We start from the raw sequence: 99,744 nt of genomic DNA on the forward strand, positions 1-99,744 counted from the left end.
GCTTATGGTGTATCCAGTGCGCGCGCGGACTATTTGGTGCAAGTGTTTCGTAAGCATGATGAAACCTTACTGGCTAATACTCTCGAAGAGCTGGACGATATGGATGCCCTGATAGAACGCAGCAAACGAGGTCGTGAGCAGTTGGAGTCTTTGTTTCGTCAGGATAGTCAGGACATAGGTAATTAAACGCTCAGCGCAAAAACTTAACCAAAGCCTGACCGGCTTCACTGATATGCTCGCGTAGCAAGCGCTCAGCCAACTCACCTTTGCCTTGGCGCAGGGCATCCAACAATGTGCGGTGCTCAGTTTGGCTGCGTGCTTGGTAATTCAGGCTCAAAGACTGGTAGCCAATGTAACGCTGGCACTGACGCTGAAGATGTTCCACCACCGCAAACAGGGTGGGACGTTGGGCCGGCTGATAGAGGCAGGCGTGAAACTGCCAGTTCAGCTCACCAATTTCTGTGGCCGACAGCCCAGGTTGGTCCATGTGAGTAAGCAGATCCTCTGCCCGCCCCAGAACTTCGGCATTTAATTTAGGTATGGCCAATTCCTGAAGCAAAGGTTCCAGACGCATGCGCATCAGGTAAATATCTTCCACTTCGAGGGCGTCAAACTTAGGTACGGCCACTCCACATTTACCATGATCGGTCAGCCATCCTTGGTTTTTCAGCTTGAGTATGGCGTCCCGGACAGGGATACGACTGACCTGATAATGTTCGGCCAATTCTTTTTGCTTAAGTACCGTGCCGGGTGCGAAGCGACCGGCTTGTAAATCTGCTTTAAGTTTGTCGTACAGGCTCATGTTATTTCTTACTCAAGTACAAGGTCAGCATACCACCAATCAGCCCCCAGAACGCGGCACCAATATCAAAGAAGCTCACGCCTGAGGCCGTAATCAGAAAACATAACAGGGCAGCATCCCGTTCACTGGTATCCTGGAGTGCTAAGGACAGGCTGTTACCTATAGTGGCTAATAATGCCAGTCCAGCGACGCTCGCTACTAATGCCACAGGCAAAGCGATAAACAATGCAACCACTGAAGCGCCAGTGAGGCCGGCCAGAATATAAAAGAAACCGGCTGACAGGCCTGCCACATAGCGTTTGCTGCTGTCAGTATGGGATTCCGGGCCAGTACAAATGGCGGCAGTGATGGCTGCCAGGTTAAAGGCAAAACCACCCAACGGGGCTAGGACTAGCGAAGTCAGGCCGGTACCCGTCAGTAGCGGTGAGATGGGGATATGCTGATATCCGCTGGCTTTGAGGGTAGCAATGCCGGGAATATTCTGTGAGGTCATAGTCACAATAAAAAGGGGCAGACCCACACCCAGTAACACGCTTAGATCAAATTCGGGCCAAACCAGCACGGGTTGGCTGAATGCCAATGCAACATGACTGATATCCAGTTTATTCATCAGACTGCTGCCAAGCAGCCCCACCGCTAAAACCAGCATAATGGTGTAGCGGGGCTGCCAGCGCTTGGCAAGCAGGTAGCTGATTAGCATAGCAGCCACTAGCCCTGGCTCGGCCCGCAAGGAAGTAAAGATAGCCAGGCCGAATTGCACCAGAATGCCAGCCAGCATGGCACTGGCAATGGAAGCAGGAATACGCCGCATCAGACGGTCAAATCCACCTGATACACCCAGTAAGATGGTTAAAACAGCGCAAAACATAAAGGCACCGATAGCCTGAGCTATAGGAACGCCGACTAAGCTGCTGGCCAGCAGAGCCGCGCCCGGTGTTGACCAGGCCGTGATAACCGGTGCCTTGTAATACCAGGAAAAGCCAATACAGGTCAGTCCCATACCCAAACCCAGCGCACCTATCCAGGATATCATCATGGCCTGGTCTGCCCCTGCGGCCTGAGCAGCCTGAAAAACGATCGCCACTGAACTGGCAAAGCCAACCAACACAGCGACAAAACCCGCGCTAATAGCCGACAGGCTCAGATCTTTTCGCAACTTGCACAAAATGTATACCTTTTGAAAAATGTATACATTTATTTTTAGTGAAGTGTTGTCTAATTGCAATAGCCAATGGCAGATACCAAGGACTTAGCTGAATAAAAAATTGTTGTATGTAATCTGGTAATCCCAGGCATGGGCTGCTTCACATCCGATAGCGTTTTTCCTGCCCATCTTTGATGACTGCGTTGACATCCAAATGGATAAAATGCCCGCCCGTTCGGCTAATTCTTCTTCAAGCTTCTATTGGCGCTGCACCACCGGCTGATAGCATGGGGGGAGGCTTCTGCCACCGGTGTCTTTATCGGGAATATCACTTAGCAGATAACTGAGCTCTTTGCTGTACTTTGCAATCAGCGCTGGAAGCGGTAAACATTGAACTAATTCCCACAGTGCTCCTGATACCATGGTGTTCAACACTAATGCCGATTGAACACCATACCAGGATTGCGCGTAAATTGAGGCAATTCAGCGCTGCATTACCAGATCCAGCAAGCCTGGCAGCAAGGAAGCGACCAGCAGCAGGGCCATACTGATATTAAACAGCCTCAGATTGCCCGGCGTGTTGATAAAGCGCTTGAGGCTGGTACCAAACAGTAGCCAGACTATGGTGCAAGGTGTGCCAAAGACAAAGAAAAACAGCGCAATTTGCAAGACTTGCCAGGTGTAGTTACTACCTGCCTCTGTATAAGTTGCCACTGCGCCAACTATCATGATCCAGGCCTTGGGATTCACCCATTGAAATAGGGCCGCCTGCATAAAGCTAAAGGGCTTACGATCCTTAAGTTTAATGCCATCCACCGGTGCTGAGCCAATTTGCCAAGCCAGCCACAGCAGATAAAGGGTGCCTACTACTTTCAGCACATCGTGTAACTGAGGGAAGGCAGTAAATACGCCAGCCATACCTAATCCAACCGCCACGACCATCAGGGTAAAACCAATATCTACCCCGAGCAGGTGTCCAATGCTGCGCTTAACTCCATGGTTAAGGCCTGATGCCATTAACATCAGATTATTTGGACCTGGGGTAATAGATGCTGAGATCACAAACATCAGCAGAGCGGCGTATTCCATCTGTTTGTATTACTCCCAAACCAGTTTTCTAAAGTGGGTACGGCACATAGACACATATTTATCATTGCCGCCTACATCCACCTGCGCTCCTTGTTTTACCGCTTGCCCCTGTTCGTCCATACGCACCACAAAGTTCGCTTTACGGCCGCAATGACAGACCGTTTTCAGCTCTACTAATTTATCCGCCCAGGCCAGCAGATAGTGGCTACCTTCGAAGGTTTCGCCAGCAAAATCTGTGCGCAGACCATAGGCCAAAACCGGTATTTTAAGCTCGTCAACCACGAAGGTCAGTTGCTGTACTTGTTGTTTAGTCAGAAATTGCGCTTCATCGATAAATACACAGTCGACACGTTGTTGGCGGTTTAATTGGTTTATGCGTTCTAGCAGATGAGTATCCTGGCCGAATAGCTCCGCTTCAGACTGTAAACCAATCCGCGATGCAACCACGCCAGTACCAAAGCGATCATCCAATGCAGCGGTAAACAGCGCAACATGCATCCCCCGTTCTTTGTAGTTATAGGCTGACTGCAATAGGGAGGTGGACTTACCGGCGTTCATGGCCGAATAGTAAAAGTACAGTTGCGCCATGGCTAAACACACCGTAGAGAAAAAAGAGGGGTATTTTGCCGTTTTAGGCGAATAAAGAGAAGGTCAACATCGCGATGCTTAGTCGTCGTTGGTGAGAAAACCGGGATATGACGAAACCGGGCAGTTGAGCTTGTTGTTCAACTGCCCACTAAATCTGCTCTAGTTACAGCTACGTAAAAAATTCAGGCTTTCTTTGGCGGCTTGACTGGTTGGTGAGCCTACCACATTAAAATGCAATAGCCCCACTTGCTTACACGCTACCGTGTAGGGACTGGTATGGTTCTTTTTTGCCCCTGGGGCAGGACGCCCAGGCTCAGATTTTTGCTTTGCCATGATTTTGTTCCGTAACTTGTTGCTGCTTGGGCGGAAGAGCACCGCCATGGATAAATATTAAACGATTTGGGTATGAAAAGACGTATGTAAAATATGCTTAGCGTATGCGTTTTGTGCATGGTGGTTACGGTGGAAGCTTGACTAACTCCTAGGCTTAACGGAGCTGGTGTTCTTTTTCAGCCTGTGAAGTTGAAGATATCTTTTGCTCCTCTTGCTTTGACTCAACAACAAACTCAATGGTTTGTTGCACCTTAGAATCGCTTAAAAACACTGGCACTCGCAATCCAAATGCTATTGCAGCATTTTCTTAGTGTTTTTGTACAAAATCGTCCTTGCTTTGCATGGAAAACGAACTATTATGACGATTCGTCAAGTTGACGATTCGTCAAAAATGAATTTTAAAATAGGTTGCGATACAGATAAGAGCCCTTGTCTGTTCAAGAAATTTAAAACCAAGCGCCAACAGGCTATTGCCGAGCGGGAGCAGGTATTGCTGTGTCTGGCGGAACGTTTGATGGAAGAACATGGTTTTAGTGGCCTGACCATGGATAAACTGGTGGCTGCCTGTGACTACTCCAAAGGCACCGTCTATAACCACTTTTCCAGTAAAGAAGATTTGCTCAGTGCCTTGTGTATCAAAGCCATGAAAACCGAACTGCAACTCTTCCATAAAGCATCAAATTTCAAAGGTAATGCCAGAGAGAAATTATTGGCGTTATGTTTTGCCTACCGCTTGCATGCGCTATTGCATCCTACTTTATTTTATTGCGTGCTGACCTCCAAAACTCCTGCGGTGGCTGAGCGAGCCAGTCAGGAGCGGTTGGATACACAATTTGTGTTGGAGCAACAACTGGCCGAGGTCTGTAATCAATTATTTGTGCTCGCGATGGAAGATGGGGATCTGCAAGGGCGAGAAGAGGCCGAGTTTGCTCAACTGAGTTTTGCAGCCTGGGCCATGGCGTTTGGCTCTACGGCCCTGATGCTGGCTGCCAGCACGGCACAGTTGGTGCAGGCACTGGAAGAGGAGAAAACGCTCATGTTCAACATGAACTTGATGTTGGATGGTATGCAGTGGTTACCACTTTCCAGCGAGTTTGATTATTGGGACAGTTGGCAGCGCGTTGGTATGGAAGTTTTTGCCGATGAGTTGTCGACGTTGAAGGAACATAGCAAGCACTCTGGTGCTAAGGGGAAAATCACATGAGAGCGGTTTGGTTAAATGCCATATTGTTAAGGCCTTGGTTAACGTTAGGTCTAAGCTTGTTATTGATTGTCGCGGCCGCTGTTGGCAGTAAGAATCTGTATTTCAGAGGGGACTACAAGATCTTCTTTGGGCCAGGTAATGCCCAATTGCAGGCTTACGAAGATATGCAGAGCATTTTCAGCAAAAGTGAAAATGCCAGCATTGTTATTGCCCCAGAATCCGGTGACGTGTTTTCACCGCAAACCCTGGCGTTGATTAAGGATTATACTGAAGCCGCATGGCGCATTCCCTATGCCACCAGGGTTGATTCTATTACTAACTTTCAACATACCTCGGCTGAGGAAGATGATCTATTAGTCGAGGATCTGTTTGAAGATCCTCAGTCCATGAGTCAGGCTGAGATTCAAAAGGCCAGACAGGTGGCTTTGGCAGAGCCGGCACTGGTCGATAAGATGGTAGCTGCCGATGGTAAGGCTGCCATGATTAATATCACCGTGCAGCTCCCAGAAGAACAGTTGGACCAAGCGTTTCGGGATGTGGCAGCGGCAGCACGTCAACTAAGTCATGAATTATCCGAAACCTATCCCCAACATCAGTTTTATCATACCGGGATTGTTTATCTGAACGATGCGTTTGTGACGTCCGCTGAGCATGATGCCAGTACGCTGGTGCCACTGATGTTCCTGACCATTATTCTCATGTTGTGGATATTGTTGCGTTCGTTTACCGGCACCTTGTCGACCGTGGTGGTGCTGATTACCACTATCGTCGCAACTATGGGGATCAGCGGCTGGGTTGGTATATTCCTGAGTACTGCGACGGTAAATGTGCCCACATTAGTCATGACGCTGGCCGTGGCGGATTGTGTGCATGTTATCTCATCTATGCTGTATGGACTGCGTCAGGGTAAGAGCAAAGCTGAAGCCATCCACTATGCCATGGAATTGAATCTGATGCCGGTGTTTATCACCAGTGTAACTACCGCCATTGGTTTCTTAACTCTGAACTTTTCAGATGTGCCGATTTTGGCTGATTTGGGCAATCTAACGGCCATGGGAATCATGCTGGCCTTTGTGTTGTCGGTGACCATGTTGCCGGCGTTGTTGTTGCTGCTGCCTATGCGCGTCACAGTTAAGCAACAAGCATCATCAGGACGTATGGAAGCTTTTGCTGAGTGGGTGATTGCCAACCATAAACGCTTGCTGCCCTTTACCGTTGTACTGACGCTGGTGGCTATTGGTGCCACACTGAAAAATGAAGTGAATGACCAGGCTACCGAGTATTTTAATAAGTCCATGCCATTCAGATTTGCCGCGGATTATCAGGAAGAGCATATCAGTGGTATGGCCACCATGGACTTCGGCTTGTTTCTGGGCGAACCATCGGCGTTGAATAAGCCAGAAAATCTTCAGGTTATTGCCGAATTTACTCAGTGGTTGCGTGAACAACCTGAGATTGACCATGTGGCAAGTATCAGCGACACCTTCATGCGTTTAAATAAAAACATGCATGCGGATGACAATAGCTACTATCGATTACCGGAAGATCGTGAGTTGGCCGCTCAGTATCTGCTGCTGTACGAAATGTCCCTGCCGTTTGGATTGGACTTGAATAACCAGATCAATCTGGATAAGTCTGCCACTCGGGTAATGGCGACCTTGGAAAACCTGGGGAGCAAAGAGTTCACTGCCTTTGAGCAGCGAGCCTTAGATTGGCTTGCACAACGTGCGCCACAGATTGAGGTGAGAGCATCCAGTCCATCGCTTATGTTTGCTCATATTGGCGAAACCAATATGGCCAGTATGCTGCGTGGCACGGTGCTGGCACTTATTCTGATTTCTGCTTTGTTGGTGGTGGCATTGCGTTCCTGGAAAATGGGGGCAATCAGTTTGTTACCCAATCTGCTGCCGGCTGGAATAGGTTTTGGTATCTGGGCAGTGATTTCTGGCCAGATCAATATGGGCTTATCGGTGGTAATGAGTATGTCCCTTGGTATCATTGTCGACGATACGGTACATTTTCTCGCCAAGTATCAGCGGGCCAGAAAAGATGGAGCGGATGCCGAGCAGGCCGTGCGCTATGCTTTCAGTAGTGTGGGTCGAGCCTTGTGGATCACCACAGTGGTGCTGGTATCCGGCTTCGCTATTTTGTCTTTCTCCAATTTTGGCGTGAATGCCGATATGGGTATGTTAACGGGCATTATTATTTTGGTTGCCCTGGCAGTTGATTTCCTGTTCCTGCCGGCATTTTTAATGGTTTTTGATAAAAGCAGCGTGAAAAAAGAGGATAACGCAGATGATACGGATAAGAAGCTTCAAACCACTGTTTAGCCTGTTGTTAAGCCTGTTGCTGGTGATACAAGTGCAGGCTCAAACAGCGGAAGAAAAAGGTTTGGCTATTGCCAAAGAGCGTAAGCAGCGTGATCTCGGCTGGCAGGATAATCAGGCCGAAGCCAGCATGATTTTGCGCAATGCCAGTCGTCAGGAAATTGAACGTCGTATGCGTCTACTGACGCTTGAGGTGCAGAATGACGGCGACAAGGGCTTGACCATTTTTGACCAACCCGCTGATGTGAAAGGCACAGCGTTTTTGAATTACTCTCACGCCATAGAGCCGGATGAGCAGTGGATGTATTTACCTGCCCTCAAACGGGTTAAACGCATCGCATCAAAGAATAAATCCGGCCCTTTTATGGGCAGTGAGTTTGCTTTTGAAGACCTTAGCTCGTTTGAAGTTGCGAAGTTTAATTACAAATACCTGCGAGATGAGCAATATGAGGGGATGGACTGCTTTGTAATAGAACAGCAACCCGCATACGAGCATTCAGGTTATACCAAATTAATAACCTGGCTGGATAAAGAACACTATCGTGCACAGAAGGTCGAGTTTTATGATCGTAAAGACAGCTTGCTGAAAACACTCACCATGCACGACTATCAGCTGTATTTGGATAAATACTGGCGTCCGATGAAATTGTCGATGAAGAATCACCAGACCAGAAAAAGTACTGATTTGATTACACACGAGCTACGTTTTCGTACCGGCCTGAGTGAAGATGATTTCAGCCAGGCGGCACTGAAGCGTGCTAAATAGGGAGAGTTGGGTGAAAACATCCTTACTTACTTTGGGCGTGTTACTGGCCGGTTCGGCGCTGGCAGACACGCAGACCAATATCCGTAGCGCCATTGAGCAGCGCTTTTATTTTCAGGATGGTTTGTACCCTGAGCAACATGACAGTGACCTTTCGGTCTTTATTGAGCCGGAGCTTTACTATAGCATCAATGACGGTGCTGACAGCCTGAACTTTAAGGCATTTTTCCGCTATGACAGCCGTGACAGTGAGCGCACACATATGGATGTGCGTGAACTGATGTGGTTGCATGTGGGCAATGCTTGGGAGTTCAGGGCCGGGATTGGCAAGGTTTTCTGGGGGCAAACTGAGTCCCAGCATTTAGTCGATGTTATTAATCAAACGGATTTTGTCGAAGCCATCGACGGTGAAGAGAAGCTCGGCCAACCCATGGTGCAGTTTTCCTTAATTCAGGATTGGGGAACACTGAGCCTGTTTGCTTTGCCTTATTTTCGCGAGCGGACCTTCGCTGGTATGGAAGGGCGCTTTCGCGCACCTTTGAGGATTGACACAGACAATCCCTTATATGAGTCTGACGATGAGCAGAAACACCTGGATTGGGCATTTCGCTACATGGGCTATCTTGGCGATACCGAGATCGGGTTGTCCTGGTTCGATGGTACTAACCGCGAGCCGCTTTTTGTTCCAGCCATGACGGGTGACGAACAAGTGCTCAGACCTTATTACGCACAGATGCAGCAAATTGGGCTGGACATGCTGACGGTCGTTGGGGCTACCTTGTATAAATTGGAAGCTATTCACCGTAAAACCGACCAGGACAGCTATTACGCCCTGACCGCAGGGTTTGAACACACCACTGTGGGGGTGTTTGAAACCGCCTATGACATAGGTTGGTTAATGGAATACCAGTATGACGAGCGGGATGAAATGGCGACCAGCCTCGGTCAGAACGACCTGATGGTGGGTACTCGTTTGGTATTCAACGATATTCGTGGCACGGAAATCTTGATTGCTTATATCCAGGACCTTGATGAAAGCAGCGGACATAGTGGCTATATCGAAGCGTCCAGCCGTATCAACGATAACTGGAAATGGCGCGTGGACGGCTGGTTTTTCAGCTCCGATGCCCCTTCCGATCCCGCCTATTTGCTGCGTCGTGATGACTATGTTCAGCTTAGCCTGGAGTACTATTTCTAGCTTTTTGTGGTGAGATAGTATTCAGCAAATCTATAGCCTGTTAGCCAATATGAGCGACAAATTGTCATAGGGATATGGCACAATGTCGCTTTTGTTATTCGCAGAAAGTATGCAAAAGCTGAGTATTGTGGTGGGTTCCACCAACCCTGTGAAAGTGGCAGCCGTTAGCGGTGCCTTTGAAGCCCTGTTTCCTGACTACCAGATAAGCTGCCAGGGCATGAGTGCGGCATCGGGGGTGGCAGACCAACCTATGAGCGAGGCAGACACCCGCTTGGGCGCAATAAATAGGGTTGAAGCTTGCCAAGCCGCTGTGGAGGCTGACTTCTATGTGGCTGCTGAAGGGGGCGTGGATAGTTTTATCGACGGCCCCGCTACCTTTGCCTATGTGGTGATTGCCAATAATCAGCAGCGTAGCGTTGGGCGCAGCGCTAACTTGCCCCTACCTCAAACTGTCTGGCAAGCCTTGTTGCAAGGTCAGGAGTTGGGGCCGGTGATGGACCGATTATTTGGCGAGATAAACATTAAGCATAAAGGTGGTGCCATTGGTTTACTTACCAATGGACGTGAAACGCGCCAAAGCGCCTATCACCAGGCATTGGTGCTGGCCATGGCCCCATTTCTACATGCTTCCCTATATGCCTGCTAAGGAGACCTGATGCAGTACCCATGGATCCTGTTCGACGCTGACGATACCTTGTTTGACTTTGACGCCTTTGCTGGCTTGAAGCTGGCATTTTCGCGTTTTGAACAAGCATTCGAAGAGCTGGATTTTAAGCACTTTCTGGATGTTAGTATGCCGCTGTGGCGTCAGTATCAGGACGGTGAAATAAGTTCCGAAGAATTACAAAGACGCCGTTTTGCACATTGGGCTGACAAGCATGAGATGTGTCCGGGCGAGATCAACACCCATTTTGTTGAAGCTATGGGACAGACCAGCAAATTATTGCCGGGAGCGCGTGAGCTTCTTGACGCCTTAAGCGGTAAAGCAACCTTGGGGATCATCACTAATGGTTTTACCCGTATGCAGCAGATGCGCTTGGATAGTAACGGTGTCAGCGAACATTTCCATCATCTGGTAATTTCCGAGCAGATAGGGGTGGCTAAGCCGCATAAAGGCATTTTCGAACACACTCTGGCCTTACTTGGCAATCCCCCCAAAGATCAGGTACTGATGGTGGGTGACAACCCGCATGCCGATGTATTGGGAGGGCTGAATGCCGGTATTCACACGTGCTGGTTAAATGTAGAAGGTCAGGTCAGGCCTGAGGGTATCGACCCACATTATGAAATAACCGATTTATTTCAGTTGAAAAAACTGCTGGTAGGGCATTAACGTGCCCTAATCTCATTGTTGGTCGAGTTCGCCTATCTGGATTGCGCCCGCACATAAGTCTGTCAGTGCCTGCAGACATTGTGTTTTTTGGTTGTCTGCAATGGCAAAATGGATACTCACCTGATTGGCGTAATCTGTGGCCGGTTCATCAGTATCAAACTGGCTCAAACAGTGGCGTACATTGGACTCGAGTGGATAATCGAACTCGATGGTAATGGCCGTGCGAGGCACCCACTGCGTGGTGGGAAGGTCTTTTAGAGCGCCGGTAACGGCATCTGAGTATGCTCGCTGCAGGCCGCCGGTGCCGAGTTTGATACCGCCATAATAGCGAATTACGGCGACCACAATCTCACCTAACCCGGAATGTTCCAACACTTTAAGCATAGGTCTGCCAGCGGTGCCTGAGGGTTCGCCGTCATCGCTCATGGAACGTACCGTCGTATCTGGTGAACCCGCTATGTAGGCCCAGCAAACATGGGCTGCCTGTGGATGTGCCTGACGTTGCTGGCGAATGACGTTTTCGGCTGCTTCCCGATTAACCGCACGTTCCACCACAGTTAAAAATCGGCTGCGTTTGATCTCAAACTCATACTGATGAGGGGCGGAGGGAACGGGAAAACGACTGCTCATGAAGACACTTGGTTGACGATATCGTCCGCTATTATGCCATAAAAGCAGTGTCGCTAGCTGAGCATTTCTTCGTTTGATTGAGCTTCTGTGGGAGTATTTGGGGAGCTGATTAACCACGCCAGACCTTGCTGATCCTGGTAGAAGTTACGCAGTGGCAAATTTAATTGCTCGGCATAGGCTTGCACGAACTGTTGACGTGCATCGGTAGGCTTAACGATTCGGGCTATCTGTAAATTACACAACAGAGGTTCAAGCCTATCTAAAATCGAAAGCACACTGGCGCTATCATAGCTAAGTTGAACTTGTCGTAAGTCAACCAGGGCTTTTCGGCATTGATGGCGATTGGCGAGACTATGCAGTTTATTATAAAGGGCGAGTATGTCGCCTGGATCCGCCACGCCCTTGGCGGTAGAAAACAATACACCTAGAGATTCATCGTAACTGTAAGTCGCCAAAAATTTCATTTTGTATTCTCAAATTCCCTCTCTATTCAATGTTTAGCACAGAAAGTCGAAGAGGCAAGATCAGTTTCCGGGTAACGTCAGACACCGTCTTGGCGTATCACCATTGCACTTATTTGTGTCAGGTCTCACTGTCAAAATAAAAAAACGCAACCCGACTGCCCGCTTTCATAAGCCCTACAACGTTGATTAAAAACATGTTTTTCCATCTAATTCTGGCATGTTCACTGATCAGGACAGAGTAAGCTCACATCCGTTATTTGCCGGTGTCCAGTAAACAGGAGGAAGGAACATGTTGTTTGAATTTAAACCTAAGTGGTTATTGCTTAGTACCTGGTTGATATCAAGTGCAGTGATGGCCAACGTAACACCATTGGCACTTAAGTCTATTGCTGATTTCCCAATTGGTGTTGCAGTTCCAGTTGATCCGTGGCCGAACAGCTTACTGAGGAGTAAGCAGCGACAAGCTTTGGTCGAGAAACACTTTTCCAGTTTGACCGCGGAAAATGGGATGAAGATGGCTTACTTACAGCCTCGGCCTGGTGAATTTGAATTTACTCATGCTGATGCGCTGGTTAATTATGCCAAGTCCCATGGGCTGGTCGTGCATGGTCATGCCCTTGTATGGCATACGCAAGCAGCGCCCTGGATGGATGAGTATCAAGGCCCAGCCTATCGCTTTACTGAAATGCTTGATTCACATGTGCGAAATGTCGCGACACATTTCGCCGGAAAGTTGAAAAGCTGGGATGTAGTGAATGAAGCCTTTACTGATGATAGTCCAAGTGACTACCGGCCAACAATCTGGTTTAACAACATAGGTCCCGGCTATATAGAGCGTGCATTCAGGTTAGCCAGAGAAGCCGATCCTAACGTTGAACTCTATTACAACGATTACAACATCAGCGGTGCAGTACCTGCTAAATTGGACAGAGTGTTGGCCATGCTAGATGACTTTCTTGCTAGGGGAGTGCCAATCGACGGGTTGGGCTTTCAGGTACATATCGACACCGAGTCACCCTCCTTAGAGGCTATACGTGACGCTTTTTCAAGGGCTGCCAAGCGAGGCATCAAAGTACGAATATCCGAATTGGATATTGCGGTAAATCAGTCTGAACAATATGACGCGCTGAGCCCGGCGGTGGCTGAGCTGCAGGCTAAACGTTATCAGCAAGTAATTCAGGCCTATTTAGATACCGTGCCGCCAAAATTACGCGGGGGCATAACAGTGTGGGGACTGACCGATGGGGACAGCTGGATCCCGGGTTTTAAACAACGCCAGGACTGGCCGCTTCTATTTGATGATAACTTTGCTGACAAACCTGCATTGGTGGGGATGGCAAATGGATTGGAGTCGCAACCATGAGAATTCGTATTGTATTGACCTTCATCCTATTGGCGACGGGATTATTGGGTTGCACTGAGCAACGAGCCACTGTCGCAGTACCACAAACGGCGCAAGCCAGTTTTTCATGGTTTGAATACCAAGGTAGTGACCCGGTTTTTGCTGAACCCCTTGCACCAGACCAGTATCAAAATCCGGTGGTAGCTGGATTCTTTCCTGATCCTAGTATTACCCGTAGAGGCGATGACTATTATATGGCCGTATCCTCTTTTACGTACACGCCAGGTGTGCCAATTTTGCATAGCCGTGATCTGGTTAATTGGCAACTCATTGGCCATGCCCTTACTCGCGAATCGCAGTTGGATGTCTCTGGTGCAAGAGGATCCCGGGGTATTTTTGCTCCCACTTTACGCTATCACGACGGGGTGTTTTACATGATTACGACCCTGATAGATAACGGTGGTAACTTTTTTGTAACAGCTACTGACCCTGCTGGGCCTTGGTCAGATCCAGTATGGTTACCAGAGTTGGATGGCATAGATCCAGATATCTTTTTCGACGATGACGGACGAGTTTATATAGCTCACAATGGTCCACCGCCTGGTGAGCCCTTATATGAAGGACACCGGGCTATCTGGCTGTGGGAATTTGATCCCAAATTGCAAAAAGTTAAGGCCAGCAGCGGCAGAATAATTGTGAATGGGGGAGTCGATCTAAGCAAACAACCTATTTGGATTGAGGCTCCGCATCTATATAAGATCAACGATTGGTATTACTTGCTGTGCGCTGAGGGGGGTACAGCTGATGAGCATTCGGAAGTCGTATTTCGCACTCGTAGTCTTGACCAAGCCTTTGAGCCATATGAGGGGAATCCTATCCTGACTCAGCGTGATCTGGATCCAAGCCGACCTGATCCTATTACCACTGCTGGTCACGCAGATATCGTTCAGACTCCAGACGGGGAATGGTGGGCTATTTTTCTGGCTACTCGAGCTTATGATCAGCGATTCTACAATACTGGGCGCGAAGCATTTTTGTTGCCTGTTAGCTGGCAAGACGACTGGCCGACTATTTTACCCGCAGGAGAGACCGTCACTTACCGGCCAGTAAGACCCGCAGGCCTTGATAATCACCCAGTCCTAGAGCCACTTACCGGTAATTTCACCTGGCGAGACGAATTTAACCAGCCTGCACTCAATTTTCACTGGAGTCTACTGCGTGATTTCGCCCGGCAATGGTTGAAAATTGCAAATGACAAGTTACAGGTGCAACCCCAAGCAGGTAGGTTAAGTAGCTTGGAGCCTGTGAGCTTTATTGGCCGTCGCCAACAGCACATGCATTATCGGGCCAGTACCGCACTGACATTGTCTGCGTCGGGACTTTCCGCTGGGATAACTGCATTGCAGAGTGAAGCATATCATTATTATTTAGGAGTTCGCCGCTCATCTAATGGCACCACCATATTTTTGGAGCAAGCAGACGGTGAAGGGGTAGATATCATTGCATCCGAACAGCTGTCAGTGTCAGGGGACACTGAGATAGGTCTGGCGATTGAAGGCGATAAAGATAAGGTACGCTTTTTCTATCAACTAGATGGTGAAACCTGGTTACCCCTTGGCGGCAGTTTTGATGGAAAGTTGCTCAGCACACAGGTTGCAGGAGGGTTCGTCGGCACAATGCTGGGACTGCATAGTCGTCTTGAGAAACAGGACATCTAGCAATGAATATTCTAAGGATCTTGTGCGGGCTTATTGGGCTTATCAGCTTTTTACTGCAGGCAGATGAGTGGGTGAGTGAGCAGGCGCAGACAGATTCATTTGCGCTGGTGCAACCCGATTCTCAGGCCGCTATTTATCTCGATAGTGACGATTACCCTGGTTTGCACCGCGCAGTTGCCAATTTGCGCGATGATATTTTTAAAGTGACAGGCAAGACGCTGAAGCTGGGCTCTCAGGCAGAAAGCGAGCAATTGGTCATTATCGGTAGTCTTGGACGAAGTGCCTTACTGGATCGACTGGTGCAGGAGGGAAAGCTGGATATCAGCGCTATTAATAGCCGCTGGGAGGCTTATCAAATCCAAGTAATTGAGCAGCCATTACCCGGCGTAAAAAGTGCCTTAGTGATTGCCGGTAGTGATAAGCGGGGCGCTATTTATGGGGTTTACACTTTGTCTGAAGCCATTGGCGTTTCGCCCTGGCATTGGTGGGCAGATGTTCCAGTTAAAGCAAAATCCAGTCTATATGTGCAAGCTTCACAAGCTATTGTAGATGCCCCGCAAATCAAGTATCGGGGGATCTTTCTTAACGACGAAGCGCCCGCCTTAACTAACTGGGTGAAAGATAAGTTTGGTAACTTCAATAGACAATTCTATGAGCATGTGTTTGAGCTGCTGTTGCGCTTGAAAGCCAATTACCTGTGGCCGGCTATGTGGAATAACGCCTTTGCCGATGATGACCCTCGCAACGCGCTGCTGGCGGATGAAATGGGTATCGTAATGGGCACCTCTCATCATGAGCCCATGATGCGCGCGGACAAGGAATGGAACCGCTATGGAGAAGGACCCTGGGAGTATTCCACCAATCGCGACAATATCTATCGCTTCTGGCAACAGGGGGCGCAGCGGCATAAGCAAGTGGAAAGTCTGTTTACCCTGGGCATGCGCGGCCAGGAGGACGAACCCATGAGCGAAGGCGAAAATATCGGCCTTCTGGAACAGATTGTGGCGGATCAGCGTGAGATCCTCTCTGCAACTTTCTCAGGCGACATTCGCCAGGTGCCACAGGTGTGGGCTTTGTATAAAGAGGTGCAGGGCTTTTATGAACGTGGTATGCGAGTGCCTGATGATGTAACCCTGCTGTGGGCCGACGATAATTTTGGCAATATCCGCCGCCTGCCAACCGCAGAAGAGCGCAAACGCAGCGGTGGGGCCGGAGTGTATTATCATTTTGATTATGTTGGCGGGCCGCGTTCCTACCGCTGGATTAACACAGTTCCTATTGCCAAAATCTGGGAGCAGATGCACTTGGCCTGGCAATATCAGGCTGACCGTATCTGGATAGTCAATGTTGGCGATCTCAAGCCCATGGAACTGCCCACCGATTTCTTTCTGCGTATGGCCTGGAACCCCACTGCTTTTACCGCCGCCACTCAGGCCGCTTTTAGCAAGCAGTGGGCTAGTCAGCAATTTGGCCCTGAATACGCAGCGGATATTGCCCGCATCCTCGATGGCTATACCCGCCACAATGGCAGGCGTAAACCAGAGGCGGTTGAGGCTGAGACCTACAGCATTTTGCATTACAACGAAGCCGGGCGGGTGTCGGCTGAGCTTAAGGCCTTAGCAGAGTTAAACCAGCAAGTGGCCAAGGTGCTGTCGCCTGTTTACCAGGACAGCTATTTTCAACTGGTGGCCTATCCACTATTGGCCACTCAGGCGGTGTTTGAACTTAACCATAACTTGGCCCTTAACCGTCTGCACGGCAAGCAGGGGCGTGTGACCACCAATGACTATGCCGACCAGGTACGCTATTGGTTTAACCGCGATCAGCAACTGGCGGCGAAATATCACCAACTGGCGGGTGGACGCTGGATGCATATGATGTCACAGCCGCATATTGGGTACACATACTGGCGAAACCCTCCAGCCAATTTAATGCCAGTGTTATCCGTTCATGAGCCGGTTGTCGAGGCTGTCGCGGACATGGGTGTCGCTATTGAAGGTAGCGCTCTTTCATGGCCGCTTAATGAACCTGAAGGGCAAGATTTGGTGCTGCCTGAATTTACTTTGTATGGTCAAAAACAACGTTACATTGATGTGTTTAACAAACAGAGTGCCCCGTTTGATTTCATCGCTAAGACATCAGCACCTTGGATAACCTTAAGTCACGAAACTGGTAATGTTGAAACGCTTCAGCGTGTTTGGGTCAGTATTGACTGGCAGCAATTACCTGTTGGAGAGCATCAGGGGTGGGTGCATGTGCAAGGTACGGGATGGGGAGGAGCACGTATTTTTGTGCAGGCCAAAAAAAATGCCCCACCAAAGGGGAGTGGATTTGTTGAAGCTGACGGTTATGTTGCCATGAGCGCAGCCCGCGCTAATATCCGAGGAAATACTGAAAAAGCCTGGTGGGCTACTGTTCCTGGTCATGGCTACTTTGGTCAATCGACCTCCTCTTTTACACATATTGACTATGTATGGCAGCCCCATGAAGCAACGCCTTACCTAGAGTTCCCCCTGTATTTGTTTAGTCAGGGAGAATTTGATCTGCACCTGTGGCTCGCTCCCAGTTTAGGGTTCGTTCCTGATCGAGGGATGCGTCTTGCGGTAGGACTAGATGAACAAACACCTGTTACATTGGATATGCTCGCAGATAACAGCCAACAAGAATGGGAGCGTACAGTGCTCGATGGCTTACGTAAGGTCACTACACCAATTAAGGTTGAGCAGCCGGGTCATCAAAAATTACGCGTCTACCTGCGAGATCCTGGTGTAGTGCTGCAAAAGCTGATTCTGGATACTGGCGGTCTCTATCCAAGCTACCTGGGACCTCCTGAGAGTCAATATATCGATTAATGACATCCAAGCGGCGACGTGATTCGCCGCAAACAGGCTATTTACGGTGACAGATCGTTATGTTTTCTCACTTAAGTGACTAAGGCGGTCTGTCATCAATCTTAACACCCTGATTACCTTTGCCTTGCTGGCTCAGTCCCTTTCAATAAACGAATGTTTATTAATTGTTAAAAAAATATAGTGGGTAATGTTTTTTTGCAAAATAAATAGATCGACCTCACCACTACAATGCTGACAGATATAAAAATGGGCCGGATAAAAGCTGTTGCTCCGGTCAATGGGAACTGACTGACGCATACAAAGGGAACAGCTGTGAGAGCATTCTGCCTGTTCGCACGATGAGCGTTAGTTCACATAATAAAAGTAAGTGGGAACAACAACATGAACAAAGCAACGATGTTTAACAGAACTGCCCTGGCAAGCAGCATTTCCCTGCTGCTGGGGACATCGCTAGCCATGCCACTGCAGGCGCAGCAAACTGAGGCTTCCGAGGAAAACTCGGTGGAAGTCATTCAGGTTAGTGGTATGCGCTCCAGTCTGCAGCAAGCAACCAGCATTAAGCGCCATTCCATGGGGGTGGTGGATGCCATTTCTGCCGAAGATATCGGCAAATTCCCAGATACCAATCTGGCAGAGTCCCTGCAACGTATTAGTGGCGTATCGATCAGTCGTACCAATGGCGAAGGCTCAGAAGTCACAGTGCGGGGCTTCGGTGGTGACAATAATATGGTGACGCTTAATGGCCGTACCATGCCTGCTGCCACCACCTATGGGGCAGGCTCTGGTGCCGATGGCACCACCCGTGGGGGAAGTACCCGCGCCTTCGACTTTGCTAATCTGGCCTCTGAGTCGATTAAATCGGTAGAAGTGTTTAAGACCAGTAAGGCCGATATCACTACCGGTGGTCTGGGTGCGACCTTGAATATCATCACCGCCAAACCATTGGACAGTGAAGGCTTTGTGGCCAGTGCCGGTGTTAAAGCCGTGCATGACACTACTAACCGCACCGGGGATGATTTGACCCCGGAACTGTCCGGTATTATGAGCTATGCCAATGACGAATCCACTTTTGGGGTGGGGTTGTCTTTCAGCCATCAGGAAAGAGACTCGGGCTATACAGGCGCGACGGTCAATGCCTGGAATATCGGCTATTGGGACGACAGTAATCCAGGTGGTGATCTGTATGGTAACCCTGACGTGGACTACCGTAATGCGCCGCAGGATGGCCAGTTATTTGCCCGTCCTAATGATATTCGTTATGCCTTCTCCAACACCGAGCGGGTACGGGATAACGCGCAACTGACCTTACAGTTTCGCCCCAATGATGCCCTGACCGCGGCAGTGGATTACACCTTTGCCGAAAATGAAATTAAGGAACAGCGCGGTGAAATTACCAACTGGGTGCAGGGCGGCGGAAATACCCGCATTGTAGAATTTGACGACAGCGCGGTAAGAACCCCAGTTTACATTATGCAAGAGTATGATGGTGGGGTGGACGAAGGTTATGAACAGCAGTGGCGCGAACAGACTAATACACTTAAGTCACTGGGTCTGAATCTGCAATACAATGTGAGTGACTATTTCTCGCTGACTCTGGATGCGCACGACTCAGAAATGTACAGCCGGGGTACCGGCCCCCGCAATACGGGCGAGCTGGCCGTAGGGTTGGGCGCGCCCACCGTGGTATCCCGCGAATGGTTCTGGGGTATGGATCTGCCGACCTATAAAAACGTTTATGACGACAGTATTCGCGGCGCCAATAACAATGGTCAGGTGGATGCAGGTGATGTGGGCTCGTCGGTGGCGCGCTTGCGTAACGCCAGCCAGAAGACCGAAATTTCACAGGTTAAACTGGATGGTCAGTATCTGCTGGAAGACGGGCGCTTTGATTTTGGTGTGGAGCTGCGCACTATGGAATCCCGCACTATGCAAACTGCTGGCCGCAATATCGATAACCTGGGCGGGTGGGGCGTCGCCTTCCCCGGTGAATTCGATGCTTATGGCCTGATTCAACCTTTTGACCTGCCCGGAGAGTTTGACGATTACGATACTATGCCGGGAGGCTACGGCTTTATTGCCGATGCCAGGGCATTATATGATGCGGCACTGGAATTGTATCCCAATGCCAATCCTGCTCTTCCTACTGCATCAGAGACAGCATTGTCCGCAGATAATACGATCAAAGAAGAAACCCAGGCGGTATATTTCCAGGTGGCATTAGGCGGCGAGCTGGGCGGTATGCCTTTTGACGTACTGACCGGCCTGCGCTATGAAAAAACCGATGTGACGTCCACCTCCTTGGTCAACCCTGTGTATTTCTCCTGGGACAGCAATGACGATGTCAACTCTCACCCGGGTGAAGGCGCAGAGCCAACCGCACTGGACAGTGACTACGACTACCTGCTCCCCAGCCTGGATTTCAGCCTGGATATTACCGAGGATCTTAAAGGCCGTTTCTCTTTTGGTAAAACCATTGGTCGTGCCGGCCTCGGTGACTTGGGTGTGTCGTACGGTAATTTTGGCGGCGGTGGCGGTTCCACCTTGCTCGGCGCACAGCCTACGGCTGATGGCTCCAACCCTGGCCTTCTGCCGCTGGAGTCGTCCAACTACGATCTGTCGCTTGAGTGGTATTACAGCCCGGACAGTTATGCCTCTGTTGGTCTGTTTCAGAAAAACGTCATCAACTTTATCGGTCGCCGGCAAGTGGACCAGAAGATTTTAGGCATTCGTGATGTGACCGGCGGGCCAAGAGCCCAGGCGGCGATGCAGGCGTTGGATGATCTGGGGGTACTGGTCGACAACACGTCGCTGTTTACCATGATGGTCATTCTGAATAATCCAACCGACTTCCCTGGTGGCGCGGGTGAATACAATAATCTGTCTCCGCAGGACATAATAGATATTGAACGTGACTATGATCTGCTGGCCAACGAGTCGGACCCTGAAACCACCTTCCGTACCAGTATTCCGGATAACAGCCGCGAAGCCAAGCTGTATGGTGCCGAACTGGCTGTTCAGCACTTCTTCGGGGACAGCGGTTTTGGTGTGCAAGCCAACTACACCATAGTGCGGGGTGACGTAGGCTTTGACAATGAGGCTAACCCTGACGAGGATCAGTTTGCGCTGTTGGGCCTAAGTGACACGGCCAACCTGATTGCCATGTATGAGAAAGAGGGCTGGCAGGCCAGGATTGCCTGGAACTGGCGGGATAAATACCTGGCTGAAGTCAATAAAGGCGCGGATCGTAACCCTCGTTATGTGGAAGCTTACTGGCAGATAGATGTGAATGTCAGTTATGACATCAGTGAAGACCTGACGGTGTTTGTGGAAGGCTTGAATATCACTGGTGAAAATGACCGACAGCACGCCCGTAATGAAGCGCAGCTGTGGTTTTTGACTGATTTGGGCGCGCGCTATCAGATTGGTGCCCGTTACGCATTCTAAAACCAGGTGTCCTGTTATGACCTGAAATGTATGAGCCGCTGGTAACAGCGGCTCTTGTCTGTTTGCGGTGCTGTACATTTGTTCGCCAATACAGGCATAGTGGGGATACAGAGGTTAAGTTGTTCAGGGGATAGTATTATTTATGCCGCAACATGTTTTGCTTAACAATATCAGTCATCAACAGACCCGGGTGTTGCACCGGTTTGCCGCGGAGTATGGTGACAATCTGGCCAGTGTACCGGTGATGCCCAATGAATTTACCGAACTGCAAAAGGAATACCCCCTGCTGTTTCGTCGTCAGCAGCCCAATGGCCCTTATCAGGCTCTGGCATTGTTAGGATTTGAAGCCGGCGAGAACCTATTTCTGGAGCCGCAGTTGCCTTCAGGCTGGGCGGCCAGACAGATACCGGCGATGTTAGAGCGGGGACCTTTTTTGATTGGTATGCAGCATCGTCAGGAAGAAGGGCAGCATCAGGAAGTGGCTGTTATCCATATTGATATGGACCACCCTAAGGTTAATCAGCCGCAAGGCAAGGCACTGTTTCTGGAATACGGTGGCAACAGCCCCTATCTGGAGTTTGTTTCTGCATGTTTAACCCAGCTCCATCAGGGCATGGCCATGGCACCGGGTCTTTATGCCTTAATCGAGGAACTGGATTTATTTGAACCCATCAATATTGATATTGAACTGCACAGCGGCGAAAAACTGCGCCTGACCGGCTATGCCACCATCAGCGAACAGCGCCTGGCACAGTTGGATGCGCAAAAGTTGCATGGCTTACACCAGGCTGGCGCTTTGCCACTCTGCTATGCGGCCATGGCTTCTCTTAGTAATATTCGGCAATTGATAGACAAGAAAAATCAGCGCCTGGGTCAGGCCGCTAAGGGGGCCTGATGCACGTCGACTATGCGCCTGTGCCGGTTATGAACAACCTGCCTCCTGGTCAGCTACCTGCAGATCTAAGTGGCTTTAGCCAGCCCGTGGTGTTTAAGGGATTGGTCAGTCACTGGAAATTGGTAATGTTGGGCAGGCAGTCCAGCGATGAGGCAGTGGCTTATCTTAAATCGTTTTATAACGGCAATCCGGCTTTTGTTTATCAGGGCGAGCCGGGGCTTGACGGTCGTTACGGCTATAACGACGATTTTACCCGGCTTAATTATGAAACCAGCCGCATGGCGCTGGATGAGGTACTGGACAGGCTGCTGGCCTGTCGGCAAACCGCCAACCCACCAAGCTACTATATTGCTTCCAATGTGATTGATTACAACTTCCCGGGCCTGAGCGCTGACAACCATTTAGACATACCCCTCAGGCCATCGCCGCAAGCCTGTGAACCGCCAGTGCCCAGTCTTTGGATAGGCAATCGTTCGGTAGCCCGCTGTCATTATGATGCCTCAGACAATATTGCCTGTGTGGTGATGGGGCGGCGGCGTTTTACCTTGTTTCCGCCGGATCAGATAGCCAACCTCTACCCGGGGCCGCTCACCCCTACCCCCGGCGGACAGGCCATTACCTCGGTGGATATTCATCAGCCGGACCTTGGCCGCTTTCCACGCTTTGCCGAAGCCATCAAAGTCGGACTCAGTGTTGAGCTGGAGCCGGGGGATGCTATCTATATTCCCAGTATGTGGTGGCATCAGGTGGAAGGACTGGACAGTGTCAATATTCTGATCAACTACTGGTGGAGTGACGCGGCAAAGTTTATGGGCTCGGCCATGAATGTGCTGCAGCATGCCATGCTGAGTCTGCGTGATAAACCAGCCCATGAAAAAGCAGCCTGGAAGCAGGTATTTGACTATTACGTGTTTGGCGATAGTCAGTTGCCACGAGCCCATTTGCCGGAGCAAGCCTGGGGGGACTTAGGGCCCATGACGGAGCTAAGCTCCAGGCAATTGCGCGCCAGGCTTATTAATAAACTCAACAGATAGGAACAGCCGTGCAGCAGGTAAAAAAAGTGGTGATAGCCGGTGGGGGTACAGCCGGATGGGTGACTGCCGCTGCCTTGTCCAAACAGTTGGCCAATCTGGTAGACGTGACCCTGGTGGAGTCGGAAGAGATCGGCACCGTGGGGGTAGGGGAAGCAACCATTCCGCCCATGCTGGTGTTTCATAAATTGCTGGGTATTGATGAGCAAGCTTTTATGCGTGCAACCCATGCGACCTTTAAATTGGGTATCAGTTTTGAAGGTTGGGGAGATATTGGGGAGCGTTATATTCATCCCTTTGGCACGACTGGCAAGGGCAGCTTTCTGGCTGATTTTCAACATTACTGGCTGCATGGAAAGACGCTCGGAATCGATTACGCCATTGATGACTATTGCTATGAATTGCAGGCTGCCGAGGCTGGACGTTTTGCCCGCTCCGACAGTTCCAGCATCAGTTATGCCTATCATCTTGATGCGGGTCGCTACGCCAAATTTTTACGTGAATTCAGTGAGCAGCATGGGGCCAGGCGCATCGAAGGACGCATCGCCAGGGTAGAACAGGATCCCGACAGCCAACATATCCGTGCCTTGGTGCTGGCCAGCGGCCAGCGGGTGGAAGGGGATCTGTTTATCGATTGCACCGGTTTTCGAGGCTTGTTGATTGAACAGACTCTGCAAACCGGTTATGAAAACTGGCAACATTGGCTGCCTTGCGACAGTGCGGTGGTAGTGCAGACTGAATCCGCCGACACGCTGCCACCCTATACGCGTGCCATGGCCCATGACAGTGGCTGGCAGTGGCGCATTCCTCTGCAGCACCGGGTGGGTAATGGCCTGGTCTATAGCAGCGCTCATCTGGATGACGATAGTGCCCGTGAACGGCTGATGACCAATCTGGAGACCGCGCCACTCACCGAGCCACGCTTGATTCGCTATCAAACCGGTCGGCGTAAGCAGTTCTGGAATAAAAACTGTATTGCCATGGGCTTATCCAGTGGTTTTGTGGAACCCCTTGAATCTACTAGTATCTATCTGTTTATGAATGCGGTGGTGCGACTGCTGAAACTGTTTCCCTTTAACGGCATGCAGAGCGCACAGGTGGATGAGTACAACAGGCAGTCCATTGTTGAACTGGAAAAAATCCGCGACTTTATTATTCTGCATTACCACCTGACCCGCCGTGATGACAGCGCGTTCTGGCGTTACTGCCGAACCATGGCCATTCCCGATAGTCTGGCACAGCGCATGGCGTTGTTTCGTGAATGTGGCCAATGTTTTCAAAGCAGTGATGAATTGTTCAGGCTGGAGTCCTGGGTGCATGTGATGCTGGGCCAGGGGCTGATGCCGCAGGGCTATAATCAACTGGTGGCGGCCGTGCCGGAAGCGCAGCTGCGTCAGCATCTGCAGGGCATTCGTCAGACCATTGGGCAAGTTGTACAGAAATTACCTTCCCACCGAGAGTTTATTCATTATTACTGTCGTGCGAGTTGCTAATGACCGACATAGGTATGAAGGGAAATGCCAGACGTCGCTCATCCAATGTGGGGGTGTCTGATTAAGAAATTCGGTGGTTACCATTCGACGTTCATAATTAACAGCGAAACCTGTAAGTCATCGTCTTTATATAAGGGAGATAAAATGCCTAGCTCAGAAGGAAAGTGTGATGCGCTGGTTTGTGGTTGATCTCGGAGACGCGCTGCTAGCACAGAATAAGTTGGTGGAACTGCAAACTCAGCTTACAACGGCCTGGCAAGGCGCAGGTCAACCTCAAGAGATGTTGGCTGGCTATTGTTATCGGGGGAGTGGGTTGCATTGTCAGGTTGATGTCTTTATCAGTGAGGCATTGCAGTACGTTGTTAATTTGCCTGCCGCCAAACCTTGTTATCGTCCCCCACCGGATTTTCAATCTTTATTGGGGGATTCTCCTTCAGCCATGGCTTGAGTGTTTTTGTCTGTGCTTTGCTCGGCTTCCATGCGCATAAAAATAAAAGTCAGGTACATTTTTGTGGGGAGCGACATAGCCATTCCGACCGCAACCAGCGAGGCACTTATTACTATGCCGGTGACGCCAAGTGATTCCATAGCCGGATTAAAATGCAAGATAACGCCAAGCAGGATAAAGCTAATGCCTACCCCCATTAAGATTTTTAACAGAACGATCAACTTGTTATCAGTCATTAGTAGCACCTTTTAAACGACGCATAGGGTTAGCATAAATCAGGTTGATTGGTGCAGCTTGATCCAAGTCAGTAAGCTATCAATATCAGAAAGCGGGTGAACTGCAAAGCCGCTTGTGATAGTCTCTGCTCCGTCTTGGGGGAGTAGCCCGCCTGCCACCTACTGGCAGGTAAGTTTGTCAACATAGTCAGGCCTCATGCCTGTGGCAAATTTGTATTCGTGGTAATGCGGATATCGGCGAGACCTAAGGCAAATGGCCACTCCATTAGGCGGGAGAGGGTTGTTTGCCTTTGGTTTTGTATCCCGCCTGAGATTGTCTAAATGGAAGCTCTCTTTACCTCCACCGCTGTGGTCGCATTGGCCGAAATGGGTGATAAAACCCAGCTTTTGTCGCTTCTGCTGGCTGCTAAATTTCGCAATAAATCTGCAATCGTCATGGGTATTCTGCTGGCCACCCTGTTAAATCATGCCGCCTCTGCCTGGCTGGGCGCCTGGTTAGCCGGTTTTATTAATTCCTCGCTTGGTCAATGGCTATTGGCAGGCAGTTTTATTCTGGTGGGATTGTGGTTGCTGGTGCCAGATAAGGAAGATGCGGTGAGCAGTCGTTTTGATGCCTATGGTCCTTTTTTAGTTTCGCTCGTGTTGTTTTTTCTGGCAGAAATTGGCGATAAAACGCAAGTGGCGACAGTGCTGTTAGCCGCCGAGTATCAATCCGTATTTTGGGTGACTATGGGGACAACCCTTGGCATGCTTTTCGCCAATGTGCCGGTGGTTTATCTTGGAGCTCGGTTGATGGAGAAAATTCCGCTCAATGTTACCCGTGTGATAGCCAGCGTATTATTCATTTTGATGGGAATAATGACACTTTTATAAGTGACTTTTTTATCAAACCAGGGCCGTTGTTCGTAGCGATACAATACGTTGCGAACAGCGGCCTGACACGATCATGGAACATCACTTGTAATCAACAGAAGCTTTGCTTAAGTAAGCTTTGTTAGCCCTTACATCGGTGATTTCGCCCCCAATGCTGAAAGCTTGCTGTAAACGAATATCAGCCGATGAACTACCTATCATCAGTCGGATCTCTCCAGGCTCGACTACCCAGCGCATGTGGTTATCAAAAAATGCCAGCAGATTCACTGGTAGTTCAAAACTGACGTTGGCTTGCTGACCAGGCTGCAGGGCAACCCGCTGAAAGCCCTTCAATTCCTTTACCGGCCGGGTGGCGCTGGCTACCGGGTCCTGGATATATAGCTGCACCACCTCGGTTGCCGCATATTTACCGCTGTTTTTCAGGGTAAAACGGACCTTGATGTGGCCATTCGCTTTGGCATCGCTGGCGTCAAGTTGCAGATCTGTATACTCAAACCGGCTGTAACTAAGACCATGACCGAAAGGATAGAGAGGGGTGATGTCGTCAAATAAATAACCCCGTTTAGCTGAGGCTTTATGGTTGTAATAGCTGGGGATATGGCCAGCGCTACGCGGGAAGGTCAGCGGTAATTTACCACTGGGGCTGACATCCCCCATCAGCACGTTGGCGATGGCGGAACCGGTTTCCTGGCCCAGATACCAGGCCTCAATAATCGCTGGCATATCCTCAGCCAGTGCGCCTAAGGCCAGCGGTCTGCCATTGGTCAGCACCAGTACCACGGGTTTGCCCGTGGCCAATATCGCCCTGGCTAACGCCACCTGATTGCCCACCAGTTGCAGACTGGTGCGGTCGCCCAGATGTCCGTCTGCCCAGGCTTCTCTGGACAGCGCTTCGTTTTCACCCAGCACCAGCACCACTGCATCGGCACGCTTTGCCAGTGCCACTGCTTCGGTCATTAAGCGTTGATTGTGCTGTGGTTCACCTAACACCACGTTATCCTCATTCCAGCGCTGCATCGAAAAGCTGTTGGCCTGCTGGCTGCGCTGGTCAGGGCTGAACTGGTCCTGGGTTAATTTGGTACCCGGGGCATAGTCAACCCGTACCTGGCCTTTGAGTTTGTCGCGCAGACCCGCCACAATACTCACAGTTTGTTTAGGAATGCTGCTGTAACCGCCAAGCAGGGTTTCGTTTGCATGCGGACCTATCACTGCCAGGGACCTGAGCTTGCCAGCGTCCAGCGGCAGCAAACCGTCGTTTTTCAGTAAAACCATAGACTTCTCCGCCACCTGGCGGGCAAATTCGCGCTGGGCAGGGGAGCCGACTAAGGCATCGGCCTGACTGGCATCCACAAAGGGTTGTTCAAACAACCCCAGTCTGAATTTCATCGTCAGTACCCGGCGTACGGCTCTGTCAATCAGTGCTTCCTGCAACTGGCCGCTTTGTACCAGCTTGACTAAGTGCACGAAGGTTTGACGATCCGGGGTTTCCATATCCACACCTGAACTCAGAGCGGCTATGGCGGCCTGAGCGTCATCCTGATACAGGCGGTGGCGACTGACCAGTTCGGCAATGGCGTAGTAGTCGCTGACCACCACGCCATCAAAACCCCATTCGTCTCGCACTATGTCCTGCAGCAGTGGCTGGTTGACGTGGGAGGGGATACCGTCGATTTCATTGTAGGACGCCATGATGCTGCCGGCTCTGGCCAGTTTGACCGCGGCTTCAAAAGGCGGCAGGAAGATTTCATGTAGCTCCCGTTTGCCTATATGTGCCGGGGCAATATTCACGCCAGCCTGGGGCTGACCATGACCGGTCAGATGTTTAAGCGTCGCGACCACCTTATTTGGCGCAAACTGCTCGCTGGCGTGCTCGCCCTGAAAACCTTTAACCCCCGCAACTCCCATGGCGGTCATCAGGTAAGGATCTTCGCCCATGGTTTCTTCAATGCGGCCCCAGCGTGGATCGCGGGCAATATCCAATATCGGCGTCAGCGCCCAGTGTCCGCCTGTCGCACGCATTTCGCTGGCGGCCAGAGCATAGATATCGTGCATATCCTGTGGCGACCAACTGCTGGCCAGGGCAATTGCCTGGGGAAAACTGGTCGCATTAAAGGCCACATAGCCATGCAGGGCCTCTTCATGCATCAGGGCGGGGATGGCTAATCTGGTGTTTTCCTTCAGCCAGCGCTGGGCGGCGTTATTAAATTCGGCGGTCTGACGCGGGGTTTTAAACTCACTGGGGCGGCCGATATGACCGATGCCCAGGGGCATAATGTCGGCCGCTTTGTTTGGCAAAAAACCTTGCTCTGTATCTTCCATGTCGCGGCGCTGATGCCAGATGGTTTGCAGTTGCGCGGCTTTTTCTTCCAGCGTCATACGGCCCAGCAAGTCTTCTACGCGCTTTTCTATCGCAAGATCGGGATTCTGATAGGGCCAGGGTTGCGCCCAAGACGACAAGGCAAACAGAGAGAGTCCCACTCCGGTAACCACTTTAAATCCTCGCATTGTCACTCCTTATAAGGTTGCAGAGTCTGGATTCGGCCCTGTTCGTCGTAAGTTAATTCGGCCATTTTTACCGAGCGCAAGTGAGTGACGCCTTCGGATAAACTGGAATCGTGGTAAAACAAATACCACTTGCCGTCGACTTCGCAGATGGAATGATGCGTGGTCCACCCCACTACCGGCTCCAGTATCCTGCCCTGATAGACAAATGGGCCGTATGGGCTGTCGCCGGTGGCGTAGCAGATAAAATGGCTGTCGCCGGTGGAGTAAGAAAAATAGTACTTACCCTGGTATTTATGCAGCCAGGACGCTTCAAAAAAACGCCGCTGGTTGTCTGCGGCCAGCAGCAACTGCCCCTGCTCGTCAAGCAACTGGATCTGCTGTGGTGTTTCTGCAAACTCCAGCATGTCTTCACTTAGGCGCGCCACCATCGGCCCCAATGCCGGCTCATGCGCCAAAGGTTCAGCAAAGGCAGGATCGTACTGACAATCGCGGTAATGTTGCAGTTGCCCACCCCAGATGCCGCCGAAATACAGGTAGTATTGTCCGTCGTCATCGGCGAAAACGGCCGGATCAATGGAGAAACTTCCGGCTATAGGTTGTGGCTGAGCCGTAAAGGGCCCGGCAGGGGAATCCCCCGTTGCTACGCCAATCTGAAAGCGCCCTTGTGCATTACGGGCCGGAAAGTAGAAGTAATAGGTGCCGTTCTTATACGCCGCATCAGGTGCCCACATTTGCCGCTCAGCCCAGGGCACGTCCTTAATATGCAGCGCCACACCGTGATCTGTGACCTGGCCGCCCGGTTTGTCTAAAGACAATACATGGTAATCCTGCATGGCAAAGTGGTCGCCATTGTCGTTAAACGCAATTCCGGCATCAATGTCATGAGACGGGTAGATATAGATGCGGCCATTAAATACATGGGCAGACGGATCTGCGGTATAAATATGTTCTACCAGTGGCTGGGACAACGCTTTGGCGCGCAGTTGTTTATAGTCGATGGATTGTTCTGACATACCTGTTCCTGTCTTGTTACTGGCTTTGCAATGCCTGGCGACGCTGGCTAAGTTCCAGCTCTATCTGGTGTTCACGTCGCTTGTTAATTTCATAGCGGCTGACAATAACCACACCGATTAGAAAGGGGATGGCTGCGAACAAACTGACCGACAGCTTGATGCCCTCAATGGTCTGTGGCGTCTGAGTGACAAGGGCTGCGTTGTAGTCATACTGGGCTAAGATGGCGGCCACCAATGCGCCGCCAATGCTCAGACCCAGCTTCAGTCCAAAGATCATGGCGGAAAAGATAATCGCAGTGGCACGGCGGTGATTCTTCCATTCTGAATAGTCGGCCACATCGGCAATCATGGCCCAAAGCAGGGGAATGGTGATGCCGTAGAAAAAGCCGTGCAGAATCTGCGCGAGAAACACTAAGCCTATGGCGTCGGCTGGCAGCAGATAAAACACCAGAATAAACAGCGTGGAGATAAACAGTGCTATGGCAAAGACATCCCGTTTGCCGAAGCGATCTGCCAAGGGTTTGGAAAAGCCAATACCTACAATCATTAGCAGAATGCCACCGGCATTAAACAAGCTGAAGCCGGAGGTGGCGGCATCCTCAGGCCAGTGAAACGCGTTCAGCCCGATACTGGTCAACAGACTATTCAGGCCAGCGATAAACTGATTAAAGCCGATATCCTGCAGAAAAACGGCTATCTGCGCTTCATGCAGATAATTCTCGAAGTAATAAACGTACATGCCGCCTTTCAGGGACAAGGTGACAAACACCAGAATAGTCAGAATCAGCATGATGGCCCAGGGACGATTATGCAACAGGTCGCGCAGGTCCTGCGCGATGCTGGAATGGCCTTCAGTGACTGTTATCACCCGTTCCTTTGTGGTGATAAAGGTGATGAGAAAAAATACTATGCCCACCACAGAAAATATCGTCATGGTGTTTTTAAAGCCCAGGGCTTTATCACCGTCACCCAAAATCAATACCAACGGCAGCAGCAGCGCCTGAATGATAAATTGTGCCACCATCACCGCCACAAAACGGTAGGCGGATAAACTGTTACGCTCAGCCATGCTGCCGGTAAGCACACCACTTAAGGCAGAGTAGGGCAGATTGTTGGCTGAGTAGATAATCACCAACAGCACATAAGTGACAAAGGCGTAGACCAGCTTGCCGTCAGGGCCGAAATCCGGGGTGGAAAACGCCGCCAGGGCAATTAGACCAAAAGGCACAGATGTCCAGAGTATCCATGGACGAAACTTGCCATAGCGTGTTTGAGTGCGGTCAGCAATCAGGCCCATCAAGGGATTAAAAAACGCACCGATCAAGCCACCGACAAAAATAATGCTGGCAGCCTGGGCGGGTGGAATTTGATACACGTCGGTGTAAAAAAACGCCAGAAAGGTCATCAAAGTCTGGAAAATTAGATTAGCGGCCAAATCTCCCAGGCTATATCCCACCTTCTCTGTGATGGTTAGTGTTTGCGACATATTGTTCCTGCTTTTTGTGTTTTTTACTTGCGAGGTAATGGCGACTTGCGACGCTTGGCCCCACCATACCAGCGAATCTTGGCTTCAAGGTTAACGGAATGTGAGTGTGGCTTTATTATTTTTAACAAACTGGATGCGTCAATCATTTAAGGTCCGTATGCTGGGAAAACCTCAGCATTTAGCCGTTTAGGAAGGATCGCAACTTGGACCAAGCAATTGATAATGTTCTGTTACAACATCAAGAAGAAAACCGCCTTTTTATTGCTTTTATCAGTGTCGTGGCCACCATCGGTGGTTTTTTGTTTGGCTTTGATAGTGGGGTGATTAACGGTACCGTGGATGGCCTGCAAATTGCCTTTAATTCTGAAAGTATCGGAACAGGATTTAATGTATCCAGTATGTTGTTGGGGTGCGCGGTGGGGGCATTTTTCGCAGGGAGACTTGCGGATCGATTTGGTCGCCGTGCTTTATTGCTGGTATCCGCCGTACTTTTTATTGTTAGTGCCTGGGGTTCGGGTATTGCTGCAAGCTCAGAGGAGTTTGTGTTGTATCGGATTCTTGGAGGACTGGCGGTGGGGGCGGCGTCGGTAATGGCGCCAGCCTATATTTCTGAAGTGGCACCGGCCCGCTACCGGGGAATGCTGACCACAGTCCAGCAGATTGCCATTATCAGTGGTTTGTTTGCGGCTTTTTTAAGTAACTATATTCTGGCCGCCAGTGCCGGCGCTTCCACCAGTGAATTGTGGATGGAGTATGCGGCCTGGCGCTGGATGTTCTGGATTGAACTGGTCCCGGCTGTGTTATTTCTTTTGATGCTCCTATTTATTCCGGAGAGCCCGCGCTTTTTAGTGGTTAAGGGCCGTCGTGAGCAGGCGATGGCGGTGCTTGCACGCTTATACGGTGACACCGTAGCGCGTCGCAAGGTAGAGGAAATCGACCAGTCTCTGGCCAAGGATCATCACAGACCCCGTTTGCGTGATCTTATCGACAAACACAGTGGTAAGGTGCGCAAGATTGTTTGGGTCGGCATAGGTCTTGCAACTTTTCAGCAACTGGTGGGCATAAACGTGGTGTTTTACTACGGTGCAGTGCTGTGGCAGGCGGTGGGCTTTTCTGAGTCGGATGCCCTGCTGATTAATGTAATCAGCGGTGCTTTGTCCATTGGTGCCTGCGTGATCACTTTGTTGGTGATTGACAAAATTGGTCGTAAGCCACTACTTAAATGGGGTTCGGTGGGGATGGCTGTGACGCTGTCGCTGATGGTACTGGCCTTTGCCAATGCTGGTCAGGACGAGTCTGGCCGTTTGATTATGGGGAGTTGGGGAGCACTGGCGTTATTTTCCGCCAACGCTTATGTGTTTTTCTTTAATATGTCCTGGGGGCCGGTGATGTGGGTGATGTTGGGAGAAATGTTCCCTAACCAGATCCGTGGCTCGGGGCTGGCCGTCAGTGGCCTTGCCCAGTGGGGGAGCAATTTCCTGATTACCATGACTTTTCCTATGTTGTTAACTGGTATTGGTTTGGCCGGTGCCTATGGCTTGTATGCGCTGGGTGCTACTTTGTCCGTGTGGTTCGTGATTAAGATGGTACATGAAACCAAAGGTACGGAATTGGAAAATATGCCGGGGTGATAGCACTTATATAAGCAACCACCTGCGCCCGCCTAATCCCTATTTCACTTGAAAAGTGGAAGCCCAGCCATGGGGATCTCAGCCTTTTCTCAATTGAGAAAAGGCTGACGTTTTTACCTATTATCGAGTGAGCAAATTCCGCCACTATTGAATTCTCGCCGTTTCATCAGACCGCGAAGGCAGTGAAATTCCATAAAGGCTAAGCAAGCAAACGCACTTTGCTATTGGACGGGGGACTTTTACTCTGAGCTTTATTTGCTGGGTGTTTTATGTCAATTCAGGTCTTCCGTTTGTCCAACTGTGTCGGCGATGAGGTGGCTATTTTGGACTGGGGAGCAAGATTGTGCAGTTGGTCTACCAGGTTAGGAAGTGGCAAGCGCAATATTGTGCTGGGTTATCAAGATATCTTGAAGTACCAGCAGGACCCATATTATTTAGGTGCGGTCGTTGGTCCGTATGCCAATCGTATTGGGCACGGAAAACTTAAAATAGCCTCACGTACATACCAATTAGAACAAAATGAGGGGAATCATCATCTACATGGCGGTGTTTCCGGGCTTCATCATGTTCGATGGCAGTATTGCCATTCGACGAGATCGCAACTCTCTCTGAGGTATCTGCAACAGGATGGTGTTGGCGGATACCCTGGGCCTGTCAACTATAAGCTGGAATTTGAATTAGAAGATTGCAGCAGACTATGGGTGAGAATGCAGGCTGAAGTAGGGCAAATCAGTCTGGTTGGGCCGACGTTTCATCCCTACTTCAACTTAGCGGCTGACACCATATCCATTAATGACCATTACTTGCAATTAGATGCTGAACACTTCGCTGTAGTCGACGATGCGGGGATTCCCACCGGCGAGCTTCGTAACGTCAAAGACAGCCAATTTGATTTTCGTTGCGCCAGAGTTCTGGCCGATACTGCCGTGGATCATAACTTTGTGGTTGGTGGCAGTCTCAAACAATCTGCAGCGAGCCTAATCAGTCCCGATCAGCACTTGAAACTTGCCATTAGCGCGGACTATCCCGGACTACAGCTATATACTGGTGATTATTTAAGTACACCATTCACACCGCGTCAGGGATTGTGCCTGGAACCCCAGTTTTTCCCTGACTCACCTAACCAGATAGGTTTCCCTTTCCATTTCAGTCAGCCTGATAAACCATTTGAAGCAACCCTGTGTTATCAATTAGATAAGTAATTGATAACACAGGATAGCAATGACGTAGTGATAAACCCGAGGGGTTAGGTCCGCTGCTGTCTTCTGATGCACAACAGTAAACTCAAAGCCATTAACAACATCCATAAACTGGCTGGTTCTGGTATATGAGTGACAGCAGTGGCTATCAGGCGAAAGGTCAAGTCAAACTCGTTCAACTCATCAGGTGGTTATTTACCATTGTCAGCTATTAGGACTTCCAAACTGAGAAGAACTGACTAATTGACTGGGAATTCGGGGGAGCAGCGTGCCCTCCTGCAGCTATAGACCTACAGATAAGTCCGCTCGTCATAGGTGTCGGCGCAATATGCGGCTTCCTTTCCGCATATGGGCTAGAGATATTAACGATATAGTACCAGGTTAATTTGGTTTTCCAGCCATTCCTGACGGCCACTGACGGGTTGCGGATCCAATTCCTGACTCAATGTCAGAGCAGCGAGTGATTGCAGGGAATGTTCTCCACTTTGAATGGCTTTGCCTAATGCACTGTTCCAACCTCTATAGCGGTTGGCCACGGTGTCGGCGAGAAATTCTTTTTCAATCAGTACGGCGGCTTTCTTTAACGCCATGGCCAGATGATCCATGCCGCCAATATGGCCATGGAAAAGATCATAGCGGTCCAGGCTTTGACGGCGTAATTTTGCATCAAAATTAAAGCCCCCTGTGGTAAAACCGCCGGCCTTTAGGATTTCATACATCACCAGCGTCAGCTCCTCGACACTGTTTGGAAACTGGTCAGTGTCCCAGCCGTTTTGTGCATCTCCACGGTTAGCGTCGATACTGCCAAAGATACCCAGGGATATCGCTGTGGCGACTTCATGATGGAAGGAGTGCCCAGCCAATGTCGCATGGTTGGCTTCGATGTTTACACGAAATTCATTTTCAATACCGTATTGTTTCAGGAAGCCATACACTGTGGCACTATCATAATCGTATTGATGCTTAGTCGGTTCTTGAGGCTTGGGTTCAATCAACAAGGTGCCTTTGAAACCGATTTTATGCTTATGCTCTACGACCATCTGCATAAACCGGCCCAACTGCTCGCGCTCCTGGCGTAAATCGGTATTCAGTAAGGTTTCATATCCTTCGCGGCCTCCCCACAACACGTAGTTTTCACCGCCCAGTCTATGTGTGGCATTTAGGGCATGAAAAACCTGGGTGGCACCATAGCTGAATACCTCAGGATCAGGATTGGATGCCCCACCAGCCGCATAGCGAGGGTTACTGAACAAATTTGCCGTTCCCCAAAGTAATTTTGTTCCAGTTTCTGCCTGTTTTTGCTCTAAGACATCCACCATTTCTGCAAAGTTGTTCACGTACTCTTTGATGCTATTACCTTCCGGTGCAACATCCACGTCGTGAAAACAATAATAAGGGATGGTCAGCTTATGGAAAAATTCAAAAGCAACGTCGGCCTTTTGTTTGGCCAGAACCATGGGATCTCCGGTCTTGAGCCATGGACGACCGAAGGTGCCTGCACCAAATACATCCTGGCCATTCCAACAGAAGTTATGCCAGTAGCACGCAGCGAGTCGAAGGTGTTGTGCCATCGTTTTGCCTAATATCAGCTCGTCGGCATTGTAATGTTTAAACGCCAATGGGTTTTGGCTATCTGGCCCTTCAAAGGCAATCTTATCTATTTGGTCAAAAAATTGAGCCATGTTGCTCTCCAGTAGAATATCACTTGCGAATATTGGTCAATCGTACGATGTCCAACAATTACGTTTTTTCAGAGTTTTTTTGTGCTTTTGCGCATTGTCTAGAAATGACCACGCAGGGCTTGATACAAGGCTTTGAACCTGACCAAACGATTTGCTAACAGGCTGTGCATACAGGCGTTAGGTTGATGTACCGCCAACACAGGTGGTGGGGGGCAGATAGTGGCTGGATCCTCTTTGGGATGCAGCGCAAGTTTTGCTAATCGGGCGGCGCCAAGCGCAGGCCCTACATCGCCTCCTTCACGAAACGTCAGGCTTCGGTTCAAGGTATTGGCCAGCAACTGTCGCCAGAAAGGGCTGCGCGCGCCACCACCAATCAGACTGATTTCCTTTGGTACAAGGCCTGTGGTATGCAAGACCTCGGTACCTTCCGCCAGTGCAAAGGCGACCCCTTCCAGCACAGCATAGGTCAAGTCAACCCGCTGGGTTTGATGGGTCAACGCAAAAAACATTCCTGAGGCTTGAGGGTTGTTATGTGGCGTACGTTCACCACTTAGATAAGGTAGAAACAGCGGCGTTTTTTCATTTGCTTGGTATTGCTCAAGTTCTTCCAGCAATGCTGATACGGGGAGTTTGACAATGTTATCGGCGTACCAACTCAGACAACTAGCGGCGCTCAATACCACGGACATTAAATGCCAGGTGCCAGGCAACGCGTGGCAAAAACTATGCAATGCTGACTTCGGGTTTTTCAGAAAACCATCGCTAACGGCAAAGTAAACCCCCGACGTGCCCAACGATATCATGGCTTGCCCTGGGTGAATGAGACCAGCACCAATTGCACCTGCCGCATTGTCTCCAGCGCCTGCGACTACCGGCACGGTAGACATGTCCCATCGCTGAGCCAACGAAGTATGCAGGTACCCTGCAATCTGATTACCTTCCAGTAACCTGGGCATCTGACTAAGTTGCAGACCACAGGCGGTCAGCATCTTTTCACTCCAGCGGCGCTTGGCCACATCTAACCAAAGGGTGCCCGCAGCATCAGACATGTCAGTAGCAAGTTCTCCGGTCAGGCGAAATTGCAGGTAGTCCTTTGGTAGCAATACCGTAGAAATTTTGCTGAAATTGGTGGGCTCATGCTCTTTAACCCACAGCAGCTTAGGGGCTGTGAAACCCGGCATCGCCAAATTTCCAGTGATTTCTCTTGCATCTGGCACCTTGTCTTCCAACTGCTTACATTGGGGGTGTGCTCGACCATCGTTCCACAAAATGGCTGGGCGGATGACCTGATGGTTCTGATCCAACAATGTGGCTCCATGCATTTGTCCCGACAAGCCTATGGCCCTGACTTGAGACAAAGCTTGTCTTTTCGCCAGTGCCGTCATACAACGATCTAATGCCAACCACCAGTGCTCGGGGTCTTGTTCAGACCATAAGGTATGAGGTCTGGATATTGAGAGGGAATAAGATTCGCTATCTGTAATCTGGCCGTCTTCGGCCAGCATTATCACCTTTACGCCTGAGGTGCCAAGGTCGATACCTAAGTACATGCATATGTCCAACAGAGATGAGAATGGCTAGATCCTTGGTCAGTCGACGCAATGCGGCAATTACGAAATTTCGTAACTGAGTAGCTATTAATACTTTGAGTATTTGAAAAATCGCCTTAAAGTCTATGATTCAACTGGGTTGTTAATGTTTGGTTAAAAAGTAAAAAAAGTAATTGGGTGAAGTATGTTCAAAGCAAGACACAGTATTACTCTGCTGTTTAATGCCAACAAAGTCTACGATCGCCAGGTGATCGAAGGCATTGGCCATTACCTGCAATCGTCCAAAGCCGACTGGGATGTCTATCTTGAAGAAGACTTTTTGTGTCGTCTGGAACATATTCACGAATGGAGTGGTGATGGGATTATTGCCGACTTTGATGACATGAATATTCAACTAGCCCTAAAAGGAAGTAATAAACCTGTAGTTGGTGTGGGAGGATCATATGCAGATCCCTGCCAATATCCGGCTGTGCCCTATGTTGCCACAGACAACCGAGCCTTAGTGAAGCTGGCCTATGAACACTTGAAACAAAAGGGGCTGGAGCGATTTGCTTTTTATAGTGTTCCAATTGATGAAAATCATCGTTGGGCCCGCGAACGTGAAGCTGCTATTACCGAGCTAACTGCTAAGGATGGCTACGAATGCCAAATATACCAAGGGCATTGTACACGGCCTGAAACCTGGCAATACGCAATGAACCGTCTGACCGATTGGATCCAAAGTTTACCCAAGCCAATAGGTATTCTGGCTGTGACAGATTCGCGAGCCCGGCATTTGTTGCAAGCTTGCGATCATATTGGTTTGATCGTACCGGACAATGTGGCCATTATCGGTATTGATGATGATGACATCGCGCGGTTTTTAAGCCGTATCAGTTTAAGCTCCGTGACTCAGGGCTGCTTTGAAATGGGCTATCAAGCGGCCAAGTTGTTGCATAAACAGCTCAGTAACATTCAGATAGGCCGCAAACAGATTTTAGTGCCACCTGCCGGCGTGGCTTCACGTCAGTCAACCGACTTTAAAGCGCTTAAAGATCCTCACGTAATACAAGCCATGCATTATATCCGTCAGAATGCAACTCGCGGTATTAAGGTGGAACAGGTAACGGATTTTGTCGGCATTTCTCGTTCTAACCTTGAGCAGCGTTTTCGCAGTGAAAGGGGGCATTCTATTCATACAGAGTTGCACAATCAGAAATTGGGGCGGGCATGTAAAATGTTAAATGATACTCAGGTTAGTCCTACAGAAATAGCCAGTATCTGTGGTTATCCGTCGCTACAGTATATGTATGCAGTATTCAAACGTCATTTTGATCAGACACCCACTGAATACCGAAACAGTCAAAGTGACAGTGTTAAGCATAGTGCCCAGGTCGTTAACTTCTGAATAGCGTAGTCAGGAATTCTGAATAAAACATAATATCTGGAAGCCTTAAGTTTCTTTTAAGCTTGACGGTATACCTTCCTATCAGAAGTGAGTGATAGGAGACGTTTATGTACCAGCAAGTTGTGCAGTATTGCGGCGATGTTACCCGCCATGCGTCGATTAAAAGTGGCAGTGGTCTGAGTTTGTCCAGTGCCTTGCCTGGTGATCTGGCTCGCCCTGAGCTGGAAAATTTCATTAAGAAAGGCTTCGCCAAAGCGTACGGCGCAGATATCCATCACTTTATGCCTACACTGCTGGCGATTAAGGGTCAGCATTATCAGGCTGCGCTTGGTTTGCGCAGCGGACGCGAATCCCTGTTTGTTCAACAGTACCTTGACGACAATGTGATGGATTGTCTGGCAGCTAAAGGAATTGCCACTCAGCCGGAGCAGATTGCGGAAATAGGCAATCTGTTTGCACTGTCACGCCGGTACGCCATGCCATTGTTTATGGCAAGCACATTGGGCTTGTTTCTCAATCACTATAGCCATCTGCTGTTTTGCGGTACCAACCACTTAATTGCCTTGTTGCAAAGAGAAGGTGTCAAGCTGACCTATCTGGCTGATGCTGATCTTTCTCGTTTAGCGCCATCCAATGATGACTGGGGAAGCTACTATGAGACTGAACCCAAAATCATGGTGCTTGATCTGAAAGACGCCATGACGCCCATGCTTGAGCGAGACTTGTTGCCAGGCCTGTTTTCTTCATTTTGTGCCGATATCCAGACCCTGACCGCTGAACTGAGGAGCCTGTAATGTATTTCCCAGCCTGCGACTTTGCCCCAGACGCTATGGCACTTTGCAGTAGTGATGCGCAACTTTCTTATGGGCAGCTAGCCGAGCAGGTTGAGTTGCGCGCCGACTGGCTCAAGCAACATGGCATCCAATGTGTGGCGCTTAGCCTTGAAAACAGCATTGAATGGGTGTTGATGGACTTAGCCTGCCAACGTGCTGACGTATGCTGTGTGCCTGTACCTGTGTTTTTCAGCAAACCACAGCGGGACCATCTGCTGAGTGCCGCCGCCGTGGATCTGATAGTCAGTGCGCCTTTGAAAGGACAGGACAATCAACCATTTGGTAGTTTTAGTGTTGAACACATCAGGCCCGAAAAAGCCGCACAATTGCCACAAGGCACCGGAAAGATCACTTTTACCTCAGGCTCAACCGGCATGCCCAAAGGGGTTTGTCTCAGTCATGCCTCACAGCAAATTACTGCGCAAGCCCTGGTGGATACCCTGGCAATGGATGACGTCGTGCATCTATGTTTGTTGCCATTGGCTACATTGCTGGAGAATGTGGCGGGTGTATATGCGCCGCTGCTGGCGGGGGGCAAAGTTGTACTGGCCGATGATGCACAGCGAGGCTTTATAGGAAGCCAGCTCACAGACCCCGCAGCCATGCTGGCTCTGATTAGCCAATGGCAGCCCACGAGTTTGATCTTAGTCCCTGAGCTGTTGACCTTGCTGATTCAGGCGTGGCGGCAAGGCTGGCGTCCACCCGCATCTTTGCAATTTATTGCGGTGGGCGGCGCTAGGGTGTCGGCGGCTTTGCTTAAACAAGCCCAAGCTATCGGACTACCGGTTTATCAGGGATACGGACTTAGCGAGTGTGTCTCTGTGGTGGCCTTAAACACCCCAGAGCACAATCAGCTTAAGAGCGTGGGGCGTCCGCTGCCACACAATCGCCTGGAAATTGAAGATGACGAATTGCTGGTACGTGGCAACCTGTTTCTTGGCTATTTAAACCAACCTGAGTCCTGGTATCCGGATGTGGTGCGTACCGGTGACAAAGCCAGCTTTATTGATGGCTATGTTGGCATCGATGGGCGGTTTAAAAATCTGCTGATTAACTCGCTGGGCAGAAACATTTCGCCTGAGTGGGTTGAAGCGGAGGTTATGGCCAGCGGCATGTTTCGGCATGTGATGCTGGTGGGCGACAGCCAGCCCTTCTGCACAGCCCTATTAGTGCCCATGCAAGCTCAGTTACCCGCTGCTTTGGTTGCCTCTGCCATTGACGCTACCAATGTCCGCTTACCTGACTATGCCAAGATCAGAGCCTGGCACCTGCTTAGTGCAGATGAGATGCAGGACACCAGCCTGTTTACCGCCAATGGCAAATTAAAACGCGATGTCATGTTACAGCGCTTCGCTAAATACATCGACGCCTTTTATCAAATGGAAAATTACGTTGAATCAGGAGCTTATCATGAAGCTATATGAAAGATTACAAGCCGAAACCCGCACTGAACGCGATTACCTGTTATCGGCCCCTATTATTCAGCGCTGTTTTCGTGGTGAGTTTGACCTCAACGATTATGTCGCCTTTCTGCAACAGGCCTACCATCACGTTAAGCATACAGTGCCATTGTTGATGACGGCTGGCAGTCGCTTGCCGGAAAGCAAAGAGTGGCTGCGCGAAGCTGTGGGCGAATACATTGAAGAAGAAATGGGCCACCAGGAATGGATCCTGAATGACATTGCCGCTTGCGGTTATGACAAGCAGCAAGCCAGACAAAGTAAACCATCAAGTGCCACCGAATTGATGGTGGCCTATGCCTATGATGCTGTTCAGCGGGTTAATCCACTGGCGTTTTTCGGCATGGTGTTTGTACTGGAAGGCACCAGTATTGCCCTGGCTGACAATGCAGCCGCGCAGATTCAGGGTAAGTTGGACTTACCCACCAAAGCCTTCAGTTATCTGCGTTCACATGGTGCATTGGATCAGGAGCATATTGTGTTCTTTGAAAACCTGATGAATCAGATTGACGATGAAACCGAGCAGGACGTGATTTTGCATGCCGCCCGCATGTTCTTTCGCTTATACGGCAATATCTTTTATGAGCTGGACCCTTGCCATGGTCTGGCTCAGGCTGCCTAGGAGAAGGATATGAACTGGTCAACTCAACTTTGTTTGCTGACAGGTGCCAGTGGCGGTATCGGCCAGGCTATTGCCCGTACCCTGGCTGAAGCCGGTGTTCAATTGATTTTACAGGGGCGCAATGCACAGGCGTTGCAAACGCTGGCCGACAGTCTGCCCGGCACCCACCAAATAGTGGTGGCGGATATCAGCTCGAGTCAGGGGCGCGATGAATTGCTCAAGGAACTGGCGCGATTTCCCAACATCAGCATGTTGATCAATAACGCGGGCATTGCGCCTTTTGGTGAGCTGCAAAGTATGTCTGATGAGGACTTGGAGCAGACGATTCAGACCAACTTGTTAGCTCCCATGGCGCTAATTCGGGCCTTGCTGCCGACGATGAAAAAACATTCGGAGGCTTACATCGTTAACGTCGGTTCTACCTTCGGCAGCATAGGTTTTGCTTGCAACAGCCTGTATTGCGCCAGCAAGTTCGGCCTGAGAGGTTTTACTGAGGCTTTGCAACGTGAACTGGCCGGGTCATCGGTAAAGGTGTTTTATCTGGCTCCGCGTGCGACCCAAACCGCTATCAACAGTGATGACGTGGTGGCGATGAATAAGGCGCTGGGCAATCAGGTGGATAGCCCTGAACTGGTTGCACAAGCGTTGAAAACCCAATTGCAACAGGGGGAACGTCGCAAGTTTATTGGTTTTCCCGAGAAATTATTTGTTCGAATTAACGGTGCATTTCCCGCTTTGGTGGATAACGCCCTGGTTAAAAAATTACCCATTATTAAGAAATTTGCTGCACAACATGCGAAGGAGATCCTGGTATGAATATGCTGAAACGTACTTTGATAACAGTGGCTGGTGGTATGTCATTGATGCTGATGTCCATTGCTCAGGCGGATGAATGGCCAGAGCTATTGGCTGTACAGCAGCAATGGGCAGTGGTGAATTACACGCTGGCTGAAAAAGAGCGGGATAAGGCGTTTGACGAGTTGATTGCCAAGGCCGAGTCCCTGACACAAGCGCAGCCCCAGCGAGCCGAAGGCTGGATTTGGTTGGGAATCAGTCAATCCAGTGCGGCCGGTGCAAAAGGGGGGCTGGATGCGTTGGGTCTGGCTAAGCAGGCGAAAGCGTCGCTGGAAAAAGCCATCAGCCTGGATGAAAAGGCGCTAAGTGGCTCGGCCTTAACCAGCCTGGGCGTGCTTTATCATAAGTTGCCCGGTTGGCCGGTGAGCTTTGGTAGCGACAAAAAGGCCGAAAAACTGCTTAAGCAAGCCCTGGAAATGAACCCTAAGGGGATTGATCCAAACTATTTCTATGGCGAGTTTTTATTTGACGATGGCAAATATACCAAGGCCAAAGAGTATCTGTTGCTGGCGCAACAGGCTGAGCCTCGTGCTAACCGAGCCTTGGCCGACAGCTCCAGACAAAAAGAAATCGAGATGTTGCTAACCAAGGTGGATAAGAAGCTTTCCCGTTAACTAGCGTGCGATTGCCGTGAATTGGCCGGTGCATTACACCGGCCTTTTTTATGTTGGTCGGATTATTGAAGATGCGCTACGTGAAAACGCAGGTGGTCCTCAATAAAAGTGGCGATAAAGTAGTAACTATGGTCGTAATCTGCATGGTAGCGAAACTCTGCAGGCACACCGTGCTGTTCACATACAGCCTGCAGCGGGCGGCTGAGTTCTTGCGAGTCCAGAAAGTTATCCGCCAACCCCTGGTCGATCAGCATAGGCATTGTCCAGTTTTGGCCAAGGTCATTTAATAAAGCGCAGGCATCGTATTGCTGCCACTGGTTTCGATCTTCACCCAGATAGGCCGTCAATGCTTTTTGACCCCAGGGACATTCACTGGGGTTCACTATGGGGGCAAAGGCGGATACCGAGCTATAACGCGAGGGATTGCGCAGTGCCATGATTAGCGCGCCGTGACCGCCCATAGAGTGACCGGTAATGGCAGCCTTGCCTAGTTTAAAGTTGGCTTCACAAAGCTGGGGCAACTCGTCAGCGATGTAGTCATACATGCGGTAGTGCCCCACCCAGGGAGCCTGAGTGGCATTAACGTAGAAACCAGCCCCTAGGCCGAGGTCGTAAGCACCATCCGGTGCATCGGGGACTCCGTCCCCACGGGGGCTGGTATCGGGGATGATCAGGATGATACCCAATTCAGCGGCTACACGCTGCGCGCCCGCCTTACTGGAAAAATTTTCATCGCTGCAGGTTAGGCCGGACAACCAGTAAAGCACTGGCAGGGCCTGACCTTGCTTGGCTTGCGGTGGCAGGTAGACAGAAAACTGCATAGTGCAGTTCAGTACTTTGGATGCATGGCTGAATCGCTTCTGCCAGCCGCCAAAGCATTTAACCGCGGATAATTCTGTTAGTTGGCTCATACTATTTCCTTGGCGCGATTAATAGTGAATCACGCTACGAATGGATTTGCCTTGGTGCATTAAATCAAAGGCCTTGTTGATATCTTCAAGCGGCATGGTATGGGTGATAAAGGTATCCAGCTCAAATTCGCCATCCATATAGCGCTGCACATAATCAGGTAACTGGCTGCGCCCTTTTACCCCGCCAAACGCGGTGCCGCGCCACACCCGGCCGGTAACCAACTGGAAAGGCCTGGTGGAAATTTCCTGACCAGCCCCCGCCACACCAATAATCACCGACTCGCCCCAGCCTTTGTGGCAACACTCCAGCGCCGAGCGCATGACATGTACATTGCCGATGCACTCAAAAGAGTAATCCACACCGCCGTCGGTCATCTCTACAATGACTTCCTGAATGGGCTTGTCGAATGTTTTGGGATTTACGGTATCTGTAGCGCCCAGTTGCTTGGCGATCTCGAATTTATCTTCATTGATATCAATGGCGATAATCCGGCCTGCCCCGGCCATACGTGCCCCAATCAGCACCGACAGACCGATGCCGCCGAGCCCGAACACCGCCACGGTATCCCCCAGTTGCACTTTGGCGGCGTTGCTGACCGCCCCCATGCCAGTGGTAACGCCACAGCCGAGCAAGCAAACTTTTTCCAGTGGAGCATCTTTAGGAATTTTGGCCAGGGCTATTTCTGGCACCACGGTATGCTCGGCGAAGGTAGAGGTGCCCATGTAGTGGTAGATGGGCTGACCGTTTTTGCTGAAACGGGTAGTGCCGTCTGGCATTAATCCTTTGCCTTGGGTGGCGCGAATGGCCTGACACAAGTTGGTTTTACCTGATTTACAGAATTTACACTCGCCACATTCCGGCGTGTAGAGCGGAATCACATGGTCGCCCACGGCCAAAGTGGTAACCCCTTCGCCTACAGCTTCTACTATACCGGCTCCTTCGTGGCCCAAAATGGCGGGGAAGATGCCTTCAGGATCCTCTCCTGAGAGGGTAAATGCATCGGTGTGGCAGACACCGGTGGCGACGATACGCACCAGAACTTCGCCTTTTTGTGGTGGCATCAACTCCACTTCTTCAATAGATAAGGGTTTTCCTGCCTCCCAGGCAACAGCGGCACGGGTTTTGATAGTTTGCATAGTGTGGCTCCAGTGGTTTGCCAGATACAAAGACCTTAAGTCTAACAAGCATTGGCAAACAGGCTAGCTATCTGGCCGCAGTTTTTGCCTGTTTCATAAGGTTGCGGGTAAAGCAGCCAATCCGTATGATCGCGCCCTTCGAATGCGACTTACTAGCCGGGATACACGAGGATAAGTCGAGCCGTTGACCTATGCTTTTGGGGACACATCCCCGATGCCGACACACAATCAACAGGAATACTATGCTTTTACACTCAACCCGACAAGATTGGCTTGGCAATGTGCGCGCCGATTTGCTGGCCGGCCTGGTGGTGGCGCTGGCCCTTATTCCTGAGGCCATCGCGTTTTCCATTATCGCCGGGGTCGACCCTAAAGTGGGTTTGTACGCGTCTTTTTGTATTGCCACCATTATCGCCTTTATCGGCGGCAGACCGGGCATGATTTCTGCTGCTACCGGGGCCATGGCGCTGGTGATGGTGACTTTGGTCAAGGAACATGGTTTGCAGTATCTGCTGGCCGCCACGCTGTTGACCGGTGTGTTACAGATATTGGCGGGATATCTGAAGCTGGGTAGCCTGATGTCTTTTGTGTCCCGCTCTGTGGTGACGGGCTTTGTTAATGCCCTGGCTATTCTGATTTTTATGGCGCAGCTTCCTGAACTGACCAATGTCACCTGGCATGTGTATGCCATGACGGCGGCAGGTCTTGGCATTATTTATCTGTTCCCTTATGTACCGAAAATTGGCAAGGTCATCCCATCGCCCTTAGTGTGTATTTTGTCCATGACGGCGGTATATCTGCTGCTGGGGCTGGATATTCGCACCGTCGGGGATATGGGCGAGCTTCCGGATACCCTGCCGGTTTTTCTGTGGCCGGATGTGCCACTGAATCTGGAAACCCTTTGGATAATCCTGCCGTACTCGGCGGCACTGGCGGTGGTCGGTCTGCTGGAGTCATTAATGACAGCCACTATTGTGGATGATTTAACTGATACCCAAAGTGACAAAAACCGTGAATGTAAGGGCCAGGGCATTGCCAATATCGGTGCCGGTCTGCTGGGCGGTATGGCGGGTTGCGCCATGATTGGTCAGTCGGTAATTAACGTAAAATCCGGTGGCCGAGGGCGTTTATCTACCTTGGTAGCCGGCGTCTTCCTGCTGATTATGGTGGTGTTTTTAAGTGACTGGATCCGTCAGATCCCCATGGCGGCTCTGGTGGCCGTGATGATCATGGTGTCCATCGGTACTTTTAGCTGGGACTCTGTGATTAAACTCAGGACCTACCCACTGTCATACAATATCGTGATGCTGGCCACCGTACTGGTGACGGTATTTACCCACAACCTGGCCTACGGCGTGTTTGTGGGTGTGTTGCTTGCCTCACTGTTTTTTGCCAATAAGGTCAGTCATATCCTGTATCTGGACGCCAGTTTAGATAGTGAAAACAGTATCCGTACCTACAAAGTGGTCGGCCAGGTATTTTTCAATTCGGCTGACAAATTTGCCGCTGGTTTTGACTTCAAGGAAGTGGTTGATAAAGTAGTGATTGACTTGAGCAGAGCACATTTCTGGGATATTTCCGCGGTGGATGCGCTGGATAAAGTGGTGCTTAAGTTTCGTCGCGAAGGCGCAGAGGTTGAGCTTATCGGCCTGAATCAGGCCAGCGAAACCATAGTGGATCGCTTCGGCAAACACGACAAACCGGAAGAGATTGAGAAGGTGCTGCATTAATGGCAAATGACAACAGAAAAGTACTGGCCGGTATCGACGGTTCGTCCATCTCCAATGCCGTGGTCGATTATGCGGCGTGGATTGCCAGTCGGGTGAATGCGCCGCTTAAGTTACTGCATAACCTGGAGCATCGCGAACCTGTGATGGTCGCGGACTTATCTGGCAATATTGGCTTTGGTAGCCGCGAGCACTTACTGGAAGAGCTTACCGAGCTGGAAGCCAAGCGCAGTAAAATTATGCTGGAGCAAGGTAAATTGCTGCTTAGCAATGCCACTGAGCGCGTCACTGCATTTGGGGTAAGTGATATCTTGGCCTGTCAGCGTCATGGCAGCCTGACAGAGACGCTGGTGGAATTGGAAGAGGAAATCCGGGTATTGGTGCTGGGTATTCGCGGTGAAGATCATGCCGAGCAACCTGGCCGTCTGGGCAACCATCTGGAGACAGTGCTGCGCTCTTTGCACCGTCCCATTTTGGTGGTTAATGGCGAGTTTGAAACGCCCCAACGTATTATGCTGGCTTATGACGGCAGCCAAGCTGCATGCCGTGCGTTAGAGCTACTGACCGGTAGTCCGCTGTTTACAGGCATGGTTTGTCACCTTGTGTATGTGGGAGATGACGTTGAAAAAGGTCGTGAAATACTGCAAAAGGGTGAGAATGCCTTGGCCGGCGCTGACATAGAGGTGGTGCAGGCAAATCTGCACGGTATTCCAGACCAGGAGCTGCTGGCCTATCAGCAGCAGCACGGTATTCAGATGCAGGTAATGGGGTCTTTTGGGCATAGCCGCTGGCGCGAAATGCTGCTCGGCAGTTTTACCCTGAAAATGCTTGGACAGGCCAGAGTGCCGCTCTTGCTGCTAAGATAATTTCATCGGGAATCAGCGGCTTGTCATCGAATTGTCATGCCGCTGTCATCATCGGCTTTTAGTCTCCTGCGCTTTTAGTGCTGATTCTGGCAGCGTCGACTGGACCTGTGGCTTTGGCACCTATTGCACAGAAACAGAGACCTTTATGCCGCAAAAATCATCTTCTTCCCCAGACTTTCAATCCGTTTTGGCTGTACGCCTTTCCCGTCGGAATGCCCTGAAAGGTTTAGGTCTTAGCAGCGCCACTATGATGCTGGGGGCCTGCAGCATCAAAACTTCATCAGTTGTGACCTCAGCCTCTGCCGTGAGTAAGGCGCAGGGTTCGCTGACCTTTACCGAGCTCGAACATGGCCTGGATGCCTATTTGTCGGTATCGCCCGGTTATCAGACACAGGTATTGGTGAGCTGGGGGGATGCGCTGTTCCCTAACACCCCTGCCTTTGACCCTGACCAGCAAACCGAGCAGCGCCAGCTCAAGCAGTTTGGCTATAACAATGATTTCATCGGTTTTGTTTCCTTGCCTTTGGGCTCGCAAGCATCCGACCGTGGTTTGCTGGTGGTTAACCACGAATATTGCAGTTCCGAGATGATGTTCCCAGGCTCGCCCTCTGAACTGGCGCTCGACAAACAGCAAACCGATGTAAATATTGCCGCCCACGGTTTAAGTGTGGTGGAAATTGCCCGCCAGGCTGATGGGCAGTGGCAGTTGGTGTTAAATTCGCCCTACAACCGCCGTATTACTCCCCATACGCCAATGCAGATGACCGGCCCTGCTGCAGGCAGCAGTCGCTTGTTTACCCGTTACAGCACGGATGGGGTGCAAACCCTCGGAACCTATGGCAACTGTGCGGGTGGTGTCACCCCCTGGGGCACTATTCTGACCGGTGAGGAGAATGTGGATACCTTCTTTGGTGGCGATTTCAGTGCCAGTAACGAAGGTGACAATTATCGCCGCTTTGGCATGGTCAGTGACTTCAGAACCAGTTGGGGACTGCATCATGAGCGCTGGGATATGCGTCAAAATCCGGCAGAGCCACTGCATGTAGGTTGGGTGGTAGAGATCGACCCATTTGACCCTCATTCCGTACCCAAAAAGCGCACTGCACTTGGCCGCTTTAAGCACGAGGGGGCTAATGTGTTTGTCAATGCTGACAACAGCGTTGTGGCATATAGCGGTGATGATCAGCAATTTGAGTACTTGTACCGCTTTATTAGTAAAGGTCGCTACCAGCCAGATAACCGGCAGGCCAACCTTCATCTGCTGGATGAGGGCACGCTGTATTGTGCGCGCTTTAATGATGATGGCAGCATGCAGTGGTTGCCCCTGGTATTTGGACATGGGCCGCTGACCGCTGAAAACGGCTTCCATAGCCAGGCGGATGTGCAATTGGATTGTCGTAAAGCGGCAGATTTACTGGGGGCGACCCCGATGGACCGGCCAGAGGATGTAGACGTTAACCCGGTAACTGGCCAGGTTTATGTAATGCTAACCAATAACAGTAACCGCCAGACCGCACAGGTGGATGGCCCTAACCCCAGAGCGAAAAATCTGACCGGACAAGTGCTGGAGCTGACGCCGCCAGGTGGTGACCACTGTGCCGGCACCTTTAGCTGGGAGCTGATGATTGTGGCTGGTAAAAAAGGTCAGTCCGGCAGCCAATATCATCCGGATATTACCGACAATGGCTGGTTGGCTTGCCCGGATAACTGTGCCTTCGATAACCTGGGTAACCTTTGGATTGCCACTGATGGCGCCGAAGTGCTGGGTGTTGCAGATGGCATTTGGGCAACCGAAGTCAGTGGCCCTAACCGAGCCTTGACCAAGCGTTTCCTGCGCACCCCTGAAGGCGCGGAATTGTGCGGGCCGTTTTTTACTCCTGACTCGCAAAACCTGTTTTGCTCGATACAGCACCCTGGCGGCGGCAGTAGCTTTGATAATCCCAAAACCCGTTGGCCAGATTTTAGGGATGATCTACCGCCAAGGCCCTCTGTGGTGGTGGTCACTAAGCAGGGCGGGGGACGTATCGGCAGCTAGCTGCCGGTCTTGAACATCGACGACGAATGCTCCAGTAACGTCGTCATTTAGTCCCTCCATGGACACCGCCGCTCTTTGACATCCATGTCACCGCGGCATACCGTTCATCCTGAACATCGCCGCTCCTTGGCATCCATGCCACCGCGGCATACCGTTCATCCTGAACACCGCCGCTCTTTGACATCCATGTCACCGCGGCATACCGTTCATCCTGAACATAAAAAAGCGGAGCCTGGGCTCCGCTTTTTTGTCAGTCAATTATCGGATGATAATTAGAACTGGCCAATCAGGCTGATGCTGTAGATATCTGCATCGTTTTCGTCAGCACTGGCGTAAGCAGCAGATACTGCCCAGTTAGTGTTGAAGTAATGCTTGGCGTTGATACCCCAAACATCGTCGCTCGCTTCGTCAGCGTAGCTCAGGCCAACAGAGGTCATAGTAGTGAAGTAGTAATCACCGCTGATGCCCCAGTCAGTGTCACCGTCGTTGTCAGTCACAGACAGTTCTGCGGCAATAAAACGGTCTTCACCCAGCGCGCTGAAGTATTTGCTGGACGCCGTCCATACGTCGAATTCATCGTCAACGTTCAGGCTGAAACCAACATAGTCAACACCGCCCAAAGAGTGGGTATATTGTGCACCGAAAGTGGCAAAACCGCCGTGCTCTAAGTCAGTGTAATCCGCTTTTACCAGGAGGTTAGGGTTGATCAGGTAACCTAAGGTAACTTTGCTGCTGTCGAAATCGTCGCTGCCTACTTCGGCGCGGTTGTATTCGGCGCCAAACAGGAAGTTGTTGTAGAACAACTCGCCGCCGATGTTCAGGTCATTAACTCCACCTTCGCTATCAATGTACGCACCGTAGACATTGGTTTTGTCGTTGATGTAAGACAGTTCTGCCAGTGGGCCTAATACCGCTTTCTTGTCAAAGTAGTAAATGGAGCTTACACCGAGAATATCGGCATCGGCTTGTCCTACTTCGGCACGTGTGTAGTTTAGCTCACTGAACAGGTTATATTCTTGTGCTACTACGGAAGAAGAAAGTAGAAGAGAAGTTAGCACTACATTAATTTTTTTCATGATGTTCCTTTATCTGTTGTTCTGCAAACAAGTTTGCGGCGCGCATCCTATCGGCTGTCAGAATTGATTGGAAGCCTTAAATAACGTGGTTTTCAGGTGAATTGTTTCAACTGATGTCTAATTCATCGATATTGAAATAAAACTGTCACAATTGTAGTTTGATGGTTTTCATCCTTTACTTTTTGTTAACCGGGTTTGTGTTTTTTTAGCTTGTTACTTTTTGTGACTAACAGGCTGGCTACTAAACTATTTGTTATTTTTTTATCAGAACCGTGTTCTAAACTGTTTTTAAGTAACTGACATTATTCAGTGGAGAAGCGCCTATAAGTGGCATAAACTGAATTTGTCCCATTCGCTAAAGGACTGATCTCAGGCAAAAAATATGCTTGAGAGGACATGAGTTATGGATGTAGTTTTCCGCTGTGACAAGAGAATACATCATGCTGAATCAAGTAACAGTCAAAGTGCGGTTGATGATCCTGGTTGCTTTACCGCTATTTTTCTTTGCACTTTCTGCCTTTAATTCCCTTCAAGACCTCCGTCAGTTAAACCAACAAATTGATAGCTTGTACAAAGACAGAGTGGTACCGCTGCAACAAATCAAAGTGGTATCAGACAATTATGCCGTTGAAATTGTCGACATACTGCACAAATACCGGGCCGGGGTGATCTCCAAAGATGAGCTTTCCCGTCGCATGCAAGTTGCGCAGGACACTGCAGATAAGCAATGGCAAGAGTATAAAAGTACTAAGCTGACTAATGAAGAAGAGCAACTGGTACGTCAGATAGAAAGCAACCTGAATACTGTACTGGCTAAATTGACGGACTACCGTCGATTGCTGGCGCAGGGCAGTCTGTCATCTGTTGACCCCAATGGTTTTGTCAGAGAACTATACCAGGCCTTCGATCCTTTGAGTGCAAGTTATGCCAGCCTTATTCAACTGCAACTGGATGAAGCCAACAAGTTTCGCCAGCAGGTAGCAGATGACTATGAGACAACAGTAACGCTCTTCCTTATTAAGATTGCGGTGCTGTTTTTATTGATGTTGGTAATAGCCTGGTTGATCTACCGTTCTATCAACTCCCCCTTGCTTGGTCTGCGCGATACTATAACCAGAATTGCCGATTCAGCGGATTTATCAGTAAGGGCCTGCGTGGTCGGGCAGGATGAAATTGCCCAAACGGCGGAAGGCTTTAACAATATGCTGGAACGCATACACACTCTGGTTAAGGAAGTGATCCAGGCCTCGACTACTCTGGCAGCATCAGCGGAAGAGATGCATGCTATCAGTACGCAAGTTGCCAGTACGGCCAATGAACAGGAGCATCAAAGCACGCAAATTGCGACGGCTGTGACTGAGATGACGGCAGCCATCCAAGAAGTGGCGCAAAATGCACTGCTTACCTCACAAAAAGCCAATGACGCTGATGAGCAGGCACAGCTCGGTCAGCAAAAGGTGCAGCAGAATATCCACTCCATAAACCAGTTATCCGGTGCGGTTAATCGCAGTAGTGAAGTCATTCAGCAGTTACATAGTCAGGCTAATGACATTAACCAGGTTGTTCAATTGATTCAGAATGTAGCAGAGCAGACCAATTTACTGGCGTTGAATGCGGCTATTGAAGCGGCCCGGGCTGGTGACTCAGGACGCGGCTTTGCGGTGGTGGCCGATGAAGTGCGACAACTAGCGCATAATACTCAAAAGGCCACAGAGTCCATCAGCGAGATGATTGGCAAACTGCAAGTGGCGGCTAAGGATGCTGTGGAAAGTATGAGTCAGGCACAGCAGATGGCGACAGACAGTGTCAATCATGCAGAAGACTCTTCACAGGTTCTTAAAGACATTATCGCGTCCCTGACGGTGATTGCCGATATGAATATTCAAGTGTCTACTGCCACCGAAGAGCAGACGACAGTGGCCAATGAGATCAGTGCTAATGTCAACGACTTCAGCACCAGCATTGCCAGTGTCACTGACAGCTCCAATCAGAATGCCCAAGCCAGTGATGATCTGTCGCGATTGGCGGTGAATCTGCAGGGGCAGGTGTCGGTATTCCGAATTTAATCATCTACAACAGGCCGGGCATTCCGGCCTTTTTTATACCTGCGATTGCCACTGATTACCCTTTCCAACCGGATTTTTTCAGTAACACAATGAGTTAGCTCTCTGCCGCGGAGCGAAACCTTGTCTGACCGCTAGTGTAAAAAGCCCGCCCAAACAGGCCTCAGAGCACTGTGTTTCAGATAGATGACAGACTATCTGGTTGATTTTAAAGAATAAAAATTTATCTGCGCGTTTAGTGTTGGGAGAAGGCGACAGTATTTACTGATGAATTCCTCGCGTAATTTTCTATCTGTTTGTTTTAAAAGAAAAAAACAAAGTTGGCATTGAAGTTGTAATGTCTAGTTCAAGCGCTAGCGACAACGCCGTTACCGCTACCCCGGCAACGATGCCGACTCGACTTGCACTAACACCAAGTCGGGTAATAACAAAGTCGAAGGAGAAAGTTATGAAAAAGTTCGCATTTATTTTGTTTTTCCTGCCTGCCACTGGTGCTTTGGCTAGCGGCAATATCAGCGACCTTTTTGCTGCCCTGGACAAGGACGGTAATGGTGCGTTGAGTAAAGAAGAAGCCTCTGCTGAAAGCCGCTTGGCTGCGGCGTTCGATGAGATTGATAGCGATGGCGATGGCCAAATCTCTCGTGCTGAATTTGATAAGTATCAAAGCAACTAAGCATTAATGCTAAAGCGTACCCGGCCTTAATTAGCTGAATGACAGGCCGGGTCGTCCCAATGTTGAAGGAGAATATTATGAAAAAGTTCGCATGTGTTTTGTTTTTCCTGCCTGCCATGGGTGCATTTGCAACAGGTGCTGATTTGTTTACATCCCTGGATAAGGATGGCAATGGCGCACTAAGCAAGGAAGAAGCCTCGGTAGATAGCCGCCTGGCAGCTGTTTTCGAGCAGATTGATACCGATAGTGATGGCCAAATCACAAGGGCAGAATTTGATAAGTTTCAAGGTAACTAAGCCTTAACAATTCTCAACCTGGGTGCGCCACATGGACGGGCGCGCCATTTCCATTGCAAGGAAAGCTTATTCAGGTCCACATGCTGGAGGGACTGATGACAAATTTTCATGTACAACGTCAGGCGTTGAAAGAATTGTTGGTTGGTTTTCCAAGTGGCAGCGCCAAAATCCCCGTCACAGAACTGGATAAACTGTTTCAACAAGCTGAGTTGATTAAACAAAACCCTCGTTCACTGGCAATGATCTATGGTTATCGTGATCCTGGTCTAGGGGACGCATTGCCAGAAAGTCTCGCCTTGTCCCGAGCCGAAGCGGTTAAACGAGAGCTAATCAGTTTTGGTATAAGGCCCAGTCTGTTGCATATCGTTGAAGACCAGAATCTGCTTGTTCCTCATCCGTCTTTGCAAGGTGCGGCGATGACAGTGCTTATTCAGCAATGTTCAGTAAGTTAACGTCTTTGACTTCACCTGATTTGCCCTTTTACCATTAAACCAAAGCGAACGTTTTGTCGTTCGCTATGCCTGTTTAGCCCCAAACAGTTCCATACACTTGCCTACAGCTATCAACAATTTGCTCACGGAATTGTGTCCGATACGGGATGTATAGTGCTCTTCAATACGAGCAGGAGCCTGTATGGATATTCAAACTCAACTAACGGAATTACTGAGTAATATACTCAGTCGGCCGGCGACAGACTTTAACGCCGATACGCGATTGCTGGGAGAAATGCCCGATTTTGATTCCATGGCCTTGATGCTACTGTTGACGGAAGTCAGCCAGAGCTTCAGCCTGGACGTTCAGGACGCTGGGTTTGATAGTGAGACCTTTTATTCTGTAGCAACGTTACATACTTGTTGTTATGAGTTGGTGCCGCTGGCGCTACAACGCCTGACCGGTCGTTCGGTTACCCTCACACATATGCCGGCCTTTATTCCCTCCGCACATAATCCATACCAGCAGGCAGGGATAAACTATGTGGAGAAGAAACAAGATGGTGCCTTTGTGCGTTTACTACAGCATATACAACAAGGTGCGGTAGTCTCTTTGCATGCAGATTTATTTGCCAGAGATGTGAACGTCAATTTCTTCGGGCGCCAGACTACCGCACCTGCTGGCCCTGCCATGCTGAGCGCCTTTGCCGGTACGCCGATGTTGCTTGCCTACGGCTGTATTGGCGAGAACGGTCGCTATCAGGTTTACATTGAGTCTTTTATGACAGAGCCGGTTGCGAGGACTAAACAAGCCTATACAGAGGCGATGCAGCTGTTATATGACAGATTTGAGCGGCTCATTCTGCGTTACCCTGAGCAGTGGTATTGGTCGTTTAATCGCTGGCGCACATGAGCGTATTCACCACTGCAATGGCTGGCGGTGACGGAACAAACCACCTGTTGGTCCCTCATCGGGCAGGGTCGCCAGCCAGATAGGGGTATCGGCACCTTGCTCAGCGGAAAGCGGTGCATCTGGACCTCCCATATCCGTCCTGACCCAGCCTGGGCAGGCTGCATTGACCTTCACCTTATCCCCTAACGCGCGGGCCATATTAACAGTCATGGCATTAAGGGTAGCCTTGCTGACCGAATAGGACGTGGGGCCGCTTAAGCCATCGTAAAAGGTACCCCATCCCGACGTAAGGTTCACAATTCGCCCCCAGCCGCGCTGTTGCATCAAGCTACCTAGTACCTGCATCAGTAAAAAAGGTGCAATGGCATTCACTTGCAGAGCTTGTTCTAACTCTGTTCGCTGACAATCAAGGGCTTCGCCAGGCAGCAGTATGCCCGCGTTGTTAATCAGAATATCTATCGGTCCTAGCACCTGGGCTATGGCCTGCGCACGCAGCTCGGGCTTATCCAGTAAACTTAATTCTACGCCAACGGCACCATGGCCAATATTGCGTGCGGCGTTCTCCGCATCTACTTTACTGCGGGCTGCCGCCAGTACTTTGATATCCCCTCGTTCGGCTAATCCTTTGGCAATGCTAAAACCCAGTCCTCGATTGGCACCAGTTATCAGGGCGGTTTTGGTTTTTTCTGTCATGAGTTGTCTTCAGAAATGCCGTCAAGCTCACTACAACTTTAGACCTTGATTGGGCGAGCAGGGGAGTTTGTGGCGGTGAACTATTAGATATAAGCCCACCCCCGAAGGGTGGGCTTATGGACATTAAGATTTTTCTACTATTTCAAGCTTATCTACGACTTTCGTGACATCAGCGGTGTTTTTGGCGATGGCGATGGCCAGATCGCGCTCTGCGTCAGTGGCGACTTCGCCCTCTAAAGTCACTACACCTTGTTTTGCATCAACATCAATATTGCTGCCGGTGACTTCAGATTCAATCAGTAGGCGGGTTTTAACCACGGCGACCACTTTCGAGTCTGTCAGGGTTTGCACCACTTTACTTGGACTGTCGCTGTTAATGACAGCCAGCTTGTTATGGACTTTGGTGACACCATCCAGGCTTTCAATCAATTCTCCAGCCAGGGATTTGTCCACTTCGCTCTCGACCTTACCGGTAAGGGTAACTTCACCATCTTTGACATCGGTGTTGATGTCGAACGAATTTAAGTTGGTGTTTAGCAGTAAAGTTGTCTCTGCCTTGCCGTCAATCCAGGCGTCCTTGGCTTCCTTTTCCCAGCTATTCTCTCCTGCCATGGCTACCGGGGCCGCAATCAGTGTCAGAGTCATCAGGGTGGTTGTGAGTTTCATCATCGTCTCCTTTGACATTGTCATTAAACTCACTTTACCTTTAGCGAAGATGATGCCAACTTTTAACTTGTTGAAAAATATAGATATATTTTTTATTGGATGGTGTTTGTGTCGCCTGTAGGGGACATTTTTGGGGGTGTTGCTGAATTAGCTCTCGCTGCGAATGGGTTTAAAACAGAGCCCAACCTTTGGATTGAACCCCTGTATTGACGGGCTCTTCAGCCGTTTCTACATCATGTGGGATACGGTTAACGAGGTGTTGGTCACTAATGTCCCCACAGCCCGACAATTGCTCGCAGCCCCTATTTTGTGGGGCTGCGAGTTTGGTTAGTGGAGTGCTGGTGCTAAGACTTTCAGGGACGCTGGATGAATCTGGATATCCAAGGGAAGGTCGTCGAATACCTCGCCATCAATCACATAGCTCGAGAGATCTGGCCCATCGATACGAATGCGGGTTATCTGACGATGGTGGATGTTTTCCCCTGTTGGACTGATACCTGCCAAAGCCAGCTCGGTGAGGCTTAACAGATGCTGTGTTGAGTTTTCGCTGGGTGACAACCAGGTAACATCCAGTTTGCCGTCAGCCAGATCGGGTTCGCCATCTCCCTGGGCTAATAAGGTGGTAAGCGGCGCTGCATTGGCGACCACCAGACTGTGAGTGTGGAGAGTCTGCGCGGGCTCATCATCAAACTGCACCTCAAGTTGCAGGTTTTGATTTTGCTCAATTGCGCGCCAAAGTCCCAATAAGTAAGCAAATTGCCCCAGTGCATTCTTTTCTTTACGATTGGCGGCTTCAATCATCTGCTGTTCAAAACCGACGGCGGCTAATAGCAAAATCAGCTTGCCGTTGCATCTGGCAGTATCAATGGCGCGAACTTCCCCTTCCAAAATAGACTGGCAGGCCGTATCTATGGGAAATACTTTGCTTTTGATGCCGCAAAGCGCATAGCTTAGGGCATTGGCGGTTCCCATCGGAATGATGCCCAGCGGCACTTGGGTGTCAGTCAGCACCGAAGCGACTTCTGTGATGGTACCGTCGCCGCCGCAGGCTATTACTATGTCTGCCCCCGCCTTGATGGCTTGCTCAGCCAACTTTCGGCCGTCCTCGTCAGGGTTGGTGAGTTTGATTTTTAGCGCGAGCCTGGGGGCAAGTTGTTGTTCTATCTGCGCTTGACAGTCCTGCCATTTGCCGCCGCCCGCCACTGGATTTGCAATTAACCAGGCGTTTACCGCAAATCTCAACTTGTCTTCCTGATGCAAGTACTCTAGTTGTTTAAATTGCCAGCGGTTTAGCCTGGCTGTCTGGCGTATAGCGCGGATACTGTCCAGCACCTCATTTGCCGATTTATCTGGCTGTGTAGCCAGAAGGTAAGCAGCGGCGACTAACACCGAGCGTCCCCGCCCCAGGGCGCAATGCACTAGCACTTTACGCCCTTGGCGGTGCTGTTGGTGTAGCCAGTTGATGGCCTGATTCAGTTGTGCGGCATTCGGTGCGCTATGGTCCAATACGGGTACATTCAGGTAGTGAAGGGGCTGTTCTTCAATGGCCCAATCCAGACCATTGAACTCAGCAGTAACGTCCAACACAGCTCGAATACCCTGTACTTTTAAGTAGTTCAAGTCGCGGCTAAATAATCGGGCACCAAGGTAAAGCTGATCCGTGATTTTCTGTACCTGCGGCACCTTGTCCCGCTTCCTGGCCCAATAGTTGTAAAGCGTGGCACCAAATAAAAATGGAATGAAAAGCCAGCGAATGGCTATGGGAATCGAGCCGTCAGCCCGTTTGCGAAATAAGGCCGGATAGTTGAAAAGATAGGCTAGACCCACCGCAAGTAATGACAAACTGGTCCAGACCAGGATGATACTGAGGGCCATCCATGGAGAGAGTAAAAACAGAACAAAGGCAGCCAGGCTGCCACTTAGGTAATACATCGCAACCGGCATTCGTCCTCCTTTTAACCAGACTGGCGATTTGCCGAATAAAAAGCCTCGCAGCTAAAAATGGCTATTGAGTCAAAGTGACAAGGGGGCTTTCGCCCCCCTGTTGATTATTAGCATTCCTTGTCTTTAAACTCGGCTTTCTCCTTAGCTTTTTCGCAAAGTTCCTTTAATTTATCGGCGCTGGTCTGTGCAGCGTCATCCAGCTTCTCGCCGGTTTCTTCTGCAAGGTTCTCAAGTTCGTCCTTAGCGGTTTGCATCTTGTCTTTTGCTTGTTCCAACGCATCATCCAGCTTTTCACCGGCTTGCTCAACGGTTTGGTCAACTTTCTCGCCAGCTTGTTCGGCTTTGCCAGCATTATCACAAGCCGTCAGGCCAAGGGTCGCCAGTAACATTGCCACTGCTAAAGTTTTGTTGTTCATGATATTTACTCCGTTAATTAAGCTGAATTTACAGTTTTGGTCGTTTTCCTCTAAACGCATTGGCTAGCAGTGATATCAGCATCAACAGAATAAACACGAAGAAGATGACTTTCGCGATACCTGTTGCCGCTCCTGCTATACCGCCAAATCCTAATAACGCGGCGATAATAGCAATAATTAAAAAGGTAAGTGCCCAGCCTAACATAAAGCCTCCTGTTGTTTCGGCCGGCGATCCTTCTGCTTGCCAGCCAATGAGTCGCAAAAGTTAATAAGCCAGAACTGTGCCAACACCTATCTGGTCAGGGGGCTTTTAATTGCTCAGCGCGTTACTCTGAAGGCATTTCTTCATGCTGCTTTGGGCAAGAGCTGAGTCTCAGTCCGGGTCAATCAGTCTGGCGCCACAACCCTGCTGAGATAAGGTATCACCGGGATTTCTCAGCCAGCAATGATGTAGGGACAAGCAACCGCAACCAATGCAATTACTGAGGTTGTCTCGCAAGGCGATGAGGGTATCAATTCTGTGGTTCAGATCGTCCAGCCACAGACTCGACATGTGCGCCCAGTCTTCAACATTAGGTGCTTTGTTGTCGGGTAACGACGACAGGGCATGGGCTATCTTGGCCAGAGGCACGCCGACTTGTTGAGCGGTTTTAATTACTGCAATACGTCGCAGTACATCGCGATGATAGCGACGCTGATTGCCCGCATTGCGGCGACTTTGTATGAGTCCTTTCTGTTCGTAAAAATGTACCGCCGAGACGGCAATGCCGCTGCGTTTGGCAACCTGGCCAACGCTCAGTGTTGTGTGCTTGCCACAATCAGTTGGGTTTGTTTCAGAATTTTTTTTCACCTGACGCTTGACCTTAACCATGCTTGAGGTTTTAGCCTAAGTGACATAATCGGCTATGTAAACCAGTGAATTCGTCCCCCACTCATCACCATGGCCGGTGACGAACCCTATTATTCGCGTAGCAAGGAGTATTGCATGTCAGACAAACTAAATATCGCCGTTATTATGGGCAGTACCCGCGAGGGGCGCTTGTGTGAGCGTGTGACTGATTGGTTAATGGGGGAATTAGCTGCACTGAATGCATTTCGCCTGAGTTTAATAGATCCAAAAGACTTGTGTGAGCCGTCTGGCGGACTGTCTGAATTGGTTATGCAAGGCATTCGTTCCGAGCTTGGAGCGGCGGATGCCTTTATTGTGGTCACACCCGAGTACAACCACAGCTTTCCTGCGCCCTTAAAGCAATTGATCGATTCGATCAGTTCCGAATGGCATACCAAGCCGGTGGGTTTTGTGAGTTATGGCGGGGTATCCGGCGGGCTGCGGGCGGTCGAACAACTCAGACAGGTATTTGTGGAACTGCAAAGTGCCAGTGTCAGAGATTCGGTGTGTTTTATTAATGCCTGGGAACAATTCGATTCAAACGGTGTGCTTCGTGAGCAAGAACGCCCACGCCGCACCTTGCTGAAAATGTTGGACCAACTCAGTTGGTGGGCAAGTGCGCTCAAACAGGCCCGTCACGAAGATGTGCGCCACCGCAGGTTGTCTCAAGACGGGATGGCCTTAAGGCTAGCCTGTCAGGCGGGCTGAGTGGTCCGCTGTTTTGTCATTTTGCGTAGCCGTAAATTCCACGCTCTTCAAGCCGTTGCTGCCTGACAAACAACGGCTTTGAATATAAGAAGATGCTGAATAATTAATACACTTTCTTTAAAAACAATGAGATAGCTTATTCTTGCTGGAACTGAAAAGTTCCGTGAAACTTTTGTGACACTGCGGCGTTGTAACAAAAGTGTCACTCTCGCCAGTTAACCTTGCCTCCGATTTGTTAACCCATATTCTCAAAATTTCGGAGAGCTCAATGGAACTCAAAACCATGTTTAAGGTATCTGCCGTTGCTGTAGCCCTGGTACTGGCTGGCTGTGGCGGAGATATCAATATCACCCCAACCGTTAATGACAACAGCACTGTAAACAACCCTCCATCAAACGGTGGTGATAACGGTGGCGATAATGGCGGTGATGAGAATCCTTGTGCTTCCTATGAAGCCAGCGGTGAAACGGTGCAGGGCACCTATGACAGCAGCAGCAAGATTTGTACTTACTCCACTACCTTCGTAAGCGCAGCTAAGCCGCTGACCGTTGACGTGACATTAGGTACTGACCTGGTGCATTACTTTAAGAGTTCTCTGGCTGTAGGTCAGGACTGTAACACCAGCCAGGGCTGTAGTGTTGACATGGACGGTCCTACCCTGACCGTTGATGCTGGTGCAACCGTGGTATTCGACAACGCGGCGTCTCGTGTTCAGATCAACCGTGGTGCTAATATCGAAGCGGTAGGTACACTGGCTAAGCCAATTACTTTTACTTCTGCTAACGCTATCGCTGCCCTCGACTCTGTAGGCTCAGGTCCTTCTCCACAAGACTGGGGCGGTGTGATCATCAATGGTTTCGGTATCACTGACCAGTGTTCTGACGCAGAGCGTACAGCTGGCAGCTGTAACGCTGAGAGTGAAGGTGCAGTGTCTTACTACGGTGGTAATAACAACCAGGACGACAGCGGTTCACTGAAATTTGTGAAAATCCACTATGCAGGTGGTCTGCCAGCGGGTGCTGAAGTGGGTAACGACCTGAACTCACTGTTCCTGAACTCTGTAGGTTCTGGTACTGAAATCGACTATATCGATATTTACGCCGGTTACGATGATGGTATCGAGTTGTTCGGTGGGGCGGTAAACCTGAAGCACATTGTTATCACTGATACTCAGGATGACAGCTTGGACATCGATGCCGGTTGGCAGGGTAATGCCCAGTTCGTATTGATTAAACACGGTAGCGTAAAAAATGCCAGTGGTGAAACCCTGAACATGGGTAACGGCGGATTTGAAGCGGACGGCCGTAAAGGTTCATCCACCGCTCAGGCGCCAGCTTCTGCACCACATATTGCTAACGTGACTGTTATCACCACTGACGAAATGTCAGCCCGTGACGACGATCCTTCTTTGGCCATGAAGCTGGATGATTTCATCAACGCCACTTTCTACAACATGGTTCTGAAGAAAGAAGCGGCAACCCAAACCTGGTGTATCAACTACTCAGGTGACGCGGCTGATGAAATTGTGACAAACCGTGCATCCATCAAGTCGTCTATCGCAGCTTGTGCGGCACTGTCTGCCACAGGCAAAGAAACCGTCACTACTGCCAGCGGTACGACTACGGTAACCGAGTGGTTCACCAAAGACGGTGCAAGTGAAGTGGTTAATGGTTCAGACACGGTATTGGCCAACAACGGCTTCTCAACGTCTGCCGAGGTGACTGTAACACCTACCGACATGACCACAGTTAACAGCTTCTTCGAAGCCACTAACTTTATCGGTGCGGTTGCCGCATCCGACACTTCCTCAGATTGGTACAAGTGGGCGAAAGCCGCGTTTGATAACGCAAACGACGAATAAGCATTTTGTATCGAGACAAGTAGGCGCCCCGGTAGCGCCTATTTGTCGATTAAGTGTGGGAAAAAATGATGATGACTCGATTCAGAGTGAATAAACTTTCAATAGCCGTCGGCGCTTGCTTGTTGACCGGGTCGGTACTGGCTCAGTCACAGGAAGACAACGCGATTGAAGAAGTGGTTGCCACTGGAACACGTTTGCAGGGGACTGCCACGGCAGTGATCGAAGAGCGTAAGAACCAGGCATTTGTGGCAGACATCCTGGGTGCGGAACAAATTTCCCGTACGGGTGACAGTGACGCTGCCTCGGCTCTTCGCAGGGTGACAGGTCTGACCCTGGTAGACGGTAAATTCATCTACGTTCGTGGTTTGGGTGAACGTTATTCCAGCGCCCGCTTAAACGGCGCCAGCATCCCCAGTCCAGACTTGACCCGAAATGTTATCCCGCTGGATATCTTTCCTTCCAATGTAATTGAAAGCCTGTCGGTACAAAAAGCCTATTCACCCAACATGCCAGCTGCCTTTGGTGGCGGTAATGTGGATATTCGCACCAAGTCTATTCCCAGTGAATTCGTCGCCGGGATCCAATTAGGTGTGGAAGCCAATTCAGATAATTCCGACGGCTTTACTTACAACCGTAATGACAGTGGTACACCAGCCGCGCTGCGTGATGCCATAGTGCATTACCGTGGTGACTTCTCGCTGCGTAACATCATTCAGCGTGATGGTTTATACAACAACGAGAACGGTACTGCTGCACAGCAAGCTATCGCTATTAATGACGGCCTGTTGCGCTCTTTGCCAAGAGACATGGCGCTTAAAGATGAATCGCTGGACCCCAACTATTCAGCTCAGGCCTATATTGGTAACAGCTTTGAAGAAGATTGGCTGGGCGGCACCATTGGCTTTTTAGCCTCGGTGGCTTACGACAATAAATGGAATTACAAAGAGCGTCGTAACGCCGTGGTCAGCGCCAGCTTGCCAGAAAATTGTTCAGAGTCTATGCAAACCGCAGAAGACGTTAACAACAGTTGTTTTGACAGTATGGTGGACTCTCAGGTCACCAGTGAGAATGAGCGTATTAATGGCTTATTCACGCTGGGCTATCGCTGGAATACCCATAGTCTGAGCTATACCAAGATCCTGATCGAAGACAATGAAGATGAGTCGGAAATTGCCACCGCGCAAAACCCGTCTCAGAACCAGACCATCGCCGCAGACGGGATAGCCGATTATTCACAAAGCTTCACTTATGAAGAGCGTTCACTGGATGTGGACCAATTCCGCGGTCAGCATACCTTCCTGGATTGGTGGGGCGTGGGTGTTGACTGGCATTACACACAGTCAGAAGCCGAAACCGATATTCCGCTGCAAGCTACCTTTAACTTCAGCAATAAGTATGACGGCAACGGTAAGTACCTGAAAACCGACGTCAACGGCGGTAACGGCCAGGTCGAGTATGACTACGTCTCCATGGACGATCATATGAAAAACTGGGGAGGTAATGTGACATTGCCTCTGACGCTGGGCCGTTTTGAAGTGGAACTGAAAGGCGGTTGGGACTTTGTTGACCGTGCCCGTTACTACACAACGTCCAGTTTCTTTGTAAATAACAGTGGTACGGCCATTGGTATTAGCGACAAAGAATCTGAGCTGTTGAATCTGCCGTCCTATCTGAGCGATGCCTTTATCGCCGAGCAGAATCTGTTTGTGGCCTTCAACGAACCTGATGCGCCGGAAGCAGATGATTATCTGGCGGCGCAAAAGATTGATGCCGGATATGGTGCCTTTGATGTCATTTTTGACAACACCTGGCGCTTCAGTGGTGGTTTGCGTTACGAAGCCTTTAAGCAGGTAGCCCTGGAAACCTCCAGTTTGATCTTCACTGCCGAAGATCAAGATGTGTTTTTCAATGCGGAAAACATCAAGGCGCGAAGTATCGATACCGATGACTTCTTTCCGTCATTGAGCCTGACCTACATTGGTGGCGACAGCTATCAGGTGCGTGCGGGCTACGGTGAGACAGTGGTGCGTCCAGACTTGCGTGAAGTGGTGCCGGTTGGTTATTTCGACCCGCTCACCGATATCCGTACCACGGGTAATACCCAGTTGGTGTCCAGCACCCTGAAAAACTACGACCTGCGCTATGAGCTGTATGGCGAGATGGGAAATAACCTGGCGTTGTCTTTGTTCTACAAAGACATCACTAACCCCATTGAAACCGTATTGCGAGTAGGGGACTCAACCTATACCGCCAGCTTTACCAACGGTTCTCAGGCAGAACTCTATGGTATCGAGGCCGAGTGGTTGTATGACCTGGGCTGGGCGGTAGATGGTTTCTTTACCTCAGGCAACATCACGCTAAGTGATTCTGAGGTAGATATTGAAGCCTCTGATGCCGGCAGCTTAACCAACACCACCAAGCGGATGAACGGTCACTCCAAGTACGTCGCTAACTTCCAGCTGGGCTATGACTCTGCCAATGGCGAGCACAGTGCCTCTTTGGTGTACAACGTATTTGGTGAACGTATCCTCGCTTCAGGTATTGATGGTCGTCAGGATGCCTATGAGCAACCGTTCCATTCGCTGGATATGATTTACTCCTATTACATGGACTTCAACAGCACCATCAAGCTGCGCGTGCGTAACTTGCTGGGCGAAGACCAGGAAGTAACCCAGGATGGCGTCACAGTGCGTAGTCGCAGTGTTGGAACCACCTTCCAGCTCAGTTACAAGTACGACTTCTAAACAACCGGAAGGGCCGCTAAGCGGCCCTTTCTTTTTTACTGGGACAGCGGGCCAAAACAGTTGATGCAGGGGGATTATGAATCACGTCATAGTCTTCAATTTGTAATAAAACTGTCACGGACAACCCCTATCCTGTGCGCGAATTCCAAAAGGTCAGTATCCCGCTGATCGTGTTTAATTAGGGTTTGACAGTATGAGGCTTTTGAAACTACTTCCGCTGACCGTGCTTGCCACGACCTTGGCAGTCACTGCCCCGTCAATGGCGCAGCAAGACAAGTATATTGAACCTGTTGTGAAAGAGGCCGGTAAGATCAATACATCGGCTGCTGGTTCACAGCAGAAGATCGACAAAATGACAGATCAGATCGACAGCAAACTGCAGCAGTTCAAGACCATCAACAAAGAAATCGATGGTCTGATGGTATACAACGCGCAGTTGCGTAAGCAAATCGACAATCAGCTTCAAGAAGTCGCCGACCTGAACAAAGCCATTGATGAAGTGAGCGTGATTGAGCGTCAGATTACACCGCTGATGTTGCGCATGATTGAAGGCCTCAAACAGTTCGTTGAACTGGATGTGCCTTTTTTGCCCGAAGAGCGTAGCAAGCGCCTGGCCGATTTAGCCGGTTTAATGGAGCGTGCTGACGTGGCGCCTTCTGAAAAGTTCCGTCGTGTAATGGAAGCTTACCAGATTGAGATGGACTACGGCCGCACCCTGGAAGCCTACAGTGGCCTGCATACGGTTGATGGTCAGGAACGTGATGTGGATTTCCTGCGCGTCGGCCGCACTGCCCTGATTTACCAAACCCGCGATGCCAGCCAGCAAGGTATTTGGAACAAGCAAACCCGTCAGTGGGAAGCGCTGCCTTCCAGCTACCGTACCCAGGTAACTAAAGGTCTGCGTATGGCTAAAAAGCAACTAGCCCCTGACTTGCTGTCCCTGCCAGTAGCCCTGACCGACTAAGAGAGTAGAAACCATGAAATCCATCGTTAAAGTTCTGACCACTGGTCTGTTTGCCTCCTTAGTCGCCACTGGCGCCATGGCACAGAGTGCAAGTGACAAAGCCCTGGATCTGGATCAACTGCTGAAACAGTTGGAGCAGGGCCAGATTACCCAGAATAAAGATAACCAGCGTCGTGAAAAAGAATTTGCTGCCAAGGTTGCCGAGCAAGACCAAATGCTCAAGGACGCCACTGGCAAGCGCAACGACGAGCTGAAAAACAGCGAAAACCTGGAGCGTCAGTTCCAGGAAAACGAATTCAAACTGGCGGATTTGAATGATGCGCTGACCAATCGTCTGGGGTCACTCAAAGAACTCTTTGGTGTGTTGCAGCAAGTGTCTGGCGATACTAAAGGCAAATTCCAGAACTCTGTGATTTCAGCACAGGTGCCTGGCCGCGCAGAGTTCCTGGACGGCCTGGCTCAGTCCATGGGATCCAGCTCTAAACTGGCCTCCATCGATGAAATCGAGCGCGTGTGGTTTGAAATTCAGCGTGAAATGACCGAGTCCGGCAAGGTCACCAAGTTCACCACCGACGTGGTGGAAGCCGGTGGCAACAAGGTCAATAAAGAAGTGGTTCGCGTCGGTTCTTTCGCCTTGGTAGCCGACGGTAAGTACCTGGATATGAACCCCTCTACCGGCACTGTTGCCGAGCTGATTCGCCAGCCGGCTGACCGTTATGGTGAGAGTGCAGCTAACCTGCAAGCCTCCAACGGTGAGTTGGTGGAATTTGGTCTGGACCCAACCGGTGGTTCTATCCTCGGCCTGTTGGTGCAAGCGCCTAACTTCCAGGAGCGTATTGAGCAAGGTGGTCTGGTTGGCTACATCATTCTGGCCGTGGGTGCGGTAGGTCTGCTACTGGCACTGGAGCGCCTGATTAGCCTGACCCTGATTAAAGCCAAGGTTGACCGTCAGTTGAAGAACCAACAGCCAAACAAAGACAACCCACTGGGTCGTATTCTGCATGTACGTGAAGAGTTCCCTAACGTAGATACCGAAACCCTGGAGCTGAAATTAACCGAAGCCATTTTGGGCGAAGTACCTAAGCTGGGTCGCAACCTGACCATGATTAAGATCATCTCCGTGGTGGCGCCGCTGATGGGTCTGTTAGGTACGGTAACCGGTATGATCAACACCTTCCAGGCTATCACCCTGTTTGGTACCGGTGACCCTAAACTGATGGCCGGTGGTATCTCAACTGCCCTGATGACAACCGTACTGGGTCTGGTGGTGGCTATCCCGATGACACTGCTGTACGCGATGCTCAATACCCGCAGTAAGAACATCGTGTTCATTCTTCAGGAACAAGCCTCAGGTGTGATTGCAGAACGCGCTGAACGGAGCTAATCGCTATGTTCGAGATATTCGAAGCAATACGTGATTTTACCGAGACGGGTGGCCAGGTCCTGCTGGTCATTGGTCTGCTGATTTTCATCATGTGGTTGCTGATTCTGGAACGTGCCCTGTACGTGTTTATCTGGCACAAGCAGTTCAAGAACCAGACCATTGCGGCCTGGGAAGCCAGAAGTGACCGTTCATCCTGGTTTGCCGAGCAGATTCGCCAGGCCATGATTTCCCGGGTCAGCCTGAAACTGAAAGGCTCGATTCCGGTCATTCAGGCGCTGGTGGCACTCTGTCCGCTGCTGGGCCTGATGGGAACGGTAACCGGCATGATCGAGGTGTTTGACGTGATGGCCATTTCCGGCTCGGGCAATGCCCGTTCCATGGCGTCCGGGGTGTCCAAGGCGACTATCCCGACCATGGCCGGCATGGTGGGCGCGCTGTCAGGGGTATTTGCCTCTACCTGGTTAACCCGTATCAGCAAGACCGAAAAAATGCATATTGAAGACGCCATGACCTTAGATCATGAGCCAGTTGCAGCTAGTCGTCAGCAAGCCTGATGACTGCCTGCCCAGCACAGACATTTTAAGAGAATACTATGAAACAGCATTTTCAGAATCTGGTAGACGAAGAAGAAGCCACCATCGACCTGACCCCGATGCTGGACGTGGTTTTTATCATGTTGATCTTCTTCATTGTGACCGCCTCTTTCGTTAAAGAAGCCGGTATCGATGTGAACCGTCCGGAAGCGGCCACCGCAGTGAAAAAAGACCGCGCCAACATCCTGATCGCTATCAGTGACAAAAATGAAATCTGGATCAACAAGCGTCGCATTGACGAGCGTGCGGTGCAGGCCAACATTGAACGTCTGTACGCCGAAAACCCGCAGGGCAGCGTGGTGATCCAGGCGGATAAGAAGGCCACCACCGAGACCCTGATCAAGGTAATGGATGCGTCCAGAGCCGCTGGTGTGTTCGATGTCTCTATTGCAGCCCAGGAGTAAGTGGCGGTGCAATTTTTCAGGCAAGCCGTTAACTCTCAGTCAGGAGTGATGCATGGCTAATGCAACTATTACCGCGCCGGGCAGCAGCTCAATGTTCGGCAGACTGATGATTGCCTTGGTGCTCTCGGCAATCGTCACCCTGAGCTTGTTTTTTCTGATGCAATCGCTGATCAAAAGTGGTGGCAGCGCATTAACCGACCCACCTGTGGGGTCGGTGCTGGATTTTGTGCGGGTCAAAGAAGAAGAGCAGGTCGAGAAAAAAGACCGCAAACCCAAGAAGCCGCCTAAGCCGGAAGAGCCGCCGCCACAGATGCAGCAGCCGCAGATGGACTCTCCCACCCCCAATGCCGAAGGCAGTGGTGGCATGGACTTCTCGGCCGATATTGGCTCAGATATGGCGCTATCCGGCGGTTTGGCCTTGGAAGGTGGTGACGGTGAATACCTGCCGATTGTTAAGGTCGCGCCTGTGTATCCCAGACGAGCGCTACAGCGCGGTATCGAAGGCTATGTGATAGTGGAATTCACGGTAACTAAGGCCGGTACGGTCAGAGATCCTGTGGTGGTGGAAGCCAATCCGGAAGGGATCTTTGAACAGGCAGCCATGGATGCCGCGATGAAGTTTAAGTACAAGCCAAGGGTTGTGAATGGTGAAGCCAGCGAAGTTGCGGGCGTTCAAAACCGCATAACCTTCCAGATCGATGGTTAAGGTGAAGGCCATGTTTGCAAAGAAAACAATCAGCCAGCTGGTAGCCCTGGCGCTGCTGACATCGACTGTATATGTACTGCCCAGTGCCAGCCCGCAAGGTATGGCGCAGGCGCAGGAAAAGCAGGATGAACGCAAGACACGTCGTACCCCGGCGCTGCGTGCCAAAGTGTATGAACAGTTGGCCCGTGCCCAGACCTTGGCCGATGAAGATAAGATAACCGAAGCATTGGAAGCACTGGAAAACGTTAAGAGCAAGTCCAGCTCCATGAACAGCTATGAGCTGGCCATGATGTACAACTTTTTCGGTTTTATTCATTACAACGCGGAACAGTATGACAAAGCCATTGAGGCTTTCGAGCAGGTTGTGGAGCAGCAGCCTATACCCGAGTCGTTTGAATTGTCGACCTTGTTCAGCCTGGCCCAGCTGCACATGATGCAGGGCAACTACGACAAAACCCTGGCGTTTTTGGAACGCTGGGAAGCCTTGAATCAGGGCGAGATACCCGCCAAAAACTTCCTGATCAAAGCGCAGGCCATGTACCAGCTTAAGGATTACGAGCGGGCATCGCGCTTTATCAATCAGGCCGTGGAGATGGTAGAAAAAGAAGGCAAGGTACCAGAGGAAAACTGGTATGTGCTGCAGCGTGCTATTTTCTATGAACTCAAACAGCCAGGCAAAGTTAAGGATGTGCTGATTAAAATGGTCAGACACTACAATGACGGCAAATACTGGACGCAGCTTGCCGGTATGTATGGCGAGTTAGGTGAAGAGAAAAAGCAGTTAGCCATTTTGGAAGCCGCCTATCAGCAGGGGTATATCACCTCTGGCTCTGATGTCTTCAACCTGGCCCAGCTTTACTACTATCATCAGGTCCCGGTGAAAGGTGCCAGACTGATGGAACAGGCCATGAATGACGGTGTGCTGGAGCGTAACCTGCGTAACCTGAAGTTCGCAGCTAACTGCTGGGCACTGGCCAAAAATGATGACAAGGCGATCCCGGTATTAACCGCGGCGGCTAAGTTGTCCGATGACGGCGAACTGGATGCTCAGCTTGGGCAGATGTACCTCAATCAGGAAAAGTTCGACCGGGCCATAGATGCCACTATGATTGCTTTGCAAAAAGGCGGGCTACGTAATCAGGGCATGGCGCATCTGGTGCTGGGTATGGCGTACTTTAACAAGCAGCGCTTTAATGACGCTCTGAACGAGCTTGCTAAGGCTGAGAAGTTTGACAGTGCCAAACGTATGGCCCAGCAATGGGGGAAATACGTGGAGTCGGAAAAGGTCAGCCACGAAAGGTTAAAAGCCGAGTTGTCTTCCTAAACGCAGTTTAATGACTAAAAAAGCCACCTCAGGGTGGCTTTTTCTCTTTAATACCGTCGGACTAAGCTTGTTTTAGCAGCTTAATGGCCAGCTTGACGAAATCGGAAGAGGTCAGTATGCCTTCCAGTTTGCCTTCGGTATCTACTACCGGTAGGCAGCCGTGTTTGTAGCTGACGAAATACTCCGCCACTTCCAGCAATGGTTGATTGGCAAGGGCGGTGTCGCCGTCTTTGATGGCTACATCCATAATGGGCACCAGTTGTTCTTGCTCGCTAAGACGTTCCTGACCATACAGATTTGCCAGCTTCATTACTTTTGAAATCAACGCCTTCTGGGTGACGATAGCCATGTACTTGCCGGTCAGCACATCGACAATAGGGATATGCCGAATGCCGTACTCACGGCTCATATTATGCGCATCATGCAGGGTGGCTGATTGCGTTAGGGTATGCAAATTACTGGTCATAATGTCTTTGACTTGCATAAGTATTCCTTGCTGATCACAGATTTTATAGCATATCGTTAAGCAGGGTTAACTGCCATGATGTGTATCAAGTATTTACCTTTGATTGTCAGCTGTTGCTATACATTGCTCGCCTCAACAATAGTAAAGTAACCATCATCCATCATCCATCATCCATCATCCATCATCCATCATCCATCATCCATCATCCATCATCCATCATCCATCATCCATCATCCATCAGCCGGTCGAATTCCGGGGTATTCTGGTACACCCTGAGCACGCCGATTATCTGCTGTTGCCAAACATCTTTGCTTGCCATTATCTAACGATGCTTATTGTATTTTTTATACCTATTTGCCACGATTTTAGGCTTTATTTTTTACTTTCTTGACAAGGTTTTATCCTTGTACCAGTATGAAATCAATGGGTTACAAAAATCACTCAAGGATGAGGTGATGTATGAATATGGATACATATTCACTGCAGGTTGTGCATTTAAATCACGCTGCTCAACAAGCTCAAAACAGTGATGTTTTCTTACGATTATTACAAACCTGCCCCGTCACTATTCATCAGGTTTTTGATCCCGCCATGATTCAAAATCCCGGCCAGTTTGATCTGTTGTTTTTCAATATTCAGCAAGCCTACTGGGGAGAAATGTTGCCCGGCTATTTACTGGATTTGGCGACGAGCCACAGAGTTGCTTTGTTTAATGCTGACAGGAATGGGATATGTGAGACCCTGACCTTGCTGGCCGGTATTGATGGTGTGTTCTACCGGGAAGATCCGCCGGATTTGATCCTCAAAGGTATAGGACTGCTATTGGACAAGCAGCGCTGGTTTCGACGAGAAGCTATGGACAGGGCACTGCAAACTTTACTTAAATGTGCGCCGCAAGTGGGGCTTAACAGGCAAACCCTGGATGAGGAATTTGATGCCCTGACCAAACGTGAAATGACCATCGTGCGTATGCTGTCCAGCGGCGCGCAGAATAAAGAAATTGCCAACCAACTGCATATCAGCACTAACACGGTGAAAACTCACCTGTATAGTGTGTTCAGAAAAACCCACTGTCGCAACCGTCTGGAGTTACTCAGTTGGGTACAGCAGCATTTGCCAATGCAAATTCTGATGTAGCCCTAACTGTAGACAACTGTCTGATTTATAAAGTAAGTTACCTTTCCTATATGCGCAGTATTAGTACTCTTTGAAGGATAGGTAATGAAAGGAATGTTACTGGTTTTGTTTACCCTGGTGTTAAGTGGTTGCGCGAAAACCCAGGTGCATTTGTACGGACGCTACCTGCAACCCGAACAAATTAACAGCGTGAGTGAGGCCTTGAAGGCGGCTGGGTATCAGGTGGAGGTGAATAACCTGAACTTCCCTGGCGACATACAGCAATCCTCTTTGATTTATTCTTTAATGCTCAAAGACGTGAGTAAACTGGATACCGTGCTTGGTGCGGTGGCCGAGCAGGGATGGTACGTTAATAATATTTCCGCCATGGTTAAAGGTAACCACTGGTATACCAAGGACAGTATGGGCTTATTCTTGCTACCTGATGGGGTTGATCCCACCAACCCCACTGCTCCTGAAAACCTGAGTTTCCTTTACCAGAGTGTGGGTTGTGATAAAGCGCCAAGTCTGCAGCTTTTTCCTGATAACACTTTTCGTATTCAACCCGTTGCAGACGTACCTTTTGAAGCTGACTGGCATCAAGGCTCCTGGGAATTAAAAGAGTCTGTGTATCTGACGCTGACACCCAAAGCGGATAAAACCTGGTCTTACTATTTGCAGGTGGAAAGGCGGACCGAACAGGATCAACTGGGTAAGGCTGAGGTTATTCACCTGACCCCAATGCGTACCTACTTGATGTTCGGCACCTGTAACTTTGAATATGGTGTGCGCAGTTAATAACTGCACTATGGAGTATTGTTTCCTCACCACTAAGGCCGCGAAGCACACTAAGGGATACGAGAGTCTTAGCTTTGTGCAGCGGCCCACACTTTTTTATCTATTCCTTTGTGCACTAAGTCGGTAAGTGCCTTCTCAATGGCTTGTTTTACACAGATATGCATAGGCTCATTGGTAGTAAAACCGCCCTCGGCTTCGGCCAGGCGTTTAAAGCTGACATAGCGGAAAAAGCCGGCCCGCATTTCCTGACTCAATACGGTTTTGCTGGTGGATACCGACAGCAATACCTGACCGGTACGCACATCAATAGCGCGCAGATAAACGGATATCTGGTCTTCCCGGTACAACTCGGATGCACCAATACCAAAGTACTCTGCACCAAAGCCACCGGTGCGCACATTCGAGTCGTAGCTGATGATCCCGCCCTCCAGCAGTAGTTTTGCGGTAGTAAGGGGAGGCAGCTCATCCTTTTCTTCTTTGCCGTCAGCCTGCAAGCCGGCGCGGATAATTTTACGTTCGGTCAGAATGTTCTGCAGACCCTCACGTTCCACCGGTAAGAACCAGTTGGAATCGGCCAGTGCCTGCATCAGTATTGACGTGGCACCTTGTGTTACTGCGGTGGAAAAGGAACTGACATTGGCCTGGGGTTTGTATTGCCCGGTCTGATCGCGAAAGGCATACACAGACACAGGAATCATGCCCTTGGGCGCTGGTAAGGCCAACAAATCCTGATAGTTGTCAGTGGGGCTTAGGGCCACGGCCGGTTGTTCGTCCGGCGGAAACAAGGGGCCCAGGCTGCTGCATCCCATCAAAGACAGCAAAGCCGCCAGGCAAAGTAGACGCAACATGGGCTTATCCAAACTTAGGGACTTCAATCACAGTGATTTCACCATTGAGTAAATGGGTGATCTGCACTGTGATACTGTCGCTGTTACTGGTCAGGATCTGAATTTCATAATCGCCACTGACAAACACCGAGTCCTTATTAAACACGCTATCGTCAACGTCTTCACCAAAGGCTAAATCCGTTATTTCGCGCACCATTTTATTGATATATGCCCGTTCCAGGGATTCCTGAAATTTCTCCGCGTAACTGCGTTCTTCAATATGATCTTTGTGTTTGTTCTGAGCCTGAGCTTTACCCATTAACAGACTGCCGTTGAGGGGGTTACCCCCAAAGCTGGGATTGATTGGCGTGTATACCAGCTCGGTGGCGATACTGTGACTGGCAATCAGGCTAAGCGAGATTGCGGTTAAGGTGAATTTGTTCATTGGTTTACCATCCGTTGTCGGCCATATCCTGGCTGCTGCTGTCAAATCTGGCATTAGCCATGGCTTGCAGCAGGGCCAGCATGGCCTCTTCAACTTTGTCTTCCATGGGAGACTGTCGCCGCCCCATGTAGGTGATATAGATAACCTGATTGTTCAACTGTACGGTGAGGCGAGTGCCAGCGCGCGGCACCACCTGCTCTTTAACCACAACATTAAAGCTTTGGGTTTGTGGCACATCCTGCCAGAGCCGACTGAATTGCTGATAGAACTCCCGGCCAAAACGGCTGAAGGTGTTATCCAGCATCAAACCACCGAGTTCGACCTCGGCAAAGCTTGGTCTGGGCAAGCTGCAAAGCGCCAGTAGCAGTAAACATCTTGGCAAAAACATAAAATGGCGGGCCGCCGAGAAAGCTGTTTGGCCCGCTCCTCCACGCGCTATTGCTGAACTATAGTGGCGGTGTTCCAGTCGCCCACCTGGGCAATACTGATACTGCCGCCATTGCTGATCACGGCGCCTTCAACAATATTGCCATTGCCAACCTGACTGATGGATAACTGCACCGAGTCACCGCCTATTAGCATGGCGCTGCCACCTTCACCCACCACCATGTTTTCATTGCCTTCCTGAAGGATGTCAATGAGGTGATTGCTGCCTTCAATCAACAAATCCAGTGCGTTCAGGTCGCCATTCTGGGCGATATCCACCTGGTTGTTATTGCTGTTGAGCAGGGTGCTGATGTTGACTACGGCATCATTCATGTTGCCGTCCTGCATCAGGTTGATGTCGTTGTCATCCGTAGTGAGGCTGAAATCGGGGTAGGAGGCTTGCACCACCGCCACGTTTTCATCACCGCTTTGGTTGATGGTGACGTTATTGTCGTTGCCGTTGAAGTTGACCAAATGGCTTTGGTTCAGGTTACCATTTTGCATGGTGGTAAAGTCGTTGCCAGAGCCAATTACCCCCATATAGGCATCGTTGCCGGTGCCTATCTGCATCAGGTTAAAGTCATTGTCTTCACCAATCAATTCAAACTGGGCCACATTCATGTCGCCGGTTTGGTTGACCATCACGTCATTGTTATCGCCTGTGAATAAAGCCGAAGTGGCGCTGTTTTCATCGCCGTTTTGATCAATGCTGATGTCATTGCCGCTACCGAGAATTTCATCCAGGGAGACCGAGTTATATTCACCATCCTGGTCAATCTCGATATTATTATCCTCACCCTGCAGCAGGCTCAGTGTGAACTGGTTGCGCCGTCCGTCCTGCACTGTTTCCAGGTCGTTGCCATCGCCTTGCAGGTCGCGTACGCGGCTAACGTTCCAATAGCCATCCTGTTCTATATCTACGGTGTTGGCATCACCCGTCAGCGCATCTAAATGGGTTTCGTTCCATTCACCGGTTTGCAGTATGCTGATGTCATTGCCAGCGCCTTGCAGGTTCTTGACATAACCCCACTGACCACCTTCACCCTGGTCGATACTGATATGGTTGTCATTGCCTGTGACAATAGCCTGGGCTTCGTTAGTAATGCCCAGATAGCCGATGTCTTCATTCTGGGTGATGTTCAGCTCATTACCGTCACCGGTGACCACTACTTCAGCGGCATTTTCGTTACCCATCTGGCTGAGACTGAGGGAGTTTGCTTCACCGGTTAAGGTACTGACACTGAGGTTTTCGGTGCCAACCTGGGTTACCTCGGCTTGGTTGGCATCACCTTCTACCGTGAGGGCTAAGCCATTGACGTCACCTTCCTGGAACAAGCTAACGTTGTTGCCTTGGCTGGCCCCGCCGGTGGCGATTTGCGTAAGTTGAATAACGTTACCGACCGCGTCAGCAACGATGTCGGTTTTGGTCACGACATCGGTACTTTTGCTGTCATCGGCCATTGCCATCTGACTGGCCCCTAGGGTACTGAGAATGGCGCATGTTAGTAGGGTTTTTTGGATTTTCACCTTATTCTCCAAATTGTTTTTCCGGGGTCAGCGTTGATAGACATTGACCACCATGTTGCTTCCTATCTGGTGAACCCGAAACTGCTGCTCACCGCTCTGCCAGATATTGGCTGTGTTGGCATTGCCTTGTTGGATGACGTCCAGTTGATTGCCTTGCCCCCACTGCTGCGCGTTGACGGTGTTATCCGTTCCTTGCTGCAAAATGTTGGCGACATTACTGTCCCCCTGCTGCAGTAAGGCAACGTGGTTACCGCCATTAGCGCTCTGGCTGATTGTTGCGTTGTTGAAAATTCCGTATTGGCCAAGTACCAGGGTATTGGTCTGGTGTTGAACCGATGTCGATAGGCTGATTGACAGAGGAGAGTCCTGCAAATCAGTACCAGAGAGTAGATCCTGTGCGTGCACAATTGTGCTGAAAGCCAGCAAAAATGCCCCAAAGCCCAGACCTGGCGGCCTGAGTAGTTCCCTGAATGCATGGTTGTTTTTATTGGTTTTCATGTTGTAGTGCTACTAACTTGATACGTTCGCCAGTCCACTCTAGGGGGTTTACCAGAGGATGAATATCACCAAAAAAGCTTAACTTTTGTGCACCGCTCGCTGCCTTCGTTTGCACCCCTGCTAATGGGTTTTCTCATCTCGTCAACCAGTTAATCTCATACAAAAGTGCTAGAGAAGAATTCATGCATAAGTACTAGTTATGTGTGAAAAGAATGAGGTAACTCATGCAAAAGTCGTGTTTTTGCCGGTTTAACTGGCACCTCGTGTTTGACTCTGCTAATTCTGGAAGCGTTGCGAAAATTCCCGATAGTGACATGGAGAATCCTTCAGGCGCCGGCGTAAGCCGGTTTTAAGGAAAAAGCTAAGATGGATTCCAACCATGAAATACAAACTTTCTGCTCTTTCATTGGCACTTTTGCCAATGTTGGCCAACGCCTCTGTGGATATTCAACAGGTATCAGGTTATGCGCCGGATTCACTGATTGTGGTTTACAAGGAAAAGGCCAGTCTGGCCGATCGCCGTGCCGTACGAGGCTTGGTGGCCGCCACTATCAGTGACAGTAATCTGGACGAGGTCGACGACAGATTTAAACATTTGCTGGCCGGTCGCATGGCCAAGTTTGATCTACGCGGCATGTCTGTAAAGGTCGCGCTGGAAAAGCTGGAGAAGCATCCGGCGGTCAGCTATGCACAGCCCAACTACAAAGTTCGCGCCTTAGGTGTACCTGACGATGGACGCTTTAGTGAGCTATGGGGTCTGCATAATGAGGGACAAACCGGGGGCACCCCCGATGCCGATATTGATGCGCCTGAAGCCTGGGATATTTCAACCGGCAGTCGCGATGTTATTGTTGGCGTCATTGATACCGGTGTGGATTATTCGCACCCGGATCTGGTTGCCAATATGTGGAGTAACCCCGGCGAAATTCCAGGCGATGGTATAGATAATGATGGCAATGGCTACATAGACGATGTCCATGGGATTAACAGTATTTTGGACAACGGCGACCCTATGGACGACCATGGCCACGGTTCCCATGTCGCTGGTACTGTGGGGGCCGAGGGTAACAATAGTGTCGGTGTGGTCGGGGTTAACCATCAGGTATCACTGGTGGGATGTAAATTCCTCGCTGCAGACGGTTTTGGTAGTACCGCCGATGCGATTCAGTGCGTTGACTATTTTGTCGCACTAAAAAATGCCGGCCACAATGTGCGGGTGCTAAATAATAGCTGGGGCGGCGGTCCTGAAGAGCAGGCCCTACGCGATGCCATTACGGCTTCAGAACAGGCGGATATCTTGTTTGTGGCGGCGGCCGGAAATGATACCAGCAACAATGATGTTAGCCCTCACTATCCTTCCAATTACGAGCATGAATCGATTTTGTCGGTTGCCAGCACCAACCACAATGACGGGATTTCGTGGTTCTCAAACTGGGGCTTGACCAGCGTCGACCTGGCTGCGCCAGGCTCTGACATTCTTTCCACTGTGCCGGGTGGCTATGGCAGTGCGTCGGGTACATCAATGGCGTCTCCCCATGTTGCCGGGGCGGCTGCATTGGTACTGGCGGTGAACCCAGGTCTGAGCGCGCTGGAAGTGAAACAACTGCTGATGGACAGCGGTGATGATAATGCCGATATGCAAGGAAAGATTGTCTCCGGCAAGCGTCTGAATCTGTTAAATGCGGTGGAAGCCGCCGATCCGGCACCGGGATTCCGTTTGTCTGTATCACCGCGCAGTACCACCGTAACCGCAGGGCAGACGGCCAGCTACGAGTTCAGCGTGAGCTCTGTAGCTGACTGGGATGGCAGTGTGACGCTCAGCCTGGACTCGCCGTTGGCGGGAGCAAGCTTATCGGCCAGCACGGTATCACCGGGTGATACCTTTATGCTGGATGTCGCCACAACGGCTGAAACCCAATGGGGCAACTACGAGTTCAGTGTAACCGGTAACAGCGGCGAGCTGGAGAAAAGCCAGGTGGTCGCTTTGACCGTATTGCCGCAGGGACTGACAGAATTCACCTACACCAATGAAGACGCCCAGCCTATCCCTGATAACGATGCTGCTGGCATTACCTCGGTGATCAGTATTCCAGACGACATCACCGTGTTTGGAACTGATGCTTATGTGAATATCACCCATACCTGGTCAGGTGATTTAGTCGTAAAACTTACCTCGCCAGCGGGCACCGAAGCGGTGTTGCATAATCGTACCGGTAGTGGTGAGGATGATATTGACCGCAACTTCCCCCTGGATGTGTTTAATGGTGAAGTGGCAACCGGTGACTGGACTCTGAGCGTGTCAGATAATGCGTCCAGAGATGTGGGGACCCTGAATCAATGGTCGCTGACCATCACCGGCATTGGTGAAGTACTGCCGGCTCCGCCGCAGGCTGCCTTCAGTGCCGAGAGTAACGGTTTGCAGGTGAGTTTCACTGACGCCAGCACAGATAGCAACAATGATATTGTCAGTTGGAGCTGGGATTTTGGCGACGGTAACAGCAGCGACGCACAAAACCCTGTGCATCTGTACGGTGCTTCCGGTACTTATCAAGTCACCCTGACAGTGACAGACAGTGAAGGGCAGACCGACAGCCACAGTATGGAAGTCACTGTGTCTGATAGCGAGATTAGTCTGGAAGTCGAGCGGGCTTATCTGACCGGACTTGGCTATTTGCGGGTTGATTTGGCCTATAGTGGTTCACCGGCAGCGCAGGTGGATATTTACCGCAATGGCGTGAAAATCGCTACGGTCGACAACACCGGTGTTTACCGTGACCGCGAGCGTCGCGTTGTGGGTACGCAGTTTGTGTATCAGGTCTGTGATGCCAGTGATACCTGCTCAGATGAAGTGAGCGTTAGCTTCTGAATCTGATGTCATCACCTTAAGCCGCCGCTTGGCGGCTTTTCTATTTTTACCGGCTGTGTGAGTATGCGCTGATGACCACCAAAAAGGATAAGCAGCATGCCATTAGTTCCTGCTACACAAGCGCATTTGACCACTATGATGGCCTGGTTTGACAGCCAGGTCAGCCTGATGACCTGGGGTGGGCCGGGTATGACCTTTCCTTTTGATTTGGCGCTTTTCAGCCGGGATGTACGGTTGGCGGAACTGCCCAGTTGGGCTTTGGTCGCAGCGAATGGCGATTTACAGGGGTTTGGCCAGTACTATTTACGTGAAGGGCGTTGTCACCTGGGGCGGTTAGTCATTAGCCCTGCCTATCGTGGCAGAGGGCTGGCTAAGCTGTTAGTGCGGGAATTGGTCAGGTTGGGGAGCCGCGCTTTGCAGGTCGGCGAAGTGTCTTTGTTTGTTCTGGCAGACAATACCACAGCGCGCCGATGCTATGAGGCGCTGGGCTTTGCATATGTCGAGTATCCGGGTCCATCCATCGGTATTAATAACTGCCTTTACATGGTTGCCAGGGCAGACCATATTTTGGGGACAGACAGCCCGAAAAGGTAAATGGAATGACCCCTGTGGATTTCTGGTTTGATTTTGCCAGTACCTATAGCTATCCCGCTGTGATGCGCATTGAAGCGCTCGCCGCAGAGCACAATATCACCGTCCGTTGGCACGCATTTTTGCTTGGCCCGATTTTTAAAGCTCAGGGCTGGCAGGACTCGCCGTTTAATTTATTTACTGCCAAAGGCAACTATATGTGGCGTGACATAGAGCGGCTGTGTGCGCGTCATGCATTGCCTTACTTTAAACCATCCCGTTTTCCGCAAAATAGCGTTCTTGCCGCTCGCATTGCCTGTTGGTATGAAGACGCACAGTGGCTCAGCGGTTTTGTTACTGCAGTATTTCAAAGCAATTTTGTGCAGGACAAGAATATTGCCGATCCCGAGGTAGTCAGTCAGATCCTGAGTGGCTTGGGATTGGATGCCGAAGCGATCATCGCACAGGCGCAAAGCCCGGAAAGCAAGGCCAAGTTGCAAGTGGTGAATCAGCAAGCGGTGCGCCAGGGCATATTTGGCGCACCATTCTTTATGGTGGGGCAGGAGCCGTTCTGGGGACAGGATAACCTGGAGCTGGCCCTGCAAACCGCAGGGCAAGGTTAACCCCTGGCTAGTCTTGTTTGGCTAACTGCCGGTACATCAGGTACAAGTGCGCGGCGCTCCAACTGAAATTGCTCGCGCCTTGCACCGCCCCGCTCAGGGGGTGGTAGTTTTCACGGATGGCACCCTCTTCAAGCAGTCCGTCGGCGTTGTTGATTAACCGCAGCGCCAGCTCACGGGCTTGGTTGTGATAGCCGTATTTGTCCAGTGCCATCACACCGAAATACCATTGATCCAGCCACACCCGGCCGCGCCAGTAAATATCCGGATGATAAGCCGGGTTGCTGAGGGCGGCTGTGCCAAGTGGAATATGGCTGTTAAATTCGCTCGTGGATAGCATCACCTTGGCAACCTGGTCGGCCCGCCGCTGGTCGGCAATGCCAGCCCATAGCGGTGACCAGCCTTCTGGTCCTCGGCCTCTGGCGGTCAGCAGTTTGCCGCCACAACCTGAGTCATCCTGCTCGGTCAGGCCAATTTGCCTGTCGTAGTAAAAGCCACTTTGCGTATCGAAGAAGCACTGATTGACCTTCTGAGCCAGTTGCTGGCTTTGCTGCTGCCATTGCCCGGCTTGCGCTGTCAGTCCAAGTAAGGAGGCCATCTTGGCCAGTAAGTCTTTTTCCATCGCCAGATAAGCGTTTAGTTCAACGGACTCCTGATCGATGGAAAAGCCCAGCAGTTGTCCATCTGCACTGTGGTTTTCAAAAAAACGCACTTGCCAGTCTTGCCTGGCCTGCTTGATATCGCCCTGATAATGCGTCTGGGCATACGCTTGCAGTTGTTCCTGGTTGATAAAGCCAAAACGTGCGGCATTATCCATACCAGACTCCCATCCGGCACCGTGCTGAGCACCGATATCAAGCTCCAGATACTGACCGGATGTCAGCACCTGTTCGTACAGGTCGGCCCCCGCGCATTGGTACCAGCCGTCCGCTTTGCCCTGACAAGTTGCATGGATACCTTTTGCAAGTGTGGAGTCAGCTTGCGGTTTGATGTCGAAGCGTATATTGCCCTGACTGTCGTTATGTAAAGGGTGGGCTGTGGCACCGTATTCGGCCAGGCCATTCTGATTATGGTCACGATTTTTGTACCACCACTGATGGTACGCCACCAGTTTGGGGTAGAGCTGTTCAATCAGCGTCTTGTCAGCGGTGGCTTGGTATAGCTCCCACACTGCCCAACTCGCCAGCGGCGGTTTGGTATTGCGCTCATTCCAGTTACCGCCGTCACCACCACGCTGGCCGTCTTTGTTGTAAAAAATCGCATCAATGACCATGCCTGCATCATGGGGACGAAGGCTATCCGTGCTTTGCACCTGATAGTCGAACATGGCCAGAATGTTGTCTTTAGCCACCTGTGGGGCAAAGTGTGCCATGGCTGCGGCATGTTTCCAGCTATCCCAGGCCCAGGCACCATTAAACCAGCGGGCGGTGACCGAGGGGGTAACTACATCATGTTTTAGCGCACCGGCATGGCCACGCCAGTTGCCCAATAAGGTTTGCATGGCTTTCTCGGCCAGGCTGGCCGGTAGTAGTGAATCGGTACGTAACCCTAAGTTACGGTAAGCCTGCCAACGTTCACGGCTTTGTTTAATTGCTTGCTGCGGCGCATCAAACACCTGATTCAGACGCACCTCTTCTGTTTGCCATTCCTGTTCATCATGCACATAGCTATGGCTGGTATACAAAGTTTGCTGTTGGTTGCCAGCCAGGGAAAGGCTGGTTTCAGCTTGATAGGCCAGCTCGCCGTGCACCTGACTTTGGGCATTAACAGAGCGACGAATTTGATAACGGCTTGCGCCGGACAGCATCATATTCCAGGTGCTGCGCTGCGCGCCCAAGGCAATATTTACCTCCTTCGGGTTGACAGAAAGACGGCGTTGCCAGGAGGGGTACTGGTCGCTGACAGCTTGGTCCTTTTGCCAGTCTGTCAGCAGTTGTCCTTGCCAGTGAAGCTGAAGGTTTCTTGGCTTGTCTTGTTTGTTAACCAACTGGGTGCTGACCAAAGCTGTGCGTGGCGTCACGAAGTCCAGAGTCAGAATCAGGGTCAGATCCGACCATTGGTAGTGCTGCTGGAGGTGCCCATCCTGCTCATCCAGGCGGACTATGGCGTCTTCGTAACGATATGCTTTGCCGCTGGTGGTATCGACAATTTGCAGCTTCTCGAGCTGGCTGGCCAGATAGAGGCCGTATTCCTCGGCGATAATCATTGGCCCATTGAAGGTGCCATACTCAGATACTTTGCTGGGCTGCAGGAAGCCATGCCAGGCGCCCAGATCAAATAAGGGGTTAAAGCGCTGGTTGCCAAATTGATCCAGCATACGCATGGCATCTGGACTGCCCTGGCGATCCAGTTTGGTCAGTTGTGGTGCAGATAAGGTATCTAAACCTTGTTGGTGCAGACTGCAGCCAGATAGCAGACTGGTGGTCAGCAATAAGCCTAAACCGCTGCGCTTCAATAACGTAGTCCTGAACATATGATTCCTCGCCATCTGCCACCCCACTTCTAGCTATCGAGAGAGGAAGGGTAGCTGGACTTATTCTTGATATTTCTTTTTATACTATAAATAATGCAATATGAAAATTCATCCTGTTTGTCGATGGCTTGTATCGCCTTTGTGCATGGGCTTTCACGGCAAAGGGTGTCTCGCTCAAATGAATTTGCATGAAATTTCTTCTGTTAATTGTTTGTAAAATGAAATTGAGTTATTTATATTATAAATAGTTTTAATGTGATGGTATTGTTACTGACGTAGCATCGATGTCCTTCTTCCACATGAAACTGAACAACAACAAACTTGGACTCATTTAAAGCACGAGGTATAAGCATGCTAGCTGGAAAACCTAAACTCGCGTACTTGCCCATGTTGGTGGCCTGTAATCTGGGCCTGGCATTACCTGCCATGGCGCAAGACCAGGCCCTGCAAGGTGAGGATGCACAGGTTGAAGTCATTAATGTCAAAGGGATTAAGGGAAGTCTGATTCGTTCCATGGACATTAAGCGCGAAAGCGCCAACGTGGTAGACGCGATTTCAGCCGAGGACATTGGTAAGTTTCCCGACCAGAACGTTGCCGAATCATTGCAGCGTATTACCGGCGTATCTATTGACCGCGAAGGCGGCGAGGGCCAACTGGTTACCGTTCGTGGTATGGGGCCTGAATTTAACGCCGTACTCTTGAACGGCCGTGTGCTGGCGACTGTGGGCGACCCTTCTTCCATGAGCTGGGAAGGTACGCCAGGTGGCCGTGCCTTCAGTTTTGATATTCTGCCCACCGAGCTTATCAACGGCGCCGAAGTATACAAAACCCAATCAGGCGAACTGCAGGAAGGGGCTATCGGCGCAACTATTAATATCACCACCATGCGTCCCTTTGACAACAAAGGTTTTCAGGCCGTTGCCAGTGCTAAGGCCCTGTACGATGACATGACTGGTAAAACCAAGCCGCAGCTGTCTGGCGTCATTAGCAATACCTTTAACGACGACAAATTTGGTGTGCTGGTGTCATTAGCCAGCTATCAGCGCGAGAGCCGTTATGAAGAAGCCAACACCGCTTACTACTTCAAAGTAACCGACGATCTGGACGGCCAGAACTACGGCGAAATCTACTTCCCGCGTAACTATGATCAGATAGTACAAAGCGAAGACAGAGAGCGTTTAAGCGGTACCTTCGTGGCCCAGTATGCGCCTACCGATGATCTGACCATGACGTTGGATTACATGCACTCTACCTATGATGTGAAGGGCAGACAGGATATCTATCCTTCCTGGTTTACCCCTGGCAACGTGCGTAATCCGGTGCTGGACGAAAACAATACTTTGATTTATGCCGATTTCGTTGACGTGTACGTCGAGTCTATGGCTCGTCAGTCTGATGCCTCCAGTAGCCTGGATGCCTACGGCTTTAATGCTGAATGGCAAGCCACAGACAACTGGCGTATGGAGCTGGATATCAGTGCCTCCAAGGCCGAATCCGATCCGGGTAAAGGTTGGTCTGATGTGGTAGTAGGGCGCCCAGGCACCTTCTCTTATGACCGCCAGCAGGGCCAGCAAGTACCCACCATGACCTTCGATCAGCTACAAGCCGGCGATACCCTGACCGCTGGCTGGACCTCGCTGCAAGGCACCAAGCTGGAAGACGAAGTTTTCGGTACTAAGCTGGATAACCGTTTGTATCTGGAAGCCGGTCCGCTGGTGGAAGTGCGTTTCGGTGCCCATTATTCAGACCGCACTTTGAATAAGGTCTATGGTGAAACCGAAGGCCCACTGTCCTGGATCTATGCAGACAATAGTGTGCGTATCCCGCTGCCTGACTCGTTGTTCAACTTGTTTGATGCCGACGGCTTCCTGTCTGGTGCCTCAGGTACCCCGGTAAACCAGTGGCCTACCTTTAACACCGACGAGATCATGGCCTATCTGAGCCGCGACGAAGTGATTGCGCTGCTCGATGATCCCGAAGCGGCTAAAGCGGTATTCAGCCGCAACGGTTTTGGCATAGTGCCAGACCAGTCCGCTTATGAAGTCAATGAAGAAGTGCTGGCGCTGTATGCCGACTTCAAACTGGAAGGCGAAGTAGGCGATATGCCCTGGAGCCTGGTGGCCGGTATGCGTTATGTGGATACCCAAAGCACCTCCAGCGGCAAACAGATTGCCCTGCTAGATCTGTTACCTTCACAGAATGAGCCTAACAAGGTCTTTGCTGTGTACTCCGACGACTATGTTCCAGTGGAGATCACCAACAGCTATCAGGACTGGCTACCCAGCCTGAATGCCAATATCAACTTTACCGACACTCTGGTAGGCCGCGGTGCGATTTCACGCTCCATGACTCGCCCTGAACTGAACGAGATGAGCCCGCTGACCAGCTATGGTGACGGTCAAATCGATGGTTTAAGTGGCTCCGGTAGCAACCCGCTGCTGGCGCCTTACACCTCAGAAAACGTCGATTTGTCGCTGGAATGGTATTACGAGGAAGGAAGCTATGCTGCGCTGGCTTACTTCAGTAAGGACATTGACGGTTATCTGGGCACCAGCGTGTTGCCAGAGACCCTGAATCTGCCAAGTGGTAGCTACAAGTACGAGATTTCTCGTCCAGTGAATGAAAACAGCACTAAGGTGGATGGTTACGAGTTTGCTGTACAGCATATGTTTACCACCCTACCTGAGCCGTTTGATGGATTGGGTGTGATCTTCAACCTGACCAAAGTGGACAGCAAGTCTACCGAAGACAGTCTGCCGCTGATTGGTTTGGGTGACTCGCAAAACCTGATCCTGTTCTACGAGAAAGACGGCTTCCAGTTGCGTCTGGCCTACAACAACCGTTCACGTTTCCTGCAAACCAAGCCTGTTACTTCGGGTAGCAGACAGCGTGATGGTCACTATGTGGATGACTTCGCGCAGCTGGATATCAGCGGCAGCTATGACATCAACGAGAATTTCACTGTTTTCTTTGAAGGGATTAACCTGACCAATGAACTGACCGTGAAGAGCGCCGAGTACGCAAATCAAACCTTGCAGGTGATTGAAACCGGCCCTCGTTATGCACTGGGTGTTCGCGCCAAGTTCTAAGTTTCCTGTGCCTGTCTGGAGGTGTACGCACCTCCTTTACTGTCAATCCCGGGCTATGCCCGGGATTTTTTTATCTGCTTACCATTGTGAAAAACCCTGACGTTGTGCCGGAGCTGATGCCTTTGCGTGCTGTGCAGAATTTCACCATTCAATACTAATAATGTTATTTATATTATAAATGTTGTCATTGTTAATGGCTTGTAATATAAATGGAGGTTGACTCAACGGAGATGTCGCTTATGTCCCAACCTCGTCAGCCCAGTTTGCTGCAAGCCCTTATTCCTATTGCCGCGCTTTTGCTTCTGCTGTTTCTGGCGGTGTATTACTTTGGTGATGACTCCTCCTCTGGCCCCAATCAGATAGCCCTGTTGTTGTGTGCTGGGGTGGCTACCGTGATTGGCCGCTATAACGGTTATCGTCGTGAGCAGATTGAACAGGCCATAGTGAAGGGCATCAGCCTGACGCTGGGGGCGATTCTGATCCTGCTGGCGGTGGGTTCACTCATTGGCAGTTGGCTGCTATCCGGCACCGTGCCGACCATGATTTACTATGGCCTGAAGCTATTAAACCCAGACTATTTCTATCTGAGCAGCTGTATTATTTGTGCCATTGTGGCGCTGAGCATCGGCAGCAGCTGGACAGTGGCAGCCACCATAGGTGTCGCACTAATGGGGGTCGCCAGTGGCTTGGGTCTGTCGGAAGTGATTTGCGCCGGTGCCATTGTCAGCGGTGCCTATTTTGGTGACAAGTTGTCGCCCTTGTCTGACACCACCAACCTCGCTCCCGCAGTGGCAGGCACCGACCTGTTCACTCATATCCGTTTTATGCTGTACAGCACTCTGCCAAGTTTTGCCCTGACCCTGGTGTTATTTCTGATCCTGGGCCTGCAGGAAGGGCGCGGTGCGCAGCCGGTGGAACTGGACGCCTTGCTGGGCAGTTTGTCTATGCAGTTTCATATAGCCTGGTATTTATTGCTGCCGCTGGGGATTACCTTGTTTCTGGCCTTTCGCAAGTTGCCCGCTTTTCCCGCCATTGGCATCGGCGCCTTGTTTGGCGCTCTGATGGCGGTGCTATTTCAGCAAGACTTTATCCAGGCCCAGGCCGATCCCAGTCTGGGCGAAGTTGGCGGCACTATCACTGTGGTGTGGAAGGCGATGTATGCCGGGGTAAATCTGGAAACCCCTGACCCGCTGCTAAAAGATCTGCTCAGTGGCGGCGGTATGGGCTCGATGCTAAATACCATCTGGCTGATTATCTCGGCTATGACCTTCGGCTCGGTGATGGAAGCCACGGGGCTATTGCAGCGTGTGGTGCAGTCCTTGCTCAAAATGGCCAAGTCAGTGGCCGGCCTGATTATCACCACCATCAGCACCGCCTTTGGTACTAACCTGATTGCCGCCGACCAGTATATTGCCATTGTGATGCCAGGGCGGATGTTTAAACCCGAATACGAAAAACGCAATCTGGCGCCGGAGAATCTATCCCGCGCGGTGGAAGACGGCGGCACATGCACCTCGGCGCTGATCCCCTGGAATACTTGTGGTGCCTATATGCAGTCAGTGCTGCTGGTGAACCCTTTTGATTATGCCCTGTATGCTTTCTTTAACTGGCTGACGCCACTGACGGGGATTTTATTGGCCTTGCTGGGCGTGAAGCGCCTGCAACAACCCAACACCCAGCTCAATGGGGGAGAGGAGGCAGAACATGCAGTTCAAACTCGTTAGACTTTTTCTATTACTTTGCCTGATCGCTGGCGGCCTTCATACTTCGGTTAAGGCGCAGGATATCAATGTGCAGGATTTTGGAGCCGTGCCTGGCAAACCGGATGTCAGCCAGGCAGTGCAAGCTGCCATAACACAACTGCATCGCCAGGGCGGTGGCACCTTGCGTTTCCCTGCTGGTGAATATCATTTCAGGCTGCCCGGCGCACAGGCTGATTTCGCACGTTTAATGAGTGGGGAACTGCACTACGACACTAAATGGGGGAAGCCGGGCATTGCCTATCATAAAGCCATGTCTTTTGTTGGACTCAGTGGGGTGGAGATCATCGGCGAAGACGCCAGATTGGTGTTTCACGGTTTAGTCCAGCCAATGGAGTTTGTCGATTCTCAGCAGGTTCGTGTGCAGGGGCTAAGTATCGACTGGCAAAGGCCGGCGTTCTCGGTAGGCACTGTGGTGGCCAGTCGCGCCGATGGTTTTGATCTGCAGGTGGACAACGACTTTCCGCTGCAAGGGGGCGAACCTGTCTGGGCGCTGATGGATTTTGATGTGCAGCGCAATCGCCTGGGGCTGGTGGATGACTGGCGGTTGTCTGCTCCACTGCAGCTTTTGGCACCGCAACTGGTCAGAGTCAGTGGCAGTAAGGCTGTGCCTGTGGGGAATCTGGTGATTCTGCGCCATGTAGGCAACTATCGTCCTGCCATTCATTTGCTGCGCACTAGCCAGGTAAGGTTTGAAGACGTGCAAATTCTGGCCGCGCCGGGTATGGGGATTATCGGTCATCAGTGTGCTGACATTGTGATGCAAAACTTGCAGGTAAAGCCTAAAGTCGGCCGCTTGATGTCCACCAATACCGATGCCACGCATTTTATTAGTTGCACGGGCGAAATCCGTATTCAGGACAGCTACTTTGAGGGCATGGGTGATGATGCCACTAATGTGCATGGCTTTTATCTGTCCATACAGAAAAGCGTATCCACTCATAGCGTCAGGGCCTATTTGTCGGTGAACACCCAGGATCTGTTACCCGACTGGCCGCAGCCCGGTGATGAGATGGAGTGGGTCAGAGGCGACACCCTAAAACCCTATGCCAGAAATATCCTCAATGGCATTGAGCTGAATAACGACGGTAGTGCCGATTTGCATTTTGCCCAGCCAATTGACAGCGCTGTGCTGCCCACGGATCTGTTGGCCAATGCCAGCAAAGTGGCGCGGTTAGTGTTTAAGAATAATCAGGTAAAGCGCATTCGAGCCCGGGGAATTCTGTTCCAATCCCGCGGCGCGCTGATTGAGAACAATGAATTTGTTGATAATACCGGTACCGGCATTCTAATTGATACGGCCACCGGCTGGATGGAGTCTATTGGTACCCAGGATGTAGTGATCCGCAACAATACCCTGGTTGGCAATGGCTACGGTGATGGCACCTACAAGGAAGCTTCGGGCATAGCCGTGCTCACCGAGTCCAGTGCCATGGCCTCAGGGGTACACAATGGCCTGCTGATTGAAAACAACCGCATCCAAGGGGTAGGCAAAACCGGGGTTTATATCTGTTGCAGCCGTGATGTGATTTTAAAAGGCAACCAGATAGCCGGTAATGCGGTTTCACTGCGGTTGGAATACAGCGATAAGGTACAACTAAATGGCCATTTTCCAGGCTGGATAAAAGGTCGCGGCAACCAGCATATTCAGCTGTCTGAGCCTGTCAGCGCCACGCAACACTGACGTTGCTGAAGGCTCAAGTCGCTAGTGTCTTGCCCTTGCAATCTGCTAGGCTAGGGCAAATCGCCTTATTCTGAGGCGGTATTGCATAAACAAGGCATTCCTTTGGCGCTTAAGCCCACCATTTTTAAGTTTATTATTTCCTTGTCAGATCTGGATCGGGATTACTACGACACCCTGCATCTGACTGTGGCGCAGCATCCGTCAGAATCTACCGAGCGTATGATGGCGCGGGTGATGGCCTATTGTTTAAATGCCCGGGAAGGTCTGGTGTTTACCACCGGACTGAGTACCCCCAATGAGCCGGATATCTGGCAGCGCAGCCTGGATGACCAATTGCTGACCTGGATAGATGTAGGTGAACCTGCCTTCGAGCGCATCAAAAAGGCGTCACGCCAGGCTGGCGAAGTCAAAATCTACAGTTTTAATCAAAAATCTGAGGTGTGGTGGCAGCAGGAGCAGGCGCAGTTCAGGCGCTTGCCCATCAGCGTAATGCGTTTCCCCTGGCCGGCCATTCAGTCTCTGGCCAAACTGGTTGAGCGCTCTATGGTGTGCTCGGTCAGTATCAGCGACGGCACTTTGTATATAGCAGCTAAGTTAGGCGAGGCCGAGGTCCCGTGTTTGGTTTTACAGCCTTAGTCTTTGCCGTGTGGCAAGGCTAAAAGTTGCCGTCTGATTGTCATCAGATAAAGCTATTCGATATCCAACAGGTCTCCCGGCTTGCAATCAAGGGCCTCGCAAATTGCCAGTAGCGTGGTAAAACGAATGGCTTTGGCTCTACCGCACTTTAGCTTGGATAGGTTAGCCAGGGTAATATCTACCCGCTGAGCTAGCTCAGACAGGCTCATTTTTCGTTGCACTAAGAGTAAATCCAGATTGATCCTGAGCTGCCTTGTCATCAGGCTGTTTTCTCCCGCTTACATAGGTGACTGCAAGCTTGCCCTAACTTGATTAATTTATCAATAAGCGACAATAATTTATCGATATTCGATAAATTATTGTTGATCTCAGCCTCAGCTCAGGCTAATTTGTGTAAAACCCGACCTTTTGTTGAGCGGTTTTTCGGTTGGTTCCTAACCCTAAGGAGAGCGCTGTGTTTGTTTTACTATTGCCATTACTGTTTATTGTTTTTGTTGTTACTGTGACCCTATGCAGCTACAAGTTAGGCATCACAAAAACGGAGAATCCTAAACTGGCTGCCTTGCTTGGATTTTTGGCTTCATTTGCACCGCCATTGGCGTTGATTTATCTGGCCGTTTTGTTGTTTAAAGATGATGTTGCTGTCGTTTGAGCAGCAAACAAATGCGGGGTCATTTCCGCGGCGGTAAAGGCGCCCATTTTCTGCAATGCCAGATCAATCAGTTCCTGATATTGTTGAACGCCATACAGTTCTGAAAAGGCATCAAAGATGGTGGCCATAGCAGGATATTCATCGCCTGCGCTTACAAGGGCAAAACTAAAGGCAACTTAGTTAGCAAGAACTTCATTGACATGTGAAATTTCATATATATGATATTTCGCATGTGAAAGGAGGGCTTATGCTATCACCCCTGATTTTTTTCAAATGTCTGGCCGAGGATACCCGGCTTAAATCCCTGCTGCTAATCAGCCTGCATAAGGAGCTGTGCGTTTGCGATCTGCAATCGGCATTGCAGCTTAGTCAGCCTAAGGTATCGCGGCATCTGGCGGATCTGCGCAAATGCAATCTGCTTAGCGATGAGCGCCGCGGCAAATGGGTGTATTACCGTTTGCATCCCGAATTGCCAGCCTGGGCGCAAGAGGTTATTGCCACCGCCGCCCGCCATAACAGCGAATTTTTAGCCGACTGCCAGCAACAGCTGACGGCCTGTTCATCCTGTGAGTCATAACATGAAGATTCTGTATATTTGCACCCATAACCGCTGTCGCAGCATTCTATCTGAAGCCATAACTAATCATCTGGCAGATGGTCTGATTGAGGCCAGAAGTGCCGGCAGTCAGCCAGCCGGTCAGGTACACCCCCTGTCACTTAAATACCTGGCCGAGGCCGGTATTGCCACAGATGGGTTGCAAAGCCAGTCCTGGGATGAATTTGAGGATTTTGCCCCGGATTTGGTGATTACGGTGTGTGATTCGGCGGCTGGTGAAAGCTGCCCGCTGTGGTTTGGTAAAAGCTTGAAACTGCATTGGGGGCTGGAAGACCCGTCCAAACTCAGCGGCAGCGATGAACAAATTGCCGAGGCCTTCAGGCACTGCATCGACCTGATTAAAGCGCGGGTATTGGTGCTAAAAGACCTGGTTGGCCAAGATAAATCCACCTGGGCCAAGGCCCTGCAACAACTGGGAGCAAGTCAATGAGCCTACAGGATCTGTCCCTGCCTAATCTGGATGAAACACAGTTTCAGGTGCCGGATGCACAGCAATTACAAGCACCCTTGTCCAGCCATAAGCCGCGCTTTTTATTGCTGTACGGCTCGCTTAGAACCCGCGCTTTCAGCCGTTTGGTGATTGAAGAGTGCGCGCGCCTGCTGACCCGTATGGGCGGCGAGGTGCGAATTTTTGACCCCAGCGGTTTGCCGCTGCCGGATGATGCCGACGATAGCCATCCTAAAGTACAGGAGCTGCGCGAATTGGTGATCTGGTCAGAAGGGCAGGTTTGGTGCTCACCGGAGCGCCATGGTGCTATGACCGGCATTATGAAAGCACAGATTGACTGGATCCCATTGTCGATGGGGGCGGTAAGGCCCACGCAGGGTAAAACATTGGCGGTGATGCAGGTGGAGGGCGGTTCGCAGTCCTTTAACGTAGTCAATCAACTGCGGGTATTAGGGCGCTGGATGCGGATGCTGACTATTCCTAATCAGTCATCGGTGGCCAAAGCCTTTTTAGAGTTTGACGACAATAACCGCATGAAGCCTTCCAGCTACTACAACCGTATTGTGGATGTGATGGAAGAGCTGATGAAGTTTACTCTGCTGACCCGGGATAACAGTGCTTATATGGTGGACCGTTATTCCGAGCGGGTGGAAAGTGCCGAACAACTGATGCAGCGCGTTAATCAACGGCAGATTTAGAAGGCTTTCTCGCTGAGACGCAGATTGTATTTCAGACCTGTCTGGAGAAGGGCGTTATCTCTTCTTCCTCTGTGTTCTCTGTGTTCTCTGTGGCTCTGTGGTGATATATGAACTCAATAAGGTAGACCAAGATGGGATTATTTGAACGTTATCTGTCGTTGTGGGTGGCGCTGTGTATTGCCGCCGGGGTGTTGTTGGGTAATGTTGCACCTGGCTTGTTTGCCCAGGTGGCGGCACTGGAATATGCCCATGTCAATCTGGTGGTGGCGGTGCTGATTTGGCTGATGATCTACCCGATGATGATCCAGATTGATTTTGCCGCCATCAAAGATGTGGGTAAAAAGCCCAAGGGACTGGCGCTAACCTTAGTGGTGAACTGGCTGATTAAGCCGTTTACCATGGCACTGCTGGGCTGGCTGTTCTTTAAAGGTCTGTTTGCCGACTGGGTGGATCCGCAAACCGCCGGTGAATATATCGCCGGGATGATTCTGCTGGGTGTGGCACCCTGCACTGCCATGGTGTTTGTGTGGAGCCAGCTAACTAAGGGCGACCCCAACTACACACTAGTACAAGTGTCTATCAACGACATTATTATGATTTTCGCTTTTGCCCCAATCACGGCGTTTTTGCTTGGCATCAGCGATATTCAGGTGCCCTGGCAAACCCTGCTGCTGTCAGTAGTGTTGTATGTTGTACTGCCACTGATTGCCGGGGTGATCACCCGAAAAAAACTGGACAAAGCAACGGATCACAGCCGCCTAAATGGCTTTGTCGCCAAACTTAAGCCCTGGTCCATTATCAGCCTGCTGGCGACTGTAGTGCTGCTGTTTGGTTTTCAGGCCGAAACCATTTTGGACAAGCCGCTGGTGATTGGCATGATTGCCATACCCTTGCTGATCCAGACCTACGGCATCTTTGCCATTGCCTACTTCGCGGCCAAACAGATGAAGCTGCCGCACAATGTTGCCGCTCCGGCCTGTATGATTGGCACCTCCAACTTTTTTGAACTGGCGGTAGCCGTGGCCATTTCCTTGTTTGGTCTGCACTCCGGTGCGGCACTGGCCACTGTGGTAGGAGTGCTGGTCGAAGTGCCGGTGATGTTATCGCTGGTCTGGTTTGCCAACCGTACCCGCCATTGGTTTGGATAAGCTTATGTCAAAGGAAGTACAGATTCGTTACGCCGGGCGGGATGATATTCCGTCCATTTGCGCTATTTACAATCAGGGCATTGCCTCTGGCCTTGGCACCTTTGAAACTGAGCCCAGAACCAATCGTGATATCTCCAACTGGCTAAAGACTGATACCTTGTATCCGGTGTTGGTAGCCGAGCAGTATGGTCAGATACTGGGCTTTGCCCGCTTGTCTGAGTACCGGCCGCGGGATTGCTATAAAGGCATTGCCGAGTTCTCGATTTATCTGGCTGAAGAAGCTCAGGGGCAGGGGATTGGCAGTCAGTTGTTAACTGAGCTGTTGATAGCCGCTAACGCCTGGGGCTTTTACAAAGTGCTATCGCGCATTTTCACCTTTAATCAGGCCAGCCGCGCCTTATGTCGCAAACTCGGTTTTCGGGAAGTGGGGGTTTATCAGCGCCACGGCCAGCTAAATGGAGAATGGCTGGATGTGGTGATTGTTGAGTATTTGGTGCCAGAGGCTGATTAGGATTGGTTGCATGGAAGCTTCGGCTTCCATGCTCCTTGAAATGCGCCTGTTGTTTTAGTGAATTAAACGACTAACGTTTGCCATTTCTCTAGCTGCTCAGTTTTAAATAACTTCCCTGTTTTTTATGACGCGCCTTCCTTAGCGCGCCAGCCACTTATGGAAGGACCCAAAAGTGGCCCAAAGGTCCTTCGCTCAGAACGGCTTCTGATTCCGCCTCCACAGCAAGCTTGCTGATCGCACCGGCCGAAGGCAGCGTCCCTGACAAAGCTCTCGGCCTCTGGCGAAGAACGTCCTTTTCGCCAGTGCGGCAAGCTCACCGCTGCGCCGGGAAGTCGTATTCGCTACTTTAGGCGGCAGAGCCGCCTTAATTGCCCTTTTAAACGCCATGCCCATATGGATTTTTAAGCGGGACCAAAGCGGCTTGGGCCGCTTAAGGGCATCATATGTCGATTTAGAATGAGGTTAATCTACCAATAAACAGCCTGCTTTTATTAATCGCTGATGCAAGGAATGCAGAGACGATACCTTATAACAGCAATGGTACGGAATAGTTCCGCCTTTCCCCGTCACTATTTTGGAGCAGACTAAAAAGCGCTTGCTAGGCAAAGGGTTAGAAGCATGCTACAAAATGGCTATGTAAAAGTACGGAAGAGTTCCGTGTTTAAACACGGAACTCTTCCGGCTAATAATATTGTTAAATTGAAAAGGAGAATCCGTGAGTAATTCAAATGATAAAGACACCTCCACTCAGAAGTGGTGGCGAGGTGGCTTTCTTACCTTAGGCAATATACGTGATGTAATCCTCGTTTCACTGCTTGTTGTTATTACATGGAAGTTAGTAAATTCAGAAATCAAGATAAGCCTTGAGTCTTTCAGTTTTACTGATTTGCTTTCTGTTCTTTTGGCGTTTTTTGCTATCGCTCTTTCAGCTGCGTTCTTCTTTAAAGCTACTGAGACATCCAATCGATTCTATGATAACTCCTACAAATTCACCAAAGAGATGTCAGAAATTCTTGGGCGAATAGAATCAGGGTTCGGAGAAAAACTAAAGCATATTGATGAAGGATATACAGGACTTCGTGAAAAATTTGACAAAATGCCGTTTGACGTAAAGCAGGCCAAGGAAGAAGAGAAAAAGGAAGAAAAGCATATTAAAGAGCAGGAAAAAGAAAGAAATCAAATAATTCTAGACTTGATGGAAAAAGCAAAAGTTGCGGATGGAGAAAAAGAGGCGTTGCTTAAAAGACTAGAAAAAAGTAGTAAAGAGCTAGATAAGTCAAAAAATGAACTTGGGCGGTTACAGAGAAATATAACCCGAATGGAAGGAAATATTGATGATGTTAGTGAAGGCTTTATTAGATATTTGGCTAGCCGTATCGAAGGCATTATCCCTCCAAAATACCTTGAGGCTCCGACAAGAGTGCTAAATAGCAGTTTTAAAAGAATGAAGTCTGAAAATCTATTCGATGAGCATGATTTGCACTACATGGAAGATCACAATCTGACAAATGATGGAGAGCTAACCGCAAAAGGGGCGCGCGTGTTCAAAAGGGCTATAGAAAAATCAATTTAACAAGTCAAAGCACACGGATGAACTTGATAAGCTTGTTAAAGATGGTGAGTTATTAATAGTAGGTGATGATCATGAGTGACATTTTAAAATCAGTCCATAAACCTGCTAAAGGTTTGCAGAAATCAGAGGTCATTGATAAAACTACGATGCGTAAGTTTGACGCACTGTGTTTGACGAGTGTTCATGAATTTACACCAGCACAAGTGAGAAACCTGAGATTAAAATACAACCTATCTCAGCCGGTTTTTGCTCAGTATTTTAATGTTAGTGATAAGTTAGTTAAGAAGTGGGAGCAGGGTGATAGCTCTCCAAGAGGTGCAGCCTTAAAAATGTTATCTATCGCAGAAAAGAAAGGACTTGATGTCATCGCGTAAGAGGTGCGAGGAGGCGCTTACCGTCAGTCGTATAGAGGTGGGGCAATGATTAAATCTATAGCACTGTTTTTTAGTTTTTCTTTACTGACAGCCTGCACGGATAAGCCTATGTTCTATACCGATGTCGAGATACTTTCTATTCAGCAAGTTACGCCCAATGAAACAGAAATCATCTTCCGGACTCAGATGGAATCACTTTACCATTGCCCTGGTGTATTGGTTGAGAATCTGACACCAGAGTTTGTGCGTTGCTCCATTAACGATGAATGCAAGGTGGACTTTCAGGCAGAACTTCAGGCTGATGGCACATCGAAGGTATTAATACCTGGCATTGCCGAGCAGATAAAAGCGCGAATAAATCCAGACTGAGATGACTGGATAAAAAGGGTTGATAAAGGATAAAAAAAGGTCAGAACGAATTGATCCAATTAGACAACCCTTGCGGAAGCTCGGGTGCTGTTACCCTAGGCCGCTTAGCATCTCTTTTCCAATGAAAAAGCAAACCCATTCGCTCGGGCCCCGCGCCGATAGAGCATTTGAATCGGCAGGTAGCTCAATATTTCAAAAAATGAGAGAGGTATTTATTCCTGTGAATAGGTAATTCTTGTGTGAGCTGGTACCGTTCATCTTTACAATTTTCAATTCTGAGAATTGCCAATAATCCATTTGTGAGGTTTAGAAATGGGCTCAAACAAAAAGAAGCAATCATCTGCAGGCGACGCGCCTGATTATAACGACATTCCTACAGTGTTAACGGTGATGGCATTTAGCCTTGCGCTAATGCTGGCATTAATCTGGCTGGGTCCAGGGAACAACCGCTGGTGGGGTTCATGGTTTCAACCCTTCGCTGCATTGGCGCTGACCATGATAGGTTTGCTGGATGTTATAAAAGCAAAAACGGTTGAAGGCAAAATCAAGCCACTTATAGTTACTCTCATTTCGTTGGGTCTATGTTTGGCAGCATTTTACGGAACCATACGACATGGCTAATAAGGCGAGCTTAGATGACGAGAATCAATAGGGTCAGAACGAATTGATCTAACTTCTTGCTACGGGAACAAGAGATTACTAATAACCCGCATATTTGCAAATGTCTCACCTTGCTTTACTAGATACCTGTTGACGAAGTTGGGGGGCAATATAGATACACGAAGGGGTTAATAGCTGCTACTACAGTTTAAGGTATTGATTTTGTGTGCATTACCTTCATTCATCGTGGGGGGTATCTAACAGCATTTTTGATCACGAAGATCGGATGCGGCTCGACGAAGGTATCCTTCATCACACCGAGTTCTGGTAAGCAGAGCAACATCAGCCAGGATTAATGGGTAACCCCTTGAGAGCCGCTTAATATCGCGGTAGCGGTTAAAGGTGATATGTTCATCTTATTGTACATGTTAGAGGTTGGGGCTATACTTGTGCAGTAAATTGTACATGTGGGGAACTATGAGAATTGTGTCTTTTACCGAAGCAAGAAATAGCCTGAAAGCGTTATTAGATTCGGTGGTTAATGACGCCGATACTGCTGTGATTACTCGCCGTGATTCGGAAGATGCTGTTGTTATGTCCCTAGACTACTACAACAGTCTGATGGAAACGGTGCACTTACTGCGTTCACCGGCAAATGCTGAACACTTGAATCGCTCAATTGAACAATTCAAAGCAGGTAAGGTAGTCCGCAGAGACTTGATTGATGAGTAGTCGTTTACTGTCATGGACTGACGAATCCTGGCGCGATTATCTGTATTGGCAAACCCAGGATAAAAAGACGCTTAAAAGAATAAACAAGCTTATAAACGACGTTAGGCGCTCACCCTTTGAAGGTATTGGTAAGCCAGAGCCGTTAAAGGAAAACTTAGCTGGCTTTTGGTCGCGACGTATAGATGATACGAATCGACTGGTTTACGTTATTGATGATCATGCAATTACGATCATTTCGTGTCGTTATCACTACTAATTGCCCATCATGATTAGGATGAGGATTTCCTGGTTTCCTTGCTATCTAAAAGGGGCTGGCTTGTACGAAAGCCATGCTGTTCACCGGCGGTGAACAGCACAATAGCTGACTTCGATTAATGTGAGTGGCGTGGCAACTTATCCCGCAGCTTGCTGTACTTGAGCATATCCACAAATACCGCGCCTTCATCGAGATTAGAGACTTTAGCCCGGTAGATTTCCTGCCACCAGGTTTGATTGGCCGGGTATTGGCTTTGCAGGTCGAGGGCGGCGCGACGTTCGGCCAGCTCTTCGTTGCTGATTTGCACATTAACCCGGCCCTGGTTTAAATCTACTAGCACCAGATCGCCGGTTTTCAGCAGGGCCAACCCGCCGCCATCGGCCGCTTCCGGTGAGGCATTCAGAATAGACGGAGAGCCTGATGTGCCGCTTTGGCGGCCATCACCCATAGTGGGCAGCGAGCTGATACCGCGGGCCAGTAAAGCCTTGGGCGGCTGCATATTGGCTACCTCTGCCGAGCCGGGGTAGCCCTTGGGCCCGGTATAGCGCATTACCAGCAGAATAAAAAGGGTGAATAAAAAGGGTCAGATCCAAATTAGTTCAGAGCGTTCTCTTTTCGCCACCCTATCCGTCTCCCGCGTTTACCCTCCCGCAACGGTTTACTCGTAAGTGCTTCAACTTCGCCTACAAATCGCTCATTACCCAAAACCAACCCTTTATTCGCCGCCTTACGAATATCTTCTAAGAGCTTTCCCTCCACCTGATGTTTGAACAACGCTCTGTAATGCTGTTGCCGCTCTTTGTCCGTTGTACCTAATCTCAGATATAAAGGGTGAGGGAGTAACAGTTTCGTTTGCTTCCCCAAACCATTGCTTTGGTAACTCGACCAACTGTAATCCGCTGGGTCTGTTACCATTCCGGCTCTGACTGGATTGAGTTCGATATAGCGGTAGACCTGCAAAAGATAGCTTTCTTCCTGCACCAAACAGGACCTGAATCGTCCTTCCCACAGCGTGCCTGAACGTTGATAACGGCGGTTGAAGTACTGAACATATCGCCGACCTACCGACTGCATCATAGTCGAAATAGCACCGGAACTTTTAGGCGTGCACAGCAGATGCACATGATTGGTCATCAATACCCAGGCATGCACTGCCACGTCAAACTGCTGTGCATAGTCTGCTAGCCAGGTTACATAGGCTTGCATATCTTCATTGCTGGCAAAAATGATCTGACGATTGTTGCCTCGCTGGATAATATGCTCGGGTACACCTGGCAAGGATACCCTCGGCTTTCTTGGCATTAGCCTCTACCTTACATACTCGTTTTATCCAGTGTAGCCTTTAATGTGGATCTGACCCCTTTTATCTTTCATTGCTGGCAAAAATGATCTGACGATTGTTGCCTCGCTGGATAATATGCTCGGGTACACCTGGCAAGGATACCCTCGGCTTTCTTGGCATTAGCCTCTACCTTACATACTCGTTTTATCCAGTGT

The 99,744-nt window shown here is 50.2% G+C and carries 94 protein-coding genes and 1 riboswitch (1 of these 95 cut by a window edge); of the genes, 62 read left to right on the top strand and 32 right to left on the bottom strand.

The genetic code is table 11. From position 1 onward, the window contains the following. A protein-coding gene (locus tag J0A65_RS01775; protein WP_206592389.1) for a monovalent cation:proton antiporter-2 (CPA2) family protein crosses the window boundary here: on the top strand, window positions 1-186 show its 3' portion. The gene continues 1,572 nt to the left of window position 1, outside the view; only the last 186 of its 1,758 coding nucleotides appear in the window; the start codon falls outside the window, past its left edge; its stop codon occupies window positions 184-186. A gap of 4 nt (window positions 187-190) precedes the next feature. Here the strand turns inward: J0A65_RS01775 and J0A65_RS01780 are convergent, their stop codons facing one another. The 4 genes from J0A65_RS01780 to J0A65_RS01795 form a co-directional block, all read right to left on the bottom strand. Then, window positions 191-802, bottom strand: coding sequence for a GntR family transcriptional regulator (locus tag J0A65_RS01780; protein ID WP_206592390.1), 612 nt, complete (start codon window positions 800-802; stop codon window positions 191-193). A 1-nt stretch (window position 803) separates the two neighbouring features. After that, window positions 804-1,967 (bottom strand): benzoate/H(+) symporter BenE family transporter, encoded by a 1,164-nt coding sequence (locus J0A65_RS01785; protein ID WP_206592391.1) that lies wholly within the window; start codon window positions 1,965-1,967, stop codon window positions 804-806. Between the two features lie 462 nt (window positions 1,968-2,429). Continuing rightward, entirely contained in the window at window positions 2,430-3,035 is a 606-nt protein-coding gene (locus J0A65_RS01790; RefSeq protein WP_206592392.1) for a LysE family translocator, read from the bottom strand. A gap of 9 nt (window positions 3,036-3,044) precedes the next feature. Next, entirely contained in the window at window positions 3,045-3,623 is a 579-nt protein-coding gene (locus J0A65_RS01795) for a thymidine kinase (protein WP_206592393.1), read from the bottom strand. Between the two features lie 691 nt (window positions 3,624-4,314). Between J0A65_RS01795 and J0A65_RS01800 the strand changes: the two genes are divergently transcribed. The 6 genes from J0A65_RS01800 to yjjG all read left to right on the top strand — a co-directional run bounded on the left by J0A65_RS01800 (window position 4,315) and on the right by yjjG (window position 10,781). Continuing rightward, complete coding sequence (locus tag J0A65_RS01800) at window positions 4,315-5,160, top strand: TetR/AcrR family transcriptional regulator (RefSeq protein ID WP_206592394.1); 846 nt, start codon at window positions 4,315-4,317, stop codon at window positions 5,158-5,160. Further along, on the top strand, window positions 5,157-7,490 hold the full coding sequence (locus J0A65_RS01805; protein ID WP_206592395.1) for an efflux RND transporter permease subunit: 2,334 nt from the start codon (window positions 5,157-5,159) through the stop codon (window positions 7,488-7,490). The genes J0A65_RS01800 and J0A65_RS01805 overlap by 4 nt, the downstream gene beginning before the upstream one ends. Beyond that, complete coding sequence (locus tag J0A65_RS01810) at window positions 7,456-8,253, top strand: outer membrane lipoprotein-sorting protein (protein ID WP_206592396.1); 798 nt, start codon at window positions 7,456-7,458, stop codon at window positions 8,251-8,253. Before J0A65_RS01805 ends, J0A65_RS01810 begins: the two co-directional genes overlap by 35 nt. Before the next feature lie 10 nt (window positions 8,254-8,263). Next, a complete protein-coding gene (locus J0A65_RS01815; RefSeq protein WP_206592397.1) occupies window positions 8,264-9,448 on the top strand; it encodes a hypothetical protein in 1,185 nt (394 codons plus the stop codon). A gap of 109 nt (window positions 9,449-9,557) precedes the next feature. After that, window positions 9,558-10,094, top strand: a complete 537-nt coding sequence (gene yjjX / locus J0A65_RS01820) for an inosine/xanthosine triphosphatase (RefSeq protein ID WP_206592398.1) — start codon at window positions 9,558-9,560, stop codon at window positions 10,092-10,094. Window positions 10,095-10,103: 9 nt separating this feature from the next. Further along, window positions 10,104-10,781 (top strand): pyrimidine 5'-nucleotidase, encoded by a 678-nt coding sequence (gene yjjG, locus J0A65_RS01825; protein ID WP_206592399.1) that lies wholly within the window; start codon window positions 10,104-10,106, stop codon window positions 10,779-10,781. 12 nt (window positions 10,782-10,793) lie between these two features. Here the strand turns inward: yjjG and J0A65_RS01830 are convergent, their stop codons facing one another. Continuing rightward, window positions 10,794-11,411, bottom strand: coding sequence for a YigZ family protein (locus J0A65_RS01830; RefSeq protein WP_206592400.1), 618 nt, complete (start codon window positions 11,409-11,411; stop codon window positions 10,794-10,796). A 53-nt stretch (window positions 11,412-11,464) separates the two neighbouring features. Further along, window positions 11,465-11,875 carry a hypothetical protein gene (locus J0A65_RS01835; protein WP_206592401.1) on the bottom strand — a complete coding sequence of 137 codons (411 nt, stop codon included), beginning with the start codon at window positions 11,873-11,875 and terminating at the stop codon, window positions 11,465-11,467. 289 nt (window positions 11,876-12,164) lie between these two features. Between J0A65_RS01835 and J0A65_RS01840 the strand changes: the two genes are divergently transcribed. The 8 genes from J0A65_RS01840 to J0A65_RS01875 all read left to right on the top strand — a co-directional run bounded on the left by J0A65_RS01840 (window position 12,165) and on the right by J0A65_RS01875 (window position 25,098). Continuing rightward, window positions 12,165-13,238, top strand: a complete 1,074-nt coding sequence (locus tag J0A65_RS01840) for an endo-1,4-beta-xylanase (RefSeq protein WP_206592402.1) — start codon at window positions 12,165-12,167, stop codon at window positions 13,236-13,238. Further along, a complete protein-coding gene (locus J0A65_RS01845) occupies window positions 13,235-14,935 on the top strand; it encodes a glycoside hydrolase family 43 protein (RefSeq protein WP_206592403.1) in 1,701 nt (566 codons plus the stop codon). The genes J0A65_RS01840 and J0A65_RS01845 overlap by 4 nt, the downstream gene beginning before the upstream one ends. Before the next feature lie 2 nt (window positions 14,936-14,937). Further along, the gene (locus tag J0A65_RS01850; RefSeq protein ID WP_206592404.1) at window positions 14,938-17,787 is read left to right on the top strand and encodes a glycosyl hydrolase 115 family protein; all 2,850 of its coding nucleotides are present in this window, start codon (window positions 14,938-14,940) and stop codon (window positions 17,785-17,787) included. Window positions 17,788-18,168: 381 nt separating this feature from the next. Further along, window positions 18,169-21,231 (top strand): TonB-dependent receptor, encoded by a 3,063-nt coding sequence (locus J0A65_RS01855; RefSeq protein ID WP_206592405.1) that lies wholly within the window; start codon window positions 18,169-18,171, stop codon window positions 21,229-21,231. Window positions 21,232-21,373: 142 nt separating this feature from the next. Next, window positions 21,374-22,126, top strand: a complete 753-nt coding sequence (locus tag J0A65_RS01860; protein WP_206592406.1) for a SapC family protein — start codon at window positions 21,374-21,376, stop codon at window positions 22,124-22,126. Next, a complete protein-coding gene (locus J0A65_RS01865; protein WP_206592407.1) occupies window positions 22,126-23,160 on the top strand; it encodes a cupin-like domain-containing protein in 1,035 nt (344 codons plus the stop codon). Before J0A65_RS01860 ends, J0A65_RS01865 begins: the two co-directional genes overlap by 1 nt. Before the next feature lie 8 nt (window positions 23,161-23,168). Further along, entirely contained in the window at window positions 23,169-24,650 is a 1,482-nt protein-coding gene (locus tag J0A65_RS01870; RefSeq protein ID WP_206592408.1) for a tryptophan halogenase family protein, read from the top strand. Window positions 24,651-24,819: 169 nt separating this feature from the next. Then, window positions 24,820-25,098, top strand: coding sequence for a hypothetical protein (locus tag J0A65_RS01875; protein ID WP_206592409.1), 279 nt, complete (start codon window positions 24,820-24,822; stop codon window positions 25,096-25,098). Here the strand turns inward: J0A65_RS01875 and J0A65_RS01880 are convergent. Further along, complete coding sequence (locus J0A65_RS01880; RefSeq protein WP_206592410.1) at window positions 25,059-25,334, bottom strand: hypothetical protein; 276 nt, start codon at window positions 25,332-25,334, stop codon at window positions 25,059-25,061. The genes J0A65_RS01875 and J0A65_RS01880 overlap by 40 nt on opposite strands. A gap of 124 nt (window positions 25,335-25,458) precedes the next feature. Continuing rightward, window positions 25,459-25,652, top strand: a riboswitch (yybP-ykoY riboswitch). Between the two features lie 3 nt (window positions 25,653-25,655). On the opposite strand from J0A65_RS01880, the gene J0A65_RS01885 reads away from it, so the two are divergent. After that, window positions 25,656-26,207, top strand: coding sequence for a TMEM165/GDT1 family protein (locus tag J0A65_RS01885; RefSeq protein WP_206592411.1), 552 nt, complete (start codon window positions 25,656-25,658; stop codon window positions 26,205-26,207). 81 nt (window positions 26,208-26,288) lie between these two features. Here J0A65_RS01885 and J0A65_RS01890 read toward each other — a convergent pair whose 3' ends face one another. Genes J0A65_RS01890 through J0A65_RS01900 form a run of 3 tightly spaced genes read right to left on the bottom strand, consistent with a single transcriptional unit; the run spans window position 26,289 to window position 31,211 of the window. Continuing rightward, complete coding sequence (locus J0A65_RS01890) at window positions 26,289-28,712, bottom strand: glycoside hydrolase family 3 N-terminal domain-containing protein (protein WP_206592412.1); 2,424 nt, start codon at window positions 28,710-28,712, stop codon at window positions 26,289-26,291. Window positions 28,713-28,714: 2 nt separating this feature from the next. Further along, window positions 28,715-29,725: a glycoside hydrolase family 43 protein gene (locus J0A65_RS01895; protein ID WP_206592413.1), complete on the bottom strand. Its 1,011-nt coding sequence runs from the start codon at window positions 29,723-29,725 to the stop codon at window positions 28,715-28,717. 16 nt (window positions 29,726-29,741) lie between these two features. Then, a complete protein-coding gene (locus J0A65_RS01900; protein ID WP_206592414.1) occupies window positions 29,742-31,211 on the bottom strand; it encodes an MFS transporter in 1,470 nt (489 codons plus the stop codon). Window positions 31,212-31,414: 203 nt separating this feature from the next. Between J0A65_RS01900 and J0A65_RS01905 the strand changes: the two genes are divergently transcribed. After that, a complete protein-coding gene (locus J0A65_RS01905; protein WP_416135290.1) occupies window positions 31,415-32,842 on the top strand; it encodes a sugar porter family MFS transporter in 1,428 nt (475 codons plus the stop codon). Between the two features lie 269 nt (window positions 32,843-33,111). Next, window positions 33,112-34,044, top strand: coding sequence for an aldose epimerase family protein (locus J0A65_RS01910; RefSeq protein WP_206592415.1), 933 nt, complete (start codon window positions 33,112-33,114; stop codon window positions 34,042-34,044). Window positions 34,045-34,088: 44 nt separating this feature from the next. Here the strand turns inward: J0A65_RS01910 and J0A65_RS27880 are convergent, their stop codons facing one another. From J0A65_RS27880 to xylB, 3 genes are all read right to left on the bottom strand, one after another. Then, window positions 34,089-34,220, bottom strand: a complete 132-nt coding sequence (locus tag J0A65_RS27880) for a PEP-CTERM sorting domain-containing protein (RefSeq protein WP_416135291.1) — start codon at window positions 34,218-34,220, stop codon at window positions 34,089-34,091. Between the two features lie 183 nt (window positions 34,221-34,403). Further along, the gene (gene xylA, locus J0A65_RS01920; protein WP_206592417.1) at window positions 34,404-35,723 is read right to left on the bottom strand and encodes a xylose isomerase; all 1,320 of its coding nucleotides are present in this window, start codon (window positions 35,721-35,723) and stop codon (window positions 34,404-34,406) included. A gap of 98 nt (window positions 35,724-35,821) precedes the next feature. Continuing rightward, window positions 35,822-37,273 carry a xylulokinase gene (gene xylB, locus J0A65_RS01925; protein ID WP_206592418.1) on the bottom strand — a complete coding sequence of 484 codons (1,452 nt, stop codon included), beginning with the start codon at window positions 37,271-37,273 and terminating at the stop codon, window positions 35,822-35,824. A gap of 184 nt (window positions 37,274-37,457) precedes the next feature. On the opposite strand from xylB, the gene J0A65_RS01930 reads away from it, so the two are divergent. From J0A65_RS01930 to J0A65_RS01955, 6 genes are all read left to right on the top strand, one after another. Beyond that, entirely contained in the window at window positions 37,458-38,660 is a 1,203-nt protein-coding gene (locus J0A65_RS01930) for a XylR family transcriptional regulator (RefSeq protein WP_206592419.1), read from the top strand. A gap of 107 nt (window positions 38,661-38,767) precedes the next feature. After that, the gene (locus J0A65_RS01935) at window positions 38,768-39,454 is read left to right on the top strand and encodes a thermostable hemolysin (RefSeq protein WP_206592420.1); all 687 of its coding nucleotides are present in this window, start codon (window positions 38,768-38,770) and stop codon (window positions 39,452-39,454) included. Then, entirely contained in the window at window positions 39,454-40,917 is a 1,464-nt protein-coding gene (locus tag J0A65_RS01940; protein ID WP_206592421.1) for an AMP-binding protein, read from the top strand. Before J0A65_RS01935 ends, J0A65_RS01940 begins: the two co-directional genes overlap by 1 nt. Then, complete coding sequence (locus tag J0A65_RS01945) at window positions 40,904-41,575, top strand: TenA family transcriptional regulator (RefSeq protein ID WP_206592422.1); 672 nt, start codon at window positions 40,904-40,906, stop codon at window positions 41,573-41,575. Before J0A65_RS01940 ends, J0A65_RS01945 begins: the two co-directional genes overlap by 14 nt. A gap of 9 nt (window positions 41,576-41,584) precedes the next feature. Further along, entirely contained in the window at window positions 41,585-42,391 is an 807-nt protein-coding gene (locus tag J0A65_RS01950) for an SDR family oxidoreductase (protein WP_206592423.1), read from the top strand. After that, window positions 42,388-43,044, top strand: a complete 657-nt coding sequence (locus tag J0A65_RS01955; RefSeq protein WP_206592424.1) for a tetratricopeptide repeat protein — start codon at window positions 42,388-42,390, stop codon at window positions 43,042-43,044. Before J0A65_RS01950 ends, J0A65_RS01955 begins: the two co-directional genes overlap by 4 nt. Window positions 43,045-43,106: 62 nt before the next feature. Here the strand turns inward: J0A65_RS01955 and fghA are convergent, their stop codons facing one another. Both fghA and J0A65_RS01965 read right to left on the bottom strand, forming a co-directional pair. Then, a complete protein-coding gene (fghA, locus tag J0A65_RS01960) occupies window positions 43,107-43,955 on the bottom strand; it encodes an S-formylglutathione hydrolase (protein WP_206592425.1) in 849 nt (282 codons plus the stop codon). 18 nt (window positions 43,956-43,973) lie between these two features. After that, complete coding sequence (locus J0A65_RS01965) at window positions 43,974-45,092, bottom strand: S-(hydroxymethyl)glutathione dehydrogenase/class III alcohol dehydrogenase (RefSeq protein WP_206592426.1); 1,119 nt, start codon at window positions 45,090-45,092, stop codon at window positions 43,974-43,976. 242 nt (window positions 45,093-45,334) lie between these two features. Between J0A65_RS01965 and J0A65_RS01970 the strand changes: the two genes are divergently transcribed. The 3 genes from J0A65_RS01970 to J0A65_RS01980 all read left to right on the top strand — a co-directional run bounded on the left by J0A65_RS01970 (window position 45,335) and on the right by J0A65_RS01980 (window position 49,720). Beyond that, the gene (locus J0A65_RS01970) at window positions 45,335-46,822 is read left to right on the top strand and encodes a SulP family inorganic anion transporter (RefSeq protein WP_206592427.1); all 1,488 of its coding nucleotides are present in this window, start codon (window positions 45,335-45,337) and stop codon (window positions 46,820-46,822) included. Beyond that, window positions 46,822-47,685, top strand: coding sequence for a universal stress protein (locus J0A65_RS01975; protein WP_206592428.1), 864 nt, complete (start codon window positions 46,822-46,824; stop codon window positions 47,683-47,685). The genes J0A65_RS01970 and J0A65_RS01975 overlap by 1 nt, the downstream gene beginning before the upstream one ends. 145 nt (window positions 47,686-47,830) lie before the next feature. Continuing rightward, window positions 47,831-49,720, top strand: coding sequence for a PhoX family protein (locus tag J0A65_RS01980; RefSeq protein ID WP_206592429.1), 1,890 nt, complete (start codon window positions 47,831-47,833; stop codon window positions 49,718-49,720). A 272-nt stretch (window positions 49,721-49,992) separates the two neighbouring features. Here J0A65_RS01980 and J0A65_RS01985 read toward each other — a convergent pair whose 3' ends face one another. Further along, window positions 49,993-50,796, bottom strand: coding sequence for a putative porin (locus tag J0A65_RS01985; RefSeq protein ID WP_206592430.1), 804 nt, complete (start codon window positions 50,794-50,796; stop codon window positions 49,993-49,995). Window positions 50,797-51,236: 440 nt separating this feature from the next. On the opposite strand from J0A65_RS01985, the gene J0A65_RS01990 reads away from it, so the two are divergent. The 5 genes from J0A65_RS01990 to J0A65_RS02010 all read left to right on the top strand — a co-directional run bounded on the left by J0A65_RS01990 (window position 51,237) and on the right by J0A65_RS02010 (window position 55,172). Next, complete coding sequence (locus J0A65_RS01990; protein WP_206592431.1) at window positions 51,237-52,862, top strand: methyl-accepting chemotaxis protein; 1,626 nt, start codon at window positions 51,237-51,239, stop codon at window positions 52,860-52,862. A 445-nt stretch (window positions 52,863-53,307) separates the two neighbouring features. Beyond that, window positions 53,308-53,532: an EF-hand domain-containing protein gene (locus tag J0A65_RS01995; RefSeq protein ID WP_206592432.1), complete on the top strand. Its 225-nt coding sequence runs from the start codon at window positions 53,308-53,310 to the stop codon at window positions 53,530-53,532. Between the two features lie 77 nt (window positions 53,533-53,609). Then, a complete protein-coding gene (locus J0A65_RS02000; RefSeq protein ID WP_206592433.1) occupies window positions 53,610-53,828 on the top strand; it encodes an EF-hand domain-containing protein in 219 nt (72 codons plus the stop codon). A gap of 95 nt (window positions 53,829-53,923) precedes the next feature. After that, window positions 53,924-54,280, top strand: coding sequence for an OmpA family protein (locus tag J0A65_RS02005; protein ID WP_206592434.1), 357 nt, complete (start codon window positions 53,924-53,926; stop codon window positions 54,278-54,280). Window positions 54,281-54,461: 181 nt separating this feature from the next. Then, the gene (locus J0A65_RS02010) at window positions 54,462-55,172 is read left to right on the top strand and encodes a lysophospholipid acyltransferase family protein (protein ID WP_206592435.1); all 711 of its coding nucleotides are present in this window, start codon (window positions 54,462-54,464) and stop codon (window positions 55,170-55,172) included. Window positions 55,173-55,178: 6 nt separating this feature from the next. Here J0A65_RS02010 and J0A65_RS02015 read toward each other — a convergent pair whose 3' ends face one another. From J0A65_RS02015 to soxR, 6 genes are all read right to left on the bottom strand, one after another. After that, window positions 55,179-55,865 (bottom strand): SDR family NAD(P)-dependent oxidoreductase, encoded by a 687-nt coding sequence (locus tag J0A65_RS02015; RefSeq protein ID WP_206592436.1) that lies wholly within the window; start codon window positions 55,863-55,865, stop codon window positions 55,179-55,181. 123 nt (window positions 55,866-55,988) lie between these two features. Beyond that, on the bottom strand, window positions 55,989-56,531 hold the full coding sequence (locus J0A65_RS02020) for a BON domain-containing protein (protein ID WP_206592437.1): 543 nt from the start codon (window positions 56,529-56,531) through the stop codon (window positions 55,989-55,991). 327 nt (window positions 56,532-56,858) lie between these two features. After that, complete coding sequence (locus tag J0A65_RS02025) at window positions 56,859-58,475, bottom strand: diacylglycerol kinase family protein (protein WP_206592438.1); 1,617 nt, start codon at window positions 58,473-58,475, stop codon at window positions 56,859-56,861. A 107-nt stretch (window positions 58,476-58,582) separates the two neighbouring features. Further along, window positions 58,583-58,891, bottom strand: coding sequence for a hypothetical protein (locus J0A65_RS02030; RefSeq protein ID WP_206592439.1), 309 nt, complete (start codon window positions 58,889-58,891; stop codon window positions 58,583-58,585). 28 nt (window positions 58,892-58,919) lie between these two features. Continuing rightward, the gene (locus J0A65_RS02035) at window positions 58,920-59,096 is read right to left on the bottom strand and encodes a DUF1328 domain-containing protein (RefSeq protein WP_206592440.1); all 177 of its coding nucleotides are present in this window, start codon (window positions 59,094-59,096) and stop codon (window positions 58,920-58,922) included. 168 nt (window positions 59,097-59,264) lie between these two features. Further along, the gene (gene soxR, locus J0A65_RS02040) at window positions 59,265-59,741 is read right to left on the bottom strand and encodes a redox-sensitive transcriptional activator SoxR (protein WP_332874285.1); all 477 of its coding nucleotides are present in this window, start codon (window positions 59,739-59,741) and stop codon (window positions 59,265-59,267) included. Between the two features lie 135 nt (window positions 59,742-59,876). Here soxR and J0A65_RS02045 point away from each other — a divergent pair, with 135 nt between their 5' ends. The 9 genes from J0A65_RS02045 (at window position 59,877) to J0A65_RS02085 (ending at window position 70,468) form a co-directional block, all read left to right on the top strand. Beyond that, window positions 59,877-60,488, top strand: coding sequence for an NADPH-dependent FMN reductase (locus tag J0A65_RS02045; RefSeq protein WP_206592442.1), 612 nt, complete (start codon window positions 59,877-59,879; stop codon window positions 60,486-60,488). Between the two features lie 268 nt (window positions 60,489-60,756). Continuing rightward, complete coding sequence (locus J0A65_RS02050; protein WP_206592443.1) at window positions 60,757-62,349, top strand: hypothetical protein; 1,593 nt, start codon at window positions 60,757-60,759, stop codon at window positions 62,347-62,349. A gap of 68 nt (window positions 62,350-62,417) precedes the next feature. After that, window positions 62,418-65,093, top strand: coding sequence for a TonB-dependent receptor domain-containing protein (locus J0A65_RS02055; RefSeq protein WP_206592444.1), 2,676 nt, complete (start codon window positions 62,418-62,420; stop codon window positions 65,091-65,093). Window positions 65,094-65,286: 193 nt separating this feature from the next. Then, window positions 65,287-66,057 carry a DUF3450 domain-containing protein gene (locus J0A65_RS02060; protein ID WP_206592445.1) on the top strand — a complete coding sequence of 257 codons (771 nt, stop codon included), beginning with the start codon at window positions 65,287-65,289 and terminating at the stop codon, window positions 66,055-66,057. A gap of 13 nt (window positions 66,058-66,070) precedes the next feature. Further along, window positions 66,071-67,441, top strand: a complete 1,371-nt coding sequence (locus J0A65_RS02065) for a MotA/TolQ/ExbB proton channel family protein (RefSeq protein WP_206592446.1) — start codon at window positions 66,071-66,073, stop codon at window positions 67,439-67,441. 5 nt (window positions 67,442-67,446) lie between these two features. Then, window positions 67,447-67,995: a MotA/TolQ/ExbB proton channel family protein gene (locus J0A65_RS02070; RefSeq protein WP_188692704.1), complete on the top strand. Its 549-nt coding sequence runs from the start codon at window positions 67,447-67,449 to the stop codon at window positions 67,993-67,995. Between the two features lie 38 nt (window positions 67,996-68,033). Beyond that, a complete protein-coding gene (locus J0A65_RS02075; RefSeq protein ID WP_102797796.1) occupies window positions 68,034-68,438 on the top strand; it encodes an ExbD/TolR family protein in 405 nt (134 codons plus the stop codon). Between the two features lie 91 nt (window positions 68,439-68,529). Continuing rightward, window positions 68,530-69,144 (top strand): energy transducer TonB, encoded by a 615-nt coding sequence (locus tag J0A65_RS02080; protein ID WP_206592534.1) that lies wholly within the window; start codon window positions 68,530-68,532, stop codon window positions 69,142-69,144. Window positions 69,145-69,154: 10 nt separating this feature from the next. Continuing rightward, entirely contained in the window at window positions 69,155-70,468 is a 1,314-nt protein-coding gene (locus J0A65_RS02085) for a tetratricopeptide repeat protein (protein ID WP_206592447.1), read from the top strand. 61 nt (window positions 70,469-70,529) lie between these two features. Here the strand turns inward: J0A65_RS02085 and J0A65_RS02090 are convergent, their stop codons facing one another. Continuing rightward, window positions 70,530-70,952 carry a CBS domain-containing protein gene (locus J0A65_RS02090; RefSeq protein WP_206592448.1) on the bottom strand — a complete coding sequence of 141 codons (423 nt, stop codon included), beginning with the start codon at window positions 70,950-70,952 and terminating at the stop codon, window positions 70,530-70,532. Window positions 70,953-71,399: 447 nt separating this feature from the next. On the opposite strand from J0A65_RS02090, the gene J0A65_RS02095 reads away from it, so the two are divergent. Both J0A65_RS02095 and J0A65_RS02100 read left to right on the top strand, forming a co-directional pair. Further along, the gene (locus tag J0A65_RS02095) at window positions 71,400-72,071 is read left to right on the top strand and encodes a helix-turn-helix transcriptional regulator (protein WP_206592449.1); all 672 of its coding nucleotides are present in this window, start codon (window positions 71,400-71,402) and stop codon (window positions 72,069-72,071) included. Between the two features lie 84 nt (window positions 72,072-72,155). Next, window positions 72,156-72,848: a hypothetical protein gene (locus tag J0A65_RS02100; RefSeq protein ID WP_206592450.1), complete on the top strand. Its 693-nt coding sequence runs from the start codon at window positions 72,156-72,158 to the stop codon at window positions 72,846-72,848. Between the two features lie 68 nt (window positions 72,849-72,916). Here the strand turns inward: J0A65_RS02100 and J0A65_RS02105 are convergent, their stop codons facing one another. The 5 genes from J0A65_RS02105 to J0A65_RS02125 form a co-directional block, all read right to left on the bottom strand. Then, window positions 72,917-73,696 carry a CsgG/HfaB family protein gene (locus J0A65_RS02105; protein WP_206592451.1) on the bottom strand — a complete coding sequence of 260 codons (780 nt, stop codon included), beginning with the start codon at window positions 73,694-73,696 and terminating at the stop codon, window positions 72,917-72,919. A gap of 4 nt (window positions 73,697-73,700) precedes the next feature. Then, window positions 73,701-74,120: a curli assembly protein CsgF gene (locus tag J0A65_RS02110; protein ID WP_206592452.1), complete on the bottom strand. Its 420-nt coding sequence runs from the start codon at window positions 74,118-74,120 to the stop codon at window positions 73,701-73,703. Between the two features lie 4 nt (window positions 74,121-74,124). Next, entirely contained in the window at window positions 74,125-74,466 is a 342-nt protein-coding gene (locus J0A65_RS02115; RefSeq protein WP_232849675.1) for a curli production assembly/transport protein CsgE, read from the bottom strand. An 89-nt stretch (window positions 74,467-74,555) separates the two neighbouring features. After that, entirely contained in the window at window positions 74,556-76,073 is a 1,518-nt protein-coding gene (locus tag J0A65_RS02120; RefSeq protein WP_206592454.1) for a curlin, read from the bottom strand. Window positions 76,074-76,100: 27 nt separating this feature from the next. Further along, on the bottom strand, window positions 76,101-76,571 hold the full coding sequence (locus J0A65_RS02125) for a curlin subunit CsgB (protein ID WP_206592455.1): 471 nt from the start codon (window positions 76,569-76,571) through the stop codon (window positions 76,101-76,103). 379 nt (window positions 76,572-76,950) lie between these two features. Here J0A65_RS02125 and J0A65_RS02130 point away from each other — a divergent pair, with 379 nt between their 5' ends. The 3 genes from J0A65_RS02130 to J0A65_RS02140 all read left to right on the top strand — a co-directional run bounded on the left by J0A65_RS02130 (window position 76,951) and on the right by J0A65_RS02140 (window position 80,630). Then, window positions 76,951-79,437, top strand: coding sequence for a S8 family serine peptidase (locus J0A65_RS02130; protein WP_206592456.1), 2,487 nt, complete (start codon window positions 76,951-76,953; stop codon window positions 79,435-79,437). Window positions 79,438-79,533: 96 nt separating this feature from the next. Further along, entirely contained in the window at window positions 79,534-80,031 is a 498-nt protein-coding gene (locus tag J0A65_RS02135) for a GNAT family N-acetyltransferase (RefSeq protein WP_206592457.1), read from the top strand. A gap of 5 nt (window positions 80,032-80,036) precedes the next feature. After that, window positions 80,037-80,630, top strand: a complete 594-nt coding sequence (locus tag J0A65_RS02140) for a 2-hydroxychromene-2-carboxylate isomerase (RefSeq protein ID WP_206592458.1) — start codon at window positions 80,037-80,039, stop codon at window positions 80,628-80,630. A gap of 7 nt (window positions 80,631-80,637) precedes the next feature. Here the strand turns inward: J0A65_RS02140 and ygjK are convergent, their stop codons facing one another. Beyond that, a complete protein-coding gene (ygjK, locus tag J0A65_RS02145; RefSeq protein WP_206592459.1) occupies window positions 80,638-83,100 on the bottom strand; it encodes an alpha-glucosidase in 2,463 nt (820 codons plus the stop codon). A 351-nt stretch (window positions 83,101-83,451) separates the two neighbouring features. Between ygjK and J0A65_RS02150 the strand changes: the two genes are divergently transcribed. The 4 genes from J0A65_RS02150 to J0A65_RS02165 all read left to right on the top strand — a co-directional run bounded on the left by J0A65_RS02150 (window position 83,452) and on the right by J0A65_RS02165 (window position 90,270). After that, window positions 83,452-86,190: a TonB-dependent receptor gene (locus J0A65_RS02150; protein WP_206592460.1), complete on the top strand. Its 2,739-nt coding sequence runs from the start codon at window positions 83,452-83,454 to the stop codon at window positions 86,188-86,190. A gap of 239 nt (window positions 86,191-86,429) precedes the next feature. Next, window positions 86,430-87,914: a Na+/H+ antiporter NhaC gene (gene nhaC / locus J0A65_RS02155; RefSeq protein WP_206592461.1), complete on the top strand. Its 1,485-nt coding sequence runs from the start codon at window positions 86,430-86,432 to the stop codon at window positions 87,912-87,914. Beyond that, the gene (locus tag J0A65_RS02160; protein WP_206592462.1) at window positions 87,895-89,634 is read left to right on the top strand and encodes a right-handed parallel beta-helix repeat-containing protein; all 1,740 of its coding nucleotides are present in this window, start codon (window positions 87,895-87,897) and stop codon (window positions 89,632-89,634) included. The genes nhaC and J0A65_RS02160 overlap by 20 nt, the downstream gene beginning before the upstream one ends. 102 nt (window positions 89,635-89,736) lie before the next feature. Continuing rightward, on the top strand, window positions 89,737-90,270 hold the full coding sequence (locus J0A65_RS02165; RefSeq protein WP_206592535.1) for a YaeQ family protein: 534 nt from the start codon (window positions 89,737-89,739) through the stop codon (window positions 90,268-90,270). A gap of 53 nt (window positions 90,271-90,323) precedes the next feature. On the opposite strand, the gene J0A65_RS02170 is transcribed toward J0A65_RS02165, so the two are convergent. Next, entirely contained in the window at window positions 90,324-90,530 is a 207-nt protein-coding gene (locus tag J0A65_RS02170; protein ID WP_206592463.1) for a helix-turn-helix domain-containing protein, read from the bottom strand. Window positions 90,531-90,724: 194 nt separating this feature from the next. Between J0A65_RS02170 and J0A65_RS02175 the strand changes: the two genes are divergently transcribed. The 12 genes from J0A65_RS02175 to J0A65_RS02230 all read left to right on the top strand — a co-directional run bounded on the left by J0A65_RS02175 (window position 90,725) and on the right by J0A65_RS02230 (window position 98,247). After that, a complete protein-coding gene (locus J0A65_RS02175; protein WP_206592464.1) occupies window positions 90,725-90,922 on the top strand; it encodes a hypothetical protein in 198 nt (65 codons plus the stop codon). Between the two features lie 247 nt (window positions 90,923-91,169). Beyond that, the gene (locus J0A65_RS02180) at window positions 91,170-91,499 is read left to right on the top strand and encodes a metalloregulator ArsR/SmtB family transcription factor (RefSeq protein ID WP_206592465.1); all 330 of its coding nucleotides are present in this window, start codon (window positions 91,170-91,172) and stop codon (window positions 91,497-91,499) included. 1 nt (window position 91,500) lies between these two features. After that, entirely contained in the window at window positions 91,501-91,968 is a 468-nt protein-coding gene (locus J0A65_RS02185; RefSeq protein ID WP_206592466.1) for an arsenate reductase ArsC, read from the top strand. Beyond that, the gene (gene arsH / locus J0A65_RS02190; RefSeq protein ID WP_206592467.1) at window positions 91,965-92,684 is read left to right on the top strand and encodes an arsenical resistance protein ArsH; all 720 of its coding nucleotides are present in this window, start codon (window positions 91,965-91,967) and stop codon (window positions 92,682-92,684) included. Before J0A65_RS02185 ends, arsH begins: the two co-directional genes overlap by 4 nt. Before the next feature lie 131 nt (window positions 92,685-92,815). Further along, the gene (gene arsB / locus J0A65_RS02195) at window positions 92,816-93,832 is read left to right on the top strand and encodes an ACR3 family arsenite efflux transporter (RefSeq protein ID WP_206592468.1); all 1,017 of its coding nucleotides are present in this window, start codon (window positions 92,816-92,818) and stop codon (window positions 93,830-93,832) included. Window positions 93,833-93,836: 4 nt separating this feature from the next. Then, on the top strand, window positions 93,837-94,343 hold the full coding sequence (locus tag J0A65_RS02200) for an arsinothricin resistance N-acetyltransferase ArsN1 family A (protein WP_206592469.1): 507 nt from the start codon (window positions 93,837-93,839) through the stop codon (window positions 94,341-94,343). 715 nt (window positions 94,344-95,058) lie between these two features. Beyond that, the gene (locus tag J0A65_RS02205; RefSeq protein ID WP_206592470.1) at window positions 95,059-95,916 is read left to right on the top strand and encodes a hypothetical protein; all 858 of its coding nucleotides are present in this window, start codon (window positions 95,059-95,061) and stop codon (window positions 95,914-95,916) included. A 71-nt stretch (window positions 95,917-95,987) separates the two neighbouring features. Next, window positions 95,988-96,290, top strand: coding sequence for a helix-turn-helix domain-containing protein (locus tag J0A65_RS02210; protein WP_206592471.1), 303 nt, complete (start codon window positions 95,988-95,990; stop codon window positions 96,288-96,290). A 45-nt stretch (window positions 96,291-96,335) separates the two neighbouring features. After that, window positions 96,336-96,659 (top strand): hypothetical protein, encoded by a 324-nt coding sequence (locus J0A65_RS02215; protein ID WP_206592472.1) that lies wholly within the window; start codon window positions 96,336-96,338, stop codon window positions 96,657-96,659. Window positions 96,660-96,971: 312 nt separating this feature from the next. Next, complete coding sequence (locus tag J0A65_RS02220) at window positions 96,972-97,280, top strand: hypothetical protein (protein ID WP_206592473.1); 309 nt, start codon at window positions 96,972-96,974, stop codon at window positions 97,278-97,280. A 456-nt stretch (window positions 97,281-97,736) separates the two neighbouring features. After that, entirely contained in the window at window positions 97,737-97,991 is a 255-nt protein-coding gene (locus J0A65_RS02225; RefSeq protein ID WP_206592474.1) for a type II toxin-antitoxin system Phd/YefM family antitoxin, read from the top strand. After that, on the top strand, window positions 97,984-98,247 hold the full coding sequence (locus tag J0A65_RS02230; protein WP_206592475.1) for a Txe/YoeB family addiction module toxin: 264 nt from the start codon (window positions 97,984-97,986) through the stop codon (window positions 98,245-98,247). Before J0A65_RS02225 ends, J0A65_RS02230 begins: the two co-directional genes overlap by 8 nt. A 115-nt stretch (window positions 98,248-98,362) precedes the next feature. Here J0A65_RS02230 and J0A65_RS02235 read toward each other — a convergent pair whose 3' ends face one another. Both J0A65_RS02235 and J0A65_RS02240 read right to left on the bottom strand, forming a co-directional pair. Next, the gene (locus J0A65_RS02235) at window positions 98,363-98,797 is read right to left on the bottom strand and encodes an IlvD/Edd family dehydratase (RefSeq protein WP_206592476.1); all 435 of its coding nucleotides are present in this window, start codon (window positions 98,795-98,797) and stop codon (window positions 98,363-98,365) included. Between the two features lie 44 nt (window positions 98,798-98,841). Next, complete coding sequence (locus J0A65_RS02240) at window positions 98,842-99,549, bottom strand: REP-associated tyrosine transposase (RefSeq protein ID WP_206592477.1); 708 nt, start codon at window positions 99,547-99,549, stop codon at window positions 98,842-98,844. Window positions 99,550-99,744: the final 195 nt, after the last annotated feature.

The organism is Bowmanella yangjiangensis, from assembly GCF_017255015.1.
Lineage (GTDB): Bacteria > Pseudomonadota > Gammaproteobacteria > Enterobacterales > Alteromonadaceae > Bowmanella > Bowmanella yangjiangensis.

Bases quoted from the DNA above. Each gene is read 5' to 3' on its own strand.
- J0A65_RS01780 (WP_206592390.1), bottom strand. From the start codon at position 802: ATGAGCCTGTACGACAAACTTAAAGCAGATTTACAAGCCGGTCGCTTC.
- J0A65_RS01790 (WP_206592392.1), bottom strand. From the start codon at position 3,035: ATGGAATACGCCGCTCTGCTGATGTTTGTGATCTCAGCATCTATTACC.
- J0A65_RS01795 (WP_206592393.1), bottom strand. From the start codon at position 3,623: ATGGCGCAACTGTACTTTTACTATTCGGCCATGAACGCCGGTAAGTCC.
- J0A65_RS01800 (WP_206592394.1), top strand. From the start codon at position 4,315: ATGACGATTCGTCAAGTTGACGATTCGTCAAAAATGAATTTTAAAATA.
- J0A65_RS01805 (WP_206592395.1), top strand. From the start codon at position 5,157: ATGAGAGCGGTTTGGTTAAATGCCATATTGTTAAGGCCTTGGTTAACG.
- J0A65_RS01810 (WP_206592396.1), top strand. From the start codon at position 7,456: ATGATACGGATAAGAAGCTTCAAACCACTGTTTAGCCTGTTGTTAAGC.
- yjjX (WP_206592398.1), top strand. From the start codon at position 9,558: ATGCAAAAGCTGAGTATTGTGGTGGGTTCCACCAACCCTGTGAAAGTG.
- yjjG (WP_206592399.1), top strand. From the start codon at position 10,104: ATGCAGTACCCATGGATCCTGTTCGACGCTGACGATACCTTGTTTGAC.
- J0A65_RS01830 (WP_206592400.1), bottom strand. From the start codon at position 11,411: ATGAGCAGTCGTTTTCCCGTTCCCTCCGCCCCTCATCAGTATGAGTTT.
- J0A65_RS01835 (WP_206592401.1), bottom strand. From the start codon at position 11,875: ATGAAATTTTTGGCGACTTACAGTTACGATGAATCTCTAGGTGTATTG.
- J0A65_RS01840 (WP_206592402.1), top strand. From the start codon at position 12,165: ATGTTGTTTGAATTTAAACCTAAGTGGTTATTGCTTAGTACCTGGTTG.
- J0A65_RS01845 (WP_206592403.1), top strand. From the start codon at position 13,235: ATGAGAATTCGTATTGTATTGACCTTCATCCTATTGGCGACGGGATTA.
- J0A65_RS01850 (WP_206592404.1), top strand. From the start codon at position 14,938: ATGAATATTCTAAGGATCTTGTGCGGGCTTATTGGGCTTATCAGCTTT.
- J0A65_RS01855 (WP_206592405.1), top strand. From the start codon at position 18,169: ATGAACAAAGCAACGATGTTTAACAGAACTGCCCTGGCAAGCAGCATT.
- J0A65_RS01860 (WP_206592406.1), top strand. From the start codon at position 21,374: ATGCCGCAACATGTTTTGCTTAACAATATCAGTCATCAACAGACCCGG.
- J0A65_RS01865 (WP_206592407.1), top strand. From the start codon at position 22,126: ATGCACGTCGACTATGCGCCTGTGCCGGTTATGAACAACCTGCCTCCT.
- J0A65_RS01875 (WP_206592409.1), top strand. From the start codon at position 24,820: ATGCGCTGGTTTGTGGTTGATCTCGGAGACGCGCTGCTAGCACAGAAT.
- J0A65_RS01880 (WP_206592410.1), bottom strand. From the start codon at position 25,334: ATGACTGATAACAAGTTGATCGTTCTGTTAAAAATCTTAATGGGGGTA.
- J0A65_RS01885 (WP_206592411.1), top strand. From the start codon at position 25,656: ATGGAAGCTCTCTTTACCTCCACCGCTGTGGTCGCATTGGCCGAAATG.
- J0A65_RS01890 (WP_206592412.1), bottom strand. From the start codon at position 28,712: ATGCGAGGATTTAAAGTGGTTACCGGAGTGGGACTCTCTCTGTTTGCC.
- J0A65_RS01895 (WP_206592413.1), bottom strand. From the start codon at position 29,725: ATGTCAGAACAATCCATCGACTATAAACAACTGCGCGCCAAAGCGTTG.
- J0A65_RS01900 (WP_206592414.1), bottom strand. From the start codon at position 31,211: ATGTCGCAAACACTAACCATCACAGAGAAGGTGGGATATAGCCTGGGA.
- J0A65_RS01910 (WP_206592415.1), top strand. From the start codon at position 33,112: ATGTCAATTCAGGTCTTCCGTTTGTCCAACTGTGTCGGCGATGAGGTG.
- xylA (WP_206592417.1), bottom strand. From the start codon at position 35,723: ATGGCTCAATTTTTTGACCAAATAGATAAGATTGCCTTTGAAGGGCCA.
- xylB (WP_206592418.1), bottom strand. From the start codon at position 37,273: ATGTACTTAGGTATCGACCTTGGCACCTCAGGCGTAAAGGTGATAATG.
- J0A65_RS01930 (WP_206592419.1), top strand. From the start codon at position 37,458: ATGTTCAAAGCAAGACACAGTATTACTCTGCTGTTTAATGCCAACAAA.
- J0A65_RS01935 (WP_206592420.1), top strand. From the start codon at position 38,768: ATGTACCAGCAAGTTGTGCAGTATTGCGGCGATGTTACCCGCCATGCG.
- J0A65_RS01940 (WP_206592421.1), top strand. From the start codon at position 39,454: ATGTATTTCCCAGCCTGCGACTTTGCCCCAGACGCTATGGCACTTTGC.
- J0A65_RS01945 (WP_206592422.1), top strand. From the start codon at position 40,904: ATGAAGCTATATGAAAGATTACAAGCCGAAACCCGCACTGAACGCGAT.
- J0A65_RS01950 (WP_206592423.1), top strand. From the start codon at position 41,585: ATGAACTGGTCAACTCAACTTTGTTTGCTGACAGGTGCCAGTGGCGGT.
- J0A65_RS01955 (WP_206592424.1), top strand. From the start codon at position 42,388: ATGAATATGCTGAAACGTACTTTGATAACAGTGGCTGGTGGTATGTCA.
- fghA (WP_206592425.1), bottom strand. From the start codon at position 43,955: ATGAGCCAACTAACAGAATTATCCGCGGTTAAATGCTTTGGCGGCTGG.
- J0A65_RS01965 (WP_206592426.1), bottom strand. From the start codon at position 45,092: ATGCAAACTATCAAAACCCGTGCCGCTGTTGCCTGGGAGGCAGGAAAA.
- J0A65_RS01970 (WP_206592427.1), top strand. From the start codon at position 45,335: ATGCTTTTACACTCAACCCGACAAGATTGGCTTGGCAATGTGCGCGCC.
- J0A65_RS01975 (WP_206592428.1), top strand. From the start codon at position 46,822: ATGGCAAATGACAACAGAAAAGTACTGGCCGGTATCGACGGTTCGTCC.
- J0A65_RS01980 (WP_206592429.1), top strand. From the start codon at position 47,831: ATGCCGCAAAAATCATCTTCTTCCCCAGACTTTCAATCCGTTTTGGCT.
- J0A65_RS01985 (WP_206592430.1), bottom strand. From the start codon at position 50,796: ATGAAAAAAATTAATGTAGTGCTAACTTCTCTTCTACTTTCTTCTTCC.
- J0A65_RS01990 (WP_206592431.1), top strand. From the start codon at position 51,237: ATGCTGAATCAAGTAACAGTCAAAGTGCGGTTGATGATCCTGGTTGCT.
- J0A65_RS01995 (WP_206592432.1), top strand. From the start codon at position 53,308: ATGAAAAAGTTCGCATTTATTTTGTTTTTCCTGCCTGCCACTGGTGCT.
- J0A65_RS02000 (WP_206592433.1), top strand. From the start codon at position 53,610: ATGAAAAAGTTCGCATGTGTTTTGTTTTTCCTGCCTGCCATGGGTGCA.
- J0A65_RS02005 (WP_206592434.1), top strand. From the start codon at position 53,924: ATGACAAATTTTCATGTACAACGTCAGGCGTTGAAAGAATTGTTGGTT.
- J0A65_RS02010 (WP_206592435.1), top strand. From the start codon at position 54,462: ATGGATATTCAAACTCAACTAACGGAATTACTGAGTAATATACTCAGT.
- J0A65_RS02015 (WP_206592436.1), bottom strand. From the start codon at position 55,865: ATGACAGAAAAAACCAAAACCGCCCTGATAACTGGTGCCAATCGAGGA.
- J0A65_RS02020 (WP_206592437.1), bottom strand. From the start codon at position 56,531: ATGAAACTCACAACCACCCTGATGACTCTGACACTGATTGCGGCCCCG.
- J0A65_RS02025 (WP_206592438.1), bottom strand. From the start codon at position 58,475: ATGCCGGTTGCGATGTATTACCTAAGTGGCAGCCTGGCTGCCTTTGTT.
- J0A65_RS02030 (WP_206592439.1), bottom strand. From the start codon at position 58,891: ATGAACAACAAAACTTTAGCAGTGGCAATGTTACTGGCGACCCTTGGC.
- J0A65_RS02035 (WP_206592440.1), bottom strand. From the start codon at position 59,096: ATGTTAGGCTGGGCACTTACCTTTTTAATTATTGCTATTATCGCCGCG.
- J0A65_RS02045 (WP_206592442.1), top strand. From the start codon at position 59,877: ATGTCAGACAAACTAAATATCGCCGTTATTATGGGCAGTACCCGCGAG.
- J0A65_RS02050 (WP_206592443.1), top strand. From the start codon at position 60,757: ATGGAACTCAAAACCATGTTTAAGGTATCTGCCGTTGCTGTAGCCCTG.
- J0A65_RS02055 (WP_206592444.1), top strand. From the start codon at position 62,418: ATGATGACTCGATTCAGAGTGAATAAACTTTCAATAGCCGTCGGCGCT.
- J0A65_RS02060 (WP_206592445.1), top strand. From the start codon at position 65,287: ATGAGGCTTTTGAAACTACTTCCGCTGACCGTGCTTGCCACGACCTTG.
- J0A65_RS02065 (WP_206592446.1), top strand. From the start codon at position 66,071: ATGAAATCCATCGTTAAAGTTCTGACCACTGGTCTGTTTGCCTCCTTA.
- J0A65_RS02070 (WP_188692704.1), top strand. From the start codon at position 67,447: ATGTTCGAGATATTCGAAGCAATACGTGATTTTACCGAGACGGGTGGC.
- J0A65_RS02075 (WP_102797796.1), top strand. From the start codon at position 68,034: ATGAAACAGCATTTTCAGAATCTGGTAGACGAAGAAGAAGCCACCATC.
- J0A65_RS02080 (WP_206592534.1), top strand. From the start codon at position 68,530: ATGTTCGGCAGACTGATGATTGCCTTGGTGCTCTCGGCAATCGTCACC.
- J0A65_RS02085 (WP_206592447.1), top strand. From the start codon at position 69,155: ATGTTTGCAAAGAAAACAATCAGCCAGCTGGTAGCCCTGGCGCTGCTG.
- J0A65_RS02090 (WP_206592448.1), bottom strand. From the start codon at position 70,952: ATGCAAGTCAAAGACATTATGACCAGTAATTTGCATACCCTAACGCAA.
- J0A65_RS02095 (WP_206592449.1), top strand. From the start codon at position 71,400: ATGGATACATATTCACTGCAGGTTGTGCATTTAAATCACGCTGCTCAA.
- J0A65_RS02100 (WP_206592450.1), top strand. From the start codon at position 72,156: ATGAAAGGAATGTTACTGGTTTTGTTTACCCTGGTGTTAAGTGGTTGC.
- J0A65_RS02105 (WP_206592451.1), bottom strand. From the start codon at position 73,696: ATGTTGCGTCTACTTTGCCTGGCGGCTTTGCTGTCTTTGATGGGATGC.
- J0A65_RS02110 (WP_206592452.1), bottom strand. From the start codon at position 74,120: ATGAACAAATTCACCTTAACCGCAATCTCGCTTAGCCTGATTGCCAGT.
- J0A65_RS02125 (WP_206592455.1), bottom strand. From the start codon at position 76,571: ATGAAAACCAATAAAAACAACCATGCATTCAGGGAACTACTCAGGCCG.
- J0A65_RS02130 (WP_206592456.1), top strand. From the start codon at position 76,951: ATGAAATACAAACTTTCTGCTCTTTCATTGGCACTTTTGCCAATGTTG.
- J0A65_RS02135 (WP_206592457.1), top strand. From the start codon at position 79,534: ATGCCATTAGTTCCTGCTACACAAGCGCATTTGACCACTATGATGGCC.
- J0A65_RS02140 (WP_206592458.1), top strand. From the start codon at position 80,037: ATGACCCCTGTGGATTTCTGGTTTGATTTTGCCAGTACCTATAGCTAT.
- ygjK (WP_206592459.1), bottom strand. From the start codon at position 83,100: ATGTTCAGGACTACGTTATTGAAGCGCAGCGGTTTAGGCTTATTGCTG.
- J0A65_RS02150 (WP_206592460.1), top strand. From the start codon at position 83,452: ATGCTAGCTGGAAAACCTAAACTCGCGTACTTGCCCATGTTGGTGGCC.
- nhaC (WP_206592461.1), top strand. From the start codon at position 86,430: ATGTCCCAACCTCGTCAGCCCAGTTTGCTGCAAGCCCTTATTCCTATT.
- J0A65_RS02160 (WP_206592462.1), top strand. From the start codon at position 87,895: ATGCAGTTCAAACTCGTTAGACTTTTTCTATTACTTTGCCTGATCGCT.
- J0A65_RS02170 (WP_206592463.1), bottom strand. From the start codon at position 90,530: ATGACAAGGCAGCTCAGGATCAATCTGGATTTACTCTTAGTGCAACGA.
- J0A65_RS02180 (WP_206592465.1), top strand. From the start codon at position 91,170: ATGCTATCACCCCTGATTTTTTTCAAATGTCTGGCCGAGGATACCCGG.
- J0A65_RS02185 (WP_206592466.1), top strand. From the start codon at position 91,501: ATGAAGATTCTGTATATTTGCACCCATAACCGCTGTCGCAGCATTCTA.
- arsH (WP_206592467.1), top strand. From the start codon at position 91,965: ATGAGCCTACAGGATCTGTCCCTGCCTAATCTGGATGAAACACAGTTT.
- arsB (WP_206592468.1), top strand. From the start codon at position 92,816: ATGGGATTATTTGAACGTTATCTGTCGTTGTGGGTGGCGCTGTGTATT.
- J0A65_RS02200 (WP_206592469.1), top strand. From the start codon at position 93,837: ATGTCAAAGGAAGTACAGATTCGTTACGCCGGGCGGGATGATATTCCG.
- J0A65_RS02210 (WP_206592471.1), top strand. From the start codon at position 95,988: ATGAGTGACATTTTAAAATCAGTCCATAAACCTGCTAAAGGTTTGCAG.
- J0A65_RS02215 (WP_206592472.1), top strand. From the start codon at position 96,336: ATGATTAAATCTATAGCACTGTTTTTTAGTTTTTCTTTACTGACAGCC.
- J0A65_RS02220 (WP_206592473.1), top strand. From the start codon at position 96,972: ATGGGCTCAAACAAAAAGAAGCAATCATCTGCAGGCGACGCGCCTGAT.
- J0A65_RS02225 (WP_206592474.1), top strand. From the start codon at position 97,737: ATGAGAATTGTGTCTTTTACCGAAGCAAGAAATAGCCTGAAAGCGTTA.
- J0A65_RS02230 (WP_206592475.1), top strand. From the start codon at position 97,984: ATGAGTAGTCGTTTACTGTCATGGACTGACGAATCCTGGCGCGATTAT.
- J0A65_RS02235 (WP_206592476.1), bottom strand. From the start codon at position 98,797: ATGCGCTATACCGGGCCCAAGGGCTACCCCGGCTCGGCAGAGGTAGCC.
- J0A65_RS02240 (WP_206592477.1), bottom strand. From the start codon at position 99,549: ATGCCAAGAAAGCCGAGGGTATCCTTGCCAGGTGTACCCGAGCATATT.